The organism is Polaromonas sp. C04 (assembly GCF_002002705.1).
Lineage (GTDB): Bacteria > Pseudomonadota > Gammaproteobacteria > Burkholderiales > Burkholderiaceae_C > Rhodoferax_A.
On sequence record NZ_MUNS01000040.1, the window covers coordinates 1 to 98,554 of the forward strand.

Annotated in this window: 85 protein-coding genes, 1 tRNA gene and 8 pseudogenes; 49 read left to right on the forward strand and 45 right to left on the reverse strand. The window is 59.5% G+C overall.

Features of this window, described 5'->3' with window-relative positions:
* Window positions 1–123: 123 nt before the first annotated feature.
* The 3 genes from B0E49_RS15950 to B0E49_RS15960 all read right to left on the reverse strand — a co-directional run bounded on the left by B0E49_RS15950 (window position 124) and on the right by B0E49_RS15960 (window position 2,304).
* Complete coding sequence (locus B0E49_RS15950) at window positions 124–627, reverse strand: DUF2971 domain-containing protein (protein WP_077563261.1); 504 nt, start codon at window positions 625–627, stop codon at window positions 124–126.
* 140 nt (window positions 628–767) lie between these two features.
* Window positions 768–1,694 (reverse strand): formylglycine-generating enzyme family protein, encoded by a 927-nt coding sequence (locus tag B0E49_RS15955; protein ID WP_286138071.1) that lies wholly within the window; start codon window positions 1,692–1,694, stop codon window positions 768–770.
* 133 nt (window positions 1,695–1,827) lie between these two features.
* Window positions 1,828–2,304 (reverse strand): FKBP-type peptidyl-prolyl cis-trans isomerase, encoded by a 477-nt coding sequence (locus B0E49_RS15960; RefSeq protein WP_077563263.1) that lies wholly within the window; start codon window positions 2,302–2,304, stop codon window positions 1,828–1,830.
* 116 nt (window positions 2,305–2,420) lie between these two features.
* Between B0E49_RS15960 and grxD the strand changes: the two genes are divergently transcribed.
* Together grxD and paeA are read left to right on the forward strand one after the other, a co-directional pair.
* Window positions 2,421–2,747: a Grx4 family monothiol glutaredoxin gene (gene grxD, locus B0E49_RS15965; protein WP_077563265.1), complete on the forward strand. Its 327-nt coding sequence runs from the start codon at window positions 2,421–2,423 to the stop codon at window positions 2,745–2,747.
* Between the two features lie 130 nt (window positions 2,748–2,877).
* Complete coding sequence (gene paeA, locus B0E49_RS15970) at window positions 2,878–4,176, forward strand: polyamine export protein PaeA (RefSeq protein ID WP_077563266.1); 1,299 nt, start codon at window positions 2,878–2,880, stop codon at window positions 4,174–4,176.
* Here paeA and B0E49_RS15975 read toward each other — a convergent pair.
* Window positions 4,142–4,819 carry a lytic transglycosylase domain-containing protein gene (locus B0E49_RS15975; RefSeq protein ID WP_077563267.1) on the reverse strand — a complete coding sequence of 226 codons (678 nt, stop codon included), beginning with the start codon at window positions 4,817–4,819 and terminating at the stop codon, window positions 4,142–4,144. The two genes, paeA and B0E49_RS15975, sit on opposite strands and share 35 nt — an antisense overlap.
* A complete protein-coding gene (locus B0E49_RS15980) occupies window positions 4,816–6,561 on the reverse strand; it encodes a proline--tRNA ligase (protein ID WP_077563269.1) in 1,746 nt (581 codons plus the stop codon). The genes B0E49_RS15975 and B0E49_RS15980 overlap by 4 nt, the downstream gene beginning before the upstream one ends.
* Before the next feature lie 92 nt (window positions 6,562–6,653).
* On the opposite strand from B0E49_RS15980, the gene B0E49_RS15985 reads away from it, so the two are divergent.
* Together B0E49_RS15985 and B0E49_RS15990 are read left to right on the forward strand one after the other, a co-directional pair.
* Entirely contained in the window at window positions 6,654–7,307 is a 654-nt protein-coding gene (locus tag B0E49_RS15985; RefSeq protein WP_077563271.1) for an RNA pyrophosphohydrolase, read from the forward strand.
* A complete protein-coding gene (locus tag B0E49_RS15990) occupies window positions 7,294–7,800 on the forward strand; it encodes a CNP1-like family protein (protein ID WP_077563273.1) in 507 nt (168 codons plus the stop codon). Before B0E49_RS15985 ends, B0E49_RS15990 begins: the two co-directional genes overlap by 14 nt.
* Before the next feature lie 25 nt (window positions 7,801–7,825).
* Here the strand turns inward: B0E49_RS15990 and proB are convergent, their stop codons facing one another.
* From proB to rplU, 4 genes are all read right to left on the reverse strand, one after another.
* Complete coding sequence (gene proB / locus B0E49_RS15995) at window positions 7,826–9,004, reverse strand: glutamate 5-kinase (protein WP_077563274.1); 1,179 nt, start codon at window positions 9,002–9,004, stop codon at window positions 7,826–7,828.
* Between the two features lie 59 nt (window positions 9,005–9,063).
* A complete protein-coding gene (gene cgtA / locus B0E49_RS16000; RefSeq protein ID WP_077563276.1) occupies window positions 9,064–10,134 on the reverse strand; it encodes an Obg family GTPase CgtA in 1,071 nt (356 codons plus the stop codon).
* Between the two features lie 83 nt (window positions 10,135–10,217).
* The gene (rpmA, locus tag B0E49_RS16005) at window positions 10,218–10,475 is read right to left on the reverse strand and encodes a 50S ribosomal protein L27 (RefSeq protein ID WP_077563278.1); all 258 of its coding nucleotides are present in this window, start codon (window positions 10,473–10,475) and stop codon (window positions 10,218–10,220) included.
* A gap of 12 nt (window positions 10,476–10,487) precedes the next feature.
* Window positions 10,488–10,799, reverse strand: coding sequence for a 50S ribosomal protein L21 (gene rplU, locus B0E49_RS16010; protein ID WP_077563279.1), 312 nt, complete (start codon window positions 10,797–10,799; stop codon window positions 10,488–10,490).
* Between the two features lie 152 nt (window positions 10,800–10,951).
* Here rplU and B0E49_RS16015 point away from each other — a divergent pair, with 152 nt between their 5' ends.
* Together B0E49_RS16015 and B0E49_RS16020 are read left to right on the forward strand one after the other, a co-directional pair.
* Complete coding sequence (locus B0E49_RS16015; RefSeq protein WP_077563281.1) at window positions 10,952–11,935, forward strand: polyprenyl synthetase family protein; 984 nt, start codon at window positions 10,952–10,954, stop codon at window positions 11,933–11,935.
* 38 nt (window positions 11,936–11,973) lie between these two features.
* A tRNA-Pro gene (locus B0E49_RS16020) sits at window positions 11,974–12,050 on the forward strand.
* A 29-nt stretch (window positions 12,051–12,079) separates the two neighbouring features.
* On the opposite strand, the gene B0E49_RS16025 is transcribed toward B0E49_RS16020, so the two are convergent.
* Window positions 12,080–12,433: an H-NS histone family protein gene (locus tag B0E49_RS16025; RefSeq protein WP_077563282.1), complete on the reverse strand. Its 354-nt coding sequence runs from the start codon at window positions 12,431–12,433 to the stop codon at window positions 12,080–12,082.
* A 259-nt stretch (window positions 12,434–12,692) separates the two neighbouring features.
* Between B0E49_RS16025 and B0E49_RS16030 the strand changes: the two genes are divergently transcribed.
* Together B0E49_RS16030 and B0E49_RS16035 are read left to right on the forward strand one after the other, a co-directional pair.
* A complete protein-coding gene (locus B0E49_RS16030; RefSeq protein ID WP_144264601.1) occupies window positions 12,693–13,658 on the forward strand; it encodes a transglycosylase SLT domain-containing protein in 966 nt (321 codons plus the stop codon).
* 177 nt (window positions 13,659–13,835) lie between these two features.
* A complete protein-coding gene (locus tag B0E49_RS16035; protein WP_077563285.1) occupies window positions 13,836–15,158 on the forward strand; it encodes a GNAT family N-acetyltransferase in 1,323 nt (440 codons plus the stop codon).
* Between the two features lie 18 nt (window positions 15,159–15,176).
* Here the strand turns inward: B0E49_RS16035 and B0E49_RS16040 are convergent, their stop codons facing one another.
* The 12 genes from B0E49_RS16040 to B0E49_RS16095 form a co-directional block, all read right to left on the reverse strand.
* Entirely contained in the window at window positions 15,177–15,950 is a 774-nt protein-coding gene (locus B0E49_RS16040) for a S1C family serine protease (RefSeq protein ID WP_286138062.1), read from the reverse strand.
* Window positions 15,951–16,048: 98 nt separating this feature from the next.
* Window positions 16,049–17,158: a nucleotidyltransferase domain-containing protein gene (locus B0E49_RS16045; protein WP_077563288.1), complete on the reverse strand. Its 1,110-nt coding sequence runs from the start codon at window positions 17,156–17,158 to the stop codon at window positions 16,049–16,051.
* Complete coding sequence (locus B0E49_RS16050; RefSeq protein WP_077563290.1) at window positions 17,155–18,072, reverse strand: HprK-related kinase A; 918 nt, start codon at window positions 18,070–18,072, stop codon at window positions 17,155–17,157. Before B0E49_RS16050 ends, B0E49_RS16045 begins: the two co-directional genes overlap by 4 nt.
* Window positions 18,069–18,353 (reverse strand): HPr-rel-A system PqqD family peptide chaperone, encoded by a 285-nt coding sequence (locus B0E49_RS16055; protein WP_286138063.1) that lies wholly within the window; start codon window positions 18,351–18,353, stop codon window positions 18,069–18,071. Before B0E49_RS16055 ends, B0E49_RS16050 begins: the two co-directional genes overlap by 4 nt.
* A gap of 50 nt (window positions 18,354–18,403) precedes the next feature.
* Window positions 18,404–19,033, reverse strand: a complete 630-nt coding sequence (locus B0E49_RS16060; protein WP_077563293.1) for a hypothetical protein — start codon at window positions 19,031–19,033, stop codon at window positions 18,404–18,406.
* Between the two features lie 179 nt (window positions 19,034–19,212).
* Window positions 19,213–21,987, reverse strand: coding sequence for an XrtA/PEP-CTERM system TPR-repeat protein PrsT (gene prsT, locus B0E49_RS16065; RefSeq protein WP_077563294.1), 2,775 nt, complete (start codon window positions 21,985–21,987; stop codon window positions 19,213–19,215).
* 49 nt (window positions 21,988–22,036) lie between these two features.
* A complete protein-coding gene (prsR, locus tag B0E49_RS16070) occupies window positions 22,037–23,398 on the reverse strand; it encodes a PEP-CTERM-box response regulator transcription factor (protein ID WP_077563295.1) in 1,362 nt (453 codons plus the stop codon).
* Complete coding sequence (prsK, locus tag B0E49_RS16075) at window positions 23,395–25,521, reverse strand: XrtA/PEP-CTERM system histidine kinase PrsK (protein WP_077563297.1); 2,127 nt, start codon at window positions 25,519–25,521, stop codon at window positions 23,395–23,397. Before prsK ends, prsR begins: the two co-directional genes overlap by 4 nt.
* 4 nt (window positions 25,522–25,525) lie before the next feature.
* The gene (locus B0E49_RS16080; RefSeq protein ID WP_353647362.1) at window positions 25,526–26,929 is read right to left on the reverse strand and encodes a TIGR03013 family XrtA/PEP-CTERM system glycosyltransferase; all 1,404 of its coding nucleotides are present in this window, start codon (window positions 26,927–26,929) and stop codon (window positions 25,526–25,528) included.
* Window positions 26,930–27,058: 129 nt separating this feature from the next.
* Window positions 27,059–28,972: a hypothetical protein gene (locus B0E49_RS16085; protein ID WP_144264596.1), complete on the reverse strand. Its 1,914-nt coding sequence runs from the start codon at window positions 28,970–28,972 to the stop codon at window positions 27,059–27,061.
* Between the two features lie 78 nt (window positions 28,973–29,050).
* Window positions 29,051–30,295: a pyridoxal-dependent decarboxylase, exosortase A system-associated gene (locus tag B0E49_RS16090; protein WP_077563300.1), complete on the reverse strand. Its 1,245-nt coding sequence runs from the start codon at window positions 30,293–30,295 to the stop codon at window positions 29,051–29,053.
* Window positions 30,296–30,321: 26 nt separating this feature from the next.
* The gene (locus B0E49_RS16095) at window positions 30,322–31,938 is read right to left on the reverse strand and encodes an acyl-CoA ligase (AMP-forming), exosortase A system-associated (RefSeq protein ID WP_077563302.1); all 1,617 of its coding nucleotides are present in this window, start codon (window positions 31,936–31,938) and stop codon (window positions 30,322–30,324) included.
* Window positions 31,939–32,076: 138 nt separating this feature from the next.
* Here B0E49_RS16095 and B0E49_RS16100 point away from each other — a divergent pair, with 138 nt between their 5' ends.
* Genes B0E49_RS16100 through B0E49_RS16110 form a run of 3 tightly spaced genes read left to right on the forward strand, consistent with a single transcriptional unit; the run spans window position 32,077 to window position 34,087 of the window.
* The gene (locus tag B0E49_RS16100; RefSeq protein ID WP_077563304.1) at window positions 32,077–32,328 is read left to right on the forward strand and encodes an acyl carrier protein; all 252 of its coding nucleotides are present in this window, start codon (window positions 32,077–32,079) and stop codon (window positions 32,326–32,328) included.
* Between the two features lie 14 nt (window positions 32,329–32,342).
* A complete protein-coding gene (locus tag B0E49_RS16105) occupies window positions 32,343–33,227 on the forward strand; it encodes a hydrolase 2, exosortase A system-associated (RefSeq protein WP_077563306.1) in 885 nt (294 codons plus the stop codon).
* Window positions 33,224–34,087, forward strand: coding sequence for a hydrolase 1, exosortase A system-associated (locus B0E49_RS16110; protein WP_077563308.1), 864 nt, complete (start codon window positions 33,224–33,226; stop codon window positions 34,085–34,087). The genes B0E49_RS16105 and B0E49_RS16110 overlap by 4 nt, the downstream gene beginning before the upstream one ends.
* A 4-nt stretch (window positions 34,088–34,091) precedes the next feature.
* Here the strand turns inward: B0E49_RS16110 and B0E49_RS20325 are convergent, their stop codons facing one another.
* Window positions 34,092–34,787 (reverse strand): N-acetyltransferase, encoded by a 696-nt coding sequence (locus B0E49_RS20325; RefSeq protein ID WP_144264597.1) that lies wholly within the window; start codon window positions 34,785–34,787, stop codon window positions 34,092–34,094.
* A gap of 349 nt (window positions 34,788–35,136) precedes the next feature.
* On the opposite strand from B0E49_RS20325, the gene B0E49_RS20330 reads away from it, so the two are divergent.
* The 5 genes from B0E49_RS20330 to B0E49_RS16135 all read left to right on the forward strand — a co-directional run bounded on the left by B0E49_RS20330 (window position 35,137) and on the right by B0E49_RS16135 (window position 40,389).
* Window positions 35,137–35,604 carry a hypothetical protein gene (locus B0E49_RS20330; protein WP_144264598.1) on the forward strand — a complete coding sequence of 156 codons (468 nt, stop codon included), beginning with the start codon at window positions 35,137–35,139 and terminating at the stop codon, window positions 35,602–35,604.
* A 199-nt stretch (window positions 35,605–35,803) separates the two neighbouring features.
* Window positions 35,804–36,751, forward strand: a complete 948-nt coding sequence (locus B0E49_RS16120; protein ID WP_077563310.1) for a glycosyltransferase family 2 protein — start codon at window positions 35,804–35,806, stop codon at window positions 36,749–36,751.
* A complete protein-coding gene (locus B0E49_RS16125; protein WP_077563312.1) occupies window positions 36,748–37,941 on the forward strand; it encodes a glycosyltransferase family 4 protein in 1,194 nt (397 codons plus the stop codon). The genes B0E49_RS16120 and B0E49_RS16125 overlap by 4 nt, the downstream gene beginning before the upstream one ends.
* A gap of 209 nt (window positions 37,942–38,150) precedes the next feature.
* Window positions 38,151–39,611 carry an IS5 family transposase gene (locus tag B0E49_RS16130; RefSeq protein ID WP_353647361.1) on the forward strand — a complete coding sequence of 487 codons (1,461 nt, stop codon included), beginning with the start codon at window positions 38,151–38,153 and terminating at the stop codon, window positions 39,609–39,611.
* Window positions 39,612–39,753: 142 nt separating this feature from the next.
* Window positions 39,754–40,389: a class I SAM-dependent methyltransferase gene (locus B0E49_RS16135; RefSeq protein WP_077563315.1), complete on the forward strand. Its 636-nt coding sequence runs from the start codon at window positions 39,754–39,756 to the stop codon at window positions 40,387–40,389.
* A 125-nt stretch (window positions 40,390–40,514) separates the two neighbouring features.
* Here the strand turns inward: B0E49_RS16135 and B0E49_RS16140 are convergent, their stop codons facing one another.
* The 3 genes from B0E49_RS16140 to B0E49_RS16150 all read right to left on the reverse strand — a co-directional run bounded on the left by B0E49_RS16140 (window position 40,515) and on the right by B0E49_RS16150 (window position 44,931).
* Window positions 40,515–42,461 carry a CDP-glycerol glycerophosphotransferase family protein gene (locus B0E49_RS16140; RefSeq protein WP_077563317.1) on the reverse strand — a complete coding sequence of 649 codons (1,947 nt, stop codon included), beginning with the start codon at window positions 42,459–42,461 and terminating at the stop codon, window positions 40,515–40,517.
* Window positions 42,462–42,478: 17 nt separating this feature from the next.
* Window positions 42,479–43,969 carry a lipopolysaccharide biosynthesis protein gene (locus B0E49_RS16145; protein WP_077563319.1) on the reverse strand — a complete coding sequence of 497 codons (1,491 nt, stop codon included), beginning with the start codon at window positions 43,967–43,969 and terminating at the stop codon, window positions 42,479–42,481.
* 221 nt (window positions 43,970–44,190) lie between these two features.
* Complete coding sequence (locus tag B0E49_RS16150) at window positions 44,191–44,931, reverse strand: tetratricopeptide repeat protein (RefSeq protein WP_077563321.1); 741 nt, start codon at window positions 44,929–44,931, stop codon at window positions 44,191–44,193.
* Window positions 44,932–45,112: 181 nt separating this feature from the next.
* Between B0E49_RS16150 and B0E49_RS16155 the strand changes: the two genes are divergently transcribed.
* The 10 genes and pseudogenes from B0E49_RS16155 to B0E49_RS16200 all read left to right on the forward strand — a co-directional run.
* Window positions 45,113–48,625, forward strand: a complete 3,513-nt coding sequence (locus B0E49_RS16155; protein ID WP_077563322.1) for a hypothetical protein — start codon at window positions 45,113–45,115, stop codon at window positions 48,623–48,625.
* 83 nt (window positions 48,626–48,708) lie between these two features.
* The gene (locus tag B0E49_RS16160; RefSeq protein WP_077563324.1) at window positions 48,709–49,671 is read left to right on the forward strand and encodes a polysaccharide deacetylase family protein; all 963 of its coding nucleotides are present in this window, start codon (window positions 48,709–48,711) and stop codon (window positions 49,669–49,671) included.
* Window positions 49,668–50,135 (forward strand): hypothetical protein, encoded by a 468-nt coding sequence (locus B0E49_RS16165; RefSeq protein WP_077563326.1) that lies wholly within the window; start codon window positions 49,668–49,670, stop codon window positions 50,133–50,135. Before B0E49_RS16160 ends, B0E49_RS16165 begins: the two co-directional genes overlap by 4 nt.
* A gap of 49 nt (window positions 50,136–50,184) precedes the next feature.
* Window positions 50,185–51,267 (forward strand): IS630 family transposase, encoded by a 1,083-nt coding sequence (locus B0E49_RS16170; RefSeq protein ID WP_077563327.1) that lies wholly within the window; start codon window positions 50,185–50,187, stop codon window positions 51,265–51,267.
* A 29-nt stretch (window positions 51,268–51,296) separates the two neighbouring features.
* Window positions 51,297–51,791: pseudogene (locus B0E49_RS16175) on the forward strand (IS3 family transposase); the annotation flags it as partial.
* A 576-nt stretch (window positions 51,792–52,367) separates the two neighbouring features.
* Window positions 52,368–53,780 (forward strand): hypothetical protein, encoded by a 1,413-nt coding sequence (locus B0E49_RS16180; RefSeq protein ID WP_077563329.1) that lies wholly within the window; start codon window positions 52,368–52,370, stop codon window positions 53,778–53,780.
* A gap of 111 nt (window positions 53,781–53,891) precedes the next feature.
* Window positions 53,892–54,332, forward strand: a complete 441-nt coding sequence (locus tag B0E49_RS16185; RefSeq protein ID WP_286138065.1) for a hypothetical protein — start codon at window positions 53,892–53,894, stop codon at window positions 54,330–54,332.
* Entirely contained in the window at window positions 54,333–55,322 is a 990-nt protein-coding gene (locus B0E49_RS16190) for a site-specific integrase (protein WP_077563333.1), read from the forward strand.
* Window positions 55,323–55,339: 17 nt separating this feature from the next.
* On the forward strand, window positions 55,340–57,313 hold the full coding sequence (locus B0E49_RS16195; RefSeq protein ID WP_077563335.1) for a hypothetical protein: 1,974 nt from the start codon (window positions 55,340–55,342) through the stop codon (window positions 57,311–57,313).
* A pseudogene (locus tag B0E49_RS16200) lies at window positions 57,285–57,640 on the forward strand (transposase); the annotation flags it as partial. The gene B0E49_RS16195 and the pseudogene B0E49_RS16200, both read left to right, overlap by 29 nt.
* Window positions 57,641–57,663: 23 nt before the next feature.
* Here B0E49_RS16200 and B0E49_RS16205 read toward each other — a convergent pair.
* The 6 genes from B0E49_RS16205 to B0E49_RS16230 form a co-directional block, all read right to left on the reverse strand.
* Entirely contained in the window at window positions 57,664–58,443 is a 780-nt protein-coding gene (locus B0E49_RS16205) for an aldolase (RefSeq protein WP_077563337.1), read from the reverse strand.
* 122 nt (window positions 58,444–58,565) lie between these two features.
* A complete protein-coding gene (arsC, locus tag B0E49_RS16210) occupies window positions 58,566–58,919 on the reverse strand; it encodes an arsenate reductase (glutaredoxin) (RefSeq protein WP_077563339.1) in 354 nt (117 codons plus the stop codon).
* Window positions 58,920–58,950: 31 nt separating this feature from the next.
* On the reverse strand, window positions 58,951–60,471 hold the full coding sequence (locus tag B0E49_RS16215) for a tripartite tricarboxylate transporter permease (protein WP_077563340.1): 1,521 nt from the start codon (window positions 60,469–60,471) through the stop codon (window positions 58,951–58,953).
* A 28-nt stretch (window positions 60,472–60,499) separates the two neighbouring features.
* Entirely contained in the window at window positions 60,500–61,018 is a 519-nt protein-coding gene (locus tag B0E49_RS16220; protein WP_217349254.1) for a tripartite tricarboxylate transporter TctB family protein, read from the reverse strand.
* Window positions 61,019–61,111: 93 nt separating this feature from the next.
* Window positions 61,112–62,134: a Bug family tripartite tricarboxylate transporter substrate binding protein gene (locus B0E49_RS16225; protein WP_077563341.1), complete on the reverse strand. Its 1,023-nt coding sequence runs from the start codon at window positions 62,132–62,134 to the stop codon at window positions 61,112–61,114.
* A gap of 304 nt (window positions 62,135–62,438) precedes the next feature.
* Entirely contained in the window at window positions 62,439–63,659 is a 1,221-nt protein-coding gene (locus tag B0E49_RS16230) for a pyridoxal-phosphate-dependent aminotransferase family protein (RefSeq protein ID WP_077563343.1), read from the reverse strand.
* Between the two features lie 123 nt (window positions 63,660–63,782).
* Here B0E49_RS16230 and B0E49_RS16235 point away from each other — a divergent pair, with 123 nt between their 5' ends.
* Window positions 63,783–64,460, forward strand: a complete 678-nt coding sequence (locus B0E49_RS16235; protein ID WP_077563344.1) for a GntR family transcriptional regulator — start codon at window positions 63,783–63,785, stop codon at window positions 64,458–64,460.
* On the opposite strand, the pseudogene B0E49_RS20940 reads toward B0E49_RS16235, so the two are convergent.
* The 10 genes and pseudogenes from B0E49_RS20940 to B0E49_RS20945 all read right to left on the reverse strand — a co-directional run.
* A pseudogene (locus tag B0E49_RS20940) lies at window positions 64,456–64,620 on the reverse strand (IS3 family transposase); the annotation flags it as partial. The gene B0E49_RS16235 and the pseudogene B0E49_RS20940 overlap by 5 nt on opposite strands.
* A gap of 363 nt (window positions 64,621–64,983) precedes the next feature.
* The gene (locus B0E49_RS16240) at window positions 64,984–65,739 is read right to left on the reverse strand and encodes a FadR/GntR family transcriptional regulator (protein ID WP_168175079.1); all 756 of its coding nucleotides are present in this window, start codon (window positions 65,737–65,739) and stop codon (window positions 64,984–64,986) included.
* 102 nt (window positions 65,740–65,841) lie between these two features.
* Window positions 65,842–66,621, reverse strand: a complete 780-nt coding sequence (locus B0E49_RS16245) for an enoyl-CoA hydratase/isomerase family protein (protein WP_168175071.1) — start codon at window positions 66,619–66,621, stop codon at window positions 65,842–65,844.
* Window positions 66,622–66,637: 16 nt separating this feature from the next.
* Window positions 66,638–67,798, reverse strand: coding sequence for a CaiB/BaiF CoA transferase family protein (locus B0E49_RS16250; RefSeq protein WP_077563403.1), 1,161 nt, complete (start codon window positions 67,796–67,798; stop codon window positions 66,638–66,640).
* Window positions 67,779–69,455, reverse strand: coding sequence for an FAD-binding protein (locus tag B0E49_RS16255; RefSeq protein ID WP_077563348.1), 1,677 nt, complete (start codon window positions 69,453–69,455; stop codon window positions 67,779–67,781). Before B0E49_RS16255 ends, B0E49_RS16250 begins: the two co-directional genes overlap by 20 nt.
* Entirely contained in the window at window positions 69,448–70,449 is a 1,002-nt protein-coding gene (locus B0E49_RS16260) for a Bug family tripartite tricarboxylate transporter substrate binding protein (protein WP_077563350.1), read from the reverse strand. The genes B0E49_RS16255 and B0E49_RS16260 overlap by 8 nt, the downstream gene beginning before the upstream one ends.
* A gap of 86 nt (window positions 70,450–70,535) precedes the next feature.
* On the reverse strand, window positions 70,536–71,969 hold the full coding sequence (locus tag B0E49_RS16265) for an aldehyde dehydrogenase family protein (protein WP_077563405.1): 1,434 nt from the start codon (window positions 71,967–71,969) through the stop codon (window positions 70,536–70,538).
* 62 nt (window positions 71,970–72,031) lie between these two features.
* Window positions 72,032–72,970 carry a dihydrodipicolinate synthase family protein gene (locus B0E49_RS16270; RefSeq protein WP_077563351.1) on the reverse strand — a complete coding sequence of 313 codons (939 nt, stop codon included), beginning with the start codon at window positions 72,968–72,970 and terminating at the stop codon, window positions 72,032–72,034.
* A 323-nt stretch (window positions 72,971–73,293) separates the two neighbouring features.
* Window positions 73,294–73,509, reverse strand: a pseudogene (locus B0E49_RS21060) (transposase); the annotation flags it as partial.
* A pseudogene (locus B0E49_RS20945) lies at window positions 73,454–73,941 on the reverse strand (transposase); the annotation flags it as partial. The pseudogenes B0E49_RS20945 and B0E49_RS21060, both read right to left, overlap by 56 nt.
* Before the next feature lie 184 nt (window positions 73,942–74,125).
* Here B0E49_RS20945 and B0E49_RS16280 point away from each other — a divergent pair.
* The 21 genes and pseudogenes from B0E49_RS16280 to B0E49_RS16380 all read left to right on the forward strand — a co-directional run.
* A complete protein-coding gene (locus tag B0E49_RS16280) occupies window positions 74,126–74,914 on the forward strand; it encodes an IclR family transcriptional regulator (protein WP_168175073.1) in 789 nt (262 codons plus the stop codon).
* A gap of 38 nt (window positions 74,915–74,952) precedes the next feature.
* Window positions 74,953–75,819 (forward strand): branched-chain amino acid ABC transporter permease, encoded by an 867-nt coding sequence (locus tag B0E49_RS16285; protein ID WP_077563354.1) that lies wholly within the window; start codon window positions 74,953–74,955, stop codon window positions 75,817–75,819.
* On the forward strand, window positions 75,816–76,823 hold the full coding sequence (locus tag B0E49_RS16290) for a branched-chain amino acid ABC transporter permease (RefSeq protein WP_077563356.1): 1,008 nt from the start codon (window positions 75,816–75,818) through the stop codon (window positions 76,821–76,823). Before B0E49_RS16285 ends, B0E49_RS16290 begins: the two co-directional genes overlap by 4 nt.
* Window positions 76,820–77,572, forward strand: a complete 753-nt coding sequence (locus B0E49_RS16295) for an ABC transporter ATP-binding protein (RefSeq protein ID WP_077563358.1) — start codon at window positions 76,820–76,822, stop codon at window positions 77,570–77,572. Before B0E49_RS16290 ends, B0E49_RS16295 begins: the two co-directional genes overlap by 4 nt.
* Window positions 77,569–78,285, forward strand: a complete 717-nt coding sequence (locus tag B0E49_RS16300) for an ABC transporter ATP-binding protein (protein ID WP_077563359.1) — start codon at window positions 77,569–77,571, stop codon at window positions 78,283–78,285. The genes B0E49_RS16295 and B0E49_RS16300 overlap by 4 nt, the downstream gene beginning before the upstream one ends.
* 85 nt (window positions 78,286–78,370) lie before the next feature.
* A complete protein-coding gene (locus tag B0E49_RS16305) occupies window positions 78,371–79,588 on the forward strand; it encodes an ABC transporter substrate-binding protein (protein ID WP_077563360.1) in 1,218 nt (405 codons plus the stop codon).
* Between the two features lie 121 nt (window positions 79,589–79,709).
* Window positions 79,710–81,293 (forward strand): class I adenylate-forming enzyme family protein, encoded by a 1,584-nt coding sequence (locus B0E49_RS16310; RefSeq protein ID WP_168175074.1) that lies wholly within the window; start codon window positions 79,710–79,712, stop codon window positions 81,291–81,293.
* A 72-nt stretch (window positions 81,294–81,365) separates the two neighbouring features.
* Complete coding sequence (locus B0E49_RS16315; protein WP_077563364.1) at window positions 81,366–82,163, forward strand: enoyl-CoA hydratase/isomerase family protein; 798 nt, start codon at window positions 81,366–81,368, stop codon at window positions 82,161–82,163.
* On the forward strand, window positions 82,160–82,897 hold the full coding sequence (locus B0E49_RS16320) for a nitroreductase (protein WP_077563366.1): 738 nt from the start codon (window positions 82,160–82,162) through the stop codon (window positions 82,895–82,897). Before B0E49_RS16315 ends, B0E49_RS16320 begins: the two co-directional genes overlap by 4 nt.
* A gap of 40 nt (window positions 82,898–82,937) precedes the next feature.
* Window positions 82,938–83,483: a DUF2889 domain-containing protein gene (locus tag B0E49_RS16325; RefSeq protein WP_077563368.1), complete on the forward strand. Its 546-nt coding sequence runs from the start codon at window positions 82,938–82,940 to the stop codon at window positions 83,481–83,483.
* Between the two features lie 31 nt (window positions 83,484–83,514).
* Window positions 83,515–84,594 carry a CaiB/BaiF CoA transferase family protein gene (locus B0E49_RS16330; RefSeq protein WP_077563369.1) on the forward strand — a complete coding sequence of 360 codons (1,080 nt, stop codon included), beginning with the start codon at window positions 83,515–83,517 and terminating at the stop codon, window positions 84,592–84,594.
* A gap of 63 nt (window positions 84,595–84,657) precedes the next feature.
* Window positions 84,658–85,872 (forward strand): MFS transporter, encoded by a 1,215-nt coding sequence (locus B0E49_RS16335; protein ID WP_286138070.1) that lies wholly within the window; start codon window positions 84,658–84,660, stop codon window positions 85,870–85,872.
* Between the two features lie 130 nt (window positions 85,873–86,002).
* Window positions 86,003–86,134, forward strand: a pseudogene (locus B0E49_RS20340) (acyl-CoA dehydrogenase family protein); the annotation flags it as partial.
* Window positions 86,135–86,430: 296 nt separating this feature from the next.
* On the forward strand, window positions 86,431–86,955 hold the full coding sequence (locus B0E49_RS16345; RefSeq protein WP_286138073.1) for an ABC transporter permease: 525 nt from the start codon (window positions 86,431–86,433) through the stop codon (window positions 86,953–86,955).
* A gap of 430 nt (window positions 86,956–87,385) precedes the next feature.
* Window positions 87,386–88,288 carry a TauD/TfdA dioxygenase family protein gene (locus B0E49_RS16350; RefSeq protein ID WP_077563375.1) on the forward strand — a complete coding sequence of 301 codons (903 nt, stop codon included), beginning with the start codon at window positions 87,386–87,388 and terminating at the stop codon, window positions 88,286–88,288.
* Between the two features lie 11 nt (window positions 88,289–88,299).
* Entirely contained in the window at window positions 88,300–90,006 is a 1,707-nt protein-coding gene (locus B0E49_RS16355) for an AMP-binding protein (protein ID WP_077563377.1), read from the forward strand.
* A 2-nt stretch (window positions 90,007–90,008) separates the two neighbouring features.
* A complete protein-coding gene (locus B0E49_RS16360; protein ID WP_077563378.1) occupies window positions 90,009–91,619 on the forward strand; it encodes a GMC family oxidoreductase in 1,611 nt (536 codons plus the stop codon).
* 130 nt (window positions 91,620–91,749) lie between these two features.
* On the forward strand, window positions 91,750–92,301 hold the full coding sequence (locus B0E49_RS16365; protein WP_077563380.1) for a thiamine pyrophosphate-binding protein: 552 nt from the start codon (window positions 91,750–91,752) through the stop codon (window positions 92,299–92,301).
* A gap of 19 nt (window positions 92,302–92,320) precedes the next feature.
* Window positions 92,321–92,950, forward strand: coding sequence for a thiamine pyrophosphate-dependent enzyme (locus tag B0E49_RS16370; protein WP_168175076.1), 630 nt, complete (start codon window positions 92,321–92,323; stop codon window positions 92,948–92,950).
* 240 nt (window positions 92,951–93,190) lie between these two features.
* Window positions 93,191–93,346 (forward strand): hypothetical protein, encoded by a 156-nt coding sequence (locus tag B0E49_RS20755; RefSeq protein ID WP_217349257.1) that lies wholly within the window; start codon window positions 93,191–93,193, stop codon window positions 93,344–93,346.
* 137 nt (window positions 93,347–93,483) lie between these two features.
* Window positions 93,484–93,833: pseudogene (locus B0E49_RS16380) on the forward strand (integrase core domain-containing protein); the annotation flags it as partial.
* Window positions 93,834–93,897: 64 nt separating this feature from the next.
* Here B0E49_RS16380 and B0E49_RS16385 read toward each other — a convergent pair.
* The 3 genes from B0E49_RS16385 to B0E49_RS16395 are packed head-to-tail and all read right to left on the reverse strand — an operon-like array spanning window position 93,898 to window position 96,567.
* Window positions 93,898–94,713: an ABC transporter permease gene (locus B0E49_RS16385; protein ID WP_168175077.1), complete on the reverse strand. Its 816-nt coding sequence runs from the start codon at window positions 94,711–94,713 to the stop codon at window positions 93,898–93,900.
* Window positions 94,714–94,723: 10 nt separating this feature from the next.
* Complete coding sequence (locus B0E49_RS16390; RefSeq protein ID WP_077563387.1) at window positions 94,724–95,563, reverse strand: ABC transporter ATP-binding protein; 840 nt, start codon at window positions 95,561–95,563, stop codon at window positions 94,724–94,726.
* Window positions 95,554–96,567, reverse strand: a complete 1,014-nt coding sequence (locus tag B0E49_RS16395) for an ABC transporter substrate-binding protein (protein ID WP_077563389.1) — start codon at window positions 96,565–96,567, stop codon at window positions 95,554–95,556. The genes B0E49_RS16390 and B0E49_RS16395 overlap by 10 nt, the downstream gene beginning before the upstream one ends.
* Before the next feature lie 789 nt (window positions 96,568–97,356).
* On the opposite strand from B0E49_RS16395, the pseudogene B0E49_RS20345 reads away from it, so the two are divergent.
* Window positions 97,357–98,257 (forward strand): annotated as a pseudogene (locus B0E49_RS20345) (IS630 family transposase).
* Window positions 98,258–98,554: the final 297 nt, after the last annotated feature.

Consider the following 98,554-nt stretch of genomic DNA (forward strand, 5'->3'; position numbering starts at 1 on the left):
CGCCGCGTCCTGGCGCGTTCTTGTGTCGCTGCAGGCACTCCAATTTTGGCGTCCGCTTGTTTCATCGTGGACGCCATCTTCACGCCGCCTGCTCAACTCCGCAAGACGGTGTTCGTCGGACTATTACCGTAGATGCCTAAGCTCGTCATCTTCGGAGACGCGCCGGTTGAAGAACGGCGAAGTCTCATCGAACTGCACGACAAACCCTCTATGAGAATCTGCGTAGTGCGCCCACATGAGAAGACTCTTCGGGGACTCGGACAAGCAGAGCACGCCAAGAAGCTCCTCCAGCTTTCGCGCCATCGTCTCCTGAAGGAGTGGCATCATTTGAGCCGATGTGCCATCAAGGCTCTTCTGGATAGCAGGCAACTGTGCTTTAAGGAAGGCCTGCAGCACTTTCTCCGGGACCAGAGCGCGAAGCTCCGCGGGCAACTGGGCGAGTTCCTCGGCAAGGACACGCGGGAGCGCCCGCTGCAGCTCTGCCGCCGCGTATTCAGGAGTGGCGAGCGCGGCGAGATGTGGCTTGAGCTCGAAGGGATCGTTCAGGACAGCTGGTGACGAAAAGCGAATGCACTGGTCGCGTAGCACGTCAGTTCGGTCAGGATGCAGGTACTTGTAGAGGGGCATTGTCTGACGGCTATCGTGATATAGATCGTCGGATATTCTGGGACCGCAGTTTATCCGACAGGCTGGAAAACTGGATTGAAACTATCGCGCAGGCTTGACGTGGCGCGTCATCACGCCGCGAGACCGGGCACCAGGTAGATTCACTCACCGCGTGCTTGCACAGGCCCGCTCGCCCTATCTTCCCGCAGCAACCGCATCCCCAGCAGCGTATAGCGGGTGCTGGCCGCATTCCAGTTCCGGAACGAGCAGCGCGCATACAGGGCCCAGGTGTGCCAGGACCCGCCGCGGCGCACGCGCACCGAGCCCGATGCCGGTCCCTGCGGGTCATCCACGGGCGCCGTCTTGTAGTAGCTGTCGCCGTACCAGTCCGACACCCACTCCCAGGCGTTGCCCAGCATGTCGTGCAGCCCGAACGCGTTGGCAGGAAAACTGCCGACGGGCGCGGTGAAGGCAAAGCCGTCGTGCCCCGTCAGGGCAAAGGCCTGCCAGCGCAGCCAGTAGGTTGCCGCGTCGGCATCAAAGGTGTTGGCGATGTGCGTGAGGGCCTGCGGGTCGTCGCCGTTCGGGTAGCGGGTGGGGGTGCCCGCGCGGCACGCGTACTCCCACTCGGCCTCGGTGGGCAGGCGGTACACGGCGCCTTCCTTGTTGCTGAGCCACTTTGCCAGCGCGACGGCGTCGTTCCAGGTCACGTTCAGCACCGGGTGGTCGTCCCCCTGGGGGAAGCCCGGGTTGCGCCAGCTGTAGAGGGGGTTGCGACCCTCGAACGCGTCGCCGCGCTCCGTTTTGGAGGGGTCATAGGCCGCGTTGTAGCCGTAGCCGCCCGTGCCGTCGGCCAACGATTCGGGCGTATAGCCCGACAGCGCCAAAAACCGGGCAAATTGGCCCACGGTGACTTCGTCCTGCCCCAGGTAAAAGGGCCGCGTGATGCGCACGCGGTGTTTGGGCGCTTCGTCATACAAGTCCACAAAGCGCTGGTGCTCGTAGGCGGGATAGCTTGCCGCGAGTGCCTGCGGCGCCTCGTCGCTGCCCATCGTGAATTCGCCGGCGGGCACGCGCACGAACTTCATGCCGAGCGTGTTTTCGATCACCTGGGGGCTGGCTTGACCCGGCGTTGGCGGGCTCGGTGCCTGCACCCAGGCCCCCGGGCCGGCAAGCCACGCAAGAATGAGCAGCCAACGGGCGATGGCGGGGCGCGCCGTGTCAGTGGTGGTGGCCATGCTCGCCGTGCACGTGCCCATGCGCCACCTCCTCTTCGGTGGCGGCACGGACATCGGTCACGGTGAGGTTGAAGCGCAAGACCTTGCCGGCGAAAGGGTGGTTGCCGTCGAGAAAGACCTTGTCGCCCTTGATTTTCATCACGGTGAAGGCGTGTTCGTGGCCATCCTCGCCCCGGCCCTGCAGCTGGCCGCCGACCTTCACGCCGGGCGGAAACTGGGTCTTGGGGATGGTCTGCAGCAGGCCCTCGTCGCGCAGGCCGAAGGCGTCTTGCGGCTGCAGTTCAATGCTGGTCTGGTACTGCGGCTCTTTCCCTTCGAGCGCTTCCTCGATCTTCGGGAAGGTGTTGCCGTAGCCTCCGTGCAGGTAAACCATGGGCTCGCGGCTTTCCTCGAGGAGCTTGCCGGCGGCGTCCAGCACCTTGTAGCGCAGGGTCACGGCGGTGTTTTTTTCGATTTTCATGGGGCGTATTCCGATGGGGGGGTCATTATCAGGGGGTATTGTGCCGGCGCGGCATCGCTGCGCCGAACGTGAAATAATCCGCTGATTGAACTTGTTGGAACCAGGAGTAAGACAACATGAGTGACGCACAACAACGCATCGACGAAATGGTCAAGTCCAGCGAGGTGCTGCTGTTCATGAAGGGCAATGCCAATTTCCCGATGTGCGGCTTTTCGGGCCGTGCCATCCAGATCCTCAAGGCCTGCGGCGTGGACCCCAAGGACGTGAAGACGGTGGACGTGCTCGGCGACGAGGGCATCCGCCAGGGCATCAAGGAATACAGCAACTGGCCCACCATCCCGCAGCTCTACGTCAAGGGCGAGTTCGTGGGCGGCGCCGACATCATGATGGAGATGTACGAAAAGGGTGAGTTGCAGCAGATGCTGGGCCAGCCGGCCGCCTGACCTCCCCGGGTTCCCTCCTGACCTGCGCCGGCTTGCCGGCGCCACGCACAGCCACCCTCGGTGGCTGTTTTTCTGGCCGCTACACTTTGGGCAAGATCTGTCGCCGCATCGGCGCCGGCGCCTTCCCGCCATGAGCCTGAGCCAAAGCCTGTTCATCATTGCCCTGTTGATTGCGGTCAGCGCGTTTTTCTCGGTGGCCGAGATCTCGCTGGCGGCCTCGCGGCGCCTGCGCCTGCGCCAAATGGCCGACGAGGGCGACGCGCGGGCCGGCAAGGTGATGCGCGCGCAGGAGCAGCCCGGGCATTACTTCACCGTGGTGCAGATCGGTCTGAATGCCGTCGCGATTCTGGGCGGGATCGTCGGCGAAGGGGCCTTGAGCCCGCATTTCAGCGGTCTTTTCGGGCTGTGGCTGGCGCCCGAATCGGCCCAGACCGGCGGTTTCATCGCCTCGTTCGCGGTGGTGACCTCCCTGTTCATCCTGTTCGCCGACCTGGTCCCCAAACGCATGAGCATGACGCAGCCCGAACGGCTCGCGGTGCTGGTGGTCGGGCCGATGCAGGTCTGCGTCTCGCTGCTCAAACCGGTGGTCTGGCTCTACAGCAAGGGCGCCGACTGGATGGTGCGCGGTTTTGGCCTGCCGGCACAGCGCGACGACCGCGTGACCTCCGACGACATCCTGGCCCTGACCGAGGCCGGCGCCCAGGCCGGCGTGCTGGCGCGGCGCGAACAGCAGGTGATTGCCAATGTGTTCGAGCTCGACACGCGCACCGTGGAGAGCGTCATGACGCCGCGCGAGCGCATCGCCTGGTTTTTGCGCGACGAGCCCGACAGCGTGGTGCGCGCGCGCATCGTGGCCCAGCCGTTTTCCACCTACCCGGTCTGCGACGGCGCGATCGACCATGTGCTGGGCTACGTGGACGCCAAGGACATGTTCCAGCGCGTGTTGACCCAGCAGCCGATTCCGCTGACCGACGAGAGCCTGCTGCACAAGGTGCTGATCGTGCCCGACCGCCTGACGCTGTCCGAGGTGCTGGAGCAGTTCAGGCAGGCGCACGAGGACTTTGCCGTGATCGTCAACGAGTACAGCCTGGTGGTGGGCGTGCTGACGCTGAACGACGTGATGAGCACGGTGATGGGCGACCTGGTCTCGCCGCCGGACGAAGAGCAAATCGTGCGCCGCGACGAAAATTCGTGGCTGATCGACGGCGTGGCGCCGGTGCAGGACGTGCTGCGCGCTTTGGGCCTGGACGCGCTGCCGCACGACGAAGAATACGAAACCCTGGCCGGCTTCCTGATGGTCATGCTGCGCCGCGTGCCCAAGCGCACCGACAAGGTGACCTGGGGCGGCTACACCTTCGAAGTACTCGATGTGGACAGCTACCGCATCGACCAGGTCATGGTGTCGCGACTCGAACCGCCTCGTCCCTGAAGTCCCAGCGCCGGGTGGCGCCCAGCACCGCGTCGGGATACGGCGCCAGGCCGCGCGAGCCGTTGTAGCGGCCCAGCGCCAGGAACAGGTTGCCGCGCTCGCGGTCCAGGTAGTGGCGCAGGATGACGCAGCCAAAGCGCAGGTTGGTCTGCATCTGGAACAGCTTGCTGGCATCGCCGTCGCCGATCAGGCGCGCCCAGAACGGCATGACCTGCATGTAGCCGCGCGCGCCCACGCTGGAGACGGCGTATTTGCGGAAATTGCTCTCCACCTGGATCAGGCCGAGCACCAGCGACTCGTCCAGGCCGGCGCGGTGGCTCTCGTACCAGACAGTTTGCAGGAATTCCTTGCGCGCCCGCCAGTCGGGCTTTTTCTGGCGCAGCCGCTCGCTCATGGCCCCGAGCCAGCGCAGGTAAACCAAGCGCGATGCGGTGTCGCTGAACTCGGGAACCGGCGGCGCCTGGTTGGCCACCGCCGAGCCCAGCGCGGTGCGCACCGAATCGGCGAGCGGCTCCTCGACCTGGCCGCCGGCCATGGAATACTCTGATTTTGATAGCAATAAAGCAGCGACCGATAAGGACAAAAAGCAGTTTCGCCTTGTAATTCCTTGACCCGTCGACGCGAATGCCATCGCAGCGCTCATTTTTGCAGCCGCTCGCTCAGGAAGGCCACCATGTCGTGCACGCCGACCTTGGTGGCGGCCGCGTCGCGGCGGTGCTGGTATTCGAGCTGGCCGTCTTTCAGGCCGCGGTCGCCGATGGTGATGCGGTGCGGCACGCCGATCAGTTCCCAGTCGGCAAACATGGCGCCGGGGCGCTCGCCGCGGTCGTCCAGCAGCACGTCCACGCCTGCGGCCAGCAATTCCTCATAGAGCTTGTCGGCGGCCGCCTTCACGTCCGGGCTGCGGTCGGGGCCGATCGGGCACACCACCACGGTGAACGGCGCAATCGCGTCGGGCCAGATAATGCCGCGCTCGTCATGGTTTTGTTCGATGGCAGCGGCGGGCAGGCGCGTGATGCCGATGCCGTAGCAGCCCATCTCCATGAACTGCGGCTTGCCGTTCACATCCAGAAAAGTGGCATTCATCGCGCGGCTGTACTTGGTGCCGAGGTAAAACACGTGGCCGATCTCGATGCCGCGCTCGATCGCCAGCACGCCATGGCCGTCGGGCGAGGCGTCGCCTTCGACCACGTTGCGCAAATCGGCCACCAGCGCGGGCTCGGGCAGGTCACGGCCCCAGTTCACGCCGGTCAGGTGGAAGTCCGGCGCGTTGGCGCCGCAAATCCAGTCGCTCATGACCACCACCTCGCGGTCGGCCACGATTTTCACGGGCTTCTTGAGCTTGATCGGGCCCAGGTAGCCGGGCTCGCAGCCAAAATACTCGTCGATCTCTGCCACGGTGGCGAAGCGAAAGCCCGCATCCAGCCCCGGCACCTTGCCGACCTTGACCTCGTTCATGCCATGGTCGCCGCGCAGCAGCAGCAGCCAGACCTGGCTCCCGGTGGCTTCGCCCCGCTCGTTGACCGGGTCGGTGGCCAGCACCAGCGACTTGACCGTGGTGGACAGCGGCACGCCGAGCAGCTCGGCCACGGCGGCGCAGGTGCTCTTGCCGGGCGTCGGCGTCATGGTCATGGCTTGCTTTGCTGCCGGGCGCGGGCCGGCCGGCGCCAGCGCCTCGGCCTTTTCCATGTTGGCGGCGTAGTCGCTGCCCGGGCAGTAGACGATGGCGTCCTCGCCGGTGGCGGCGATCACCTGGAATTCTTCCGAGAGGTCGCCGCCAATCGCGCCGCTGTCGGCCGCCACCGCGCGGTAGGTCAGGCCGAAGCGGTCGAAAATGCGCCGGTACGCCTGCGCCATCACCTGATAGCTGGTCTTGGCCGCGGCGGGGTCGCGGTCGAAGCTGTAGGCGTCCTTCATGGTGAATTCGCGCCCGCGCATCAAGCCAAAGCGTGGCCGGCGCTCGTCGCGGAACTTGGTCTGGATCTGGTAGAAGTTCTTGGGCAACTGCTTGTAACTTTTGATTTCCTGGCGCGCGATGTCGGTGATCACCTCCTCGCTGGTCGGCTGCACCACATAGTCGCGCTCGTGGCGGTCCTTGATGCGCAGCAGCTCCGGCCCCATTTTCTCGAAGCGGCCGGTTTCCTGCCAGAGCTCGGCCGGCTGCACCACCGGCATGCTCAGCTCCACGGCGCCGGCGCGGTTCATTTCCTCGCGCACGATGGCCTCCACCTTGCGGATCACGCGCAGCCCCATGGGCATGTAGCTATAGATGCCGGCGCCGAGTTTTTTGATCATGCCGGCGCGCGTCATGAGCTGGTGGCTGACCACCTCGGCATCGGCAGGGGCTTCCTTGAGCGTGGAAATGAAGAACTGGGAGGCTTTCATGCTTGTTTTGGGAGACGCCTGGGGGCTTGGCCCCTTGATGCACGCGGTACGCTGTGCATAATGGTCTCAGTTTAAAAATTTGGGGTTTGATTATGCTTGACCGGGAAGGCTTTAGGCCCAACGTCGGCATCGTCCTGCTCAACCAGAGAAATCAGGTGTTCTGGGGCAAGCGTATCCGCAGCCACTCCTGGCAGTTTCCGCAAGGTGGCATTGACCGGGGAGAAACCCCCGAGCAGGCGATGTTCCGTGAGCTGCAGGAAGAAGTGGGGCTGCTGCCGGATCATGTGCGCGTGGTGGCCCGCACCCGTGACTGGTTGCGCTACGAGGTGCCTGACCGGTACATCCGCCGCGATGCGCGCGGATTCTACAAAGGCCAGAAACAGATCTGGTTTCTTCTGCAACTGGTCGGCCACGACTGGGACTTGAACCTGCGCGCCACCAATCATCCGGAATTCGACGCCTGGCGCTGGAACGACTACTGGGTCCCGCTCGATGTGGTGGTGGAATTCAAGCGCGGCGTGTACGAGATGGCCTTGACCGAGCTGGCGCGCTTTCTGCCGCGCCACGATCACCGCAACCGCTACCTGCGTGGCGGCATGCGCACGCGCGAGCATGAGCTTCATGAGCCCGAGCGCGAGCCGGGCGCCACGTTCGAGTTGCCGCCAGGGGCCACGTTCGAACCCGACCCGCAAGCCGACTATCCGCAGACACCACCACCGCCAAAAGGCACGCATGCGACGTCTTGAACAGCTGGCCGCGGCACTACTGGCATGCGTGGCGTGCAGCGCCTTTGCGCAGCTGGCGGCGGAGAACCCCGACTGGAAGGAAATACAGGCGCCACCGGCGCCCGCCTTCAGCACCCGCGGGCTCGTCGTGCTGGATCTGGGCGCCAATCAGGCGCTGAAATTCGGGGTCGATCCGGCCACCGTGTCGATCTCGAAAGATGGCGTGGTGCGCTACGTCGTGGTGGCGTCCAGCGCCAGCGGCGCGACGAATGCCATGTACGAGGGCATTCGCTGCCCCACGGGTGAGTTCAAGACCTATGCACGTGCGACCACCAGCGGCACCTGGAACACGGTCGAGGATCCGCAGTGGCTCTCGCTGTACGCCAACCTGCCGTCCAGGCACGCCCTGGCGCTGGCCGAGCAGGGCGTGTGCAATGGCAAGGCGCCCGCCAACTCCGTTGAAGCCATCCTTCGCCAGCTGAAAAACCCCCAGCAGCAGTACGAACGCCGCTGACCCCGCGCATCCCGGGAGTCCCCGGTTACCGGGTCAGCACCAGGTTGTCGCGGTGCACCATTTCAGGCTCGGCCGCGTAGCCGAGCAGTGCTTCAAATTTGCTGGACGCCTTGCGGCAAATCAGGCGCGCCTCGGCGCTGGAGTAGTTGGCCAGGCCGCGCCCCACCTCGACACCCGCCGCGTCGCGCACGGCAATCACGTCGCCGCGCGAAAAATCGCCCTCCACGCCCGTCATGCCGATCGGCAGCAGGCTCTTGCCTTCGTCGCGCAGCTTGGCGGCCGCGCCGCTGTCGACGGTCACGGCGCCGCGCAGCAGCAGGTGGTCGGCCAGCCACTGCTTGCGCGCCTGGATTTTCTGGGTTTGTGCCACCAGCAGCGTGCCGATGGCCTCGCCTTTTGAGAGTCGCACCAACGCGTCCGGCTCGCGCCCCCAGGCGATCACGGTGGAGGCGCCCGAGCCTGCGGCCCGCTTGGCGGCCAGGATCTTGGTGATCATGCCGCCACTGCCGATGCTCGAGCCGGCGCCGCCCGCCATGGCCTCCAGCGCCGGATCCCCCGCCTTGGCCTCGTGCACGAACGTGGCCGCCGGGTCCTTGCGCGGATCGGCGGTGAACAGGCCCTTCTGGTCGGTCAGGATGATCAGTGCATCGGCCTCGATCAGGTTGGCGACCAGCGCGCCCAGCGTGTCGTTGTCGCCGAACTTGATCTCGTCGTTGACCACGGTGTCGTTTTCGTTGATGACCGGCACCACACCGAGGCGCAACAGCGTCAGCAGGGTCGAGCGCGCGTTCAGGTAGCGCTCGCGGTCGGCCAGGTCGGCATGGGTCAGCAGTACCTGGGCGCTGCCCAGGCCGTTCTCGCGCAGCTTGGTTTCGTACATCTGCGCCAGGCCCATTTGCCCGACGGCGGCCGCCGCCTGCAACTCATGAATCTCACGCGGCCGCTTGGCCCAGCCCAGGCGCTTCATGCCCTCTGCGATGGCGCCGCTGGAGACCATCACCACCTCGCGCCGGTGCCTGGCCGCGCCGGTGCGAGTCGGCGTGCCCCGCTCCAGTCCGTGTACCAGCGCCGCCAGCTGACGGCACCATTCGCCGATCGCGGCTTCGTCGAGGCCGCGCCCTTCGTTGGTCACCAGGCTGGAGCCGACCTTGACGACAATGCGCCGTGCATCGCGCAATACGCCCGAGTTCTTTTTATTCGTCATTTCGGCCTGTAGCCCATATCACATCTGCACTAGCGGCTATTATTTTTATAGTGACCGGGTTATTCCGCAGGTCCATCAGCAAAGCGAGGATCCACATACTCCGACGGCTGTTCGGACACCTGTTGCGCCTTGATGTGTTTGTAGACATCTTTCACCAGCGCGGCGCACCCTTCGTGCGTCAGGGCCGAGATTTCGAACACCGGACCCTTGTATTTGAAGCGCTTGACGAAATCCTTCACCCTGGCCGCGCGCTCGTCCACCGGCACCATGTCGAGCTTGTTGAGCACCAGCCAGCGCGGCTTCTTGTACAGCGCCTCGTCGTATTTCTTGAGCTCGCCGACAATCGCCTTGGCCTGCGCGACCGGGTCCACGCTGTCGTCAAACGGCGCCATGTCCACCACGTGCAACAGCAGCCGCGTACGCTGCAGGTGGCGCAGGAACAGGTGCCCCAGGCCGGCCCCCTCCGACGCGCCCTCGATCAGGCCGGGCAGGTCGGCCACCACAAAGCTTTGCTCGGGGCCGACCCGCACCACACCCAGATTCGGATGCAGCGTGGTGAACGGGTAGTCGGCAATGCGCGGGCGGGCGTTGGAAATGGCCGAGATCAGGGTGGACTTGCCGGCGTTGGGCATGCCCAGCAGACCGACATCGGCCAGCACCTTGAGCTCGAGCTTGAGGCTCTTTTTTTCGCCGGGCCAGCCCGGCGTTTTCTGGCGCGGCGCGCGGTTGATCGCGCTCTTGAAGCGCATGTTGCCAAAGCCGCCGTCGCCGCCCTTGGCGATCGTGATGACCTCGCCGGGGACCAGCATCTCGTACAGCACCTCGCCAGTCTCAGCGTCGGAGATGATGGTGCCGACCGGCATCTTGAGCGTGATATCGTCGCCGGCCGCGCCGAACATGTCGGAGCCCATGCCGTGCTCGCCGCGCTTGGCATCGTGGCGACGCGAAAACCGGTAGTCCACCAGCGTGTTGAGGTTGGGATCGGCCACCGCGAAGACGTGGCCGCCGCGGCCGCCGTCGCCACCGTTCGGGCCGCCGAATTCCTTGTACTTTTCATGCCGGAACGAGACGCAACCCGCCCCGCCGTCGCCCGCGGAGATGTCGATGTACGCCTCGTCAACGAATTTCATGAAGTGTCCAGTTTACAAAGAATGGGGGCCAAAACACAAAAGCCCCGGCAAAGCGGGGCTTCGATGGGATCGAAGTAACGACCTTATGCCGGCGTCACGCTGACCATGTGCTTGTTCAGCGAGCCCTTCACGGCAAACGACACGTGGCCGTCCACCAGTGCGAACAGGGTGTGGTCCTTGCCCAGGCCGACATTGGTGCCGGGATGGAACTTGGTGCCGCGCTGGCGCACGATGATGGCACCGGCTGTGATGAGTTCACCGCCGAAAGCCTTCACGCCGAGCATCTTGGGCTGCGAATCGCGCCCGTTTCGCGTAGAGCCGCCGCCTTTTTTCTGTGCCATGACTCTTGCTCCTTATGCTGCAATGGCGCCAATTTGCAGTTCGGTGAACTGCTGGCGATGCCCTTGACGTTTCATATAGTGCTTGCGACGGCGCATCTTGAAGATGCGAACCTTGTCGTGCAAACCGTGCGCCACAACAGTGACTGTGACAGTTGCGCCGGACACCAAGGGCGTGCCAACCTTGAGTTCTGCGCCGTTGCCGACTGCCAGGACCTGGTCGATCACAATCTCTTGGCCTACGTCCGCAGCAATCTGTTCTACTTTAATTTTTTCGCCAGTGGCAACACGATACTGTTTGCCACCGGTTTTTATGACCGCGTACATGCCTTGACCTCTTCAATTGAGTTCTGCGGACGAATTTCCACAGAGCCCGAGAGTATAGCATGGTAGGCAATCACTAACATGCCCAAGCCGGGCGGCAGGAAAACGGGACACCAGTGTTCCTATAATCGCTCAAATTTTCTGCACTGCCCGCCTTGTCCGCCCACTCCTCCAGCACCGCCGCCGTTCTTGCCCTCATTGCCGATGACATGCGCGAGGTCGACAAGGTCATTGCCGAGCGGCTCGCCTCCAGCGTGCCGCTGGTCGGTGAAATTTCGCACTACATCATTGCGGCCGGCGGCAAGCGCCTGCGCCCCGCACTGCTGCTGCTGACCTGCGGTGCGCTGGGTTTTGGCGGCGCGCAGCGTTTCAATCTGGCCGCCGTGGTGGAGTTCATCCACACCGCCACCTTGCTGCATGACGACGTCGTCGATGCATCCACCCTGCGCCGCGGCCGCGCCACCGCCAATGAGTCCTTCGGCAATCCGGCCAGTGTGCTGGTCGGCGACTTTCTGTACTCGCGCGCCTTTCAGATGATGGTCGATGCGGGCGACATGCGCATCATGCAAATTCTGGCCGATGCCACCAATGTCATTGCCGAGGGCGAGGTGTTGCAGTTGATGAACATGCACGACGCCGCGCTGGATGAGGCCGGCTACCTGCGCGTGATCCGCTCCAAGACCGCGAAGCTGTTCGAGGCCAGCGCCCGGCTCGGCGCCATCCTGGCCCCATCGACGCCCGAAATAGAGCAAGCCTGTGCCGATTACGGCCAAGCCCTGGGCACGGCCTTCCAGGTGATTGACGACGCGCTGGACTACGACGGTGATGCCAGCGAGATGGGCAAGAACCTGGGCGATGACTTGCGTGAAGGCAAGGCCACACTGCCGCTGATCGTCGCCATGCAGCGCGGCACCCCGGAGCAACGCGCCACCGTCCAGCACGCGATTGAAACCGGCGCCGTAACCGAGCTCGAGCACATCATTGCCATCGTGCGCGAAACCGGCGCCCTCGACGTCACGCGGCAGGCGGCTGCATCCGAGGCGCAACGCGCCATTGCCGCGGCGCGCTGCCTGCCGCAAAATTCGTACAGCGAGGGTTTGATAGAATTGGCGGCTCAGCTGCTGGAGCGCCGGTCCTGAAGTCATTTCAGTCACGGCGCTTCCTGACCAAGAGTCATCGGGGTGTAGCTTAGCCTGGTAGAGCGCTACGTTCGGGACGTAGAGGCCGGAGGTTCGAATCCTCTCACCCCGACCAGATTTCTCCAATGAAATCGATGGTCTGCCTTAGTTGACTTCGAGGTCTTCCGGTGTTTTGCCCGACTCAAGTGCGGCCAGATACCACCGCGGTCGTTTGCCGTGGCCGGTCCATGTATTGCCCGCTTCATCGCGGTACCGAATAACGCCCGCCGGCTTCTTCGCTGCCTTCTTGCGCTTCTTCTTCGCAATGGCGTTGCCGGTCACCTTGACAGACTCGGCGCCTCGCCCCGAGAACCCAAGGTCGGCGGCCGTAAGCCCGTAGTGCGCAATCGCCTCTTTAATTCGCTCAATAACACCGACCGCTTCTCTGGCCTTAACGGCTTCGACTTCCTTTTGCAGCTTGGCAATCTGGGCATTCAATTGCGTGAGGGTTTTTGCCATCGTCAATTCCTTTGTTAGAAAAGTGGCAGAGCATAGCTCAGTCTTGCCGCAGCTGCGCCCATTGAGATGAGGCAGGACGAGCCAAATGGCATTTCTGTCTTCAAAAAACCTGACTCAATTCAGGGCAAGGCCATCTGTATATTTTTTCCATCTCATCACTGGACCACTGCCCTATGCGCGACCGAATTGGGCGGCTCCATGGCGCGGGTCCTGGACTGACAATGTGGAACCTCACCGGTGATTCCCGAAGTTTTCATTGATGCACTGCTCTGATTGGCGAGGGTTACTTCCAGGCTGCAGCGTGACAAACGCGAAAAAAGCGAGAATACTTGTAACCATGCGCATGCGCTTTTCACGCTTCCTGCCGGTGTTGATGGCGACCTTCTGTACCGCCGTGGCGGCACAGGGCGGGGACTCCACGCCCAATGGGGCAGCCGCTGATGGCAATCTGATTTCCAGACTGCGCCTGGAGGCCATTGCCTACGAGCATGGCGAAGGCGTGCCGCGCGACCCTGTTCTGGCTACCGCCCTGTACTGCAAGGGCGCACGCCTGGGTGACGCCCAGGCGCAATACAACCTGGGGTGGATGTACGCCAACGGGCGCGGGGTGGAACGCAGCGACCAGATGGCCGCTTTCTTTTTCCAGTTGGCCGCCGAGCAGGGACTCGAGGCCGCGCAGCGCATGTTGAAGGTAGTGGGCGCTTCCACCGGCGAGGTGCCCGACTGCATGCATGATCCCGCACTGCCGCCCGCCACGCCTGCGGCGCAGCCGAGTGTGGATTACCGGACGATTGCCCCAAGGAAAATTTTTGATCTGGTGACGAAAATGGCACCCCAGTACCAGGTGGAGCCGCAGTTGGCATTGGCCATCATCGCCGCGGAATCCAACTTCAACAGCCTGGCGCTGTCTCCCAAAAACGCCCAGGGACTGATGCAGCTCATCCCGCAAACGAGCGTGCGTTTCAACGTAAAAAATCCTTATGACCCGGTGCAGAATATTCGGGGTGGCCTGACCTACCTGCGCTGGTTGCTCGCCTATTTTCGGGGCGACGTGGCATTGGTAGCCGCTGCCTACAATGCGGGCGAAGGCACGGTCGAACGCTATCGGGGGGTTCCGCCATACCTGGAAACCCAGGCTTATGTGCAGCGCATACTCAAGTCGGTCGGCGCCTCGGCCCACCCGTTTGACGAAACAGTGACCCGGCCTTCCCCCTCATTGCCCTGATCTGGAAAATCGACGGTGACAGCGATTACAGTTTGCGACAAGGTCACCGGCTTCAGCGGTTTTGATGGCTTTACGATGGGGAACCCGATCTGCCCTGGGGAGAATTTGTCGACACCCTGCAATCGGGTGGGGCATATGGAGATTTGGAGAATGCCCCTCGTTTTTTGACCTCCATGAATGAAAAATCCGCACGCACCAATCGCTTCAATTGCAAAAAGGTTTTTGCATCAAACGCTTCGAAGGGCATTTTCCTTCTTCCCGCGAGCCCTGCGGTTTGCGGTGTACCGGTCGTTTGTTGATTGCGACCCCCACCCCGACAAACGACTGGTTCTCAAGATTGCAGAAACCAGGGAAGAACTGGAGGCGTGCTTCCGGCTCCTTCATGACGCCTATGTTGGCAGCGGCTTCATGCAGCCCGACCCATCGGGCATGCGCGTTACCATTTACCACGCGCTACCCACGACAACCACGCTATGCGCCAAGTTCGACGGCAAGGTTGTCGGGACCATTTCGCTGATCCGTGAAAGTGTTTTCGGCTTTCCCCTGCAGTCGATTTTTGACCTGGAAGAGATTCGCGAGCATAAGGGCAGGATCGCTGAGGTATCAGCGCTGGCAGTGCATCCGAAGTTCAGGAACACAGGAGGAACCATCCTGTTTCCGTTGATGAAATTCATGTATGAATACTGCACCACTTTGTTCGACACGCGGCACCTTGTGATTGCAGTCAATCCGAACCGGATTGAAATGTACGAGTCTCTCCTGTTCTTTGAAAGATTGAAGGAAAACCCGGTTGACCATTACGACTTCGCCAATGGAGCGCCGGCGGTGGGCGCCTGCGTCGACCTGCGCCTGGCGCCTGGAATTTTCAAGCGGGTGTATGGGAAGAAGCCGAGACGCAAGAATCTTTATCGGTATTTCCTGCGTACCAGGCTGCCCAACATCAAGATGCCGAGCCGGCGCTACTTCACAACCAATGATCCGGTGATCACACCGGATTTACTCGACTATTTTTTCAACCAATGCACTCCCACTTTTCAGAATCTGAGTGAAAGGGAAAAGGGGTTGCTGCATTCCATCTACAACCTCCCGGAATACAAACCGGTACTGCCGACCACTTTTTCGGAGTCGGATTTCCGGCTCCGCCACCGCAAGCATCAACGGTATTCACTCAAATGTCCCGGCAGCTTCTCTGTCACCGGCCCTGAAAAAACGGACGTCTACGACCTGCAGGTGGTGGAGCTTTCCGAGCACGGCTTTCTGGCGCATTCCAGGGTGCCCCTACCCTCCAACATTTGGGGTGAGGCCGCCATTCTGTTGGGACAAGAAGAGAAGTCGGTGACCCAAGCCATGGTCGTGCGCGGCAAACACAAGGGGCTTCGCGGCTTCTATGGATTCAGACTGATAGAACCTGATCTTCCCTGGCGAAAATTTGTCGGCGTGTTGAAATCCGGCATGACCCACGAAGACCTGGACAATGCCAGCCGGTTTCTGGCTGACTGAGTGGCTCGGCCCGTGGGGTCAATCAGACTTGCCCCGTTCCAGCAATTGCTGAATAAACCTGGAGGGGATGGCGTAGCTGATTCCCGATGGGTGAGTCAAGGCGGATTCCCGGGTTCCTTTGATGAACACCATGTTCACGATACCCAGCACCTCGCCCGTGTCCGGATCGAACAGGGGGCCGCCGCTGTTACCGGGGTATGCCGTGCCATCGAGCTGAAAAATATCAAAATTGCCGCCAGAGCGCAGGCTGCGGATTGTTTTTTCATTGAGCTGCCGGGCTGAAGGCGTCGGCATGGCCGCCGCGACAATGGACGACACCATGCCGCGGTGCGTGACCGGTGAAAACCCCAATGCCCCCCCGATGGGGAAACCCATGAACGCGACGGCTTTGCCTTCCTGAACAGCTGTTGAGTCTCCCATGCGCAGCGCCGGTACCGCCGGCCCTTCAATACGCAGCATGGCCAAGTCATGAACCGCATCAATTTCGAGCACCTTCGCGGGCCTCATCTGCCACTGGTTTTGATCCACCCTGACCTGGACCACCAAGGCCGCGTCGAAATCTTTTTCCTCCGGTGGTTGGAGGACATGGGCGTTGGTGATCACCAGATTGCTGTTACCCGCATCTCCGGCGCCCGCCACGAAACCGGTACCACGCAGTGTGAATCGCGGATTATTCGTGGCTTTATAGGTTCCCACGATCACCACGGACGGTTTTACTTTGGCAATGGTGCTGATCATGTCGGCCCGCGAGAGCCCGGTCAGCAGGAGGCCGGCAAGAAAAAGAAAAAACACTCTGCACTTCATTTTTCGCTCCCCAATGGTTTGGTTGGATGCCGCCCCTCGCGCAACTCCCTTATACACAAACCGTGCGACAGGTCAAATCCCGGTGCTCAACGGACGGCCTGACCCGCATTCATCGCGGTCTTGCCATCCTTCGGGAAGTAGCGCATGTAAGCCTTGCGGGTCAGGTGCGGAACGATCAGATACCAGGGCATCCGCAGATAGTGGGAACGGATATACAACAGCCAGCGTGCAAAGTCGCTTCCAGGCCCGTCACAGCTCGGGTGCAGCGGCTGCAAAGCTCGGTTGAGCAGTGCAGACATCAGCTGGCGGGCAATCCAGTTCGGCCGGATGTCCTGCAGCGTCCGCTCTAAATCCTGCGGCGCACGGGTGCCAAAGAGGCGCTGGGTATGGTGCAAGGCATGAAAGAGCGGCTCGCCCAGCCCCAGATCCCGGGCTCTGGCAAAGAGTGCGCCCCAGAACCCCGGGTCCGTGCCGAAATGCAGCAGCAAATCGTTGATGTCGAGCAAATCGCGCAAACCATGACTGAATTCGCCTTCCTGGAACAGATGGACGGCACTGTGAAGCACCATGTCCACGGGTGCCAGGACGTACACGCCCTCCCAGCCGTCAATCGCCACCGCGCGCTCCAGCAACCGGGCGCCGTCAACCTTGAAGCGCGAGGTTGGCGGCGTGATGGTGTGGTGGACATCGATCACCGTGCCGCGCTGCACATGCGTCATGGGCGGGATCTCATGCATCCACTCGCGGTAATAACGCTGGTTGTAGGCATCGCGCTCTTCGCTGATCCAGCCGTGTCGAAAAAGTGCACCCTCCACTTCTGGCAAACGCTCCTTCTCGACCATGATGTCGATATCCGAAAACAATCGACCGTGCCGGGGCGGTAGCCCTGCAACGAAGTACGCCGCACCTTTCAGCATGACGACGGGTGTATCGACGCCCATCAGCGCGCGGCGGATGCAGAGCGCCTCCCATTGCACCTCATGGTGCTGGCGCTCGATCAGTCTCAGCGCGCCCTCAAGGTACAGCCGCGGCTGCTTTGGGACTGTCATCAGCCAGTGATGATCCGCATAGTGCCGTGCGAGACGGCCCAGCAAACGGGCCTGTCGCGCCTGGCCCAGAACAGTTTCCCACTCTGAAAGAGTCCATGCGGGTTGCTCGTCTGGTCGCGCCCAAACTTGCACAAGCAGGCTCTTCATGCCCGTCTTCCCTCTGCAAGCTTGTCAAACACCGACACGGCATCGTCAAGCCGGCTATAGGTGAAGTCGTAGCAATCGCTTGCCGAGACGACGTCAGCGAGCATTTCAAAGCCAGCCAGTCCGAGCACGGTGTAGTTGAACGCATTGCGCCCCAACTCCAGCATGCTATTGGCTTTTGAGCGTGCAGTCAGTTCAGCTCCCGCACCAGGAACATACTTCGGAAATATGACCCAGCCTGCCCGAGCCTGATCATTCAACCGGTTGACATGGGAAACGGGAACCTTCATATGGCTGACCGATCCCTTGGAAGTGTCATGCGTGACCCGGTTCAGGACGGCGCCCGGCACAAACTGCCTGATGACGTCCAACGATTCGTTCTTCAGGCTGATGGGGCGGCCCAGCGGCACTATCAAACCATCTGTCAGCGAAATCAGGGTCAGCTCATCCGATAGCAGCCGCCAGCCCCGGCTAACGAGGCCTGCGCAAAGGGTACTTTTTCCAGACCCTGGGGGCGCCGGCATGATGGCGGCAAAGCCATTTTTTTCGATCGCCGCGGCATGCAGACAAAGATACTGGTGCGCTTGCGTGGATATGCACCAGTTCATTGCCCATTCAAGCAGGGGAAAAGCATGATCAACGGGCAGGGGAGCAAATGGAGACTGGCCATCATAGGTAAATTCCACCTGCGGCCGCCACCAACGCCGCAACCCGCTGCTGCGAGCCAGGGTCACCGTGAAGTCGACAAACTCATGATCGTCAGCCAGGGGGTAATCTGAATAAAGCGAAGTCAACCCTTCCGCCACAGACTGAATCCCGGAGACGATTCTGAAATTGAGCGGGCCCGTTCGAATGGCGAGCCCATCGCCGCCAAGTCGACGACCCACCTCGGCTGGGCTTAGGTCCGACAAGGTCATTGCAACGTTGACTCGATCAAACCCGTCGCAGCCAGTCGCTCCAGGACGCCCTGCACCGCATTCGACAATTCGCGATCATCGGGAACCGTCAACTCATTGGCGATTCGCGATACCAGTTGATCAATGTCGCCTGCAGAAGCCTCGAGGGTCAGGAGCGTTGCGGCTGTGAGCGTGTCCATCTGATGGGTCTGCCCGGAACCAACGTCAAACACCACCCACTCATCACCCCAGCATCTCCAGTGAAGTGATGCGAGCTCGTTGAGACACCAGACTACAGACAATGGACTACTTGTTCGCCAACCAATGAATGGGTTCCCGGTCTACACGCCATTTACGGCGCGTGGTTCTCCATGTATGTTTTGAAGAACGTCAATGCATTTTGGTACACCGTGGATCCAGAGCCAGCATTGTAAAACTTCAAAACGTCATCGCCGGAGTAAGGAAAGTTGAAGCTATGCGAAAGCGCGTTCAGCCAGGCACATATCCAGTGATACTCGTCGGTATTCGAGAACTTACCCCCAACTTGTGGGGACATCACATCGAAGAGGCTTGCTTGACTACCGTCAGGATTGCGCAACTTGCATGCTCCGAAAGTGTTCACGCATGGTGCATTTGGATTGCTGATAGGCCACGGTCGTCTTGGCACCAGTTGCCCCTTCGAATTCGTAGTCGTTTGCCCCCACCACCCCGGGCTGTAACCACCGCAGGTGGGCGTGTTTGTCGGCGTTGCCGAATGCACGCCGGACTGCATGCCGGAGATGCTGCATTGATGCTTGCCGTCAAACGTCAGGAGGCTCTGCCCCGCCAAGGTCTGGATCGGTACCGTCGCCGCCAGAACCGCCGATCCCCTGCCCAAGCCCTTGAGCAACAGGTGGCGACGGGCAACGGCTTGCGGTGACAACGCTTGTGCTGCTGTCTCTACTTCGCCTTGATCTGTCGATTTGGTCTTTTCAATGGCCATTTAGATTTCCTTGCCACACCAAGTGGCCGCCCAAGCGTCACCGAAAACGTATTCCACAATCCTGTACCTTTGTTAACGTATAGCATATTTCATGCCTCACACCCGTCTCCCTTGATTTATATAGCTATTTTTTGGGTCGCTTTCGAAAATAGCAACAATTGTAAAAATAATCGACATTCCTACAAGCCTTTCAGCAGCGTTGCCACTTCCGCCTGCGCCGTAAACCTATCGCCCAGCTTGCCCAACTCCTCCAGTTCCTTCCTGGCCAGATCCTTGTTGCCCGCCTTGATATTGATTTTCGCCAGATTCAGTTTGAACGCGGTATTTCCCGGCTGCAGGGCCAGCGCCTTGTTTTGAAGCTCCAGCGCCTTTGCATAGTTGCCCTTGTCCGCCAGCAGCATGGCCAGGGTGTCCATGAAGGCCGGCTGATTGGGCGCCAGCACGTTGGCCTTCTCGGCGTAGCCGATGGCATCGTCCTTGTTGAGCTTGGCGCTCACCCACGCCAGATTGTTATAGGCGCCGGCATTGTTCGGCTGCAATTTGACGACGGCCGCAAAGTGCTGGCTGGCGCTGGCGTAGTCCTTGAGCGCAATGGCCCGGTCACCCAGGTAAAACAGGAAGGCCACGTCCTTGGGGTTGTCCTTCTGCCAGGTGGATGAAAGCCTGTCTGCTTCTGCGCCTTTGCCGGAGGCCAGCAAAACAGAATGCAGCTTGACGGCCAATTCGGGCGAATTCACCTGCTTCAACCCGGCACGGTAAGCCGCCGCAGCGCCATCCCAGTTTTTCTGCGAAGCGTCGATGTCGCCTTCCAGCACGTACCCAACGGCTTCGCGAGGCCGTTGCTTTTGCACGGTACGCGCCACGTCCAGCGCAGCCTGCGTCTTCTTCCCATCCAGATCAAGCACGATCAGCGCACGCTGCGCCTCAAGAAAATCCGGCTTGATCTCCAGCGCTTTTTGCAGGCTCTGTGCCGCAGCATCCTTGTTTTTCTCCGCCATGTGCACGCCCGCCAGGCGCATGAGCGGCTGCGGCGACAGCGGCTGCATGTCGGCCAGTTTGTTGTAGGTGGTCACGGCCTGGTTGAATTCGCCCGATGCCTGCTGCGTACGGCCCAAGGCATCGAGAACGTCGGGGCTGTCCGGCAATGCGGCAACGGCGTTTTGGGCCACGGATGAAGCCTGTTTGACGTCTTTATTGCGCAGATAGAAGTCAATCAGCAGCAGACGTGGCGTTGCCTGGGTAGGGTCGGCCGTCACCGCATTGCCCAAAAGCTTGGCGACTTCATCCGGTTTGGCGCCCGACGTTGCCGCCAGCTCGGCCAACGCAACCCAAGCCTGGCCACTCTTGGGGTTCTTCTGCAAAACTGCCTCGAACCGCTTTTTGGCGTCCTCAGGTTTTTTGTCGGCAACGTCCAGACCGGCCAGACTGGCGACTGCCGGAAAGTAGTCCGGGTCTATCGTCAAGGCCCGCTCGAAGCTTTTTCGTGCCCCCGCGGTGTCTTGCATGGCCTGCAGCGTTCTGCCCTGCAGGAATGCGGCCAGGGGTTTGTCGGGCTGCTTTTTCTCAAGACCGTCGATGGCCTTCAACGCCTTGTCATACTCCTGGCGCCGCAGGTGTGCGCTGATCAGGGCCAGGTCCGCCGTGATGCCCGGGTCGGAGACGGCAATATTTTGCAATTCCGCAAATGCAGTGTCTGTGGCGCCTTGCATCATGTGGGTCAGCGCCACGGCGGTCCGCTTCCTGCCATCCTTGGGTGCCTGCTGCACCGCCTTCTCGAAGTAGTTCTGCGCCTGTTTCAGATCGCCATTTTGCAGATAGACCTCGCCGGCCACTGAAAGCAACTCGGGATCGGTGGTGTCCGGCTTCAACGCGGGAAGCAAGGTCGTCATCGCCTTGGCTGGCTGCCCCGAGCGCAGATAGGTCACCACCAGCAGGCGACGAGCCAGAGCCAGGTTAGGCGCAGCCTGCAGGGCGCGGCTCAAATAGTCCTGCGCGGCAGGCAATGCATTCAGTTGAAGCTCCACGGCACCTGCCAATTGCAAGACCTGGATATTCGCGGGCGCGGCCGCCAAAACCTGCTGCGTCAAGTCCCGCGCCGATTTGAAGTCTTTTTTCTGAAAGGCCAGTTGAGCCTCCAGGTATTTGGTCTGTGGCTGATTCGGCGCCAGCTTTTTCAACGACTCGACCTGCTTGTCTGCTTCCGCCATCTTGCCCTGCTGCAGCAGGGTCGTGACCAGGGCCGCATGGGCGGCCAGAAAATCCGGCTTGATTTCCAGGGATTTCCGGTAAGCCGCCACAGCCTCGTCATCCTGCTTTTTGGCATACAACAAAATGTCGCCCTTGAGCTTCCAGGCCTCGAAACTCCTGGGCGATTTGGCAAGCACGTCGTCCACCATGGCCAGCGCCCCATCGAAATCTCCCCGGCGCGCCTTTTCCCCCGCCTCGGCGACAAGCGCCGGCGCGTAGCCGGGCGCGGCCGCCAGCGCGGCATCCAGAGCCGCTTGTGCGAGGTCAGGCTTGTCCTGCATGGCATAGGCAGAGGCCAGCGTCATCTGCAGGCTTGCCTTGGCCTGCGGCGCACCCAGTACCGTACCGGAGAACTCATCGGTTATTTTCTTGGCCTGCCCCTGGGCGAGCATGGACTGTGCCAATGGCGGAATCACCGCCGTTGGCGGATATTTCAAGTCCAGCGCCTTGCGCAACTCGGTTTCCGCACCCACAGGGTCGCCACTCTCGAGCAGCGTGCTGCCCAGCAAAAAACGCGCCTCCGGCAAGTTCGGATCACTCTGCAGCGCATTTTTGATCTGGATGACCGCCGCCTTGCGATCGTTCTTTGCCAAATACTCTTTGGCAGACACGATCATCGCTTCAGGCTTCTGACCGCAGCCAGCCAGCAGCAGCGCAACCAGCAGTGCCGGCACTGTCATGCATCTATAGGGTTTTCCGGAAGTCATTGTTAACGCCCTTAAAGTGGATTCAGAAATTTCAGGTTGTGGTTTCAAGCTACTTCAAACCCAGCCGGTACATCAAATCGTAAAGCGTCGGCCGGGTCACGCCCAGCAAGTCAGCCGCCTTGGCCATATTGCCATTGACGCGGCCCAAGGCTGCAATGATCGCCTGCTTGTCTGCGTTATCACGAATATTGCGCAGATCCAGTGACGTATCGATTTCATCGGCCACGGAGTCTGCCAGGCCGATATCTTCACTGGAGATCTGGCTGCCTTCTGCCATGATCACGGCACGCCTGATGCAATTTTCAAGTTCGCGGATATTGCCCGGCCATGAGTACTGTTCAATCGCCCTGACGGCATCTTCGCGAAGCGTCATGGCGGAGCGCTTTTGCTCCTGCGCAAAGCGTCGCACGAAGGCATGCGCCAGCAGCGCCGCGTCCCCCACGCGGGCACGCAGCGGCGGAATTTTGACCACGATCTCGGCCAGCCGGTAATACAAATCCTCGCGGAATCGGCTCTCCTTGGCGAGCGCATTCAAATCCTGGTGGGTGGCGCAAACGATACGCACATCCACCGGTATTTCCTGCCGGCCACCCACGCGTTCTATCGTTCTTTCCTGCAAAAACCGCAGCAGCTTGGCCTGCAACGAAAACGGCAGATCGCCAATCTCGTCCAGCATCAGCGTGCCGCCATGGGCCATTTCAATTTTGCCCAGCGTTGTTTTTGCTGCACCGGTAAACGCGCCCTTCTCATACCCGAACAACTCGCTTTCCAGCAGATTTTCCGGTATGGCAGCGCAGTTGATGGCCACAAATTTTTCAGCGCGCCGGGGCGACGACTGGTGCAGTCCACGCGCCAGCAATTCCTTGCCGGTGCCGCTTTCACCGAGCAGCATGACGGTGGCGTTGCTGCTTGCCACTTTTTCGATGGTGCGGCAGATGCGCAGCACCTCCGGGTCGCGCGTCATCAAGCCTGACAGGGCGTCGGGCTGGTACATGCCCTGCAGACGCCGGTTTTCGCTTTGCAACTCAAACAATTTGAAGGCCCGCTCCACCGTCAGGTTGAGCAACTCCGGCTCGAACGGCTTGGCCAGAAAATCATAGGCACCCATGGCCACGGCACGCAAGGCATTCGCCTGGTCGTTTTGCCCGGTCAGGACAATCACCTTGATGTCCGGGTCAAAGGCCATGACCTGCTCCAGCAGCCTGAACCCCTCGGAGACCGAATCTGCATCCGGCGGCAGGCCCAGGTCCATCGTCAGCACCGCGGGCGCACTTTTGCGCAGTTGCTGCAGCGCGCTTTCCCGGTCATGGGCAGTCACCGATTCAAAGCGATCCAGCGACCATTTGATCTGCTTTTGCAGTGACAGGTCGTCCTCCACAATCAGCAACGAACGTGTTTTTTCCAAGGTCATGAAGTTTCCAGCAAATGAAGGTCCGATTCGTTCCGGGTTTCAAACAGGGGCAACAGTATGGTGATGGTGGTGCCGCGCCCCAGTTCGCTGCCAACCTCGATGTGACCTCCCAATTCCTGCACGTACTGAAAACTTTCATACGCGCCTATCCCCATGCCGGCCTGCTTGGTGCTCTGAAATGGCTTGAACAACCGCTCGCGGACGAAATCCTGCGACATGCCCGCGCCCGTATCCTTCACCACCACCTTCGCCTGACCGCTGACCCGCTCCAGCGTCAGCCAGACCCGACCGTTTGCGTCCGTGGCATCCAAAGCGTTTTGCACCACATGGCCGATCACGCGCTCGAGTCGCTCTTCATGGCCGCGAGTGACAACCTGGCCGTCCAACTGGAGTTCGAGCTTTCTGCCCCGCCCCGCCGCAACCGCCTCGATACGCTCGATGATGGCGCCCAGATTCACCCCGACAGCAGTCCCGGGCGGCGTCGCTCCTTCGCGCAACTGCATCATCATCTGCCGCATCTTGTCCAGTGAGTTCTCGACTGTCGTTAACATGTCCTGCTGGAACTCGGGGTTGTGACTCAATCGTTTGGCATTCTTCATCATCAACGAGAGCTGCGTCACGATATTTTTCAGATCGTGCACCACAAAAGCCGACATGCGATTGAAGGCGTCAAATTTTCGCACCTCCAGTAGCGCTTCCGTCGCCTGCATCTGCGCCAGGAAACTGGCCGCCTGCCGACCCGCCGTTTTCAGCAGGTCATTGACCTCCCAATTCACGTCCACGCGCGTGCGTGCGCTGGCCAGCACCACAAAACCAATCAGCTGCTCGCCCGCCATCAGCGGCACGACCAGCCATGCATGCGCCAGCTCCTGCAGCCAGGTCGGCAGCTTCAATTGCCCATAGCGACGGGAATAAGAGCGGTACTCTTCCAGGTTGATCACCCAGCCGCTGGTCGCCATGAACTGGCACAGCGGCGAGTCGACACCCTCGACTTCCACGGTCTGTGCCAGGTTCCAGCGCGCGGTCTGCTGGAACCCGCTACCACCACGCGCTCTCAGCCACAAACCGCCAGCGGGACTCTCCAGCATGTTGGCCAGGCCCCGAATCACCTGCTGGCCCATCTCCTGCGGCGAATTCTGGGCCGACAGGGTGCGCGTAAATTTCAGCCATTCCTCACGGTAGTCAAAACGATAGCGAAAAAAATGTTTGCTCAAAAATACCCGCAGCTTGGCACGCATTGCGCCCGACAAGCCCAACATCAGCAGGACCATCAGCGCAAAAAATATCAGGCCCAACTGCAGCGCACGCCCCCAATCGCCGCCGAAGTAGCGGATGTAGTAACCGACCGCCGAAATGAAGGTCAGATACAGCCCGGCCATCAGCAGCGTGGCGGTCTGGAAAGCCGCTCTGGGCGACATGTGAATTTTGGAAATCCAGTCACGACGCCGTGACATTGACAGCACTAGGAGCGGAACAACCAGGGTATGCACCGCGCCACGAATACTGAGGGCATCGGTGTCCAGGCGGTTGAATAAAACCGCTTCGGAGAACACATACAAATCAAACAAAAACGCGCTGAACAAGCCCAGGCACAAGGGTTTGATGTTCCAGCGCGAGTCTTCCGTCACATTGCGGAACACCTGCTCGAGCAAGACCAGCGCAAACACCGGCGAGACCATCTCGCCAAACAGGATCCAGCGTGAGGTCTGGCCAAAAACGCCGACCTGCAAGGTACTGAGCAGCAGCGCCAGCAGCCCAAAGCACACCACCGCCACGGCAGCGGGCGTCATCCAGCGCATGCCGGCTGGTTTGCTAATCGCGCCGACGCCACTGGCGCCGTTTGCCCCCAGCAAGATCAACAAAAATGCATACCAGCAGCCGTACCTGGCAATGTCCGCCAGGATGCTGAAAGACAACAAGGCCGGCATGCCCGTCCACAAGAACGCCAGCCCCAACCAGCCCCACAACGCGCTCGACGTGATCGCCGCCAGGACCGTCGTTTTGGACCAGTCGCGCAGCGAACGCAAATAGCCGGTCTGAAGCAGCCACAGGGCAAAGCCCGTGTAAGCGAGACCGACCAGGCCATAGCCCCATGCGGTCAGGACGAGGTTGCCGCTGTCCATGGTGCTACTGCGCGCCCTTGCCCATCAGAACCACGCCCACCGTTTCAAACAGCACCACGAGATCAAGAAACAGGGAGTGGTTTTTAACGTAGTAGAGGTCGTACTGCAATTTTTCGACCGCGTCCTCAACGGAAGCCCCGTAGTGGTAGCGCACCTGCGCCCACCCCGTCACACCAGGCTTGACGCTCTGGCGTACCGCAAAATACGGTATTTCCTGCGTCAGCTTGTCCACAAAAAACGGCCGCTCCGGGCGGGGGCCAACCAGACTCATGTCGCCCCTGAGAACATTAAAGAGCTGCGGCAACTCGTCGATGCGAACCCTGCGCAACCACCGACCCACCCGTGTGACCCGGCTGTCGGTCGCAGAGGCCCATACCGGCTGCCCGTCTTTCTCGGCGTCGGTGCGCATGCTGCGAAGTTTCACCACGCTAAAAAGCCGCCCGTTCAGCCCCACGCGCTCCTGCCGGTACAAGATCGGGCCAGCGCTCTCGAGTTTGATCAAAACCGCGGCCACCAGCAAGATGGGGGCGGCGACCATCGTCAATACAGAGGCACACACGATGTCAAAGAGGCGTTTGGTGATGGTGCGCATCACGCCCTGGTCAAATCCTTCGCCAAAGATCAGCCATCCAGCAGATACCGAATCGAGCCTGATCTGGCCCAGTGTCATTTCAAAGTAGGTGGCAGTGTCAACCACCCGCACCCCCTGCAGCTTGCAGTCGAGCAGTTCGCGCATCGGCATGCTGCCACCTCGGCGCTCGGTCAGGGCCACCACAATCTCATCGACCCGCGCCTGCTGCACGACATCGGTCAATGATTTGTCGCGCGGCAAAACCGCCCAGCCCGAGACTTCGGTCACAACCTCGTTGGGGCTGGCATAGTAGCCCACCAGATCGACGTTGGGGTCCGACTTTTTCAGGGTCTGGCCGACCAGCCTCGCGCCCTTGCCCGAGCCGTAAATCAATACCCGCTGGCGTATCAGTGCACGCGGTCCGATATGCGTCGCATAGATACGGTGCATCAGCATGATGATCAAGCCGCCCAACAGCACCAGCATGAACACCTTGCCGTTTTGCAGCTTCACCGGGGAGAGATGAAAAATGGCGTAAGACAGGGGCAGCGCCAGGAACAGCACAAGCGCCCCGCGAGCGCTCGTCTGGCTCACCGTGCGGCTGTGCACCCGGTCATACAGTCCAAGGCTCGAATTGATCATCAATATCGCCACCGCGAACAAGACGGCGGTGGTCCACAGGATGGACACGACCGGCTGGTTACCCACGCCAGCCACTTGGTACAGGATGGCAACCACGACGGTAAACGACACCAGACCCAGGTCGAGAATGATGTGGAAAAACGTGCGTTTATGAAAATAACAATTGAAAATTTTTATCATGCTGAAGCTCCCCATCGCCAAGCCAGGCCGCAGGCGCGGCCCTTATCCTGACTTACGCCCAGAGCCGTGCCGCAGCACCGCGGTAACAGGTGGCCAAAACGCCCATGTTACCCACCATTACAAGCACGACCAAGATATCCGGGATCATTCGACGTCTTGCGTTGTCTGGATGGCATAGATCGCCATCAAAAAGAAAAGAAAAGCCACGCGCGGCACATCCATCAAGCTGCTCACCGCGCCCAGCAACAGCGCCCCGCACAACGAAGCGGCCAGGTAGGGCGATAGCGGCAACAAGCGCCCCCGGCCCGTTGTCAGGCGCCCAACCGCATAGACCAGCAGCGCCGCCAAAATCAGCAAACCCGCCAACCCCCGCTCAACCAGCACCTCAAGAAAAAGATTGTCCAGATGCCAAGGCAGGAAATAAGCCTGGGCCGCAGGAAACCAGTGCGCCATCCCTTGGGTGAAGCTGCCGTTTTCAAGCAACTCCTTGCCCAGTGATCCGATCAAGTGGACATTGTCAACATCCACAGCCCCCCCGGCATTGCCGACCGACAGCGAAAACAGGCGCAAGCGTGATGCATTCCACGTTTTCGCCGTCAACGTCGAGCCCTGTAATGGGAGTGTTAGCGCTTGCCATTCGGTTGCATCCGGGGAAACCCTGACGTAGGCAGCCTGGCAACGCCCGTCATACAGCAAATGCCGTTCACACAATTCCAGATGGAGATCGGCTTCATGCGTGACTCTCACCTCCAGCCCAACCCAGTGCGGGCCGCTGGACGCCGCACTGACACGCTGCGTCAGCGCGTACAGCCCGCCCAACTCCGGCCGGGTCGCGGGGCCGCGCACGGTCACAAAATCATGGGGACGCTCACCCGGCCCCAGCTCCTCGTGCCGCTTGACGCTGCCCGAGAATTCACCGTTGGGCACGCGCGCCGCATAGTTGGCGGGCAGTCGCCCAAGTCCCTTGCCCAGCCACCATTGAGCGGGACCCTCCAGCAGGCCGAGGCCATGGCGCCAATGCGCGAGCCGGCCCGTCAGGTCGCGGTCAGTGCTGCTCAGACGCTGTGACATGAAGGAGCCGCCGCCGACGGCCAGCACCTCGGCCGCCAGCGCCAGCGCCAGCAGCAAACCTGCCTTGCCGCGCCAGCTCCCAAGCCCGTGCCGTCGCCACGCACTGGTCAAAAACACCCGCAGTTCGAACCCGGACCTTTGCGCCCGCAGCAGCAAGCCGAGCAGCACCAGCGAGCCTGCCACCGCAAAATAAACGCCACGGGAAAACGTGGTCGAACAGGCGTACGCCACGACCAGGGCCAGCGCCGCAGCACCCGCCCAAGGCAAGGGGCGACGCGCGGCGACCAGCGCCCACACCACAAAGGGCGACGTCAACGCCAGGTAGGCATCGATCGCCGCGCCGCCCACATGCATTTCCCAAAACAGGGCAACGGTACGGTAATGCTCGGAAAAATCGAACAAGCCGGGAAATGCCGCCCGCTCCCATACCACTGCCAGCGCAACCACAGTCAATCCCAGCACCATTCCGGTGGCCAGGCGCTGGCCCGCCAACACCCTGGCGCGGGCAAGCTCCTGCTGCAGCAAGGGGATCAGCATCAGCGCAAAGCCGAGGCTCTTGAAGACGCGCAAGCTGTTCAACGGATCGGTATAGCCGGCGAACCAGTCGAAGGAAAACCCGCCCGCGTCGGCAAATCCGCGCAGCAACGCCAGCAGGCCAGAGGCGGCCAGCAAAACCGTGATCCCTAAAAACGCAGGCGGCAATCTTTTCAACCCGGAGGTGGCGTCAGCGTAGAAAGACCACGCCAGCCGGACATAGCCGCCGGCCAGCGTCCCCAGCAGCAGAATGTCAAATTCCTCAAAAACCAGCCATCCGGTCCAGGGCGAGAAGTTCAAAAAGGGCAGACAGGCAGGCACCACCAGCAGCCAGACTCCTGGGCGGCAGGCGACCACGAAACACCACAGCGCAAAAATAGCCAGCGCCGCGCCGGGCCACAACGGGTGATGCCAGGCCAGTACCACCCCGGCTGCACCGCTGATCAGGGCCACGAGCAGACTGACCAGCGCCTTCAGCGTTCCGCCTTGCAATGGGCTGGGTGGGTGGCCAACTAGCAAAGCGGCGCGGTCCTAGACCAGCACTTCAAGACAGGCAGGATGCCCTAAAAACCCCTGCGGACTGGCACTGGCGCCATAAGCGCCCGACTGGAACACCACCACCAGATCCCCGACCTGCGCCAGCGGCAGCGTCATGCGGTCGGCCAGCAGATCGAGCGGCGTGCACAAGGGCCCGACCACTGAAGCCGTTTCGCGCTCCAGCGCATCAGCCCGGTTGCCGACCGTGACCGGGTAGTTCTTGCGCACCACCTGGCCAAAATTGCCCGACGCCGCCAGATGGTGATGCAGCCCGCCGTCAACCACCAGATAGACCTGACCGCGCGAGACCTTGCGATCCACCACACGGGTCACGTAAACACCCGCCTCGCCCACCAGGTAACGGCCCAACTCGATCACCAACGAGGCATCCGGCAACTCTGTCTGCGCGCGCTGCGCGAGCCGCGCCAGGTTGTCGCCGATGGGCGTCAGGTCCAGTGGCTGTTCACCGGGGAAATACGGTATGCCAAAGCCGCCGCCCAGATTCAAAAAGCGCACCGGCTTTGGTGCCTGCTGCGCCAGCCGCAGCGCCAGCTCGTAAGACTTTTGCTGCGCCTCGCAGATCGACTCTGCGCGCAGGTTCTGCGAGCCGGCAAAGAGATGAAAGCCCTCAAAAGCCAGGCCCGCGCGGGCAATGCGGGCCAGCAATTCGGGAATCTGCTCGACGTCGACGCCAAACTGCTTGGGGCCGCCACCCATTTTCATGCCCGAACCCTTGAGTTCGAAGTCCGGGTTGACCCGCACCGCCACGCGCGCCGGCAGGCCCAGCTCGCTGCAGATGGCCTGAAGCACGGGGACTTCGCGAAACGATTCCAGATTGATCAGCACGCGCGACGCCACCGCCTGGCGCAGTTCGGCATCGCGCTTGCCGGGCCCGGCAAAGCTGATCTCGTGCGGGTCAGTGCCCGCATCCAGCGCCACCTTCAGCTCGCCGGCCGACGCGACGTCGACGCCATCTACCAGGCCGGCCATCAGCCCCACCACGGCCGGCATCGGGTTGGCCTTCATCGCATAGTGCAGCTTGACCGCCGGGGGCAACACATGACGCAACGTTGCAACCCGGTCGCGCAACAGCGCCCGGTCATAGGCATAAAAGGGGGTTTGCCCTACCCGCGCCGCGAGCAATGACAAACGCTCGCCGCCGACCACCAGTTCGCCGTCGCGCACGGCGAACTGGTTCATGGGCGCATGGACGGGCAGTTGGCGTTCAGTGAGGGACATGGTCTTGACTCGCCTTTGAATGATGTTCAGTGCCCATGGCGCTCGGCCCAGTCAGCCGCCAGCAACTTGCGGTCTATCTTGCCGTTCGGGTTGCGCGGCAGCGGCCCGGCAACAATCTCTATACCCGCCGGCACCATGTAGACGGGCATTCGGGCGCGGCATTCGGATATCAAGTCATTTGTAGCCACAGCCCTTACCCCGTCTATGCATGTAGCTATCACATGTATAGCGTGTCCAAGGCTGGGATGCTCCACGCCAAAGGCCGCGCACTCGCCCACCAATTTCGTGGCGTACAAAATTTCTTCTACCTCGGTGGGGCTGACCCGGTAGCCCGAGGTTTTCATCATCTCGTCGCGCCGGCCAATGAAATACAAAAACCCCTCGGCGTCCTGGCGTACCGTGTCGCCCGAAAAAACGGCGTATTCAGGCAACTGCAGGCCCGGCTGCCGCCCCGGCGCATCTGCCGGCACCAATTTGTAGCGCTCCGCCGTCTTCTCCAAATCGTTCCAGTAACCCATGCCCACCAGCGCTCCGCGGTGCACCAGCTCACCGGGCTCGTCCGGGGCGCAGGGCGAGCCATCGTCGCGCAGCACCAAAATTTCGGCATTCGGTATCGCCTTGCCGATCGAATCCGGGCGCCGGTCCACCTCGTCGGGCGGCAGGTAGGTGGAGCGAAATGCCTCGGTCAACCCGTACATCAAAAACGGCTGGGCCTGGGGTACACGCTGGCGCAGCAGGCCCAGCGTTTCGCGCGGCATGCGTCCGCCGGTATTGGCGAAATAGCGCAAATTCTGCGCGATGGCGGCCGGCCATTCGAGCTGGGTCAGCTGGATGTACAGCGGCGGAACGGCCGTCAGGCCGGTCACTTTTTCGCGCTCCATTGCCTTGAGCACGTCGCGCGGCAGCAGGTAGTTGAGCAGCACCACGCGCGCACCGGCATGAAACGCCGTGGTGAGCTGGCTGAAGCCCGCATCGAACGACAAAGGCAGCGCCGCCAGCAGCACGTCCTGCGGCCGGTTGTCCAGATAGGACGCCACGCTTTTCGCACCTGCCACCATGTTGCGGTGCGACAGCATCACACCCTTGGGTTTGCCGGTACTACCCGAAGTGTAAAGAATGGCGACCATATCCGAGTCAATCACCCGGTGCCCGGGCCGTGCGGGGCTGCCCAGCAAATCGGACCACCCCGTCAACCCCAGTCGGTCGGCAGCAGAGGCGCCCACCGGCGACGCGCCCGCCGCCGCATCGGTGACCACCACGTGCTGCAAATCGGGGCAATCGACCAGCACCTCCCGCAGCAAGGCCAGGCGCTCGGGGGACGTCACGAGCACGCGCACATTGCAGTCGCGCAAAATGAACGCCACCTGCTCCGGCTTGAGCAGGGGATTGACCGGGACAAAAACGGCTCCGGCGGCAGGCGCGCCAAAACTGGCGATGACGGTCTCGAAACGCTTTTCAAGGTAGATCGCAACGCGCTCGCCTCGTGCCAGGCCCAGTCTCATCAAACCCGCGGCGAACCGGCTAACCTGGTCAGCCAGTTCCGCGTAACTCAGCGCGGCGCTGCCGCTGGTCAGCGCCGTCGCCTGTGGCGTGCGCTCAGCCGCGCGGGCAATCAGTTCGTGCAGGAGTGTGGATTCGGTCATAGAAAAGCAATCAAAGCCATATCAATTCAGCAACAACAAGCGATCACCAAGTGCCCGCCCACCCGCGCCTGCCTTTGCACCCTAAAATCGCTGAACTAGCAGGTAAAGGCGCTCAAGTCAGCCCGCATGGAGTTTTAATTGAACATATCACATGAAGTCTTACGCATTCTTGACGAAGTGCTCAGTCTGAACGGACGCTCGGCCGCCTTCACGCGCGACACACCGCTGCTCGGCGCCATCCCAGAGCTCGATTCCATGGCGGTCGTGACGCTCATCACCACCCTTGAAGAGCAGTTGGGCTTGGTGGTTGACGATGACGACATCGACGGTTCAACCTTCGCCACGGTCGGCTCGCTGACCGACTTCGTCAGCGGCAAGCTCGCTGCCTGAACGCCCGACATCCCATGCCGGACCAGCCCGAGGCTTTTTTTCTGCCTGCCGGGTCGGCGCCATCCACGCCAAACGACCAGCGATTTTGCATTTTCTACCCGGCTAAGGTCAGCCCAGGCAGCGGCGCCGCGCGCGGTTTGGTGCTCTATATCCACCCCTTTGCCGAAGAGATGAACAAGGCGCGCCGCATGGCCGCCCTGCAGGCGCGTGCGCTGGCGCAGGCCGGTTACGCGGTGCTGCAGATTGACCTGCTTGGCTGCGGCGACAGCTCCGGCGATTTTGGCGACGCCAGTTGGCAGGACTGGGTCAACGATGTGCTGAAAGGCTGCCGCTGGCTACGCCGGTATGGCAACGCCCCGGGCGCCGATTCCGGCCAAATGCCGCTGTGGCTGTGGGGCCTGCGCGCAGGTTGCCTGCTGGCGGTGGAGGCGGCCAGGCAGCTTGGCGAGCCCTGCAATTTTCTGTTCTGGCAGCCGCCCGCCACCGGCAAACCGCTACTGCGACAGTTTTTGCGCCTCAAGGCGGCCGGCGACATGCTGGGCAGCCAGGGCAAAGGCATCATGGCCGATATGCGCCAGCAGTTGAGCTCAGGTGCGTCCGTCGAAGTGGCCGGCTACCGGCTGTCGCCCGGGCTCGCCGCCGGGCTGGAACAAGCCACCTTGCGGCCGCCCGCCCACCTTGCCCCGGCCCAACGCGTGGAATGGCTGGAACTATCCACCCGGGAAGACGCCAGCCTGAGCCCGGTTTCTGCCCAAACCCTCGGCGACTGGCAGCAAGCGGGCTACATCGCCCGCAGTCACATCGTGCGTGGCCCCGCCTTCTGGCAAACCACCGAGATCGAAGACGCCCCGGCACTGATCCCGGCCACCACGGCAGCCCTCTCCGGATTGTCCGCATGATCTACACCGAAGAGACCGCCCTCTTCGCCTGCGAAGGCGACACGCTGCTGGGCATTCTGGCCAAACCGGAACGGCCGGCGCCGACCGGTGTCGTCGTCATCGTGGGTGGCCCGCAATACCGGGTCGGCAGCCACCGGCAATTCGTCCTGCTGTCACGCGCACTGGCCGGCGCCGGTTACCCGGTGCTGCGCTTCGATTACCGGGGCATGGGCGACAGCACCGGGGCGCAGCACGATTTTGAGGCGGTCAGCACCGACATTGCCACCGCGATTGACGCGCTGCAGCAGCGCGTGCCCGCCGTCAGGCAAGTGGCCCTGTGGGGCCTGTGCGACGGCGCATCAGCCGCACTGCTCTATTGCGACGAAACCCATGACCCGCGCGTCAGCAGTCTGTGCCTGCTGAACCCCTGGGTGCGCTCCGAGGCCAGCCTGGCGCGCACCCAGGTCAAGCACTACTACCGCCAGCGCTTGATACAAAAAGAGTTCTGGACCAAGCTGCTTCACGGTAAGGTGGCTTTGACAGCGCTGGCCGGTCTGGCTCGAAATATCCGCGTCGCCATTACAGGTACGCCAAGCTCTGATGCAATACCGTCAGAACAGCCCTATCAACATCGCATGGCGGCCGCCTGGAATGCCTTCAATGGAAATATCTTTCTGCTGCTGAGTGCCGACGACTACACGGCCAAAGAATTTATGGAGTACGCCAGCAACGAGGCAGCCTGGCGAAATGCATTGATGCATCCGCGTTTGCTGCGCCATGAGCTGAAAGCGGCCGACCACACACTTTCCAGCGAGGTCGCCCGCGCCAAAGCAGAAGAATTGACGCTCAACTGGCTCTGCGACCTTCGCCAGAGAGCTTGAAGCCTCAAGATGCCGACGCCCCTTTCGGGCCGATCTGCAGTTTTGGACGTCCCCCAAAAGCGATGAATGGGCGTTGGTTCGACAGCATCCATTGATACGGTCCCAGTCTCAGAAAAAGCGCCCGCCCGCAGTCTTGCGCACCCAGCCTGCGGTGCGATGCGACGGAGCGCTGGTTAAACGCATTGATTCTGCTCACCGTATAGCGTATTCCTTGTGGTTTGAGCAGCGCGTCAAAAGTATCCCATTGCTTGGCAAAGAGGAAGCCCAAGCGCTCCGACTCCGCCACGAAGACATCAAAGTCCCATACGCAACTCTCATCCTGTAGAGAATAGTCAACCCGCACTTCGTCTTCAACGTAACACTTACGAACGAACCAGATGCAGCCAACAAGCACTTCATTCTTGACCGCAGCCAAGCATTGAGCCTCCTGAAAAAAGCGTTCACGTATTACTGCGGGAGGACGGCCCAGTGCATTCAAGATCGGATCAGGGGCGTGAAGCAACCGAAACAAGTAGGCCTTGCCACGAGAAGGAGGAAGCCGTGGTTTGTCGGCCAGAGGCTGGGCGACAAAGAGGTAGTAATAAAAACCACATCTATGGTGAATGCGACGTAGCAAGCGATCCAACAAATACAAAAAAGCAATCCCTACGCCCAATTCACGAACAAGCGTACTGCATCGCTTCAAAATCGAGAGTAGCATTCAAGTCCGCTTCCGTAAAAATCACTTGTTCTGCGACTGGATTGTGGAAAATTCATCCATCAGCCAATCTACCAGCGTCTACTAAACTGTCGCATTTCAACAACTAAAAAGCGCTTAATCGTCAAATTATGTTGCTTTTATCACACATCACGGATGTTATGCACCTGCCAATGAGAAAAGATCAGTCAAGCTACTCTTCATGCAGAAAGTTGCATCCTCTTCGTAACATCAGTCACATTTCGTTAAATCGAGGCTTCACTAAACCACTTTTCAATTCAGCTTAACTATACATAGGTAGATCATGCACTATCCATCAACTCACTGTTATGTCAAAAAATTCTAGAAGATTGTGCATTTTCTCTACGGTTTCATGCTGTTTTTGTCTATTGGCCTCGTTCATGCACAGGATGTTCCAGGTTGTGGATCTCTAGAAAACGGCTACGGACCTTTTGGCTACCGTAAGGCCTCCAAAGAAACAATTCAAATTTTCGAGAAATTTCACTTCACTCCAAAAATAGAATATCTCATCCCTGGTCGAAACAAAGAGGACTACTTTGGCGGCGACATAAGCTACACGCCGCGGGCATTTCCTAATCATTATCGAGCACTAATTACTATTCAACGGCTTGCAAATCGAGAGACGAATGACTCGCCGTCGCATGCAGAGTTTTCAGTGACTTGTTACTCTGACAGAGTCATTCGTTTTCAGTTGGATGCCCCAATTGTAAGAATGCTGTTCGTTCGTTACCTGATCAAGAAAGCTCGTACGGAAGAAGCTACGCGACAGTTGGATGGCCATCAGCCTAGCCGGGGATGACCCTTTCACCTACTTCAATGTCGTCCTTCTGTTTTTCGAAAAGAAAAATTACGAACAGGCATTCGAACAAGCATATCGTGCCGCTGAGTTGGGCTTTACACGGACCGTTCTCAAAGATCGCTTGGTAGCAGCGGGAAATGGATAGAGCCTCTGCCCCCTGTGGAAATAAAGAAACAACCTTGACTGGTTAAATAGAGCAATGTTGGCTGCGGAAAAAATTTCAGTAGTAATCCCCTGCTTCAATGCTGATAAATATATTGAAGCAGCGATCAGGTCGGTACTGGCCCAAGAATGGCCTCAGCTAGAAATTGTGGTTGTGGATGATGGCTCGTCTGACAATTCATCAAAATTGGTTCGCGATAAATTTCCAGAAGTAGTCCTGTTGAGACAAGCTAACCAAGGCGTTGCCGTGGCACGAAACAACGGCATCTCTCATGCAAAAGGTGACTGGATTGCGTTTTTAGATGCGGATGACATCTGGCTGCCTGGCAAATTGCATGCGCAGTGGGCGACACTCAAGGCTACGCCCGCTGCGCGCATGACCTACACCGCCTGGCAAGTTTGGAGTGGCCTCGAGCCCACGCCATCGCCCGAATGCCTTGCCGCTCTGCTAAACGATGCTGACGAAACCGATCGTTGGTCAGGTGCAACGGGTTGGGTTTACTCTCAGTTACTGCTCGATTGCGTGGTGTGGACATCCACCGTACTAGCGCACCGGACTGTATTCAAAGAGGTTGGCCAGTTTGATCCAACTCTACGGATTGGCGAAGACTACGACTTGTGGCTTCGCGCATCACGAGTAACGCAGATATTGCGCGTACCGCGGCCATATGCGTTATACCGCATGCACTCAGCAAGCATCACCAAGTCTGTGCCAGAAAAAAATTACCGAAATTTGGTCGTTGATCGTGCGCTTGCTCGCTGGGGATATGTTGCCCCAGACGGCAGCTATGCAAGAAAGGCCGATGTAGCTAGCGCGATGGCAAAGAGTTGGAGTGACTTCGCGGGTGCTCACCTTGACGCTGGCAACCTTGCCCTTGCCCAGCAGGCCGGACTACAAGCTTTACGCGCTGATTGGCGCCATGTCAATGGGTGGAAAGTTCTTCTCAAAACCGCCGTGCGTTTAAGTCAAAAACAAAAGAAATGAAGATTGCATTGCTATGTTCCGGACTAGGCAACGTTTATCGTGGGCATGAGGTATTCGCCCGTGACCTTTTTTCCCTGCTTCGTGATGCGGTAGACATTACCTTATTCAAAGGTGGTGGCATTTCGGCACCGCAAGAACAGGTAGTTGACAACCTTCCGCGTAACGCTCCTTTCCTCGACCATATTCATGTTTCAGCATCACCCAAGTGGCAGGCCTCCGCAAAGGAAAGCGAACGTATCCGCATCGAAGGCGTAACCTTTGCCTACGCAGCACTCAAACCTTTGCTTGAGGGGGAGTTTGATGTTATTCATTGCCTGGAGCGAGATGTGTGTGACGTTATTTACGATCATCGGCATTTGTTCAGGTCAACGCCAAAAATTCTGTTTTCAAACGGTGGTGCCATTCCAGCCAGAGATTTGCCGCGCTGTGATTTCGTTCAAGAACACACAGATCGCAATTTGCAGTTCAGCGCTAAAGGCAAGGCATTCATGATTCCGCACGGCGTGGACTTGACCCGGTTCCACCCTGGGATCGAGTCTGACTTTCGGGCACAGCACGGCATCCCCCAAGAGGCGTTTGTAGTCATTACTGTCGGGACAATTTCTTATACCCACAAGAGGACGGATCACATCATTAAGGAAATTGCAGCCGTTAAGGATGCTTACCTGCTGGTGGTGGGTCAAGAAAACCAAGACACCCCTAATATTAAAGCGCTTGGACAACGTTTGATGGGTGATCGGATAATTTTTACCAAACTTTGCCACAGCGATTTACCCAAGGCTTACGCTGCAGCCAATATATTTACCTTAGGATCTGTTTTTGAAACCTTTGGAATTGTTTTTGTGGAAGCAATGGCCATGGGGCTGCCGGTAATTTGCACCAACCACGTCAACCAACGTGCCATCGTAAAAGAGGGTATTTTTATTGACATGACAAAACCCGGCGCGCTGACCCAGGCTCTGCGTAATACTGACCGGGAAACTCTTATCTTATTGGGTAAACGTAGCCGCGAGATCGCTCTGGCGCATTACGACTTGACGGTGTTGAAACGTCAGTATTTGGAACGTTACCGTATCATCTCCAATGCCACCGTGTCATTGCCCACTTTTTCACTAAAGAAAAAAATAGTATCCAATATTAAAAATGCAATTCGGAATGCAGCGACACTTATATTTGGACGGGCAGAGTAGGCGTAATTTTTGGTTCATCGCTACGCTGCTGATGATGTATTTACGCTGCGTATTAATATAGGTTCGGATGCTTATTTGGTCGCCCCTGCAAAACCTCTGAAGCCTGCATAAACAAAGGCGCTGCGGGTAACTTCGGTGTCGCGAATCCCTCGGGTCTTAAATAATAGAGGCTCAGAAACTGTGAGTTTTCAACACATTTGTGAACCATCATGACCGATGATTTCTTCCGTGCTCGTTTGGATGCGATGATTGTTCCCAAGTATGCACTGGCCGTCTTGGCGCTTCGCCTGCCTTGGCGGCAAATCGAGCAGGGCATTGCGCCATGCTCTGCGCGCAAGGCCCGCCCAGAGCAGTTGCAGATGGACGAGGACTTGTTCGGGGCCACTGCGCAATGGGCCGGTGGCGGCGTGAGCAACGCCGGGCGCTCTCGGCTGCCCTTGCGCTTGATGATTGCGCTGACGCTGCTCAAGAACAGCTTTGACCTCAGCGACGAAGAGCTCGTGCAGCGCTTTGCCGAGAACGTGTACTACCAGTACTTCGCGGGCTACGAATACTTTGATCCCACAGTGCCGTGCGACACCACGCAGATGGGGCGTTTTAGGAGCGCGCTGGGGGAGACGGGGCTGGAAGAGCTGCTCCAGGCCACCCTGCAGACTGCGCTGGACATAGGCGCGGTGCGCAAGAGCGAGTTTGAGCGGGTCATTGTCGACACCACGGTGCAGGAGAAGGCCATCGCCCACCCGGTGGACAGCCGCTTGCTGGAGATTGCCCGGCGCAAGGTGGTGGTGGCGGCCAAACGTTGCGGCATCGTGCTCAAACAGACTTTTGCCGCTGAAGGCAAGACCTTGCAACGCCAGGCGGGCGGTTACGCCCATGCCAAACAGTTCAAGCGCCTCAAACGCGTGGTCAAACGACCGCGCACCATTCTTGGCATCCTCGTGCGCGAAGCCAGACGCAAGATGGCGAGCACGGCCGACAACGCCCTGGCACTGAATTCACTGAACACCTGGCTGGAACGGGCCGAGCGCGTTCGCAACCAACAGCGCCATGACAAAAACAAACTCTACGCGCTGCACGCACCAGAGGTGGAGTACATCGGCAAAGGGAAAGCCCGCAAGCCCTACGAGTTCGGCGTCAAGGTGAGCGTTGCCATCACTCACAAGCAAGGGCTGATCGTAGGAGCCAGGAGCTTTCCCGGCAATCCATGGGACGGTCACACGCTGGCCGAACAGATCGAGCAGAGCACCATCTTGCTCGAAGACATCGGCGTCAAACCCAGGCAGGTCGTTGTTGATTTGGGTTACCGTGGTAAAGAGGTGGACGCGGCCAACCCGGGGGTTGACATCATTCATCGGGGGCGCTCCAAAACCATGAGCAAGCATGAGCGCAAATTGCTCAAGCGCCGCCAGGCCGTGGAGCCCGCGATCGGGCACCTCAAGGCCGATCACCGCATGAACCGCTGCTGGCTCAAGGGCAGCATGGGCGATGCGCTGCATGCACTCAGCTGTGCGCTGGGCTACAACCTGCGCTGGCTGATACGGGCCTTAGTGCGCCTGAGCCTTACAGGCTTTTTGTTGGCCCTACTTTTGACGCGCTGGACCGCCTCGTTGGCCACGCGGTATGTCCTCCATGAGCCGCAAACTGCTCACGCGAACATGATGCAGGCTTGATGCAGCCTGGCCATTGGCTGAATTGAGTGAAAAATGAATTTTGCAGGGCCGACGTAGTAGAGCCAGCGCATAAAAGGATGGTTCGAGTTTGAGAATCATTGGACCGAAGAGCACATCCTTTGAACAAGAGAGACGGTAACAAATGAGCATTCACTACCCCCACAACTTCCGTAGCGAAATGCACCCATTTATTCCAATGGCTGCTGAACGCGTACTGGACATCGGCTGCAATACCGGCGCCTTCGGAGAAGGGCTGAAGACCCGAGGCAAGGTGGAAGTCTGGGGCGTTGAGCCCAACGAAGATGCAGCAACAAAGGCAGCAATCGTGCTTGACCATGTGATCACTGACACATTCAGCGCAACGACAGCGGTGCCCGACGACTATTTCGATGTGATTGTGTTCAATGACGTCCTTGAACACCTGGTGGATCCGTGGGAAGCGTTGCGAACAGCTCGGCCAAAGCTAAGAACCGGAGGCTGCGTCGTGGCATCGATCCCGAATTTGCTGCATCAAGAGAATCTATTGCACTTGCTGCGAGATCGTGATTTCCGATATGAGGATCGTGGCATTCGTGACCGAACACATCTTCGTTTTTTTACGCGCAAGAGCCTGCATCGGCTTTTCGAAGACAGCGGTTTCTCGGTCCAGAATATCGTGGGGATCAATGAGAACTGGTGGTCGCCATCATTGGTGCGCAGGCTGACATATATCCTGTTCGACCGCCAGTTGAAAGACACCAAGTACATCCAATTTGCAGTCGTGGCCTTGCCCCTGTAGGACTTCAAGTCAGGAGCAATATGAAAGACTCCACACCGTGTGCCGCACGTTGAAGCGATGTCGTTCAATTGGCCGTACAGGCAATTGCAATGCGCTTTGTGGCTGAGGCAGAGCAGACAGTCGGATTAGCTTCGACCGGGAATCGGGGCACGAATAGCCCGGATATTTTCGAACACGCGTTGACAGGCTCGGGGGTCTCGATTCGGCATGGCCCGCTCCATCCGCTCCAAATACTCACGGGTTGGTTTGATACCGTTAGAAAAGAAGCTTTGGATGTGACCAACCAATTCATTTTCGTCTAACGCAATCGGGCCAAAGCCGTCGCGGTCGTAGTCAAAATAACCAGGTCGCCAGTTGTGATCGCCGCCGTAGAAATGCTTGCGATCAAACTGGTAGTAAAAAACCATTCGCCGCAGGAACGCCATCTCAAATGCCACAGACGTGTAGTCGGTTATGAGGGCCACGCTCCGGCACAACAGTGGCATGAAACTGGTGTCTGCCTTGGTAAGAATTTTTACGTGAGCAGGCGGTTCAAACGCCTCTATGTAAGAAGCAACGTTAGGATGCGCCATAAACATGAGATTCATGCCGTTCTGTTGGGCCAAGTTCCGCAAATCTCGGTTGTGCAATAGTGCACGCCAGTGCTTCGCGTAGTCCGATGAGGCGAAAGCGGCCATCCGATCTTTGACAGATCCGGATATGGCCCTGTCATCAACCAGACCGGCTCTCCACGTCGGCATGATCAACAGCACGTTAACCCCAGAGATTGGCGTTTGTGCAGTCAGCTCTAACAGTCGGTCACGACGTGGCAGCCCAAGATACCGTGCTTCTCGCTCAGTGTAGTTGTACGGCGTATCGTTACCCACAATTGATTCGTGTTCGGCTGGACTTGTAGTGACGAACAAGTCGAACGCTCGACTACCAAGCCAATGGGAAACGTCATCTTTGGATATACCGTGCGGAACAAAGGTAAAACGCCATTTCATCAGATCGCCGTACCAGGCACGCTCCAATCTGCCAAATTCATAGTCCACATGCGAAGAGATGACGTGCTCACAGTTCAGAATCAGCAATTTACGCTTCAGTCCCGGTGGCACGAGCCGAAATCCCTCTGCCGCCAAGCGATTCCAGTCTGACGACGAGCGATTGAGCATGAACCAGGCATTGATCTCGGGGTGATGCTTCTTTACCCAACGGTACAGGTGCTCAGCGTTGTCGTCGGCGTCTTCGTCGCGGTCAGCGAACACCCAGGCCTTGGCGAACTTGCGCTGCACGATTGGCAGTCGCGCCAGCCCGCGCAGAAGGCGCACCTTCCAGCCTGCCCAGCCGCGCGGCAGTGCTTGCCGGCCGCCCTTACCCGGCGGATAAGCGGCTCGGGCGGCTGGTAGCGGTTCATCGGCCGTCAGCCCCATGGGCTCCCGTCCACTGCCCACGGCAAAGGGCTGCGGACCCACCGCCAGAGGCACCAACGCACCATCCAGCAACACCTTGAGCGTCCTGGCACTGGCTACCGGAAGCCACGCGATGCGCTGGCGCAGCAGCATGCGGTGGTAGTAGCGGCAGGCGCGGTACTTGGCGTAGGCTGGAGCAACAGCGACTTCGTCGATCATGAAGGTCTCGGCCGGTGGGCCACCATGCACGTAATAGCTCAAGCGGACCAGACCCTGGTCGTGGTCATAGGCATCCAGGGTCGCGCTTGAATGCAGCACCGGGTCTTGGTAGGACAGCAGTGCGTGCCGCACTTCGGGGCTGGCCTGCTGCGGGTCGAGCGCCTCCAGCGTCTCGGCGTCAATGTGTCGCATGATCTGGCGTATCCGGTCATGGAAAGCGGGTGCCTGAGCGGGAGTTAGCGCAACGGTGGGGGCGCGCTCGCGCAGATCGACGGTGAAATACCAGTGCAATTGCTGCAGCAGCGCCAATTGCAGACTGTACGGCGCCCGCCCAAGCAGTTGCACTGCCTCTTCAAGCGGGGCGATGAAGTCTCGCTGCAGCGTACCGTCATAGGTAGCGGGGTCGCGCCAAAAATCCGGCGAAGGTTCGGTCGTTACACCAGCAGCGGGAGAAGTGGGCATCTTTGTTATTGACTCGGTCAGGAGGGCTTCAACAGCGTGACCGCGGCCTGCCTGAAGTCATTCAGGTAGTCACGCGAGAGCAAATGCAGGGTTATCAAATAAATGATACCGCCAACGAAAACATGCAACAGCAGTAACACACTGGCATGGGTGCTCCAGCCTACGCTGATTTCGCGCAAGCCGGCCGTGGCCAACCACATCACCGCCGCCGCCAGAGTCGGCGGACCAAGTACCTGCGCCATGTGCCGGGTACTCAGCCCAATCAGCGCAAACGCCACGCGAAAGCTCACAAGCGAGTATAGGGAAATGACCGCCACCGTCACCGCCACGGCCTCAATACCATGCGGCATGGCCAGCATCACACCTACCACCAGCAATACCGTACCAATCACGTTGTAGCGCAGCGACAGGCTCACCCGGTCGTTCGCGTTGAATAGTGGCGATGCGATGGCGGTGGCCGCGCGAATGGCTGCACTCAGACCAAACATGGACATCACGGGAATCATTGGCCGCCACTGCTCGCCATACAGGACCAGGACCAGGTCCCTCGCATTGGCCGACACGCCAAAACCAATCGGAATGACCACCGCCGCAAGCAATCGGCCAACCCGCATCACGAGTTGCTGAAAGCGCTCACGCTCCGTCTGCAGTGCCGAGAATGCAGGAAACAGCACACTTTGAATAGGCATCGCGATGCGTGCGCGAATTTCGTCCGTCAGCGCACGCGCATTCTGGTAGTAACCCAACGAGGTCGCACCCAAATAGCGGCCAATCAGCAACAGGTCAAGGTTCATGCTGACGTAATAGGCCATGGTGCCGCCGAAGTAGCTGCTACTGGTACGCCAGGTCGATGTGAGCAGCGGCAAGTGAAAGCGCAGGCGCGGGCGAAAAGGCACGCAGACAAAGTTCAGCACGACAGCAATCAGCGAGCCGACCAGGCTGCCCACCACCAGGCTCCAGACGCCCATGCCCGAGTAAGCAAACGCCAGCACGGCCACGGTGCGGATGGCCACCGTACCGATCTGAATCCAGAATTCCGTGCGAAAGCGAAGAGTGCGTGACAGCACGACCCAGGGAACGGCATCGAGACTGTTTATGACGAAAGTCAAACACAGCACACGCAAAAGAGGTGCTACCAGTGGGTCCGCGAATAACCAGCTTGCAAAAAACGACAGTCCAAACACCACGGCAGCAAGCAAAGTCCCAATGGCCAGCGTCGCCCAGAACACCGTGTCGAGTTGCAGCCGGTTGATCATGCGCCGTTGAATAAGCACGTTGGTGAAACCAAAGGTGCCAAAGATTGCCGCAAACTCGGTAACCACGGTGGCCATCGCGAGATAGCCGAAATCTGCCGGGGTCAACAGTCGCGCCAGAACTGCCGTTGATCCAATGGATATGGCAACGCGCAGCGCAATGCCCAGAATCTTGAAGCCGGCGCCGGTAGCAACCCTGCGGTTAAGATCATCCGAACTCAAAACGAACGAGTCACGAACCCAATTTTTTTTCATCGATGGCGCCCGGCCAATCCAGTGATTCGAAGGAAGGGAAACGACGGCAATGATACGTGGCGGCCGCAATTGGGGGTCGGCCTGTCGGGCGCTCAACCGCGGAGCGCAGGATTCGTCCGATACGGTCAGGGCTAACTTAGCCCCAAACGAATGACACCATAATGGTTTTCCCCGTCGAAACGATGCGTTCCATCAGAGACTTCAGCGAGCTCAGTCACGACCTACTTTGCGATATTGGGCGGATTTGAGATATCTGGCTCTTTCCATTGGTTAACACTCTTCAACTTGTCAGTCAGCGCCGTTCCATTGAACCCCAATTGCAAGGCCTTGTGCGCCTGTACTCGTGCCTTGTCATACTGCTTTAGATCAAAATATTCGAGCCCAATATTGTAATGAGAAAACCCATTGTCTTTGGCATAAAAATCTGCCTCTTGCAGCTCTTTTAATGCCGCATTCGTTTTATTGGTTTTGGCAAGGTACTGCGCATACACAATACGCACAAGGGTGTCGTCTGGCGCAAATTGAATAGCCCTGATGAAATAGCACTCAACAGAATAATGCATATCCGGGATTTCTGGGGTTTTCAGCCTTTCTGCCAGCCGAGCCATCGACATTAGAGCACGCAGATGATTGGGGGATGTGCGCAACGTATAACCCAAGTCGCCACCAATCGAACTCGTATTGCCCTTGATAAGGGCTTCCACCTCCGGCGTAAAGTGAAACTGATCAACAATTGCCAGCTTGTCGCGTTGCGTTCGATAGTCATAAGGGCCGTAGTGGTTTGCCAACTGGCCACAACCACCAATTGGATTCACTTGTGAATGCGCCGGCGCTGCCCTCATCATGCCGACAAAGAGCACTAACACCAGCACGAGAATGCGTTCCCGTTCAACAGCAAAAAGGTTGGGCCGGATCTGCGCAGCGCCCTTCGGTCGACCATCAATAACAACGCGTTTGACCATGGGCAGATTCTAGTCGGCTAACTGCGTTTCGTCAGTACTTTGAACTACCTGGGCCCTGGCAGAGCTGGAACACTGTGCGGGTAGCCCAAGCGTCACTTGACGCAGTTTTCAACGCGGACGCGTGGTACAAAGTGTGCTGCCCGCCGCACTGGCGCCGTCAGGAAGACACCCACAGGACTCTATGGCAGAGCATGTCCACCACCATCCGCGCACAGATCGACGCGACGCCACGCGCCTGACGTTGCTGCCCGTCGTGCTGGCCCTGATTTCGGGGGCCACCGGCCTGACGCTGGCCCTGCACTACCCGCTGGCCCCTGCCGTGATGACCGCCTTGGTGCTGGCAGGCTGGGGCGCCTTTTTTGCCTGGCCGCAGCTGTGGTTGCTGCTGGTGCCGGCGCTGCTGCCCTTGATTGGCCTGGCGCCCTGGACGGGCTGGATCACCTTTGAAGAGCTGGATATCCTGATTCTGGCGGTGGCGGCCGGTGGTTATGCGCGCTTGGCTTGGCCCGCATCGGCGAACAAGGCGGTCGATGGCGGCGCGCGGGACGCTGCGGCGGGCATGGCGGGCGTGTCGGTGCTGGCCTGGCTGCTGGCTTTGCTGTTTGCGCTGTCCACCCTGGTTGCTGTGGGCCGGGGCTTTGCGGACGCGGGCGGATTCAGCTTTGGCTGGTTCCAGGGTTATCTGGAGCCGATGAACAGTGTGCGGCTGGGCAAGAGTATTTTGCTGGCGCTGCTGGTGCTTCCACTGTGGCAAAGCGCCGTCAGGGAACAGCCAGAACGCACGCAGCGCCTGCTGGCGTGGGGCCTGATGCTGGGGCTGGCTGGCGCATCGTTGGCCACTGTTTGGGAGCGGACGGCATTTACCGGGCTGCTCAATTTTTCTTCGGACTACCGCACCACCGGCCTGTTTTGGGAGATGCATGTGGGCGGTGCCGCGCTCGATGGCTTTTTGGCCCTGACCGTGCCCTTTGCACTGCGCGAGCTGATGCTGGCCCGTACGCCGACCCGCTGGGGTCTGGCGGCCGCCGTGCTGGCGCTGGGCGCCTATGCCTGCCTAACGACGTTTTCGCGCGGCGTTTACCTGGCGGTGCCCATCGGCCTAACGGTGTTTTTGGGCTTGCACGCGCGGCAGATCAAGCTGCTCGCCCCGGCGCCGGGCTCGGGAGCCATGCCCACGAGTCAGTCGGACAACGGCATGCATCTGGGTACAACGCTATGGCTCATGGTCGGGTTTGGCGTCGGTGCGGCCTGGATGTTCCAGACCAGCGGCTACCGGGGCATGGCGGCGCTGCTGGGCACGGTGGCACTGATGCTGCCGTTGGCGCAGGTATTGCGCCGCTTCAAAGCCAACCAGTGGCTGGCAGGCATGGCGCTGGGACTGGTGCTGATGCTGCTGGCGGGCGCGATAGGCTGGCTGCTGCCCAAGGGCGCCTATGTGGCGTGGGGGCTGGCGGCAGGCTTGACGGTGGTCATGCTGTGGCTTGGCCGGCACGCAACCCCTGCGGCTGTAATGGCTGGCCCCATGGCTTTTGGCGGATTTTTGGCGACTGTGGCGGCTGGCGCACTGGTGGCAAACCACTGGGGTGAAACGGCAGGGCTGCGGCATGCCGCACCCGCCTTGCTGGCCATGTTGACGGTGAGTGTGGTGGCGGGTGTGCGCCGCAAACCCTTGTGGCCGCAGGCGTTGCGCTGGCAGGCCACCACGGCATGCACCTTGGCTCTGGTAGCGGCGGTAGTTGGCGTGATGGACGGCGGCGCGTACATGAGCGACCGGTTTTCCACCGGCGAGGGAGACCTTAACGTCAGGCTCGCGCATTGGCGACTGGGCCGCGACATGTTGCGCACGCCGGCCGACTGGTGGCTGGGCAAGGGCATGGGGCGCTTTCCAGCCAATTATTTTTTGCTGGGCGACCCGGAGCAGCACCCCGGCGACTACCGGCTCAAACGCGAAGATGGCAGCACCTTCCTCACGCTCACCGGGGGGTTGCACGTGCTGGGTTGGGGTGAAATGTTTCGGGTCTCGCAGCGGGTGGAGCCGCCCGGCAGCTCGGCCCTGGTGACGGCACGGGTGCGGGCCGATAAGGACGTGCAACTGCATTTTGAAGTGTGCGAAAAGCATCTGCTCTACAACGCGGGCTGCATCCTGGCGGAGCCCTCCGTCAAGGGCATGCCGGGCGTGTGGCAGGACCTGCGCGTGCCCTTGAAGGGCGGCGCGGTCACTCGCGGCGACTGGTATGCGCCCCGGCTACTGGCGTTTTCCATGGCGATGGCAACACAGGGGGGCGTAGCCAACCTGGCCGATCTGGCCTTGACCAGCGCCGACGGGCGCGAGCTGCTCACCAATGGTGACTTCTCGGCCGGCATGGCGCACTGGTTCTTCTCGAGCGACCGCTACCACATGCCCTGGCACATCAAGAGCCTGTACATGGACGTGCTGTTCGATCAGGGCCTGGTCGGGCTCGCGCTGTGGAGCCTGCTGCTGGCGGGCGCCTTGTGGCGCACGAGCCTGGGCGGCGCGCGCCGGCAGCCGCTGGCGCCGGCGCTGGCCGCCAGCCTGAGCGGTTTTGCCGTGGTCGGACTGTTTGACAGTCTGGTCGATGTGCCGCGCGTGGCCTGGCTCTTTTACCTGCTGGTGCTGGTGGCCTGGACGCTGCCGCGCCAGCCGCAGGCACACGTGCAGGCGCGGCCGCGGCGCCCCGGTGCTGTCGCGGGCCTGACTGCGATCGCGCTGTTCTGCCTGGTAATTGCACTGCCCGGCAGCGCGCGGGCCGGCGCGGCGGAGCCTGCTCCGCAGGTCATCCACGTCGGTGCCAGTGAAACTATAAAAACAATAGCCGATGCCGCACGGCTGGCAAGGGCTGGGGCCACTATTGATGTAGATTCCGGCACCTACGCGGGGGATGTGGCCGTGTGGACGCAGGACAACCTCACGCTGCGCGCCGTGGGTGGGCGCGTGCGCCTGCTGGCCCGTGGCGCCGCGGCCGAAGGCAAGGGCATCTGGGTGGTGCGCGCGCACGGCATGCGTGTGGACGGCTTTGATTTCGAGGGTGCGGCGGTGCCCGACCACAATGGCGCAGGCATCCGGCTGGAAAGCGGCTCGCTGCAGGTGCGCAACTGCCGCTTCATGTACAACGAAATGGGGCTGCTCACCAACAACGACCCCGCCACGGTGCTCGACATCGACAACAGCGAGTTTGCCTACAACCAGCGCCCCGACGGCCACAACCACAACCTGTACGTGGGGCAGATTGCGCGGCTGTCGGTGACGGGCAGCTATTTTCATCACGCGCACATCGGCCACCTGCTCAAGAGCCGGGCGGCCGTGAGCCGCATCGTCAACAACCGGCTGATCGACGGGGCTGGCGGCACGGCCAGCTACGAGCTGGAGTTTCCGAATGGCGGCATGGCCTACGTGGCGGGCAACACCATTGCGCAAAGCGCCGGCACAGAGAACCCCGTCCTGATCTCATTTGGCGCCGAAGGCTACAAATGGCCCCGCAACGAGATCGACCTGGAAAACAACACGCTGGTCAACCCGCTGCCGCTCGGCGGTGTGTTCTTAAAGGTGGCGCCCGGAGCCGACGCGATACGCGCCGTGAACAACCGGCTGGCCGGCATCGGCACGCTGGAGTCTGCGGGCCGCGGCGAGTACCGCGACAACACCCGCATTGATCTGCATGATGCAATTATTTAGTGATAGCACCTCTCTGGCATGAGGTTGGGGCCGGGCCATGTGGTCAGCCGGAACTATCGGCACCGCTGATAATTAAGGGACACATGCTAGATATTTTCTTCACTGTGGACGTGGAAATTTGGTGCGATGGCTGGCACAACATCGATGAAAAATTTCCGGGTGCCTTTCGAAAATACATTTATGGACCCACTCCAAAAGGTGACTTTGGGTTGCCGCACAAGATCAAGATCTTGAAGCAGCACGGGCTGACGGGTGTATTTTTCGTCGAGTCACTTTTTTCGACGCGCTTCGGAAATCAGCCGTTGGCGGAGATCGTAGGTTTGCTTAACGACGGCTTACAAGAGGTGCAATTGCACCTGCATACTGAATGGGCCGATGAGTCGCGTCAGCCGATTTTCGAGCACTTGCGGGAAAAGCGCCAACACTTGCGATACTTTTCGCTCGAAGAGCAGACGCAACTGATTGCCCTTGGCAAAAGGCTGGTTTCCAACGCCGGCGCAAAGGAGGTCAACGCTTTCAGGGCGGGGAGCTTTGCGTTCAATGCAGACACCTTGACAGCACTTGCCACAAATCACATTCCATTTGACAGCAGTTATAACGCCAGCATGTTCGGGCCGGACAGCGGCGTCATGCCGGGCGTGACCCTCGTCGAGCCCATTGAATGCCGGGGTGTCCACGAGTATCCAATGACCGTGTTCCATGATGGGACACGCTCCCTGCGACACGCGCAGTTGACCGCCTGCTCTTACAAGGAGCTGGAACGACTACTGTGGCAAGCCCTGGAGGCTGGACGAAGTTCGTTTGTCCTGCTGTCTCATAGCTTTGAATTGATGAACCTGGCCATGAATCGGCCCGACGAAGTCGTCGTCAAACGCTTTGAAAGGCTTTGCGCCTTTCTGGAAAGGAACTCGGATTGTTTTCGGGTGCGGGGGTTTCAGGGCCTGATCCCGAAGGTCACGCAATCGCAGCCAGGCCCCTTGAAGTCACCGCCATGGATGACCGGGCTGCGCATGATCGAGCGAGCCTATCGGAGAAAGTACCAATGAGCCAGTGGCAGGATCGACCGGTGCCGTTCAAGTTTCAACTGAGTGACTGGACGCTGTTCAGCGTGTCGCGCAGGCTCCATGTCCGGGATGCGGACCCATTTGGCGAAGCACCGGTTGCGGGCCCGCTCGCACCGCCGGCCGTGGAATTGGCCCCTGGCAGCCAGGGCTTTCTGATCCGGGGCATCCCAGTTGCGACGGCGATTCCCACGCTGAGTCGAATCGGCGACTACGTCTGCTACGTGCCGCTCCAGTATCAGCACAACTACATTGATCTTTCGCTGTCATTCGATAGTTATCAAAAAAAATTCTCGTCCAAGACTCGATCAACGCTCCATCGAAAAATCAGGAGGTACGCGCAGCACTGTGGTGGCACCATCCCCTGGAAAACCTATCGTCAGCCAGCTGAAATGCGGGATTTCTTCAAGGTGGCGCGAACGGTATCTAGTGTACTGCGCGTGAAGTAATAGAACTTATTTGAGTCGGCATACTCCAATCGCTCAGGAGGTTGGAGCGATGCGGATTGCCAAGACGATTGAACTGGACGAGCACACGGAGCGGGAGCTTCGTGTGTTGGCCAAGGGCCGGCGAGTGCAGGCTCGGCTTCAGCAGAGAGCGGTCGTGGTCTTGCTGGCCGCCCAGGGCTGGCAGAACAAGGACATCGCGGTCGAGGCGGGGCTCGATCGCCGGCAAGTGGCGTTGTGGCGCCTGCGCTTTCTGGACGGCGGCATCGATGCGCTTCGCAAGGATGCTCCGCGCGCAGGTCGGCCCGCCACGGTCACGGCGCAGATGGAGTCGCGCATCGTGCATGCCACGTTGCATGACAGGCCAGTCAACGCCACCCACTGGAGCACCCGCACACTGGCCGAGCATCTTGGAACGGGTGCCACGACCATCCGCCGCGTTTGGCACAGCCATGGCCTCAAGCCGCACCTGAGCCGCGGCTTCAAGCTGTCGAGTGATCCCCGCTTCCAGGACAAGTTGCTGGACGTGGTGGGCCTGTACATGAACCCGCCCGAGCATGCGCTGGTGCTCAGTTGCGACGAGAAGAGTCAGATCCAGGCCTTGAACCGCACGCAGCCGGGACTGCCGATGAAGCGCGGGCGTGCCGGCACCGTCACCCACGACTACAAGCGCCACGGCACGACCACGTTGTTTGCAGCCCTCAACACGCTGGACGGCAGCGTGATCTCGATGTGCCAGCCGCGGCACCGCCACGGCGAGTGGCTCAAGTTCCTGCGGCTCATCGAGCGGCGCACGCCCAAGCACCTGAGCCTGCATCTGATCGTGGACAACTACGCCACGCACAGCCACCCCGACGTGCAGCAGTGGCTGGCGCGGCACCCACGCTTCGTCATGCACTTCACACCCACCAGCGCGTCGTGGCTGAACATGGTCGAGCGCTTCTTTCGAGACATCACCGACAAGCGCATCCGGCGTGACAGCTTCACCAGCGTGGCCGAACTGGAGCTGGCCATCGATCTGTATGTTGCCCATCACAACATCGATCCCAAGCCCTTCATCTGGACCGCTCGCGCCTGCGACATCCTGGCCAAGGTCACGCGGGCCAGGGCCGCTCTCGCGGCCACTACGGGATAAGTACAGAACAGAGTGGCGCACTGCACTAGCTGTGGAGCGGCGACATCACGCACATCGCCACCGACGAGGGTTGGCTGTACCTGGCGGCCGTCATCGACCTGTTCAGCCGCCGGGTGGTGGGCTGGAGCATGCAGCCGCACATGCACGCCAGTCTCGTCAAGGATGCGCTGGCCATGGCATGGTGGCGCCGTCGCCCCGCCGCAGGCCTTATATTCCATAGCGACCGCGGCAGCCAGTGTTGCAGCCACGAGTTCCAGTATGCTTTGAAGGACTGGGGTATACGCGCATCGATGAGCAGGAAGGGCAACTGCTGGGATAACGCACCGACCGAGAGCTTGTGGGGGCGGCTGAAGACAGCGAGCCTGTATGGCAGGAAATTAGCCACCCGGCGCGAGGCCACGGACGCCGTCTTGGACTGGATGGCCTTCTACAATCACCGACGTCTGCACTCCTCGCTGGGCTACCTCAGCCCGATGCAGTACGAACAACGCTGGTACGAGGCACGGCGCAAAAAGGCCGCGTAAACGATAGGCTAAGAACTACATCGATCAGGGGCAAGGTCAATCTCGGCGTTTGCATTACGCCGCAGACGAATCCTTTGTGGCTGCATCCGGGGTGAAGTCGCGAGCGGCGAACATCGCTCAGCCCTCAGCCGCCCTCGCGCTCTATCAAACGCAAGTCTATCGGCTCGACGAGCGCCGCGTCGTGAAGCAGTATTGCGAACCGCGGCACACGCGCACCCCATTGCCATAGACGCGGCAGAATTGACCAAGAGCGGTCACTCAGACACCGGGCAGAATCCGGCCGGGAGCCGGCATTCGGCCTCCTGCCCAAGAGCGGTTAATCTGAATCCAGCCGGTGCGTGAGACCTCGCAGCGCGTCGCTGTGCCTGACGATGGCGGTTTGGCACCGTGGCCGACCTCAGGAGGTGCCGCATTACGCCCACCAGGACATTATGTCCCCATGCTCGCAGCCGTAAGCAAACGCTGGAGCGCTCGGCTCCTGTTGAAACTGGCCCCGACGCACACGCCTTCGCTGAGCACAACAGGTTTCTGTACCCTAGAGCAACGTGCGCTGTAGGATTCCCAAGGAGATATTCGGTGAAGAAGAGCATGAAGAACCCGCCGGCCAAGCCTGCGCGAAAGGGCGTCTGGATTTCGCCCGACATTTTTGAGGCCGACCTCAAGCCCGCGGGCTGGCCTGATGACCCCGACCTGCGCAATGGTGTCGAATGGCTCCTCAGCTTCGTCAAGCCTGATGATTGGAAAAAGCGCCGGTTCGCCGCACTGCAGCGCTTTGTCGATTCCATCGCGGGCGCTGGCGACGACTCTACGGGCAAAGGCCGCTTCTTCGACGAGCGAGACCAGATAGCCTGGTACTTGTTTCTTGGGCAGGCGTTCCTGGACCACCCAACCATTTATGACTTCATGTATGGCAGCCGGGTGGTACCGGTCATCACGTCGATTGGTCGCGACCTGGAGCTACTCCAAGGGGTAGGCGGCGTTGATGCCCGGGTACGCCGCATGGTGGGCCCGGAGAAGGGCCAGCCGAATGCGTGTCTATTCGAACTCTTGGTCGCTGCCGCGTACCGCCGGGAAGGTGCTGAGGTAGCCTTCCTTGAGGAGCGGCCTGGCGTTGCCAAGACCTACGACATGGACGTGTCGCTTGGTGACATCAACTGGGCAGTCGAGTGCAAGCGCCTAGAGGGCGGCGACTACACGGAAGCCGAACGGACTCGGGCCAAGGAGCTCTGGCTTCCCGTAGCACGCGTATTTCACACTCGCGGCCTGAACGTCATTTGCACGACCGACTTTCTAGTTGAGCTCAACTCCGTGCCCAATGACTACTTGGCACGCAAGGCGCGGGAATGGCTCGATGCCGGCGCGCTGCTGCCACTTACCTGGAGTGACGACATTTCCGTCGGGCGGCTCGAGCGACTCGACCTCGGGCCCCTTCAAGCTTTGCTGGCGACGGATGACGTTGCCATGAGCAGCTCCCGAATGCACGAACTATTGACGGGTCGCTACAAGCAGAACGCGCACATCATCAGTTCGTTGCTCGTCAAGTTTGCCAATAACCCGGTCTACGTGACCTCGTGTGACGCGGGTTGTGTCTTTGACTGGGAGAGCCGAGGCGAAGCGGCCATAGACAAGAAGGCGCGCGACATCTTTAAGCGCCTAGCGGATGGTTGCGCGCAGCTGCCCAGTGGGCTGCCGGGCATCGTGCATATCGGCTTTGAAGCCGTAGACGGACTCGACGTTGAAGCGGTCCGCCATGGCAAGGTCATGCACTCAGTCAGTCAGTTCGACCCCGGTGACAAGGCACTCGAATACGTCTACGTCCATTGGCTTGCGCCCGAGAGCCCACCGAACACGGCGATGGCTTTTGATGAAACCTGTCACTGGCAGGCAGTACGCCCAACGCGACCGCGACCACTGGAGGGCGGGTTCTTGCTGCTGCCACCGGACGCGGAGTCTCGTGACGGAGTGCACTGGCGTCCGCGGACCCACTGAAGGGGGCGACCGGTTCGGTCGGCTAGGGAACTGACCCGCCCCGGCTGAGGCAGGTCTGTCGCGGATGGTCCCAGATGGGTCACAGTTATTCAACGAACGCCGGCTCCAAGCATGCGTGCGAATGTCCGATTGCGCGGGCGGTGCATGGATGCAATGGGCGCCGTGGCGTCGGGCGCCAGACGACCAAAATCGGTCACTCCATCCACCCCTAATCCGACCTCCCCGCGTCGCGAGCAGTTGTTCCTGCTCGGGCGCATCGTCGCCACCCCAGGCGCACTCGAGCTGCTGCGGCGCACCGCCACCATCCCCGAGGTGCTGCTGATGCGTCATGTGACGGGGGACTGGGGTGATATTGGCGCCGAAGACGCACAGGAGAACGACCTGTCCTTGCAGGCCGGATTCCGACTGATGTCGGTCTACAAGCTTCCCTTGGTTGCCGCTGTTGTGGCCGACATGGACCAGTCCTGTACTGGACCAGTGCAGCACCCCATCTGGCTCATCACCGAGGCCGATCGCAGCGCCACCACGTTTTTGCTGCCCGAGGAGTATTGAATGCGCCCCGCCCGTCAACGCTCGACAAGGATGCGGCACGGCCTTTTGCGCGCCCCACGCTCGAAACAGCTGGCCGCGGTCGATGCGTATGTGGGTTGTGGTCTGTCCGTCAGCACGCAGCGCGGCTATGCCTCGGATCTCGCGCATTTCAAGGCATGGGGTGGCACAGTCCCCTGCTCCGCCCACACGGTGGCGCGCTATGTGGCGGCATTCGCGGGCTCGCTCAAGGTCAGCACGCTGTTGCGGCACCTGGCGGCCATTGCGCGCGGGCATGTGGTGGGGGGCTTCGAGTCGCCCACGAGTGCGCCCCTCGTGCGGGCCACGCTGCGCGGAATCCGCCGAGTGCATGGCACGGCGCAGAAACAGGCGAACCCGATCACCGTGGCCATGCTGCGCAAGCTGGTCAGGCCGGTGCCTACGTATTCGGCGCTGCGCAACCTGCGCGACCGCGCGCTGCTCCTGGTGGGTTTTGCGGGTGGGTTTCGGCGCTCGGAGCTGGCCGCTCTGACCACCGGCAGCGTCTCGTTCACACGGCGTGGTGCGGTGTTGCACCTGCGCGCCGGCAAGACGGACCCGAATGGGGTTGGGCGCCATATTGCCGTGCCGTTTGGCACGCCGCCTCTGTGCCCGGTGCGCGCGCTGAGGGAGTGGATCAAGGCCACTCGCCATCTTGACACCTGCCCGGCGCAGGGTGGCGCTCCAAGCTCCCCGCTGTTTCGGCGCATCGACCGCTATGGCCATCCTGGCGGCGGACTGTGCGACGCGGCGGTCGGCTGGATCTTGACCCAGCGCATGCAGGCCGTGGGGTTATGCACACAAGGGTTCTCGGCGCACAGCCTGAGGGCGGGTCTGGTGACCAGTGCCGCCAAGGCGGGTGTGCCTACCTGGGCCATCCAACGGCAAACCGGTCACAAGTCCGAGCACATGGTGCGGCGCTACATCCGGGGCCTCGGGCTGTTCGAGCAGAACGCGCTCAAGTCGGTTCTGTAGTCCTTCCAGTCACCGATATGAAGAATCCACCTATCGCCCCCGTTGGGGGGTTTGGCAACGTCACGGCTATCGGTGCCGCCGGTGCACCCACTGTTTGGACCCTTGCCGGCATCTTGAGTCACTTCGTTGCCGCGCGTTCGCTCCAGCGTGCCGGCGCGCAACAGCTGGGTCGTATTCAGCGCCCCTTGGCTTGGCTGCAGGAGTTTCGGCATGGCGCGTTCAGAGCCATCTCGTTATTTCCCGTGAGCGATAGCGAACAGGTCCTGGTGGGCGTTCAATGGACCGGAGAATTCTCGATTCTGTCAGGCCACAACCTTAGAGGCACTGACCCGTTGCCCGACTGGAATCTGCTCGAAGCATCGTTGATGGAGCGGGCCAGGCCGCTTGGCAGCGCCGATCAACGGCTGCTGCGCCAACATCTGGACCGGCAGTGGGCTCGGGCGCTACAAGCCGCGCACGGGGCGCCTCGTATCAAAGCCCTTCTGGCCCGCTGGCAGGCACACGGCATTCACCTGGCCATGACGCAAATTTTGGCGGCGCATGGTGCCTACGCCGATCCGCACGCCGTCCACTTGCTGCGCTCGGTCGGTTCGCGTTCCATCGCGGTTTATAACTGGCTGTGCGCCACCAAGATTTTGAGAAGCACCCGCTGCGCGGCTCTGCGTTTGGAGCCGACTTTTGTGGCACACGCCGTATGTCATCGCGGAGCGTGCACCGATCGGCTGCTGGAGGCCATAGACCTGCGCGAGCCACTGCGCGCCGTGATCAGGCAGGGCTTTGGCTTAGGCCATGGCGAGATTCGCTACCTGAACCGCGTGGTGGGAGCGCGCGAGGTCAGTGCCGAGCGTTTTGCGATATTGATACGGCACATCGCGCCACTGCCACCGCAGGCTCGCCCCACCACGTTCAATGGTGTGCTGGCGCTGGCCGCAGCGTACGACCAGCGCATGCTCGATTCGCTGTCGTTCCTGTTCCCCGCGGGGTTGTGCCGGGCCTTGGGTCCGGTCACCACACGGGTTCACCGCCAGGCCGTGCATCGAACCTGGGCACGGTTCGCCCTGCAGCATCAGCGACTCCATCCGAATGGGTCCACTCCGCCGACGCCCGACGACGCGCTCGATTGGCTCTCGACGAATGAGGAGGATCTCGAGGATGAAATCGATCTTGTTCCGCTCCTGCAGGGCTGGGGTGAGGCCGACGAGCCGGACACAGGTAACGAGGTGGACTGGAGATCTTCTGGACCCACATCCGATGAACTCTTTGAGGAATGGCTGCTCGCGTTGCCGTTCGAGGCCACGCGCAGCATCCACTTGCAGTTGTGCCGCCTGTCGGTGGCCCGACGCGCCGCATATGTGCGGCATTGGCGCTGTACGCTGCCAGAGTCGCTGCAACTGTGCACGGCCATGCTCGCGGTGGCTCCCGCGTTGGTGGCCGGCATTGCGCACACCCATGGCGTTGGGATGGGTCATGGGCAAACGGTGCAGTTCATCACGCCGTCGGAGCTCGACGCCTGGAATGATGCGGCGTGGCGTGTCAGCGCGCTCACCTGTGCCGACGACTTTGCGCGCGCGGCGAGCGAGCTTGGCAACTGTGTTGACGACCCGGCCTACTTTTATCGCGCCTTGGCGCTGGATGCTCTGTACATCCGATTGACCGCCACCGCGACAGGTGAAGAGACCTTGATTGAGTTTGCGATGGGCGAAGCCGCCACCGGGAAAGACTCAGCTGGGTCTGCGGGGGCGGTGGGGATGGGATTTACGATTGCGCAGCACCTGGGAATTAACAACGCGGAGCCATCACGGGCGTCTCAGGCCAAAGCGGTGCAAATTTTGGGCTGGCTCAATCGGCAGTTTGGCGCCACACAACGTGGCACCGCGTTGGCGGCCGCCCACAGGGAGATTCAGGCGGCACTGGCGCGCCATCTCACGGTCCATCGCTCTGGTCTCATTCGGGCTGCCGCCGCGCGCATCCATAAGCAAGGGCTACGCTAGCGCACAGCGCACGCGGCCGAGACGGACCGTCTCCGCCGTCACCAACAAGGGGCAGATGCGCTGGAAAATCTTCGACGGTACGCTGGACTGGGACATCCTGATTGAATTCCTGCGCCGGCTGATCAAGAACGCCGGGCGCAAGATCTACCTGATCCTGGACAACCTTCGCGTGCACCATAGCAAGCCCGTGAAGGCCTGGCTGGCCGAGCACAAGACCGAGATCGAAGTCTTCTATCTGCCCAGCTACAGCCCGGAGCTGACCCCGACGAGACGGCCAACACCGATCTCAAGCAGGCGCGCACCAAGCTGCAGCTGGTCAAGGCCTCACAGTGGTTTAGACTCCAACCAAATCAGCGCAAAGCCTCATCATCCTGCTTCAGGATGCGCCGGGCGAAGTAATGAAAAGTGCCGGCGATGGCCTTGGGTTTCAACCGATAGTCATGCGCTTCGCGCGCATGATCGGCGTTGATGGGCTTGATTTCACCGATCGAGCGAGCCAATACCTGCATGCGAGCAGCACGTTCGATAAATACACCCAGCACGCAACTTTCCTCTATGGATGCAGCAGCCACCAGTTGACCATGGTGGGCCAGCAAGATTGCACGCTTGTCCCCCAATGCTTCGTGAATGATGCGACCCTCCTCATCCCCGATCGGCGCACCAGGCCATTCCGCCAGATACGCACAGTCATCAAAAAACATGCTGGTATCCATATGCGCGGCTACCAAGGGCTCACCTATCAGAGACAATGCCGAAACATAGGGCGGATGTGTATGGACAATCGCATTCACGTTGGGGCGATGGCGATAGACCCAGAGATGAAACCGGTTCGACGGATTCACCATGCCGTCGCCCTCGAGGATGTTCAGGTCATCGTCGACGAGAACGACATTACTCGCCATTGCCTCGTCGAAACCTAGGCCGAAGCTCAGCATCCAGTAGGTTCCAGGTCTTTCGCCGCGCACAGTAATCTGGCCGGCCAGCGCGGACTCATGCCCCTCAGCAGCCAAGATTCGGCAGGTCAGCGCAAGTTTCTGCTGAACAGTCCAATCGGGCACATAGAGAAATTTCTCCATGTTTCTTGCCGTTTGTTGGTGATACGCTTCCTTTGGGCGAATGATTGCAGTCATGTGACATCTCCGTGATTTACTTTTGATAGGTCGGTTGGGCTCAAAACTCCCAACCGACGATGATTTTCCAAGAGGCTTTCGCGTTTGATCGAAATATGGCCCAGTAGGCGATATTCGAGTTTTTATTTCAAAATCTCCAGAACCGTTTCGGGTGGCCTACATAGTCTTGTTCCCACCGACGTTGTGACGATGGGCCGATTGATCAAGCTCGGATCACTGATCATGAAATCGACCAACTCATCATCGGACCATCTCTCGCTTGCCAAATCAAGCGTCCTGTAGGCTTCTTCGTTTGTCCGGAGCAAATCCCGTGCAGAGAGGCGCATTGAACGGAGCAACTCCTGAAGCCTTTCTTTCGTAAAAAGTGTCTTCATGTATTCGATAATTTCTGGCTCGATGCCATGATCACGAATGAGAGAGAGTGTGTTTCGCGAGGTTCCACAGCTAGTGTTGTGATAAATGGTAGTTTTGAACATGAGAGTTTCCAATTAATTTACTTCGTTTGATTCATACGCGTTGCGCCTTCACTCGTTTCGGCCATTTTTTTCTCTTCCTCCAAAGCGATATAAGCAATGGCCAAAGCAATAGCACGAGCGCCAAGGTGGTTATGCTTCCCACAAGAGAGTTTGACCAAAATATATTGAGGCTTCCGCTGGATGCGAGCATTGTCTGGCGAAAGGCATCCTCGGCCCTAGCACCCAGTACAAGTGCGAGCACAAGGGGGGCCATTGGGTATCTGAGTTTCTTGAAGAAGTAGCCGACAACACCGAATAGCAGCATAAGCCAGACATCGAGCATCGAGTGGTGAATCGTGTAAGCGCCGGCCGAGCAAATCACAACGATTATGGGGGCAATGATGGAAAATGGAATCCGCAAGATCGATGCAAATAAGGGGACGGTACAGAGAACGATGATTAGACCTGCCACATTACCCAAATATATACTCGCTATTAACCCCCATACGAAGTCTTTTTGCTCGACAAAAAGCATAGGACCCGGCTCCAGACCCCATATCATCAATCCACCGAGCAAGACGGCCGCCGTCGCAGAGCCGGGGATGCCCAATGCGAGCATGGGCATCAGCGCGCACGTGCCAGATGCGTGGGCCGCGGTCTCAGGCGCAATGACGCCTTCCATTTGGCCAGTTCCGAATTTCTCTGGCTCGGATGAAAGCCGCTCTGCCAGCCCGTAGCTCATGAACGACGCAGCGGTTGCGCCGCCAGGGGTAATCCCCATCCAGCAGCCAACGGCCGCGCTTCGCAACAGCGTAGCCCAGTAGCGAGGAAGTGTGGCCCAAGTTTTCAAAATCACCTTAAGACTCATGTTCGCATTTTTCCCCTGGAAATCCATGCCCTTCTCTACCGTAAGCAAAATCTCACCGATCCCAAATAGTCCGATTACCGCGACAAGGAAATCAACGCCCTGCGTCAGCGATGTGATACCAAAGGTGAGGCGAACTTCGCCGCTCATGGAATCCATGCCCACCGCCGCCAAGCCGAAGCCGAGCATCATGGCGACGACAGTTTTGGCAACTCCCCCGCTGTTCATGCCGACAAAACTGCAGAAGGTCAGGAGGTAGACGGCGAAAAACTCCGGCGGCCCGAACCGCAGTGCAAATTTCGCAAGAAGTGGCGCCAGAAATGTGATTAGTAATACGCCGACCAGGGCACCGATGAACGCCCCCGTAAAAGACATTGTGAGAGACTCCGCAGCCCGCCCTTGCTGCGCCAGTGGATATCCGTCAAAAGTGGTAGTCACCGAAGACGGCTCTCCAGGTATATTGAAAAGAGTCGCAGTAATGGCCCCCCCGAATAGCGCTCCCCAGTATATGCAGGAAAGCATGATGATTCCGGAGGTCGGAGACATCGTAAATGTAAGAGGCATCAGGATTGCAACGCCATTGGGCCCTCCGAGACCCGGCAACACGCCAACCAGGATTCCCAAGAGAATCCCAATCAACATGATTCCGAGGCCGTACCAAGTCAGGACAACCGAAAATCCATGAAGGAGCGAATTAATTTGATCCATGATGATTATTCTTCCTTTTGATCACGCCTTAATAACCAAACAAAGACTCAATTGGACCTTTCGGTAATGGCACGAGAAACACGATCTCGAATAAAATGAAGAGCGCCAGGCTAAAGCCAACGCTAACCGGAATGGCCCTCCACCAGCTGGTATGCTTGCTGATACGCATAAATCCAGCAATGAAAATCATGGATGCAACATAAATTCCGACGAACTCAATTCCAAAAATATACAGCAAGCTTGGAATAAAAATTGTCAAAACTGATTTCAATTGCTTTGGCTCAACAAAAGGCTTAACATTTCTATTGCCGCCAAAAAATGCCGAGAAAAAGATGACGGCACTGGCGAGGCAGAGAATTGCGCCAATGCGAAATGGAAAATATCCGGCCTGCAGATTGCCATCAAGCCATCCAGCGCCTATTCGATGGCTATCGACCATTATCGCCACACCGATGAGAAATATAACAACAGCAACCACCGCGTCCGCCATCCAGCCGGAGGCCGATTGGCTATGAGTGTTTTTGGTTTCTTCCTGATTCGTGCTCATGTTTTTGTACCTCTACACATCGGCGGAACTATCTTGCATTGGGATGGTTTCGTCATACTACCGTGATCTTTCTGAGCCCCAATATTTCCACCATTATTTGGAAATTAGCCCGGATTTCTGCATAACTTCATGATTGCTCTTTTCGTCTTGCTCCAAGAATTTGGAAAACTCTTCTTTCACGAGAAAATCATCTTTGTATGCTCCTCGGTTCATGAAATCTTTCCATTCGGGCGTCTCCCTGATCTTCTTCAGAAGACCGACGTAGTAATCAATTTGCTCAGGCGTTACAGCTTTCGGCATAAAGATACCTCGCAGCATAAGATATTCTGCATTTATGCCAACCTCTCGACAAGTTGGAATATCGGACCAAGACATGCCATTCGCAACTGGCTCCTTGAAAGGCATTCGGCTGCTGTCCAACACGCAAAGCGGACGCGCATCTCCGGACCGCCATGTAGCGATATGCTCGATCGGGTTGTTTACATCTGAATCAATGTGCCCTCCGACCAGCTGAGTAGAAATCTCTCCGCCCCCTTTGTAGGGAATGAAGGTGAATTTCACCCCTGCGGCAGCCTCGATGATTTTGGTGACAATCTCATCTTCTCGCTTTGCACCCGCGCCGCCCATTTTGAATGTCTTAGGCGCTGTTGCTTTGACAGCTTTGATGTAATCAGGTGCGGTTTTGTAAGGCGTTTTTGAATTTACCCACAGGACGAATTCATCGCGTGCAAGGAGTGCGACCGGCGTGACATCCCGCCAGTTGAATGGTAGGTTAGTTGTAAGAGGAACGGTGTAGAGATTCGAAAGCGCAATCATGATCTTATTCGCGTCACCGGAGCTGTCTTTCAAATCGATAAACCCCTGACCGCCACCACCGCCGTTTTCGATTATTACGATGATTGGCTTATTCGTGAAATGGTGCTTGGACGCGATCCCCTGAATTTCGCGCGCCATTTGGTCTGCACCACCCCCGGCCCCTCCGGTAACGATGAAAGTTATCGGCTTCGTTGGCTCCCACGCTGCGTAGGCAACCGTGCTGGCACAAATTAAGCCGGCAACAAGGTATTTGGCGTGCCGCTGCAATTTCGCATATCGGCGAGAGATCGTTTGATTCATTTCCGTTGCTCCTAAAAAAGGTTTCACGACGAGACAGGGCAAGCTGATTTCTCAAGGCCTGTCCGATTTGAACGGGATTTCATGTGCCCCACGCTTGTGTGGCGATCACTGCCTTTTGACAGGCTTCGAGCACAGAAAACGAGCCCGTTTGAAGCCGAATTGCGCGGGTGGCCGGGGAAGTGCGGCCCTGCGCCTGGTTAGCGCTGTGCTGGGAGGAATTGCATGTTGCGCTCCCATTGGCGATTCCCGCATTGCTGGCTTTAGAGATCATGGCCTGGGTAGTGACGTTGTAAGGCGTGTGAATTTAGAGGGCCGGATGCCGTGCAACCGGCCGGGCAGTCGATTGCAGATACTCAATCGCCGCGCGCACGCCGCTACCGCGCACTGGGGCGCCAGCCATCTGGAGCCCCATTTCACAACCACTCAAAGTGGCCATCAAGGTGAGATCATTGCAGTCGCCCAGATGGCCAATGCGGAACATCCGGCCTTTGACCTTACCTAAGCCGGCACCCAAAGACATGTTGAAGTGCTCATAAATCGCGCGGCGCACTGCATCCGCGTCGACGCCTTCGGGCATCATGACTCCCGTCAATACTGGCGAGTGGAATGCCTCATCGGCACACTGAATCTCAAAGCCCCAGGCGCGTACAGCTTGGCGGCAAGCTTCACCGAGCCGCTGGTGACGCGCGAAGACGTCGTCCAAACCCTCCTCGAGAATCATGTCGATGGATTCGGCGAGACCATACAGCAGGTTGGTACTTGGTGTGTAGGGCCAGTAGCCGTTGCGGTTCATTTCCACGATCTCGTCCCAGGCCCAGAAGGCCTTTGGAAGCTTTGCGGTCTTGCTCGCAGCTAGCGCTTTCGGGGACAGTGCATTAAAGCTGATCCCCGGAGGCAGCATCAGCCCCTTCTGCGAGCCGCTGACGGTCACGTCCACGCCCCATTCATCATGCCGGTAGTCGGCTGACGCCAAACCCGAGATCGTGTCGACCATGAACAACGCCGGGTGCTTGGCCGCGTCAATCGCACGGCGTACTGCGGCAATGTCTGAAGTGACACCGGTGGATGTTTCGTTGTGTACGACGCAAACGGCCTTGATGCGATGGCCGCCGTCGGCTTTGAGCCGACGCTCGATCGCATCAGCCTGCACACCGTGACGCCAGCCCTCCATGCCCGCAAGTCCCAGGAACTCAGGCTCCAAACCGAGGCGCTCGGCCATCTTTTTCCACAATGAAGCAAAGTGACCCGTTTCGTACATCAGCACGGCGTCGCCGGGACTCAAGGTATTGACCAGAGCGGCCTCCCAGGCGCCGGTACCTGAGGAGGGATAGATCACAACGGGGTGCTGGGTTTTGAAGATCTTGCCGATACCGCTGAGCACCTGGCGCCCCAAGGCACCAAACTCGGGACCACGGTGATCGATCGTCGGAAAGCTGATGGCGCGCAGGATCCGATCCGGGACGGGGCTCGGCCCCGGGATCTGCAGAAAGTGACGACCCGAAGGATGAAAGTTAAGGTTTTGCATTCGTGTTCCAAGAGTCAGCTGCGACAGTGCAATATACAATATACAAAACGCAATAATAACAATCTTCAAGAGAAGTACAATAAAATTTCGTTAGGAATAACCCTATATATACAAAATACAGATATGGAAAAAACCATCACCGCGGGCCTTGAGGTGGCTCGAGACAATTTGCAGCAGCGGGTTGCCGTTCGGCTGCGTGAGTTGTTGATCCACGGCACCATCGCACCGGGCAGCAAGCTCAATGAGCGGGATCTTTGTGAGCAGCTTGGGGTCTCTCGCACCCCCTTGCGCGAGGCTGTCCGCCTGCTTGCCGCCGAAGGCCTCGTGTCCCTGGATCCGGGACGGGGCGCCTTCGCGCCGACCCTGTCGGCCGAAGATGTGAAACACACCTTTGATGTTCTGGGTGTGCTGGAGGGGATGGCCGCCGAGCGCGCCGCCACTCACATTACCGACGGTGAGTTGGCCGAGATGCGCGCGCTCCAGCTCGAGATGCAAGCCGCGTTTGAGCGCCGCGACCTGCCAGGCTATTACCGGCTCAACGCGCGCATTCATGATGCGATCAGCGAGGCGGCGCGCAATCCGGTGCTGCGCAACACATGGCAGCAGTTGAATGCGCGAATGCATGCATTTCGATTTCGTTCCAATCAGGACGAGACCAAGTGGGCGCGGGCACTTGGCGAACATGCTGCCATGCTGCAGGCACTGGAAGCTCGTGATGGGACAGCGCTGCGGCAACTTTTGATCGAGCATCTGCAGCGCAAGCGCGATGCCGTACTGGAGCAAATGCGCGTCTCAAATTGACGTAGCCCAGCGTCGAGTGCGATCTTTTGCGGTTGTCGAAAGTGATGCGGGAAATCACCTCGTCCATGGCCTCGCGTCGTGTGGCAAACCTCCTGCCATACAGCCCTCCGACTCTCAGGCGACCCCGCAGACTCTCAGTGGGCGCGTTGTCCAGACAGTCAGTTGCCCAAGGTTTGCACCCGCACGCCCAGTACCTTGGCCGTCACAGGTACCGCCTACCCGCCTTTGACCAGCCGAACCGCCTCAAGCTTGAATTCCAGGGTGTACTTCCCCCGCGCTTGTCCGTCTTTTCTCTTGCTCATTCCTCCTCTCCAATCGCTGAATTTTCACATCAGCTACGGAGTACGTTTTTCGAGGGCAAGATCACCACTTAAAAATCGCTCCAGGCGTCCGCGCCCCAAATGCCTAGAAACATGGGGCTCCTACACCGCACGGGCGCAGCGCGCATTCCAGGGCGCTTCGCGACATCGTTCTCCGACGCGACCTAGAGACTCGCCTAGAATATTTCGAATACAGAGATGCGCTACCGGTCCTGATTGCGATTGATAAGGCGTTGTCGGGCTTGGTCCAGATGGAACTGCATGGCTACCCGGGCTCGCTCCCCATCTCGGGTGCGAATCGCCTCGACGATGGCGGAATGCTCCTCCAAGACCTTTTGAGCGCGTCTGACAGAGCCGGTCCGAGTTAGGCTGATAGTCAATCTCATGAAGCCGCTCAAGGCCTCGTGGATACTCTCAAGCACGCTCAAATAGAAATCGTTACCTGTCGCCTGGGCTACGGCCTTGTGAAATGCCAGGTCGTCTTCAACGCTCATGAGGCCATTCGACACACCCTCGGCAAAACGTGCGTGCGCGGCATCGATCGCGGCCATTTGTTCAGTGGTCAATCGCTGTGCCGCTAGCCTGGCCGCGTCCCCTTCAAGAGCGATGCGTACCTCATGGCAGCGCAGATAAGAGGCAACGTTTTCAGCTCCGGCAAAGTTCTGAACGCGATTGGCTGGCTGGTTGCTGACAAAGGAGCCTAGTCCCTTCTGCGCAGTCACCAAGCCATCTGCACGAAGCCGCTGCAATGCCTCGCGCACGACAGGTCGGGAGACCCCAAACCTTGCCGAAATATCGTTTTCGGAGGGAAGCTGATCCCCGACATTTAAACTTCCCGAAGCAATCTGATCGAAGATTTGGCGGTAAAGTTGATCGCTGAGTCTGATGCGTTGACCCGGCTCGAGCGGAAGCGGAATGACAACATTAACCCGCTTCGCAAGTTCAAGATTCGCGCTGATCGGTTTACGTCCTGCCAATTTATAGTCCTCTAAAGCTATCTTTCAAAGATGGATGATATCGGCTGCCTGGAGGCCAAGCCTTTTTACCGCTCTTCGAAGAGCTTAGCCACCTACAAAATTGGGCTGCCGCTTCTCAAAGAAAGCCTTGATCCCCTCCTGATAGTCGAGTGTTGCCTCCAGCGGTTTGCGAAACTCACCATCAACCCTGAAGGCTTCATCCAGCGACAGGCCAGCGGTGCTCCGAATGCTTGCCTTGATTGCGGCCTGGGCCAAAGGTGCTATCAGCGCAAGACCTTTGGCGCGCTCGACACACATAGTGGAAGCGCATCCTTCTTCGGATTGGGCATCTATCAAGCCAATCGCCAAGGCATGCTGTGCGTCTATGTTTTCGGTATTTAAGAGGAAAGCCTTGGCTTTTTGGAAACCTATCAGACGCGGCAGGATGACTGCAGCACCAGCTCCCGGGTATGCGCCAAGCCGGGTTTCCGGCCAGCCAAAAATGGACGTTGGATCTGCTATGCGAAAGTCGCAAGCCAAGGCAAGTTCGAGGCCACCGCCGAGACACCATCCATTGATCGATGCATAAAATATTTTTGAACTGGCAAGAATCGCTTGATTGATATTGAAAAGCTTGCGGCTAAGTTGCCATTTTTGATTCGCATCTGCCGCTGCGCGCTCTTTAAGATCCGCTCCGGATGAAAATGCGGCGCTGCCTGCACCGCGCACGACTACGCTTCGAACCGAGGGGTCAAGGCCGGCTTCTTGAATCGCCTCCAGAAGCGCGTCGGCTACATCTCCCGATAACGCGTTTCGCTTCTCGGCCCGATTGATCGTGAAGAGGAGCGTAGCATTCTGTCGTTCAACCAACAAGCAGTCGTTCATATTATTCCCTTTCGTGCTACGACGCACCATTGAGCCATGAGTGGATCAAATCTTGCCCGCCTTCGTTAAGCCTTGGCGCAGGACTCCAGCCTTCCGTGATTTTGAAACCGGAGTATTTGACGGCCGATCCCAGCGACACGTTGCGGCCAGTATCCGCACCTTCGAACTCGACCTTCATTTGTCGGTGCATTACCTGAGGATTCTGAAATACCTGGTCGATTGTTGCTACAGGCGCACTCGGGACTCCCGCAGCAGACAGCACCTGAACCAGCCAATCAGTGGGATGGGCGCGAGTCAACGCTTCAATCGTGCCGTTGACTAGCTGTCGATGCTGCAATCGGGCCGGGAGGGTAGAAAAGCTTGGATCTTGGATCAATTCTTCTCGGCCAAGCGCGCAAACCAGCTTTTCGAATAGATTTTGCACGCCCGCACCAATAACAATCCATCCGTCCGACGTTTCAAACGCTTTGTAGGGAACCAATTGAGGGTGTTCCGAGCCCATCTTTCCTGGGGTGCCAAAACCCAACAGATATTCGAAAGCTGCATTGGAGAGAAATGCAACCTGGCTTTCTAACAAGCTCGTCTCGACCCATTGCCCTAGGCCGGTCCTGCCACGCTCCAAGAGCGCCACCAGAATCGCGGAATAGAGGTTCATTCCGGCGAGCATGTCGATTGCGGATGTTCCCAGCTTCACCGGGCGGCCACCAGGCTCTCCGGTAATGCTCATATAGCCTCCTAGCGCCTGAATCGTTAGATCAAACGCCCCCTGCTCAGCCATAGGCCCATCCGAGCCAAACCCGGAGATTGATGCATAAATCAACTTGGGGTTGGCGCTTCTTAATGCCGCGTAGTCGAGGTCAAACCGCTTGAGAACGCCTGGGCGAAAGTTTTCCACCAGAACATCAGCGGTCGCGGCTAACCGGCGCAGCAAACGCAGGTCGTCTTCTTTTTTTAAGTCGAGTACCACGGAGTGCTTGTTCCTGTTTGTTGCCAGAAACGTCAGACCCTCCCCGTCCGCGAACGGCGGCCCTTGAACTCGGGTGGGATCGCCTTGGTCAGGTGGCTCCACCTTTAAAACTTCTGCGCCATGATCCCCCAGGAGCATCGTGCAGTACGGCCCCGCGAGGAATCGGGTGAGATCGAGGACCTTGAGTCCTTCAAGCGGTCGCTTGTTCATATGCTCCATAGAGGTTGGATGTGGGAACAGACGTAACCAGGCGGCCTTCGGCAACAAGTCGAACCTCGATTGACCGTCGCCATTCAGAGTCGTTTAATTCTGGGAAATCCGTTCGGAAGTGTGCGCCACGGCTTTCCTGGCGCAGCAACGCACTGTGCGCGATGGCTAGGCCAACCATGGCTGCGCTGCGGGCAGGTGCCAGAGGATTGAATACCGAACCATTCCATACTGTTGAGATTTCACGGTGAATTGCACTAATAACCTGGATTGTGCTTTGCAGACCGACATTCGATCTTCGAATGCCAACCCCGGCACTCATGGCTCGTCGGATGGCCGTCAAATAAGTGGCTACCAGATCGGGATCGATAGCCGCCGAAGCTGTCAAGTGCGGCCGAGTTGCGTTCAGAAACGTCTCTGCAGTCACTGAGTGATGCTCCGTGGCCGCCTCACGCCCTGCGACTCTTCCGAAGATGATTGCGTCCGACGCCCCATTACCGGCAATCCGACTCGCCCCGTGTACGCCGCCCGCCGCCTCCCCGCAGACATACAGCCCCGCAGCGCCAGACCTGCAATGTGCGTCGATCTTGACGCCTCCCATCAGGCTATGCGCCACCGGCTTAACCTGAACGGCCTGCCTGGCGGGATCGATGCCCGCACCGACCAATCGCCGGTAGTGAGTAACGTAGCTCCGCAGGCAATCTTCACGCAGATGGGTCGCATCGAACCATACGGCGCCTTCGTCGGTACCACGCCCTTCATCGATTTCACTCTGGATGCAAAGCGCCATGCGAGCTTTCTCGATTTGCTTTTCACACGCTCCAGGGTTGTACCTGCACATGAACCGCTCCCCAAGGGAGTTGACCAGGGTGGCGCCATCGCCCAGCATTGCTGTTGGCATCTCCATTCCACGCACCGAGGTCGGCGCAGCAACCACCGTCGGCTCAAACTGCACGAATTCCATGTCAACCAGTCCACCCCCCACATCGAGCGCCAAGGCATAGGAGTCACCGACAATATCTGACGGATAGGTCGAGTCGCCATACAGGCCACCGATACCACCAAGCGCAAGAACCGTGCTTGAGGCTCCGAAGCCGGACAGCTTTCCGGTATGTTGATTCAATGCAATTGCGCCTATGACGCGATCCTCGCTGCGCACGAGTGATAACACCTTCAAGCCGAGACGCCGTTCGATACCCAATTCAGCTGCGCGGTTGACGAGTGCCTTGTGAATCGCGGCCCCGGTGCCTGCCCTTACGTAAACTGAACGAGGGAACTTGGAGCCGGACAGATGCCTCAGGGCGGGTTCGCCGCCCAACATCTCGAATGGCACGCCAAGATCACGGAGGTCGGTGTACGCCTGCTCTGCTTCCAGGGCCAACACATTAATCAAGTCGGACTTTCCGAGGTGATACCCGCCTTCGGCGGTATCAGCGGCGAACTGAGCCGCGGAGTCCCCCACTCCTGTTCCCAAAGGTACATTGAAACCCAGGATATAGGGGGACGCCCCCTTGGCGTGGCCGACAAGCGTGACTCGGGCACCGATTCTTGCCGCCGCAATCGTTGCCTGATATGCTGCAACGCCTGCTCCAAGCACCAGCACGTCGCATGCTTCAAACGCCAGCTCGTGCGGGGTCAACGGATAAGGTCTGTCAGTCAAGACGAATGCCCTTGTCGTTGATCACCTTGGCCCAAAGTGCAACTTCAGACTTAAGGATGGCTGCCAGCTCTTCCGGCGTAGATGATTCCGGATCTACACCTTGCTTGGAGAAGGTATTGATGAGATCCGGAGACTTGACAGCCGCCACTATTTCCGTGTTAAGCCGTTTTACTATGGCGGGTGGCGTACCAGCAGGTGCCACGATCGCGAACCGGCCAAGAACGTCAAAATTAGTCTTCAATATTGAGCTCACGGTCGGAGTACTGGGCAACCTTTTCGAAGGTTTAGTCGACGAGATAGCTAAGGGGCGAAGCTTGCCACTTTTGAAGAGGGGCAGCAATGCAACGATGTTCTCGAACGTGGCATCGACCTGTCCCGCCATCAGATCAGTTAACGCAGGGGCTCCACCTTTGTAAGGGATGTGCGTGATATCGATGTGAGCGGCGCTCTTAAAGAGTTCCATTGTCAAATGGGTCGCACCACCCTGCCCGCCCGAGGCGTAGTTCAATGTTCCAGGGTGGCGTTTTGCGTACTCAATGAAGTCTTGGAGCGTCGTGTATTTGCTGTCGGCATTGACGGCAAATACGTACGGCGTGCTGGCTAGCAACGAAACGGGCGCAAAGTCAGCGATAGGGTCAAAAGGTGGTTTCTGGTACAAAGAGCCACTCGCTGCGTGAGGCAGGGTATTGATGATCAACAGCGTATACCCGTCCGGGTTCGCCTTTGCCACTGAAGATGTGCCTACCATTCCACCCGCACCCGCACGATTTTCGACTAACACTGGTTGCTTCAGACTCACCGCGATCTTCTGCGCCAGCGCTCGAGCCAGCGAGTCGTTCGCCCCGCCCGGAGGATATGGCACGACCAGTTTAATCAGATGACTGGGGTAGGCCTCCTGTGCTGCGGCCTCCTTGACGCCGCAGAGGGTAAGCGTGGCAACCAAGGCGAGCAGTAAGACGGCTGCATGCGCGAAAGTTTTGGTGATTGTCGTCATTTAAGTTGTCTCCAATGGATTTAGAAAAAGTAAGGGGTGGCAATTCCTGATGCAAGACGGATAAGACTTCGCCTCAACCGCCTGCTCTATTCGGCGCTCGTATAAGTTGTTTTCACTGTTGTATAAAACTCCGCTGCATAGCGGCCCTGTTCACGCGATCCGTAGCTCGAGCCTTTACGCCCCCCAAAGGGCACGTGATAATCAACCCCTGCAGTGGGAACATTGACCATGACCATGCCCGCTTGGGCGTGACGCTTGAAGTGAGTGGCGAACTTGAGCGACGTCGTGCAAACACCGGCGCAGAGCCCGAACTCCGTATCGTTGGCCAGCGCCAACGCTTCGTCGTAGTCATGGGCACGAATCACATTGGCCACTGGGCCAAAAACCTCTTCGCGACTTATTTTCATGTCGTTGGTGGATCCAGTCAGCAAAGCCGGCTCCAGATAGAACCCGTGCTTGTGCTGCTTCGGCTGCCGGCCTCCAGCAGCCAGTACGCAACCGTCTTGTTGAGCGCTCGCGATATAAAACAGGTCTTGCTTCAATTGATTCGCATCGACGACCGGCCCAATATCGATGTCATCACCACGAGCGTCACCGACTTTTAAACCACCGACGGCTTCTGCCATTGCCGCGACGAATCGATCATGTATACCGTCCGTCACGATGAGCCTCGATGCTGCTGTGCATCGCTGACCAGTCGAGAAAAATGCGCTTTGCACCGCACAATTCACTGCCGTCTGCAGGTCCGCGTCGTCGAGCACGACTAGAGGGTTCTTTCCCCCCATTTCAAGCTGCATCTTTGCCATCCGGCCCGCCGCTGCAGACGCGACCCGACGGCCAGTATTGACCGAACCGGTAAAACTGATGCCATTGACTCGCGGGTCTTCCAGGAATGTCTGCCCTACTTCAGGGCCGCGTCCCATAACCAGGCTGAAGACGCCATCCGGAAGCCCGCTTCGGCTCAGGATCTCCGCGAGCGCCCACGCAGTTCCGGGAACGAGTTCTGCCGGCTTGAACACGACTGCGTTGCCGTACGCCAGGGCTGGGGCAATCTTCCAAGCCGGGATGGCTATCGGAAAGTTCCACGGCGTAATAATGCCGATCACCCCCAGCGGTTCCCGCGTAATATCAATGTCGACGCCCGGCCTGATAGATGCTAACTTTTCACCCGACACTCGCAGAGCCTCCCCGGCGAAGAACTTGAATATTTGCCCGGCTCGCGCCACCTCACCAACCGCTTCCGGCAGGATCTTCCCTTCCTCGCGCGCCAACAGATCACCTAATTCGAGCTTGCGCGCCAAGATTTCCGTACCTACCCTGTCGAGGATGTCGGCACGTTGCTGCGGAGTTGACAAGGACCATGCGGGAAACGCCACCGCTGCTGCGTCGATCGCAGTGCGCGCCTGATCGGCACTGGCGAAAGAGTATTCCCCAATGACGTCGCTGGTATCCGATGGATTGATATTGAGCGAGATGTCGCTGCCGGAGAGCCATTCGCCGTTGATAAGATTGTTCTTCATCTGGGTGTTCATATGGGGAGACATGCCGCCTCCCTATTCCTGTTTGGGATGTGAAGTCAGGGTCAGGCTGCCAATTTCTCGGCGAGTTCGAGGTCGCAAGCCAGAAGCTTCCTGGCCACGGGCTCAACCCGTTGACGCTCGACGTTGTTCAGGCCAGTGACGAATGGCAGCATCGGGCCCATAGGCGCTATGCCCGACAACGTGACTGCGTCGTGCAACACGCGGATCGGATTGATTTCGTCCCTGCAATCTTCCAGTGGGATATACCGTGCCCGCAGGGCTTCGGCATCGGCGTAGCGTCCTTGCTTGAGAAGGCTCAACAGCTCCATCGAGCCAAGGGGGGCAACGCAAATGGAGCCGGAAGTAAAACCGGTGATACCGAAATCTCGCCAGTGGACGATAACCGGTCGCTCGCCGATACCGCTGACGATAATGTCTGCCCCAACGTACTTGATCAAGGCTTCCAGATACGGATCAACAGCCGGATTTTCGCGTACGACCGCGTATTTCACTGAAGCGATTCGACCTTCCGCTCGGAGTTCGCCAAGATGTTCAGCTTTGATGTAATTGTCTGATTTGATGTACATGACCGCCGGTTTGCCGAGCGCATCAGTAAAGCGACGAATGCCAGCGAGCAGGCCTTCTTCGGTTTTCGGGAAAGTGATTGGCAACAGCATTGCTGTCGGAAACGATCGGGTTTTGAGAATTCGTGCCTGATCCATCATCCTGCCGTAGTCTGGTCCAACCGAAGGCAGGACCCATGTGTCATGGCCCGCAGCATCGGCCAGGAAATCCACTATGTCTGCGTATTCACTGAGCGGAAGGTGATAAAAATTTGCGTTGCCACCGTACATCAGGCTCCGAACACCACCGCCCTCCAGATGGCGGATCAACAAGCGGTTGGCTTCTTTATTCAGGCTCAAATCGCCATGGCGTGCCAGGGGCGGAACCGCAATTACGGAACGTTCGAGATCCGCCTTCGTAATGGGAGTGGTTTTCATTGGAATCTTTCTGTAGTTTGGGAGAAATGCCGCGCATCAGATAGCCAGTATACATGTAAGACATGTCCTGTAATTACTCTTTACATGTCAGCTTTTCAAATCATGCCCGGTTGACCGGGGCGATCGCTTGCAGACATAAGCCGTCGCCCCGGGGCGGCTCACCCAAAACGTGCGTCGTCAGGATGACGCCCTCGCTGTGGACTTGGTTGGCGGCACCCAATCCGGCTTCCCACGCGAGACGGTTAGCCATCTGTGGCTGTTCATTAGGATCGCCCGATTCTTCGGGCGCCTCAACCCGAGCGAAGCCAGCGATGCATTGACCTCTCGAAGGCGTTGGTGGTGTAGATCACCCGGCGGATTTGCGGCGGGAAGGCGAAGAAGGGAATCACATGGCTCCAGGCCCGGCGCCGGGCGGCCTGGCGGTGCTGTGCCATTGGCACAATGGTCGTCATGAATGACGCCAAGCTGATAGAGGCACTGTCAGCCGTAGCCGCCACGGGTCTCGGCGTAGATTGCCTTGATGTGCACCAGCAAGGCATCGTCGCTCAGATGGCGGCGCTGCGCGCCGCTGGCTTTGCGCACGAAGTGCTCGTGATACCCCGTCAAACTGATTCGCAGCACCCGGCATTGCACCGAGATCGGCCACACGCGTCGGTGGCGTTGGACAAAGGCGTACTTCACCGCTGCACTTTCGCGAAGTACGCCGTCGCTTTTTCCAGGATATCGCGCTCCATCTTCACGCGCGCCAGCTCGGCACGCAGTCGGCTGATCTCCATCTGTTCGGCACTCACCGCCTTGCTGTCAGCACCGGTGAGCTTGCCCTGGCGCTGCGCCTTGACCCAGTTGAACAAGGTCTGCTCGACCACGCCCAAGGTGCGCGCTGCCGCCGCGATGCTCTGGCCCCCTTCGACCAGCCGCACCGCCTCCTGCTTGAATTCGAGCGTGTAGCGCGCTCTTGCCATCTTCGTCATTTCGACTCTCCTTGCTTGCATTGAAACACTCAGCAAGGGATACGTTTTTCGGGGGCAAGGTCACACCTGCCCACACTTCGAGTAACCAAATATTGGGATGAATATCCCAAAATATAGGGATTCCCCTAGTTCCCGCGCTCGGGCTGATTCTCTAATATCCGGGAACACATCTCAGAAAATGAACATGACTGTACCCGGCCCTCTTGCGCGCTACCACCAAGTCCTTGCGGCCGTCTCCAAGCATTCGAAGGGCCTCGGACTCAATGAGCTCGTGCGCGACACGGAGTTGCCGCGAAGTTCAGCGCATCGTATCGCCGCAGCGTTATGCGAGGTCGGCTATCTCACGTGCGACGCGTCGGGTACATATCGGCTGGGACCGACGTTCACGGAATTGCTTCGGTATGCCATCACGGCGGACTGGAGTACGAACGCATTCCGGCCCGCGCTCGAGTTCCTGGTCAAGGAGCTGGAAGAGACGGCGTTCTTCGCTCGCTTCCACAACGACACCGTTGAGCTGACGGCGACCGTGATGCCCGCGGACCCGGGACGCGCCTATGTCTATCCGGGCGTCGGCCCCCGGCCCCTCGATACCTGCTCATCCAGCAAAGCCATCATGGCATTCGTTGACGAATCTGTCGTGGAGGACATGCACCGCCGCGGCAAGCTGCCGTTCGCGGATGGCTCGATCGACGCATACAAGAAGGTGCTGCGCAAGGTTGTGCGCGAGGGCTACGCCGTGTGCGACGGTCAGATCGACGAGGGTGTCTACAGCATCGCGTGTCCGGTACCCGCCGGGCCGATGCTGGGGTTGTTCAGTATTGGGATTGTCGCCCCGAGGGGTCGTCGGAATGATCGCCAGGTCGACAAAGTCGTTGCCGTGCTGAGGACTGGTGCACAGATCGCATCGAGACAGTTGACCAACGAAATTCACTCCACCGGAGTGTCGGCCGGCTTCGAGCGGCGCCATCCGTAGGACCACCAAGCCCAATCACCGCACGAGAGGTCCACCTTATGCTTCTTCTCTCCGTTCTCCTAAATGGATTGGTTTTCGGATCAGTCCTGATGCTCTTCAGTCTTGGCCTGACACTGATCTACGGTGTGGGGCGCGTGGTGAACTTCGCGCATGGTGCGTTCTTCAGCGTCGGCGCCTTCGTCGGGATGGCGATGTCCACTGCAGGGCAACCATTCTGGGTCTGCCTGATCGCCACGCCGTTGCTGGTAGCCGTCGGCGGTGCGCTGCTCGATTGGGCGGTGCTCGCCCGGCTACGGGACCGTCCCATGCTCGACGGGCTGCTGCTGACATTCGGCATCGCGCTCGCGTTGACGGGTGTTCTTTATGCGGCTGGCGGGCGCTCAGTTCAACTTTTCCCAGTGCCGCCCGCGCTGGCCGGATCCACATCGATCGGCGGAGTCGGTCTGCCTACTTACCGCCTCTTCCTCGCTGGTTTCGCCGCCGCGCTTATGTTGGCGCTCATGGTGTGCCTTGGGAAGACGACGTGGGGACTCCGTGTCAGGGCGGCCAACGATCAACCAGAGATGGCGGCGTGTCTCGGGATCAATCGCGAAACGCTGATGCACTCTGTCGTCGGAGTGGGCGCGGCCTTAGCTGCCGTGGCGGGCGTCGCTGCAGCCCCAATCGTCACCGTGCAAGCGACTGTGGGCGACAAACTGCTCATTCTCGGATTCCTCACCGTGATCATCGGCGGCCTCGGCAGTTTTCGCGGCGCGATCGTAGCAGCATATGTGGTCGGCCTGACGCTCATCGCGGGAGAAGTCTATCTTGGTGGTCAGCTGGCCATGATCCTGCTTTTGGTCGTGGTCATGGTCATGTTGGTCAAGTGGCCGCGCGGCTTTTTCAATGAAGGAAGAGTGGAATGACTGACACGACGCTCGCCGCGCCTCGCGGCAAAAACCTATTCGGTAAAATTCGAGTCCCACTGCGACAGTCTTTCGCCTGGCTGCTGATCGTGGGCGGTGCTGCACTCCCCTTCTTGGTCGAACCAACGTCTTTCATCCTGATACTGGCTTCGCACGCACTAATCGCGGGACTGCTAGGCCTGAGCCTGGACATGCTGCTCGGCACGACAGGAATGATTTCCTTCGGTCATGCCGGATGGTATGGGCTTGGCGCCTATGTGGCGGGCATAACGGCGAAGGCGTGGACGCCAGACATCTTCGTCGTCGTTGCACTGGCGACGGTCACCGTGGCGGTGCTCGCTGCCGCCGTAGGCGCCGTGCTGGTGCAGCAGATCGGCAAGGCCTTCGCCATCCTCACCCTGGCACTCGGCCAGATCATGTACACCGCGGTGTTCATTGCGCCTTCGGTGACCGGCGGCGAGGACGGTCTTCAAGGGATCCCGGCGCCGACCTTCTTCGGTTCGGCGATCGATGATTTCCGCACTTGGTACTGGGTTCTGTACGCGATCGTGATCGTGGCGACCTTCGGGGCGCTGCTGTGCCGCCGTACCCCGCTCGGTCAGGCCTGGGCGGCGATCCGTGAGAACCAGGAGCGCGCGCGCTTTGTCGGCATGGACGTGAATTCGCTCAAGCTGCTCTCGTACATCATTTCCGCGGCAATGGCGGGCACTGCGGGAGCGCTGTTCGCATTCTTTAATGGCAGCGTCAGCGCCGATGCCCTGCACTGGGCAGAGTCCGGGAAGGTGATGATGTACGTGATCTTGGGAGGGGTGGGCACCTTCATCGGACCGGTGTTGGGGGCGGCCGTCTTCACGGTGGCGCACCAGTACATCAGCAGCCTGTCCGGCGAATGGCTGATCTATTTCGGGCTGCTCATGATCTTTCTGGTCCTGTTCGCGCCCAAGGGAATTTACGGCCTCTACCGCCGCGCGACGCAACGCCTCACGGGGAGGGCTGCGCAATGACTCTCGAAGTCAGGAACCTCTCGAAGTCGTTCGGCGGACTCCGCGCCGTCAGCGACGTCTCTATCACCGTGCGGCCAGGCACGATCCATTCGATCCTCGGACCGAACGGCGCCGGCAAGACAACCCTGTTCAACGTCGTCACCGGCGCCTTGCCGCCCACCTCAGGTAGCGTCCATCTGATGGGTGTCGATGTCACCGGGCGTAGACCCGATGAGTTGGTCTACAAGGGCCTCGCTCGTACCTTCCAGCGTACCAGCATCTTTCCTTCGGTGACGGTGGCGCAGAACGTCGCCCTCGCATTGCGCTCGCGCATGAAGCTCAATACGTCGATGCGTGTCGATGGCGATGCGAGGCAGCTGATCGAATCGGAAACCCTGCGCGTGCTGGGGGCCGTGGGGCTGGCGAGCCAAGCGCACACGACTGCCGGACAGCTTTCACACGGCAGCCAGCATGCCCTGGATATTGCGATCGGATTGGCGCTCTCTCCCAAGTTCCTGCTCATGGACGAACCGCTGGCCGGCATGTCGCGCGGAGACCGGGAACGAATCGCCAGTGTCATAAGGTCCCTGCGGGACGAGCACCAGCTGACCGTCGTTCTGGTGGAACACGACGTGGACATCGTGATGCGCTTGTCCGACACGATCACCGTCATGCAGAACGGCGCTGTCATCGCGGAGGACGAGCCGTTGGCGATCCAGAAGAGCCCCATCGTGAAGCGGGCGTACCTCTCCGGGGAGATTGCAGCATGACGTTGGACCTCCTGAACGTGTCCGCCTACTACGGCATGAGCCAGATCCTCCACGGCGTGTCGGTGTCAGTTCAACCAGGCAAGGTGACGTGCCTTCTCGGCCTGAACGGCATGGGCAAGACGACAACCCTGCGCTCCATCATGGGACTTGTCGATCGAATCGAAGGCGAGATCAGGCTGGGTGGATCCGCTCTTTCGGGGCCGACGCACAAGAGGGGGCGCCAGGGCGTCACGCTTGTGCCGGAAGATCGCAAGGTCTTCGCGGGTCTGACTGTGCGCGAAAACCTGGAAGTTGCCGTTTCGTGCAGGAGCATGGCCGAAAACCAGGAGCCGATCACGATCGATCAGATGGTGAGGCAATTTCCGAAACTCGGTGAGCGGATGACCCAGAAAGCGGGGACGCTCAGCGGGGGTGAGCAGCAAATGCTCGTCGTCGCGCGCGCCATGGTTGCGAACCCGAAGTTCATCCTTCTCGATGAACCCACCGAAGGCCTGGCACCCTCATACGTCGAAGCCATTCGCGCTTCCATCCTGGATGCCCGCAAGCAAGGGATTGGCATTTTGCTGGTCGAACAAAGCTTGCCGCTGGCGCTCAGCGTGGGCGATACCTTCCACGTCATGGAGAACGGCTCCATCGTCCTCTCGATGCAAGGCGATGAAGCGCGGAGCAACGTCCAGAAGATCCAGGCGTTGCTCACCATCGGCGTCGACTGAAGGCTCACCGGCCGCGTAGTCATGCCGATTAGCTGTGGACAATTTTCATCACGCAACGAGTCAATACATTTAACTAGGAGACAACATGAGAAAACTGAGTACCGCTTGGTCGATGGCTTCGGTGTCGGCCGCAATGGCGCTGACGGGCGCGTTGGCGTTCGTGGGCCCCGCAGCAGCCGAGGATCTTGTGATCGGCGTGCCCCTGCCGATGACGGGCTATCTGAGCTCATTGGGGATTGATCAACGCAATGGTGTGGAGCTTGCCGTCAGGCATCACCCGAAAGTGCGAGGGATGGACGTCAAACTAGTCTTCGAGGACACGCAGACCAAGGCCGACATCGCGCTGCAAAAAGCGCAGAAGCTCGTGTTTCAGGACCATGCCAAGGTGCTGACCGGTATGACAGCGAGCTCGGACACGCTGTCGATTGCCGGCCAGGCTGCGCGTCTGAAGGTTCCAATGGTGACGCTGTTTGCACAAGTCAATCAAATCACTGGAGCGCAGTGCAACAAGATGCTCTTCCGCACGGCGCCGTACGACGGCATGGCGACCAAGGGCATGGCGCTGCTGATGAAGGATCGGCCAGACCTGATCGCCAAGAAGTGGTTCGTCGTATATCACGACATTCTCTGGGGCCGGGACAACAAGGCGCAGTTTGCATCGTTGCCGGGCGTGAAGATCGCGGGAGAAGCCGGGCGTGCGCCAGGCAGCGCTGACTGGGCAAGTACCGTGGCTCAGATCCAAGCCAGCAATGCGGATGGCATCTACCTCGCCCTGGCCACGGGGGATGAATTGCCCGCCTTCGTGCGGCAGGCGCGGGATTCCGGTTTGAAGCAGGTGATCCTCACGCCGGTCGGGATGCCGGATTCGATGCTGCAGTCGATCGGCGACAGCGGCCAGGGCATCATTTCCGCCGCGTTACTTGGAAGCTGGATGCTCGAAGACAAGAACGCCGACATCGCGAGATTCAACAAGGCCTACTTTGATGCTTACAAGATGGCGCCAGGACAAACTGCTATGCAGGCCTATGCTGGAACTCAATGGCTGCTCGCCGCGCTCGAGAAGGCGAAGTCACTCGCCCCGGCGGATCTCGTAGCGAGCTTCGAGTCCACCTCGGCGAAGACGATCTTCGGGGACCTCACAATGAGAAAGGAAGATCATCAGGGCATGCTGGGCATGTACCGCGCGGAATCCGTGAAGCTGGACGCGCCAAAGTATGGCGCCAAAGTGGGCTGGAAAGTGACCCGCGCCCTGTCATGGGACGAAATCGGATTCTCGGTAGCAGAGACCGGCTGCAAGCTCTAAGCGTTCGCGCTGTGAAGCTGGGCGGGCCGCGATGATCGCAGTCCGCCCTCTCGCCCGGCATTCCGAACCCGTCGCCCCATCTCTAATTAACATCTTTCCGGTAAATCCAATGAGATCGTCCTTGCGCCTTGAGAGTCAACCTCTGAGCCTCGCCGAGTTCTGCTTCTTTAACGCCGTCGAGTTCCCTGATCGGCTTGCAGCGACAGACGAGAACAACCGCCTCACCCATGCTTCTTTAGCGCAGCGCGTGCGCGCCACGGCGCACTTCCTGATCGAGCAGGGCGTGCGGCCTGGAGACTGCGTGGCGGCTCTAGTGGGCCCCAGCTGCGACGGCTTGGTATTGTTCCTCGCTGTCAACGCCGTCCGGGCCAAATGGCTGGGACTAAACACGAAGTACAAGTTTAGGGAGATGCAATACGTCGTGGACGATTCTGGCGCGCAGTTCCTTTTCTTCGTGTCGAGGTGTCGCGAGCGAACGTATCATGAGGAAGTGCAAGGCCTGTTGCAGCACTGTGGCACCATCCGTCGGTCCTATTGTATTGACGCTGACGACACGTTGGCTCCATCGGTTTCCGGCGTATTGAAGACGGCGGCCGAAACCGGGGACGCGGCGCTCGATCTGCTGCTGGCTGATCGCGGCCGTTCCGACGACATCGCCATGCTCGTCTATACCTCTGGATCGTCTGGCCATCCAAAGGGGGTGCTGATCCCGAACAAGGCGATGATCCGGCGCACGCAGACGCAGATCTCTCAACTCCCAATGGACGACTATCCGCGTGTGCTCAACGCGTACCCGATGAATCACGTCGGCGGCGTTCACTGGGTCACGTCGTATGCGCTGGTCGCAGGTGGCACTGTCAATTTCCGGGACGGCTTCGACGTGCGTGCCCTCCCGGATCTGATCGAGCAAGCCCGGATCAACGTACTCCAGATCTTTCCCGCTATGTACCAGATGCTGCTGGCCGAACCGTCGTTTCGTCCCGAGAAGCTCAAATCGATCAAGTGGCACTTCTTCTCCGGCGCTCCCATTTCCGAGTCGCTGCTGGCGCACGTCCGGTCCTGGGGCGGACAAATCATCACGTCATATGGAATGTCGGAGACTTGCGGGTCCGTCACCTATGGCGGACCCGGCCTTCCCGACGAGGTCCTCGCGAACACGATCGGCAAGCCAACGCCGGAGGGCGAAGTACGTGTGGTCTCACCGACGGGCGCGATCTGCGGGCCGGGGCAGGTCGGCGAGATGCACGTGCGGCGAGACTTCGGGATGACCGAATACTTCAACCGGCCGGAGCAGACCGGGCGCGCCTTTACCGACGACGGCTGGTTCAAGACGGGAGACCTCGCGCTAGTGATGGAGGAGGGGCACCTGCGCTTCGTCGGACGGCTCAGCGAGATGTTCAAGTCGGGCGGATACAACGTCTACCCGCGGGAAGTCGAACTCGTGCTGGAAGCCCACCCGGCCGTTTCCATCGCTGCCGTCGTGGGGTGTGCGCACCAGGTCTTTGGCGAGGTCGGCGCCGCATTCGTCGTTCCAAAAATGGAATTCCAGGTGACTCCTGCGGATCTCAAGACATGGTGCAAGGAACACCTTGCGGACTACAAGATACCCAAGTTCTTGGAGCTTCGCTCAGACCTGCCGATGCTTCCGATCGGAAAGGTGGACAAGGTATCGCTGAAGTCGTCATTAACCGTGGCAACCAGTTAGCCCCGGTGCTGGGACCCCAAGGAAGCGCGGAAGTCTCCGTGCCCAAATCATCAACAATACCTGGAGAATCACATGTCATGCGTGCGCATTGAAAAGGCTGACCCGGCGATCGCTATCCTGACAATGGAGCGGCAAGCCAAACTGAATGCATATGACGACGGACTGATCGATGGCTTGACCGCAGTCTGTCTTGAACTCCAGGACGACACGCGCGTCAAGGCAGTCATCATCACCGGCGGCCTGCGCGTGTTTTCCGCCGGGGCAGACGTCAGCTTGTTCGATTCCATCGAATGCGAGCCCGATGTCAACAAGGTCCGCCGGATGCTGCAGAAGGGCAAGCGAATGATCGATCTTTGGGAGAACCTGCCGATGCCCACGATTGCCGCTGTCGAGGGTGGAGCTGTCGGCGGAGGTTTCACTCTCGCCTTGGCATGCGACTGGCGCGTCTTCGCCGAAGATGCCTGGGCCATGATCCCGGAGGTGAAGATCGGACTCAACTACGGTTGGGGGACGCTTCCCCGGCTCGCCGCGCTCGCAGGTCCTGCCCGTGCGAAGTGGATGTCCATCCTGTGTCGCAGGCACGGAGCGGCGGAACTGGCGCAATGGAACATCGCCGAGGAGGTGTCTGCGAAAGGTCAGGCCCTGGATGCAGCCCTAGACATCGCCCGCGAGATCAGCCGGCTACCCATGCTCGCGCCTCAACTCATCAAGCGTTCCGTGAACGCCCACAGTTTTGCGCTGGCCAAGAGTTCGTCGATAGGTGACATGGAAGACATGCTCGTTTGCATGACAGACCCCGAAGGTGCGGAGATGCGGCGTCAAGCCGTTTCCAAAATTCGCTCCTCTGCTTCCAAGGTAGCGCACCAATGAGTGCTTTGCGAAGCCAAGCGATTGTTCGGGACAGCGCGAGCGTCGACTCGGCCATGGAGAGCCGCTTTTCCTGTCGTGCGTTTCTTCGCGACACGCCCGTGCCGCGCCGATTGATCGACGAGATTCTTCACGTTGCGAGATATGCCCCTTCAGGGACGAACACGCAGCCGTGGAAGGTCTATGTGCTGCAGGGATCGCATCTTGCGTCGCTCACCGGTGAAGTATGCGAGGCGTTCGACAGCGTGCGATTCAACCAAGCAGTACCTTCCGGGTCCCACGAGGAGCACGACTACTATCCGCGCACCTGGCAATCGCCGTATCTTGAGCGCAGGAGGGAAAACGGCTGGGGCCTTTATGGGGTGCTCGGGATCACCAAGGGCGATAAGGAGGCGATGCATCTCCAGCATCGCCGCAACTACCAATTCTTCGACGCACCGGTTGGGTTGATTTTCACGATGGATCGCAATTTGCGTCGAGGGTCTCTCATCGATTACGGGATGTTCATGCAGAACATCATGCTCGCGGCCCGGGCCCGCGGTCTGAACACTTGCCCGCAGGCGGCATGGACCGAATTTTCGGGAATCGTTCTTCGGCACTTGGGCGCTACTCCAGCCGAGACGCTTGTTTGCGGCATGGCGCTTGGTTTTGCTGACGAGGCCGCGCGGGTGAATACGTTTCAGGCCAGGCGCGAGGACCCGCCAAGTTTCACGTGCTGGCTCGGCGAAGCGGAGTAGCCGCTACTGTCCCGGAAATCCATTCGATCCTGCAAACATCATGCCCCTTCCTGCGCCTACCCACCGCGACGAGCTCCACCAGCGCCAGCTTACGATGAAGTTCTGGCGGCGTTCCGACGGGCTTTTCGACGCGGAAGCCCATCTGGTGGACACCAAGCCGATCATGTTTCGGCGCCTGATTGGTGAGCCACTGGCTCCAGGTGCGCCGCTCCATGAAATGTGGCTTCGCATTGTCATGGACGAAACCTGTCTGGTCCGGGAAGTGGTTGCCGCGTCCGACGTGACGCCGTTTCGTTTGTGCCAGGAAGCGACTGCTTCGCTCTCCGTTCTGGTTGGCGCGCGCATCGGCCCGGGATGGTCCAGAACTGTGCGAGAGCGGCTGGGAGGGACCGCCAGCTGCACGCACCTGGCTGAGCTCATGCTTCCTCTGGCGACCACCGCTCTGCAGGGGTTGATAGGGACGGCGCCGCACCTACTGGAGAAGCTGGGGCCTGACGGACGGTCACGGCACATCGATTCGTGCTATGCATTTGCAGCCGAGCGGGACGTGGTCAAGACCCTTTGGCCCCAGCACCACGTGCGCTGATCTCTGAACGTGCAAAGAAAGCAGATCACCCATGAGCGTACTGTCCGGAATTCGCGTTCTTGAGCTGGCTGGCATCGGGCCTGTGCCCTGGTGCGGGATGCTCCTGGCGGACATGGGTGCCGACATCATCCGCATCGAGCGCCCCGGCACTGCTTCAGACATGCAGGATTCCACGAAGCGAGGCCGCACGTCCATTGAACTCGACCTCAAGACGCAGGAAGGCATTGAGACGGTACTGAAGCTCGTTGCGGCTGCCGACGTCCTCGTCGAAGGCATGCGGCCAGGATCCATGGAGCGACTTGGCCTGAGCCCGGCGACCTGCTTGGCTGCCAACCCTGCGCTCGTGTTCGCCCGGGTCACGGGCTGGGGACAGAATGGCCCTCTTGCGGCTCGGGCCGGCCATGACATCAATTACATCGCGCTGAGCGGGGCTCTGCATGCCATCGGCCGTGAGCGCCCGGTCCCGCCCCTGAACCTCGTCGGTGACTATGGCGGCGGTGGGGCGTTCCTTGCGATCGGATTGTTGGCTGCACTTCTCAAGGCACGGCAGAGTGGGCATGGCGATGTGGTTGACGTCGCAATGATTGATGGGGCGAGCAGCCTGTTGACGCTGCAGTACGGACAACTGGCCACAGGCGACTGGCGTGACGACCGAGGCTCGAATGCGCTGGACGGCGGTGCGCCCTGGTATGACGTCTATGACACCAAGGATGACCGTTATGTAGCTGTGGGCGCCATGGAGCCACAGTTCTACGAGCAACTGCTTGCCGGACTGCAGCTGACGAATGACGCCGTTCCGAACCGTGCCGATCGTGCGAACTGGCCAGCGATACGAAAGCTGTTTGCCGCCAGGTTCGCGGAACGCACCCGCGATGAGTGGAGTGCAATCTTTGACGAAACAGATGCATGTGTATCCCCGGTCCTGTCGATGACTGAGGCGCCTTGCCATCCACACAATGTTGCACGCGGCACCTTTGTTAGCTGGAAAGGTCATCCTGTGCCTGGCGCGGCGCCGCGGTTTGCTGGCGTTGCCCGGGCGATCGCAGGTCCGATCAAACACAGAACCGGCGAGCAGGCGCTAGCGCTTTGGATGTGTTCTCGCGCCGGGTAACGAGCCAGTGGAAGCAGCACCGGTTGGAGGGCAGTCTCGGCACTTACCACTCGGGAGCGGCGCATGTTAACCCGCGCGCCGGACGCGCATCGGGCCGGGGGCGCGATGCCTGCTCTCGCAGTCGCCGCCATCGCCTTTGCAGAGTTGCTTTGCACCTCGATGTGGTTCAGCGCCAATGGTGCGGGGTCCGAGCTGCGCGTCGCCTGGGGCCTCTCGGTAGCCGATATCGGCTGGCTGACGAACGCAGTGCAGATGGGTTTCATTGCCGGCACTCTGGCCATTTCCCTTTCAGGCATGGCGGACCGGTTCGCCGCTAGCCAGATCTTTGCCTTCTCGAGCCTGCTTGGCGCGCTGGCCAACGCCGCGTTCGCGCTGCTCGAACCCGGCCTTGTTCTCGCGCTGGCGCTACGCTTCATAGTCGGTCTTTCGCTCGCCGGCATCTACCCCTTGGGGATGAAGCTGGTCATGAGCTGGACACGTCGCGACACGGGCAGCACACTCGCCTGGTTGGTCGGCATGCTGGCGCTTGGCACCTCCCTGCCGCATGCCATCCGCGCCTGGGCTCCCGGTATCCCGTGGCAGCATGCGGTCGCGGTCTCCTCGGGACTCGCCGTCCTTGGCGGACTCATCGTGCACCTGATCGGGGACGGACCGTTCATTGGTTTTCGCGTCGCGCCGCAGCCGCCGGCCCGGGGCAGTGTTCTGCGCGCGTTCAAGATCCCGGCATTCAGAGCTGCCGCCTTTGGCTACTTTGGTCACATGTGGGAGTTGTATGCGTTCTGGACCCTGGCGCCCTTCCTGCTGGCCGGCGCGCTGCAGCAGCATGATGGCGGATCGGGCGTCTCGGTGGCGAGCTTCGCAGTCATCGCCATCGGCGCCGCTGGTAGCGTGGCCGCCGGCTACGCTGCCAAGGCGATCGGCAGCGCGCAAGTGGCTGCAGTTGCACTGGGAGTGTCCGGCGCATGCTGTGTCCTGTACCCGTTGCTTTCCGACTCTCCGACTCCCCCGCGGGTGGCGGTTCTCGGCGTGTGGGGTGTCGCCGTGATTGCGGATTCGGCTCAGTTTTCGAGTCTTTCCGGAAAGGCTTGTCCGCCGGAATGGCTGGGGAGCGCACTCGCCATACAAAACGCGATCGGTTTCGCAGTCACGCTCGCGTCGATCGCTTTAGCCATGGCTGCCTTCCCGTTCATTGGCGACCGGGTTGTTTGGGCGCTGGCGCCGGGACCTGTGCTGGGTTTACTGGCGATGCGGGGGCTGCTGCGTCGCCAACACGATTGATCTCATTGCGCACGGGGGGCGGGGGCGTCGACGGCAGCTAACGTTCTGGCGCAACAGCGCCTGAGCGCTAGTTCTGAGTCTGTGCTCCGGCGGCGTCCGCAGGGCGCCGCTCTGGGTTCACCCGCTGCACCTCGACAACGTGCAGGTCCCGGCGGCCGCCATCATCGGCGGCAAGCCCGGACAGGGCTTCAAGACGGCGATGAAGGTGCTCGATCGCGGGCGTCTGCATATCTCGGCGGTAGCCGGCGGCATGCCGCAGCGTCCTGAAGCGATCGCACCCTGCGGGTTTCCCGATGGGGTGATCTTCATCCGACAGGTAGTCGGCGGCAAAGCACCATGTCAGGGCTTGTTGGTCCAGCGGATCGGCCTGCGGCAACGCATGGGGTTGCCTACGTTTATGCGTCACCCCAGGCTGCGTAAACCTGAAAGCATCCCAAATGTTCAAATTGAAATTCAAATCGTGGACACCCATGAATCGCTTGAAACTCGCGTCAGCATTGGCTTTGCCGTCTTGCTGGCTCATTTAAACCGGACACTACTGGATCCGTCGCAGAAATCATTGCAGGCCTCACCCTCGCCGCGTTCCCGACCGTCGACGTCATGCTGAATCCCATCGTCAGCGGATTGAACAGCATCCCACGGGTCGCCCTGGCGCCGTTGTTCATTCTCTGGTTCGGAATCGGCATCGAGTCGAAGACGATCGCGGGAATCAACCTGGTGTTCTTCATCCTGCTGATTACGACCCGGTCGGGCCTCAAGAATGCAGACCCGGATCTGCTGGTGAGGTCGCGAATGATGTGCGCTAACACCACACAGACATTCGTCAAGGTGGTCCTGCCGATCTCGCTTCCATCGATCTTCTCGGGGCTGCAGCTGGCGGTCATCTACTCCCTCTTGGGCGTTGTCGTGGCCAAAATGATCGCTTCGCAAAATGGGCTGGGAGTGATCGTCGCACAGTACACCCAGACTTTCGCGATCAATGAGACGTTCTCCGTGCTGCTGATCCTGGGCGCCCTGTCGACCTCGCTCGTAGCGAGCGTCGCAGCCGCCGAGCGCTACGTGCTTCGCTGGCAATCAGCGTAAGCGGCTCCAAACCCGAATCGGGCAATTGGCTCACGGGGACTGGTATCCCCATGCCATCGTCGACGCTGGCGTCGCCTCTCACGCGGTGGATGAGGCGATGTCCCGCGTCGGCAAGCCCGCCACGTCTCTTCTACGAGAGCAGTTTGATCGGTAAACCCGGGAACTGTCCACCCAATGACAGTGCGCCGCATTGACATTGCTTCGATGTGCAGATGCTCCAGCAAAATGCCTGCACTTGTTCACTAGGAAAGCCATGACCACAGCAGCGTTCGCAGATCGAAGTGCAATTCGCAGGTCGAGCAACGAGGTGCTGGCCTTCTGCTTGAGCAAGCAGGCGCTCCCACTGGTTGGTAGTGAAAAGCTCTTGCGGACACATGACACGGTGTGTCCACGTTCGTAGTTCCTTCAACAGAGACAGAAAGGATTTTTCATGGACTATAAGCACTTCAAGGTCAAGAAGGCCTCAACCCGGATCGGCGCGTACATCAGCGAGGTGAACTTCAACGAGGTCGAAGACAAGGAGGTCTACAAGGAGCTGCGAAAGGCCGTTAACGACTTCGGCGTCGTCTTTGTGCGAAAGCAACCTCTCACGCCGGAGGCGTTCGTGCGATTGGGCTGCGAATTCGGGAAGCTCGAAAGCTCGCATCCGGTGTTCGGCTCTCCCGCGGAGCACCCCGAGATCCAGCTCATCACCTACGACCCGGCTGCGCCCCTCCCGGCGGAGACGGGCACATGGCACACGGACAACACCTACAACGCGATTCCCTCTGCCTACACCTTCCTGCGCGCAGTGGACATTCCGCCTTTGGGAGGCGACACGCTCTGGGCAAGTAACGCCGCGATCTACGAAGACCTGCCCGAGCCGATGCAGGAGATGCTCTCGCGATTCGTCGCTCGTCATGATCTGTTCTGGCGGCTGCGCGAGATGAACTACATGGCAAGCAAGAGCACGTCGGAGGACGAGCAGAAGTTGTCGAAGCGCGTCGCCGACCATCCGATCGTGATCCGTCACCCCGTGACCGGGCGGGCGCAGGTCTTTGCACACCGACATTTCACGAACTTCGTTCACGGCGTCCCCGAAGAGGTGAGCACCACCCTGCTCCAGTACCTGTTCAACATGGCCAAGCGCCCCGACTACCAGGTGAGGCTCACCTGGGAGCCTGACATGTTAACGATCTGGGACAACATCGCCACGCAGCACTATGCGACGCAGGATTACCACCCCTATCCGCGCGCGATGATGAGAATGGTTGCCGCGGGTAGTTCTCGTCCGCAGCCGCTGGACTCAACGAAGCTGTACCCGAGTTCCGCTGCGGAACTCGTTGCTGCCTGAGTCCTGGAGGGATGATGATCCCCTTCGGAGAGGAGGAAACGATCGGAACGGCACTGCGCCGGGCCGCCGACGTCTTCGGGGAGCTGCCGCTGGTGGAAGCACCCCCGAACCCGAACCGGGACTACCACACGCTGGGGTACGAACTCACGTACCAGGACGGTGCGTTGGCCGTCGAAGAGCTGGCTCGTCAATACGTGGCGGCGGGGTATGGCCCGGGACATCGCGTGGGGCTTTTCCTGGACAACCGACCCGAGCACTTCGTCCACAAGCTGGCGCTGAACGCGATCGGGGCTTGCTGCGTTCCCGTGAACCAGGAATACCGGGCCTCGGAACTTGCGTACCTGATCGACCACGCCAAGCTTGACCTCATGGTGCTGCTGTCGATCCGGCGCACGGCTGTCGAGTCCACGCTGATGATGACGTGTGAAAAGCCAGTACTGGTGGACATTGGTCAGTTCCAGCCCTCGCTGCGATCCCCGCGCCGGCGACGTGGGACGGACGCTGTCCGCTCTAGCACACCGGCCAGCATTCTGTACACGTCAGGCACCACCGGTCGGCCGAAAGGTTGCGTTCTCTCCCACAGGTATGAGCTGGCTGCCGGGGCGTGGTACGCAAACCGTGGGCACCTGGCCGAGGTTCGAGGGCGTAGCGAGCGCCTCTACAACGCGCTGCCGCTTTACCACGTCAATGCCTCGGTCCTGTCGTTCTTCTGCATGCTGCTGACCGGCGGCTGCCAGGTTCAAAGCGATCGCTTCCGGCCGTCGCGTTGGTGGCAGGAGGTGAGGGAATCCCGTGCGACCATCATCCACTACCTCGGAGTGATCGTCCCTCTCCTGCTCAATCAGCCGGAGTCCGACCTGGATCGGATGCACGCCGTGCGCTTCGGTTTCGGGGCGGGCGTCGAGCCGCAACTGCATGCGCAGTTCGAAGAGCGGTTCGGCTTTCCCCTGCTTGAGATCTGGGGCATGACCGAGATCGTTCGCGTGCTTGCCGACAACGTCTCACCGCGTTGTGTCGGCTCACGTGCATTCGGGAAGGCCGTACCAGGGTTGCAGGTGAAGGTGATGGACGACGCAGGCCACGAAGTGGGCGTTGGCGTTCCCGGAGAGATGGTCGTACGCCATTCCGTTGCGCAGCCGCGCAAAGATTTCTTCACCGAGTACCTCGACGATCCTGTGGCAACGGAATCTGCCTGGAGGAACGGCTGGTTCTACACCGGGGACGTCGTGGTGAAAGACGAAACCGGTATGCTGCACTTCGTCGACAGGCGCAAGAACATCATCCGCCGGTCCGGCGAGAACATCGCCGCCGCCGAAGTGGAAGCACTGCTGCTGACGCATCCGCTGATCGAGCACGCTGCCGTCCTCGCCGTGAAGGACGAATTGCGCGAAGAAGAGGTACTGGCTTGCGTTGTCCTGAAGGCGGGAGTGCGCGCGCAGGTTCTGGACAATGCGCGTCGGACGGAAATCGCGTCGGACGTCCATGATTTCTGCCGCGAAAGGCTCGCTTACTATAAGGCGCCCGGATGGATCCTCTTCAAGGAGGAGATTCCGAAGACGGGCACCCAGAAGATCCAGAAGCACAACATCCTGTCGAGCCGGGACGATCCGCAGCACGAGCCAGGGATCGTGGATTTGCGCGACCGCAAGAAGCGGGCACCGATGAACACCGCCGGTCGAGACACTGCTGGCGCGAACAACCTTCAACTCAAAGCGTGAACATGAACACGACCTATGACTACGTGATTGTCGGAGCAGGCTCGGCCGGGTGTGTGCTCGCCAACAGGCTCACCGAGGACGGGCTCTCCAAGGTCCTGCTGCTCGAGGCGGGTCCAGAGGATCGCTATCCGTGGATCCATGTGCCGATCGGATATGGCAAGACGATGCATCACGAGAAGTTCGATTGGCGCTTCTGGACCGAGCCTGATCCGTCCCTGAATGGCCGCAAAATCAATTGGCCGCGGGGTCGGACGTTGGGGGGATCGAGCTCAATCAACGGAATGATCCACGTGCGCGGGCAACCGGAAGATTTCGACGAGTGGGAGCGGCTCGGGGCGACAGGATGGAACAGGCGCGAGGCATTGCGCTATTTCGTGAAATCGGAGCGGAACTCGCGCGGAGCCAGTGAACTGCACGGCGGGAACGGGCCCCTATGGGTGTCGGATGTTCCCAACCGGGGCGAGCTCGGCGACGCATTCATTCGCGCTGCGATGAGGCTGGGGATTCCGCCGAACCACGATTTCAACGGTGCAGTGCAGGAAGGTGCAGGGTACATCCAGATCACGACCCGCAACGGCCGGCGCTGCTCGACGTCGGTGGCCTACCTGCGGCCGGCACGCAGCCGTCCGAACCTGACTGTGCTGACCGACGCGCACGCAACAGCGGTGACCTTTGAGGGACGGCGCGCGACGGGCGTGCAGTGGAGAAGGCACGGCATCGAATCGGCCGCCTCTGCCGCAAAGGAGGTGATCCTCGCAGCGGGTGCGCTGCAATCGCCGCAGCTGCTGCAGCTCTCCGGAATCGGTCCTGCAGCTCTGCTGGCAGAGCATGGAATTCCGGTGATCGCCGACGTGCCCGGGGTTGGCGAGAACCTGCAGGATCACCTCGCATTTCGGCTGGTGTACAGATGCACGAAACCGGTCACTACGAACGACGAACTGCATACGATCTGGTCGAAGGCTCGAACCGGATTGCGTTACCTGCTCTTCAGAACCGGGCCGCTCGCGGTTGGCGTCATGTCGGCCGCGGCCATGACTCGACTGCTGCCCGAGTCGAAGACGCCCGATATCCAGGTCTTCCTGAGCACGATAAGTGCGCCCGAACGTGGCTCGGTTCCGCATCCCTTCCCAGGGTTCACACTCCTGTTCTACCCGATGCGACCAACGAGCCGCGGGCGACTATGGATCCGCTCGCGCGATCCGATCCAAGCGCCGGCGATGTGCGGGAACTACCTCGCGACAGAGTACGACCAGCGACTCACCGTGGAAGGCGCGAAGCTGGTGCGGCGCCTGGTGTCGACGTCCGCGCTGTCACCCCTCGTCGCGGGAGAACTCCAGCCGAGTGCCGCCGTGTGCACAGACGACGAGTGGCTCGAAGCAGCTCGGCAGTACGCCTTCTCCGCCTACCATCAATGTGGGACATGCCGCATGGGCTCCGATGACCTCGCAGTCGTCGATCCGCGTCTGCGCGTGCGCGGCGTCGCCGGGCTGCGAGTCGTCGACGCGTCAATTATGCCGGCGATCGTGTCGGGCAATACGAACGCAGCGACCGTCATGATCGCCGAGAAGGCGGCCGACTTGATCCGCGAAGACGCAAGGATCTCTCCGGTATGAACCCTGTCGTTCCACGAGGACAGAGCGTCGATGGAACTGTCCACTCGATGACATTGGTGCAAATTCGATGCGCTCCGGCCCGGGGGTTTTGCATCAGAATGGGTGACATTTCATTCACAGGAGAATTCGCATGAGCGTTACCGGGTGGGGCGGCCCAAGCGATGCTCTTGGACCCAGCGCAAGCGGCGTTTGCCTTCGACTGAAGGCAGCGGGAGTTAGCGATGTGGTGACTGTGCCGGACTTCGTGCAGTTCTCCGTACACGAGCGCCTGCAGAGTGGCGCCGACGGAATCCGGCAGATCTTCACCTGCACAGAGGATCAGGCGATCACAACAGCAGCGGGTCTCTATCTGGGTGGACGCCATCCGATCCTGATGGTGCAGAACCAAGGGTTGCACAAAGGATTGAACAGCCTGCGCGCAATATGCATCGACGCACGCATTCCGTTGGTGTTTCTCGTCGGCCAATTCGGCCGTGAACAGGAAAACATGGGGCATTCCACCCGGGAGTCGAAGCGCAACGTCGTGCGCCTGACGGAGCCGATTCTTGACGCATGCAACGTTCCTTACTGGGCGCTTGATGACGACAATCAACTGGCGTCCCTGGATCACGCGTTGGCTCACACAAACAAGGCCGGCGGCGCTGCAGCGGTTCTGGTTGGACGCTACACAACGTGGGCTTGACGCTCGGAAGAATTACACTATGAACCTGATGGAAGCCTGCGGCGCGATTTCCGCTACCAGAAATTCGCATGCACCTCGTTCGGTGCTTGTCTCGACGATGTCTGCGATGTTCGCATTCGACGAGCTGGGAGATAGGCATCGGCGAATCGACTCGGTTCCTCTGATGGGCGGAGCCGTGTGCCTCGCACTGGGGATCTCGCTTGCGCGCCCCGACATCCCCGTCATTGCCGTCGATGGCGATGCCAGCCTTCTCATGGAACTGGGCGGGTTGGTGAGCGTTGCGAGCGCTCGTCCCGCCTGGTTGATCCACGTTGTCATCAACAATGCAGTCCAATTCAACGGTGCAGTCAACATGACGAGACCTGGCTGCTCCCCCCGGTGCGAGTTCGCGGCAGTCGCTTCCGCCGCCGGGTACACGCGGAGTTTCACTTTCACGAGTTTTAGTGCACTCCAGGCCGCGCTGCCGAGGCTGCTCACCGAGCCGCAGCTTGTTATGGTCGAACTGCAGATCGAACCCGATGCCCAGAGCATCGGTGCTGATCGGACACAACCGTACGTGCCCGATGATCAGTTCGACCGGATGCGCAATGCCATACCCGTTCTTCGCGCCGCATTGTCGAATGACCACCACCAGAGTGAGAGGGGATGAAGCTCTCCACTGTTAGCGCCGATTGAATATTGCCCTACCCTTGGAGTGAACCCCTGCAGCCGGACCAGAGGGAGAGGATGAACTGATACGCTGGCTGGGCCTTCAATAAAAGGAGAAGGTCATGCCATCCAGAGGTCCGTACCGGCGTCATTCGCTGGAGTTCAAAATTCAGCTGTGTCAGGAGATTCGAGGCGGCGCGATGCATAAAAGAAGTACACGCTGTCAGCCAACCTGATCCAGATGTGGCTGACGCAGTACGACCGTGGCGAGCTCAGTTGCAAAGAGGCCGAGGCGTCTGTCGTCGCTGAATACGAAGCCAAGATTGCGGCACTGGAGCGCAAGGTCGGCCAGCTCACCATGGAGCTGGTCAAAAAACTCCACGCCTGCGCCTCGTGAGCGACACGATCATCACCCAAGCCTGCTCCATCCGACGGAGGTGCCAGGTGATCTCTGCCGCACAGCACCTTCTACTATCGCCCTGTCGCCGCCAATGGCGGCCTGAACGACGATACTGTGCTGAAGCTCATTGAACGCACCCGTTGGCGGTGCGTACCGACAACGGCCCTGAGTTCACCCGCAAGGCCTTCATGGCGTGGGCGCAAAGCCACGGCGTGAGCACATCCTGATCGAGCCGGGACGTCCAATGCAGAACGGCTACATCGAGAGCTTCAACGCAAGGCTGCGCGACGAGTTCCTGAACGAGCACTGGTTCGAGACGCTGCACCGGGCCAGGAGCGCCACATCGATCTGGCGGCAGTACCACAACGAGGTAAGACCTTACGGCAGCATCGGACGCATCCCGTCGGCTCGGTTCGCCGAGCTGCATCGCCAGCGCGCTGGCGATGCAGCTCGACCCGTTTCAACCACCATGCAGATCGATTAACCTTGCAACTGGCAAAGCAAACTGTCCGAGAAACCGCGGAAAAACCCAGAAGCCCAGAATCTCACTATGGCATCTGCCAGCGAAGTACGTAGGCTTCAATAGCTGTAATTGCTGCTGCAAGCGCCGTTGACAATAGCCCGAGGATGATCAGAACAGCGAATGTCTCGTTAATGGCGAAGGTTTGAGTGTACTGGGCAACGACGACGCCGAGGCCTCTTTGTGAGGCAATCATTTCGGATACAACCACACCGAGTAGCGAGTAGATTACTGCAAGCTGCAATCCTGAAAATATCGAAGGAAGCGAAATGGGAAGCACCACCTTCATAAAAGTCTGGAACGTACTGGCGCACATCATGCGTGACATTGTTAAGAGATCGACGTCGGCGTTCTTGAGGCCCGATCTCGTCGTAACTAATAGGATGAAGAAAACGAGGCTGACGCCGACAAATGCCTTGGATTCGATTCCGATTCCGAACCATAGAATGAACAGCGGCGCAAGAGCAACCCGTGGGATACTGTTCAAACCGCTTATGATTGGGTCCAAGATCGCATCCATCGTTGGTAGTGCCGCCAACGACAGGCCGGCGATGACGCCGGCCGCTGACCCAATCACGAAAGCCAGTAGTGTGGCCGCGATAGTAGATCCGGCATTCGCCCAGAAGTTATTGTCAGCGAGTTGATGGACCAGAGCCGTTAGCACCAAACTCGGCCGCCCGACATATCGCTGATCGACGTAGCCAGCTCTCGCAGCAAACTCCCAGAGCAGGCACAGTGCAACGATGACAAGCGCACGCGCGAAAAGAATATAGGTGCGCGAACGAGTATGTCGTTTCCCCGAAACCGGGGCACTATACGTAATGTTTTCCGAATCTGTCTTCATAGTACTCTTCTCAAGAGAATAGGGCTTCCCTGACGCGGTGACGGATATCCCGAAACTCAGGCACATCAATCAAGTCAGCAATGTTGCGCGGCCGAGGAATGACGACGGGCTGGTCTAATGAAATGCCACGCCCCTTGCTCAGTACTACAACGCGGTCTGCCATACTGATGGCCTCGTTGATGTCGTGCGTGACGAGAATCACCGTCCTGCCGCCGCCTTCGCATAGCTGCAGGAATTTCGGCTGCAACTCTTCTTTCGTCTGCGCATCCAACGCTGCGAATGGCTCATCGAGGAGCACTAGATCTGGATCAATGGCGAGTGTTCTGGCAAATGCCACTCTCTGGCGCATTCCCTGCGACAGCTGATTCCTGTATTTTCCTTCGGAGCCGATAAGCCCGACCTGGGCCAACCAATCCTTCGCGCGGCTTAGCCGAGCACCTTTGGATACACCGCGCAATTCCAAGCCGAAGGCGACGTTGTCAAGTGCCGTACGCCATGGCATAAGCGCATCCCTCGCCGACATGTAGCCGGTGGATAATCGTGGCCCCTTTATACGTTGCCCAGCGATTGAGATCTGTCCGCTCATTCCTGGAAACTGCCCGGCAACTAAATTGAGCAGTGTTGTCTTTCCGCACCCACTAACACCGACCAACGCAACAAATTGGCCTTGCGGGATGGCCAGATGAATGTCTTTTAGAATAAGCGTGTCACCATATCCATAGTGCACCCCTTCGATTTCGACCATGGCTTTAGATTCATCAGCAATCGGCGAAACAGCCGCCAGATGCAATCTGGACTCAACCCTAGTCGACACCCAGTCACCAGTATTCATAGCAGGTTTTATTGACATGGGGTTAATGCGTAGGAGGTTATGGGTTGGTTGACGATGCCCTTATTTATCAACAACTCGTTCGCGTTGCTCATATTTTCAGGCGTGAAAAGGCCCGTCTGACCTTCACCAACAGCCATGTGAGGTAGCATTGCTTTGAGTGAAGCGGCTAAGACTCCAGGGGGATATCCGGGCAGCCGCTTCTCTATTGCAGCTAATGTGGGTTGAAAGTTCTCGGACACATTCATCCATTCCATGCTCTGCCGCACTGCTCGGCAAAAGGCCTGCACAACTTGAGGATTCTTCTCCGCATAGTCTTGAGTGGTTGCAATGTGAGTCGTAAAGAGCCATTTCAAGTGAGGAGGGAACTGGCTTGCGGGCAAGATTTCCTTGTACGACCCGGGCTCCATAGCGTCGAGAGTTTGAGTCATAGGTGGAAGCGATATGTAGGCGTCGATGGTTTTTGCATTAAAAGCTGCAATCGCGGTCGGCCCACTGCCGACGCCAATCAAGGTGACATCCTGCCCGACGCTCAGTCCAGCATCCTTTAGCATACGCTCAACGACGGCTGCCACATGTGATCCCAAAGCAATAACGCCAATGCGCTTGCCACGCAGGTCCAAAATGGGCGCGGGATACGGTTTCCCCGCATTGGGCGTCGCCAAACTGGCGAGGCCAATCAGACTGAGGTAGTTGTCCTTCCAGACGTTAACCACGCCTCTTATTTTGAATCCCTTTGCAACTTGCGGAAAGGTTACTAAGGGGCCGCCACCGTCAACGAAGGGTGTTGAGCCACTGAGCAACGAAGAAACCATTGCGGGGCCACTGCTAAAAGGTATCATTTCCACATCGACACCATTGCTCTTGAAGAATCCTTTAGCGTCGGCGACGAAAAACGGGGCATCGGTTATGCCGGTATAGTAGCCCATTTTCACTTTCGTCAGATCGGCGGCACTGGCTTGAGCGGCCGTCAAAGCAACAAAGCACAGTGTGGCGACGAAACGCAAAAAATAACAATAAATCATGATGACTTTCTTATGTTAGCGGTTCACTGGATTGTTCACGCAACGGAGAAATTTCCGGAATTGCTTGTGGTGTACTGTGAGCGAAATACATTCCATTCCTCAAGAGGAAGGGAGAGCCGTCGCACGGGTCAAACCGGGCCATCGGGTGGTGCAGTTGGGCTGTTCGCACTGATAGGCCAAGTCTGGACTTACGGAAAAAATCTGACCCACCTTATTGACCTTATCGCTGCCAACCGCGTTTCGGAGCAGGCACTCGCCGTCGGAAAAGGTCGGATAGCGCTTGCGCAACGCAAGCGGCACCGGCTCCAGAACGGGAAGCGTCAGCTCGATTTTCAGCGTGCTGTCCCTCGCTTCTTGTCCAGCAGATCCGGCTGCACGTGCGCCAACAAACGACCATGGTAGATTTTCACAGGAAGCATCCCGACAATGCCTCGCCGACTCACTTTCATACATTAAAGTAAGCTTGCAGGCATTGGGTCCGACGCTATCGTTTGAGGGGGGGCTCCAATATGTCAAACTCATTCGAACTCTCCAAAATGGACACAAATAGATGATGGGGGAGCCGCTGCCGTCCGACACGCATGCTCTCATGCGAACTGTCGCAGCTGAGACAGTTCTTGAAAGATCCTCCGGCTACTTGCGGTTGGCCCGTGTACTTCTCACCAAAGTCAACGGGGTCGACCGCCGCGCCGGAGACGGTCGAGGAACTGTTGACATTTCCGTAAATCATGACAACCGTTGAGCAACTTGATCGTTATATCTCCAGTAGCATTATTGGAGAATATTGGCGTGATGCAAAAACGATTGAGCGAGGCAGCGAAGAAGCGATTGAAGGCGGGTCGGATGCTGCTGGCAGGCAAGAGCTGCGCCGAGGTGGCCTTGGCTGTGGGGCGGCCCGGCAGACCGTGTACACATGGAAGCGGCTGCTCGATGTAGGTGGCATTGATGCCCTGCGAGAGGTGCCCGAGCGGGGGCGCCCGGAAGCGTGTGGGAGCTGTCATCGAACGCATGCACGGCGTTCGCTTTGGCCAGACGCAGGTCTGGCGCATCCTGGGCGCACTCGGCCTCGGCCCGCAAAAGCCCGAGAAGCGGGCTGTCGAACGGGATGAGGTGCCGTGTGCAGCTGGAAACGACGCGCTTGGCCCAGTCTTAAAAAAAAGCCCAACGAGAAGGCCGGCTGATTGTCTTTGTAGACGAGTCCGGCATCAGCGGGCGCCCGACCCGGGTACGCACTTGGGCCCCCAAGGGGTACACGCCCAGCATCCAGTTTCACTTCAACTGGACGCACGTCTCGGTCATCGCGGGCCTGACGCGCACCAACTGCCTGTTCCGGCTGCACGAGGGCAGTATCAAGAAGGAAGAGATCGCCCGATTCCTTAAAGCGCTCAAGGCCCACTTGAAGCAGCCGCTGCTGGCCATCTGGGATGGCTTGAAAGCACATTGCAGTCGTTTGGTGCGCGAGTATCTGGGCAGCCTGGCCGGACACATCCAGATCGTATTCCTGCCATCGTACGCGCCGGACATGAACCCTGTGGAGTACCTGTGGGCCTGGCTCAAACGCCATGCCCTGGTCAACTACCGCCCCAACAACCTGAGCGAGTTGCACGCGACCGCGCGCAACAAGCTCAAGAGTGCCCAGAAGCGCCCTTCGATCATCGCCGCTTGCTGGATGCAGGCTACGCTTTGGTGATGTCATGAATTATGGAGGTCTCAATAAGATCGGATCTCGCGGATCAGTCAGCAGCAGCATCAAGCGCGCAAGCCCTTGATCCCCCGGCCGAGCACATCGCAAGCCATCGCCTCCGCACCCGGTTTGTGCCCCTACATAACCGCCCTGGCCGATAGCAGTTGTCGACTCGGATCGAAGGCCGGATGCGCACCGACAAGGTCATGGTCGCCTTCGTGGGCGAGTTTTCGCGCGGCAAGTCGGAGCTGATCAACGCGATTTTCTTTGCCGGCTATAAACGGCGCATCATACCAGTCGCAC

What these genes read in the sequence shown, in the direction of transcription:
- B0E49_RS15950 (WP_077563261.1), bottom strand. Translation starts at nt 627, where the DNA reads ATGCCCCTCTACAAGTACCTGCATCCTGACCGAACTGACGTGCTACGC.
- B0E49_RS15955 (WP_286138071.1), bottom strand. Translation starts at nt 1,694, where the DNA reads ATGAAGTTCGTGCGCGTGCCCGCCGGCGAATTCACGATGGGCAGCGAC.
- B0E49_RS15960 (WP_077563263.1), bottom strand. Translation starts at nt 2,304, where the DNA reads ATGAAAATCGAAAAAAACACCGCCGTGACCCTGCGCTACAAGGTGCTG.
- grxD (WP_077563265.1), top strand. Translation starts at nt 2,421, where the DNA reads ATGAGTGACGCACAACAACGCATCGACGAAATGGTCAAGTCCAGCGAG.
- paeA (WP_077563266.1), top strand. Translation starts at nt 2,878, where the DNA reads ATGAGCCTGAGCCAAAGCCTGTTCATCATTGCCCTGTTGATTGCGGTC.
- B0E49_RS15975 (WP_077563267.1), bottom strand. Translation starts at nt 4,819, where the DNA reads ATGAGCGCTGCGATGGCATTCGCGTCGACGGGTCAAGGAATTACAAGG.
- B0E49_RS15980 (WP_077563269.1), bottom strand. Translation starts at nt 6,561, where the DNA reads ATGAAAGCCTCCCAGTTCTTCATTTCCACGCTCAAGGAAGCCCCTGCC.
- B0E49_RS15985 (WP_077563271.1), top strand. Translation starts at nt 6,654, where the DNA reads ATGCTTGACCGGGAAGGCTTTAGGCCCAACGTCGGCATCGTCCTGCTC.
- B0E49_RS15990 (WP_077563273.1), top strand. Translation starts at nt 7,294, where the DNA reads ATGCGACGTCTTGAACAGCTGGCCGCGGCACTACTGGCATGCGTGGCG.
- proB (WP_077563274.1), bottom strand. Translation starts at nt 9,004, where the DNA reads ATGACGAATAAAAAGAACTCGGGCGTATTGCGCGATGCACGGCGCATT.
- cgtA (WP_077563276.1), bottom strand. Translation starts at nt 10,134, where the DNA reads ATGAAATTCGTTGACGAGGCGTACATCGACATCTCCGCGGGCGACGGC.
- rpmA (WP_077563278.1), bottom strand. Translation starts at nt 10,475, where the DNA reads ATGGCACAGAAAAAAGGCGGCGGCTCTACGCGAAACGGGCGCGATTCG.
- rplU (WP_077563279.1), bottom strand. Translation starts at nt 10,799, where the DNA reads ATGTACGCGGTCATAAAAACCGGTGGCAAACAGTATCGTGTTGCCACT.
- B0E49_RS16025 (WP_077563282.1), bottom strand. Translation starts at nt 12,433, where the DNA reads ATGGCAAAAACCCTCACGCAATTGAATGCCCAGATTGCCAAGCTGCAA.
- B0E49_RS16030 (WP_144264601.1), top strand. Translation starts at nt 12,693, where the DNA reads ATGCACTGCTCTGATTGGCGAGGGTTACTTCCAGGCTGCAGCGTGACA.
- B0E49_RS16035 (WP_077563285.1), top strand. Translation starts at nt 13,836, where the DNA reads ATGAAAAATCCGCACGCACCAATCGCTTCAATTGCAAAAAGGTTTTTG.
- B0E49_RS16045 (WP_077563288.1), bottom strand. Translation starts at nt 17,158, where the DNA reads ATGAAGAGCCTGCTTGTGCAAGTTTGGGCGCGACCAGACGAGCAACCC.
- B0E49_RS16050 (WP_077563290.1), bottom strand. Translation starts at nt 18,072, where the DNA reads ATGACCTTGTCGGACCTAAGCCCAGCCGAGGTGGGTCGTCGACTTGGC.
- B0E49_RS16060 (WP_077563293.1), bottom strand. Translation starts at nt 19,033, where the DNA reads ATGGCCATTGAAAAGACCAAATCGACAGATCAAGGCGAAGTAGAGACA.
- prsT (WP_077563294.1), bottom strand. Translation starts at nt 21,987, where the DNA reads ATGACTTCCGGAAAACCCTATAGATGCATGACAGTGCCGGCACTGCTG.
- prsR (WP_077563295.1), bottom strand. Translation starts at nt 23,398, where the DNA reads ATGACCTTGGAAAAAACACGTTCGTTGCTGATTGTGGAGGACGACCTG.
- prsK (WP_077563297.1), bottom strand. Translation starts at nt 25,521, where the DNA reads ATGGACAGCGGCAACCTCGTCCTGACCGCATGGGGCTATGGCCTGGTC.
- B0E49_RS16080 (WP_353647362.1), bottom strand. Translation starts at nt 26,929, where the DNA reads ATGGGGAGCTTCAGCATGATAAAAATTTTCAATTGTTATTTTCATAAA.
- B0E49_RS16090 (WP_077563300.1), bottom strand. Translation starts at nt 30,295, where the DNA reads ATGTCCCTCACTGAACGCCAACTGCCCGTCCATGCGCCCATGAACCAG.
- B0E49_RS16095 (WP_077563302.1), bottom strand. Translation starts at nt 31,938, where the DNA reads ATGACCGAATCCACACTCCTGCACGAACTGATTGCCCGCGCGGCTGAG.
- B0E49_RS16105 (WP_077563306.1), top strand. Translation starts at nt 32,343, where the DNA reads ATGCCGGACCAGCCCGAGGCTTTTTTTCTGCCTGCCGGGTCGGCGCCA.
- B0E49_RS16110 (WP_077563308.1), top strand. Translation starts at nt 33,224, where the DNA reads ATGATCTACACCGAAGAGACCGCCCTCTTCGCCTGCGAAGGCGACACG.
- B0E49_RS20325 (WP_144264597.1), bottom strand. Translation starts at nt 34,787, where the DNA reads ATGCTACTCTCGATTTTGAAGCGATGCAGTACGCTTGTTCGTGAATTG.
- B0E49_RS16120 (WP_077563310.1), top strand. Translation starts at nt 35,804, where the DNA reads ATGTTGGCTGCGGAAAAAATTTCAGTAGTAATCCCCTGCTTCAATGCT.
- B0E49_RS16125 (WP_077563312.1), top strand. Translation starts at nt 36,748, where the DNA reads ATGAAGATTGCATTGCTATGTTCCGGACTAGGCAACGTTTATCGTGGG.
- B0E49_RS16130 (WP_353647361.1), top strand. Translation starts at nt 38,151, where the DNA reads ATGACCGATGATTTCTTCCGTGCTCGTTTGGATGCGATGATTGTTCCC.
- B0E49_RS16135 (WP_077563315.1), top strand. Translation starts at nt 39,754, where the DNA reads ATGAGCATTCACTACCCCCACAACTTCCGTAGCGAAATGCACCCATTT.
- B0E49_RS16140 (WP_077563317.1), bottom strand. Translation starts at nt 42,461, where the DNA reads ATGCCCACTTCTCCCGCTGCTGGTGTAACGACCGAACCTTCGCCGGAT.
- B0E49_RS16145 (WP_077563319.1), bottom strand. Translation starts at nt 43,969, where the DNA reads ATGAAAAAAAATTGGGTTCGTGACTCGTTCGTTTTGAGTTCGGATGAT.
- B0E49_RS16150 (WP_077563321.1), bottom strand. Translation starts at nt 44,931, where the DNA reads ATGGTCAAACGCGTTGTTATTGATGGTCGACCGAAGGGCGCTGCGCAG.
- B0E49_RS16155 (WP_077563322.1), top strand. Translation starts at nt 45,113, where the DNA reads ATGGCAGAGCATGTCCACCACCATCCGCGCACAGATCGACGCGACGCC.
- B0E49_RS16160 (WP_077563324.1), top strand. Translation starts at nt 48,709, where the DNA reads ATGCTAGATATTTTCTTCACTGTGGACGTGGAAATTTGGTGCGATGGC.
- B0E49_RS16165 (WP_077563326.1), top strand. Translation starts at nt 49,668, where the DNA reads ATGAGCCAGTGGCAGGATCGACCGGTGCCGTTCAAGTTTCAACTGAGT.
- B0E49_RS16170 (WP_077563327.1), top strand. Translation starts at nt 50,185, where the DNA reads ATGCGGATTGCCAAGACGATTGAACTGGACGAGCACACGGAGCGGGAG.
- B0E49_RS16185 (WP_286138065.1), top strand. Translation starts at nt 53,892, where the DNA reads ATGCGTGCGAATGTCCGATTGCGCGGGCGGTGCATGGATGCAATGGGC.
- B0E49_RS16190 (WP_077563333.1), top strand. Translation starts at nt 54,333, where the DNA reads ATGCGCCCCGCCCGTCAACGCTCGACAAGGATGCGGCACGGCCTTTTG.
- B0E49_RS16195 (WP_077563335.1), top strand. Translation starts at nt 55,340, where the DNA reads ATGAAGAATCCACCTATCGCCCCCGTTGGGGGGTTTGGCAACGTCACG.
- B0E49_RS16205 (WP_077563337.1), bottom strand. Translation starts at nt 58,443, where the DNA reads ATGACTGCAATCATTCGCCCAAAGGAAGCGTATCACCAACAAACGGCA.
- arsC (WP_077563339.1), bottom strand. Translation starts at nt 58,919, where the DNA reads ATGTTCAAAACTACCATTTATCACAACACTAGCTGTGGAACCTCGCGA.
- B0E49_RS16215 (WP_077563340.1), bottom strand. Translation starts at nt 60,471, where the DNA reads ATGGATCAAATTAATTCGCTCCTTCATGGATTTTCGGTTGTCCTGACT.
- B0E49_RS16220 (WP_217349254.1), bottom strand. Translation starts at nt 61,018, where the DNA reads ATGAGCACGAATCAGGAAGAAACCAAAAACACTCATAGCCAATCGGCC.
- B0E49_RS16225 (WP_077563341.1), bottom strand. Translation starts at nt 62,134, where the DNA reads ATGAATCAAACGATCTCTCGCCGATATGCGAAATTGCAGCGGCACGCC.
- B0E49_RS16230 (WP_077563343.1), bottom strand. Translation starts at nt 63,659, where the DNA reads ATGCAAAACCTTAACTTTCATCCTTCGGGTCGTCACTTTCTGCAGATC.
- B0E49_RS16235 (WP_077563344.1), top strand. Translation starts at nt 63,783, where the DNA reads ATGGAAAAAACCATCACCGCGGGCCTTGAGGTGGCTCGAGACAATTTG.
- B0E49_RS16245 (WP_168175071.1), bottom strand. Translation starts at nt 66,621, where the DNA reads ATGAACGACTGCTTGTTGGTTGAACGACAGAATGCTACGCTCCTCTTC.
- B0E49_RS16250 (WP_077563403.1), bottom strand. Translation starts at nt 67,798, where the DNA reads ATGAACAAGCGACCGCTTGAAGGACTCAAGGTCCTCGATCTCACCCGA.
- B0E49_RS16260 (WP_077563350.1), bottom strand. Translation starts at nt 70,449, where the DNA reads ATGACGACAATCACCAAAACTTTCGCGCATGCAGCCGTCTTACTGCTC.
- B0E49_RS16265 (WP_077563405.1), bottom strand. Translation starts at nt 71,969, where the DNA reads ATGAAGAACAATCTTATCAACGGCGAATGGCTCTCCGGCAGCGACATC.
- B0E49_RS16270 (WP_077563351.1), bottom strand. Translation starts at nt 72,970, where the DNA reads ATGAAAACCACTCCCATTACGAAGGCGGATCTCGAACGTTCCGTAATT.
- B0E49_RS16280 (WP_168175073.1), top strand. Translation starts at nt 74,126, where the DNA reads ATGACTGTACCCGGCCCTCTTGCGCGCTACCACCAAGTCCTTGCGGCC.
- B0E49_RS16285 (WP_077563354.1), top strand. Translation starts at nt 74,953, where the DNA reads ATGCTTCTTCTCTCCGTTCTCCTAAATGGATTGGTTTTCGGATCAGTC.
- B0E49_RS16290 (WP_077563356.1), top strand. Translation starts at nt 75,816, where the DNA reads ATGACTGACACGACGCTCGCCGCGCCTCGCGGCAAAAACCTATTCGGT.
- B0E49_RS16295 (WP_077563358.1), top strand. Translation starts at nt 76,820, where the DNA reads ATGACTCTCGAAGTCAGGAACCTCTCGAAGTCGTTCGGCGGACTCCGC.
- B0E49_RS16300 (WP_077563359.1), top strand. Translation starts at nt 77,569, where the DNA reads ATGACGTTGGACCTCCTGAACGTGTCCGCCTACTACGGCATGAGCCAG.
- B0E49_RS16305 (WP_077563360.1), top strand. Translation starts at nt 78,371, where the DNA reads ATGAGAAAACTGAGTACCGCTTGGTCGATGGCTTCGGTGTCGGCCGCA.
- B0E49_RS16315 (WP_077563364.1), top strand. Translation starts at nt 81,366, where the DNA reads ATGTCATGCGTGCGCATTGAAAAGGCTGACCCGGCGATCGCTATCCTG.
- B0E49_RS16320 (WP_077563366.1), top strand. Translation starts at nt 82,160, where the DNA reads ATGAGTGCTTTGCGAAGCCAAGCGATTGTTCGGGACAGCGCGAGCGTC.
- B0E49_RS16325 (WP_077563368.1), top strand. Translation starts at nt 82,938, where the DNA reads ATGCCCCTTCCTGCGCCTACCCACCGCGACGAGCTCCACCAGCGCCAG.
- B0E49_RS16330 (WP_077563369.1), top strand. Translation starts at nt 83,515, where the DNA reads ATGAGCGTACTGTCCGGAATTCGCGTTCTTGAGCTGGCTGGCATCGGG.
- B0E49_RS16335 (WP_286138070.1), top strand. Translation starts at nt 84,658, where the DNA reads ATGTTAACCCGCGCGCCGGACGCGCATCGGGCCGGGGGCGCGATGCCT.
- B0E49_RS16350 (WP_077563375.1), top strand. Translation starts at nt 87,386, where the DNA reads ATGGACTATAAGCACTTCAAGGTCAAGAAGGCCTCAACCCGGATCGGC.
- B0E49_RS16355 (WP_077563377.1), top strand. Translation starts at nt 88,300, where the DNA reads ATGATGATCCCCTTCGGAGAGGAGGAAACGATCGGAACGGCACTGCGC.
- B0E49_RS16360 (WP_077563378.1), top strand. Translation starts at nt 90,009, where the DNA reads ATGAACACGACCTATGACTACGTGATTGTCGGAGCAGGCTCGGCCGGG.
- B0E49_RS16365 (WP_077563380.1), top strand. Translation starts at nt 91,750, where the DNA reads ATGAGCGTTACCGGGTGGGGCGGCCCAAGCGATGCTCTTGGACCCAGC.
- B0E49_RS16370 (WP_168175076.1), top strand. Translation starts at nt 92,321, where the DNA reads ATGAACCTGATGGAAGCCTGCGGCGCGATTTCCGCTACCAGAAATTCG.
- B0E49_RS20755 (WP_217349257.1), top strand. Translation starts at nt 93,191, where the DNA reads ATGTGGCTGACGCAGTACGACCGTGGCGAGCTCAGTTGCAAAGAGGCC.
- B0E49_RS16385 (WP_168175077.1), bottom strand. Translation starts at nt 94,713, where the DNA reads ATGAAGACAGATTCGGAAAACATTACGTATAGTGCCCCGGTTTCGGGG.
- B0E49_RS16390 (WP_077563387.1), bottom strand. Translation starts at nt 95,563, where the DNA reads ATGTCAATAAAACCTGCTATGAATACTGGTGACTGGGTGTCGACTAGG.
- B0E49_RS16395 (WP_077563389.1), bottom strand. Translation starts at nt 96,567, where the DNA reads ATGATTTATTGTTATTTTTTGCGTTTCGTCGCCACACTGTGCTTTGTT.